Here is an 89590-nt window from a genome sequence, read left to right on the forward strand (position 1 = left end):
CCTGAGCCCAGGTGGGTCCGATCCACAGCGACGACCGGACCCACCTGTTCCACATTTGGTGGGCTGACCCACGCCCGTGTGGGTTAGCCCACCGCATGCGGTAGGCCCACCCGCATCCCCGTGGGCTGACCCATCAAATGGGGTGCGTCGGCGAACAACCCACAACGTCCGAAGGGTTGGAGGGCGTGGTCTCCGGATCTTCGGACGTTATGGGGCTGTGGTGTGGTGGCGCTTATACCGCGACCAGTACTGATCGCAGCAGCTCCGCGGTCTCGGTGGGGGTTTTGCCGACGCGAACACCGGCTGCCTCCAGCGCCTCCTGCTTGGCGGCCGCCGTACCGGATGAGCCGGAGACGATGGCGCCTGCGTGGCCCATCGTTTTGCCTTCTGGGGCGGTGAAGCCGGCGACGTATCCGACCACCGGTTTCGTCACGTGCGCTGCGATGTACGCCGCTGCTCGCTCCTCGGCGTCGCCGCCGATCTCGCCGATCATCACGATCGCGTCGGTATCCGGGTCGTCCTGAAACGCTTGCAGGGCGTCGATGTGGGTGGTTCCGATGATCGGGTCGCCGCCGATTCCGATGGCCGTCGAGAAGCCGAAGTCTCGCAGTTCGTACATCATCTGGTAGGTCAGCGTCCCCGACTTCGACACCAGGCCGATCCGCCCAGGTCCGGCGATATCCGCTGGAATGATCCCCGCGTTCGCCTGGCCGGGACTGATGATCCCTGGGCAGTTCGGCCCGATCACTCGGACTCCAGCTGCGGAAGCGTGCGCGAAGAACGCGGCCGTGTCGTGCACCGGCACGCCCTCGGTGATCACGACCACCAACGGAATCCCTGCGTCGACAGCCTCGATCACCGCGCCCTTGGTGAACCGCGGCGGCACGAACACCACCGACACATCGGCGCCTGTCGCAGCAACTGCATCCGCGCATGACCCGTAGACCGGTATCGAACGGCGAGCGAAGTCGACCGACTGGCCGCCCTTGCCGGGCGTCACGCCGCCGACAATATCGGTGCCGGCGGCAAGCATTCGGCTGGTGTGTTTCTGCCCCTCGGCACCGGTCATCCCCTGGACGACAACCCGGCTCTTCTTCGTCAGAAAGATTGCCATCATCAAACCCCTTCAGCGGCGAGTTCGGCGGCGCGCAGGGCGGCGCCGTCCATCGTGTCGACCACGGTCACCAGCGGATGGTTGGCCTGGGCAAGGATCTTGCGACCTTCGGCCACGTTGTTCCCGTCCAACCGGACGACCAGTGGTTTGTCAGCGGCAGCGCCGAGCAGTTCGAGCGCCTGGACGATCCCGTTCGACACCGCGTCGCAGGCGGTGATGCCGCCGAAGACGTTCACGAAGACACTGCGGACCTGCGGATCGCTCAGGATGATCCCGAGGCCGTTCGCCATCACCTCGGCCGACGCACCGCCGCCGATGTCGAGGAAGTTCGCGGGCTTCACGCCGTACGGCGAACCTGCGTACGCGACGACGTCGAGCGTCGACATGACCAGTCCGGCGCCGTTCCCGATGATGCCGACCGAGCCATCGAGCTTGACGTAGTTCAGCCCCTTGTCGTGCGCCGCGGCCTCGAGCGGATCCGCCGACGCGCGGTCTTCGAAGGCCGCGTGATCGGGATGCCGGTACGACGCACTGTCGTCCAACGTCACCTTCCCGTCCAACGCCTCCAGCGATCCGTCGGCCAGCTTCACCAGCGGGTTCACCTCAACCAGCGTCGCGTCCTCGGCAATGAACACGTCCCACAGCCGCCGTACGACGTCCTCCGCGCCGGCGGGGAATCCAGCCGCGGCCACGATCTCGGCGGCCTTCGCATCGTCGACCCCGAGCGCCGGGTCGATCGGCACCTGAGCGATCGCGTCAGGGTTGGTGTGCGCGACCTCCTCGATCTCCACACCGCCTTCGGTGCTGGCGATACAGAGGTAGGAACGATTCGCTCGATCAACCAGAAACGAGAGATAGAACTCCGAGGCGATAGCGGCGGCCGGTGCGAGCAGCACGCGGTGCACGGTGTGGCCCTTGATATCCATCCCGAGGATGTCGCCGGCCCGCGCGACCGCCTCGTCGGGGGAGGCGGCGAGCTTGACCCCGCCGGCCTTGCCGCGGCCGCCGGTCTTCACTTGCGCCTTCACCACCACACGTCCGCCGAGCTCTGCGGCAGCTGCCGCAGCGTCAGCCGGGTCCTCGATCACGCGGCCGAGCGTCACCGGGACGCCGTGCCGTGCGAACAGCTCTTTGGCTTGGTACTCCATCAGGTCCACGGGGCAGTCCTCCGATCGAGCGGTCGAGTGCCGACTGTATGCGGTATGCAATCTGGTCACAAGAGGCGGTCGCAACGCGCCAGCTCTGGACAACCAGCGGCGGAGAGGGGTACCACAGATCTCATACGGTATGCAGTAGTCAGGAGGCGCGACATGGATCACGTGACTACCCGGGACGTGTACGGCAGGCAGTATCGAGTGGGTGAGGACGCCCAGGACCTGACCGGGCACCCGCGCCGCTGGCAGCTGTGGGCGGCGTGGGCATGCATGCTTGCCATCAGTCCGTTGCAGTACTCGTTCGGCACCGCCGCCCTCGGCCTCGAATCCGACCGCGGCTGGGGTGCGGTCCAAACCCTGTGGCTGCTGGCGATCTTCGTCGCCTGCCAGGCCCTGGTCGCGATCCCAGCCGGCTGGCTCCAGCGGGTACGGCGGGCAACTCCGACCCAGCTCGTGGTTCTCGGCGGGGTTCTGTCCGCGATCGGCCTCGCCACTCTCGCGCACGCGGACAGCTATCTGGTCGTGGTGATCGGCTACGCCCTGATCGGCGGTATCGGCGCCGGTGTCGTCTACGCCGCCTGCATCACGACCGCGGCTCGCTGGTTCCCCGATCGGCGCACCGCCACGATCGGGTTCGTCACCGGCGGCTTCGCGATCGGCGCCGTACCGAGCATCTTGCTGTTGACGCTGGCGGAGACGCCTGGCAGCCGGCGGTTGGTCTTTGACCTGGCTGCGATCGTCGCCGTGCTGGCGACTGCCATCGGTGGCGGGCTCCTGAAGGATCCGCCGCGGCACTGGTGGCCCGCGGCGATTGATGCGCAGGCATGGGCGGTCGACCGCAAACTCAACCGGAGCATTCCGCACAACTCGCCCGCCGTGCGCCACTACCGTCCAGCTGAGGCGATGCGGACGGGCGCGCTCCCGCTGATGTGGCTCATGCTCGCGATCAGCGCCGCGTTGTCGTTGTTCGGGATCGCCTTCGTGGTGAGCTTCGCTGTTGCGACCGGATTGGGGATGGCGGTCGCCGGGTTCGCTGCCGGATTGCTTGCCGCGGTCAACGGTCTTGGTCGCTCACTCGCCGGGACGTTGTCCGATCGATTCGGCCGGCGGCGCGTCTTGGCCGCTGTACTGATGGTGGAGAGCTTCACCCATATCGGTCTGGTCGTGGCGGGGGAGGCGGGTGTCGGCTGGGCGTTCGTCGTCTGCGCGATGTTCGCCGGCCTCGGTGGTGGCGCGTTCTACGCGATCATGGCGAACCTCGTGCTGGAGTTCTTCGGCGAGAACAGCCTCGTGCAGAACCAAGCCATCCTGTACTCCGCCAAAGCTGTCGGCGGCCTAGTGGGTGTCGGAGTGGCCGCTTCGGTGATCGCGGTCGTCGGCTATCGACCACTCTTCCTCGGCGCGGGACTGCTCGGCGTACTGGCTGCTTTGAGTGTGCGATTGCTGAAGCAGCCAGGTCGACCTGCGCTGTCAGTACGGCGGCAATTGGGTACGCCGGTCGCCGGGTCGAACGAGTGAGTGAGTACGGGCGCATCGCGCGGCCGGAGCCTTGCGTGATGGAGCTGGTGTCGAAGCTGGCCCGGGAACCGTGGACGGATCGGCCGACGTGCGTGCATCCGACCCTGAGCGCGGCGGCCCGGGCTGTGCATGACCATTCCAGCTCGGCGGGGCGCCGGGCGTTGCTGCCGTTGGCGCCGAGGTTCCTCGACACTGCCCGGCCCGGCATGGAGGTGTCGGCTCGGGTGGTCGCGCTGTGTGTCTCGACGGCGCTGGCCACTGGTGAGGAGGGCGTCAGGTTGCGAAAGGCGCATGAGACTGCGCTGCGGCTGATGACGGGGGAGGGAGTGATTCCCTGGTGGCTGCGCTTCAGCTGGAGCGAGCCGTTCTACCGCACGTTCGTCGCGACCGAACAGGTCGCGGAAGCCGTCGCGGTCACCGCTCGCCAAGCGAATGACCGTGAACTCCGCAACCTGCTCAAGCAGTGTCTAGCGGCTCATGGCGCTCTGCGTCCCGGAGCGCCCACTCCTTCGTGATCGACATCCCCGGCGCCCCACAACCCGTGGTCGCGGTCGTCGTCGGGGATCACGATCAGCTCGCGATGAGCCGGCGTAATGATTTGGTCCTCAAGTCGGCGGAGGTCCGTCGTGCAGCGTTCCAGATCGTCCAGCAGGCGCAGTACGTCGATGTGAGCGCCCAGATGATTCCTCAATGACATAAGGGATTTCTCCAGCGCGAGCAGTGCCGTCCGGGTCCGTTGAAGTTCCTCGTGGATTGTCATCGCCGTCTCCCTCTGGACAAGCACTGCGGCCTGGGATAAGACTACGACTACCACATACGGTATGCAATCTACAGAAGCCGGATCCCGGCCTTTCCGAGGAGATGACTGCAGATGGCGCAGACAGTGTCGGAGACCCAGCCCGCCGCCCAGTCCGTTGCGCAGGTGAAGGAGCCGGAGATGATCTCGGGCGGTCACCTGGTGGCCAAGGCCCTGAAGGCCGAGGGGGTCGAGGTGATCTTCACCCTCTGCGGCGGCCACATCATCGACATCTACGACGGCTGTGTCGACGAGGGCATTGCGGTGGTCGACGTACGGCACGAGCAGGTTGCAGCGCACGCGGCTGACGGCTATGCCCGCATCACCGGCAAGCCCGGCTGTGCCGTCGTCACCGCCGGCCCCGGTACGACGAACGCCGTGACCGGGGTCGCGAACGCGTTCCGCGCCGAGAGCCCGATGCTGCTGATCGGCGGTCAGGGTGCGTTGAACCAGCACAAGATGGGGTCCCTGCAGGACCTGCCGCACGTCGACATGATGACGCCGATCACCAAGTTCGCCGCGACCGTGCCGCACACCGCGCGCGCCGCCGACATGGTGTCGATGGCGTTCCGTGAGTGCTACAACGGTGCGCTCGGACCGTCGTTCCTGGAGATCCCGCGCGACATCCTGGACAACTCGGTCCCGGTCGAGTCCGCGACAGTTCCTTCGGCGGGGCACTACCGGGCGTCGACGAAGAGCATCGGCGACCCGGTCGCCATCGAGGCGCTGGCGGATCTCATCGCGCACGCGGAGAAGCCCGTCGTACTGCTCGGTGGTCAGGTCTGGACGTCGCGCGGTAGCGACGCGGCGACCGACTTCGTCCGGGCGCTCGACGTACCGGCGTTCATGAACGGTGCCGCGCGCGGCACGCTCGCTCCCGGCGACCCGCACCACTTCCACCTGTCGCGGCGGTACGGGTTCAACAATGCGGACCTGATCATCATCGTCGGTACGCCGTTCGACTTCCGGATGGGCTATGGCCGGCGACTGCCGAAGTCGGCAACCGTCGTACAGATCGATATGGATTACCGCACGGTCGGCAAGAACCGCGACGTCGACCTCGGTCTGGTCGGCGACCCGGGCGCGATCCTGGCCGCGGTCACGCAGGCCTCGACCGGTCGGGTGCGGAAGACGGATCGCCAGGCCTGGTTCAAGGAACTGCGGGCCGAGGAAGATGCGGCGTACCAGAAGCGTCTTCCGCGCCAACTGTCCGATGCGAACCCGATCCACCCGCTGCGGCTCGCGCACGAGATCAACGAGTTCCTCACCGAGGACTCGATCTACATCGGCGACGGCGGCGACATCGTCACCTTCTCCGGCGGCGTCGTCCAGCCGAAGTCGCCCGGCCACTGGATGGACCCGGGCCCGCTCGGCACCCTCGGCGTCGGCGTCCCGTTCGTGCTCGCGGCGAAGTACGCGCGACCGGACAAGGAGGTTGTCGCACTCTTCGGCGACGGCGCCTTCTCGATGACCGGCTGGGACTTCGAGACGCTGGTCCGCTTCAACCTTCCGTTCGTCGGTGTCATCGGCAACAACTCGTCGATGAACCAGATCCGCTACGGCCAGGAAGCGAAGTACGGGCAGGACCGCGGCCGGGTCGGCAACACCCTTGGTGACGTCAAGTACGACGAGTTCGCGCGCAACCTCGGCGGGTACGGCGAGGAGGTCCGCGACCCGAAGGACATCGGGCCGGCGATGCAGCGGGCGCGCGAATCCGGCCTGCCGTCGCTGATCAACGTCTGGGTCGACCCGGACGCGTACGCCCCCGGAACCATGAACCAGACCATGTACAAGTAGGAGGACCCCGTCATGTCTCAGGCCCTCGATGGTGTTCGTGTACTCGATATGACCCACGTGCAGTCGGGTCCGTCCTGCACGCAGATCCTTGCCTGGCTCGGCGCCGATGTGGTCAAGCTCGAAGCGCCGACCGGTGACATCACCCGCCAGCAGCTGCGCGACGTACCGGATGTCGACAGCCTCTATTTCACGATGCTCAACTGCAACAAGCGCAGCATCACGCTGAACATGAAATCCGAGCGGGGCAAGGAGATCTTCATCGATCTGGTGAAGAACTCCGACGTCCTGGTCGAGAACTTCGCGCCCGGCGCGATCGACCGGATGGGCTTCACCTGGGAGCGGCTGCAGGAGATCAACCCGAAGCTCGTCTTCGCGTCGATCAAGGGCTTCGGCCCGGGCCGCTACGAGAACTTCAAGGCCTACGAGGTGGTCGCCCAGGCGATGGGCGGCGCGATGAGTACGACGGGCTTCGAGGAAGGTCCGCCGACCGCGACCGGTGCTCAGATCGGCGACTCCGGGACGGGCATTCACCTGGTCGCCGGCATCCTGGCCGCGCTCTACCAGCGCACGCATACCGGCAAGGGTCAGCGGGTCTCGGTCGCGATGCAGGAGGCCGTGCTGAACCTGACACGGGTCAAACTGCGCGACCAGCAGCGGCTCGCGCACGGTCCGCTGAAGGAATACCCGAACGACAATTTCAGCTCCGAGGTCCCGCGCTCCGGCAACGCGTCCGGCGGCGGCCAACCCGGGTGGGCAGTCCGTACGGCGCCTGGTGGGCCGAACGACTACATCTATGTGATCGTCCAGCCGCCCGGCTGGGCTCCGATCGCGAACCTGATCGGCAAGCCGGAGCTGGCCGAGGACCCGGACTGGGCGACGCCCGCCTCCCGCCTCGACAAGCTGGACAAGATGTTCGCGCTGATCGAGCAGTGGACCGAGCAGCACACCAAGTTCGAGGTGATGGACAAGCTCAACGCACTCAACGTGCCGTGCGGGCCGATCATGTCGACGCGTGAGCTGATCGAGGACAAGACGCTGGCCGACCTCGGCGCGGTCGTCGAGGTCGAGCACCCGCAGCGCGGGACCTTCAAGACCGTCGGCTGCCCGATCAAGCTGTCCGACTCCCCGGTCGTGGTCGAGACCTCACCCGGTCTCGGTGAACACAACACGGCCGTCTACGGATCGCTCGGCATCGACACCGCCGAACTCGAGGAACTGAAGGCCGCCGGCGTCGTCTGACGTCACCCCATTCTTCGCGAAACGGAGTGCATGGCATGAGTTATGACAAGGCAGCAGTCCAGACCATCCTCGACCAGGCTCTGGCGGACGGCCGCACCTCGCTGAGCGCGCCCGAGGCCAAGCTGGTCGCGGATGCGTACGGGATCCCGACGCCGGGTGAGGGGCTGGCCACGACTGCCGAGGGAGCAGCCGGTCTCGCGGCCGAGATCGGCTTCCCGGTGGTGCTGAAGATCAGTTCACCGGACATCCTGCACAAGACCGACGCCGGTGGCGTGGTCGTCGGAGTGGACAGTCCGGCGGCGGCACAGGCGGCGTACGAGAAGATCATTGCGAACGCCAAGGCCTACAAGGCGGATGCGGAGATCAGCGGCGTTCAGGTGCAGAAGATGCTGGTCACGGGCGGTGACGTGCAGGAGGTCATCATCGGGGCGATGACCGATCCGACCTTCGGGAAGATCGTCGCCTTCGGTCTCGGCGGCGTTCTCGTCGAGGTGCTGAAGGACGTCACCTTCCGGCTCGCACCGCTGACCGGCGCCGAGGCGCGCGCCATGATCGACGGGATCAACGCGCGCGAAATGCTCGAGGGGATCCGCGGCGCCAAGCCGGTGGACAAGGACGCGCTGGGCGAGCTGGTCCAGCGGCTGTCCGACCTGGTCACCGACTTCCCGCAGTTCGCCGAGGTGGACCTGAACCCGGTGCTCGCCGGGCCGGATGGCGCCACCGCGGTCGACTTCCGGATCATCGTCGACACCGAGGCCGGCAAGCCGGTCGAGCGGTACAGCCAGGAGGAGATCCTGACGGCGATGATGCGGATCATGAAACCGCGCGCCGTCGCCGTGATCGGGGCGTCCAACGAGGACGGCAAGATCGGCAACTCGGTGATGAAGAACCTGGTCAACGGCGGGTATGCGGGCGACATCTACCCGATCAACCCGAAGGGTGGCGAGGTGCTGGGGCTGAAGGCCTTCCCCAGCATCCTCGACGTACCGGGTGACGTGGATGTGGCGGTGTTCGCCGTACCGGCCAAGTTCGTCGGTGGAGCGCTCGAGCAATGCGGTGAGAAGGGCGTGGCCGGGGCGATCCTGATCCCGTCCGGGTTCGCCGAGACCGGGGAGCAGGAGCTCCAGGACGAGATCGTGGCGATCGCCCGCAAGCACAACGTCCGGATTCTCGGGCCGAACATCTACGGCTACTACTACCTGCCGGAGAAGCTCTGCGCGACCTTCTGCACACCGTACGACGTCCAGGGCAGTGTCGCGCTCTCATCGCAGAGCGGCGGGATCGGGATGGCCATCCTCGGGTTCAGCAGGTCCAGCCGGATGGGCGTCTCCGCGATCGTTGGGGTAGGCAACAAGGCCGACATCGACGAGGATGACCTCCTGACGTTCTTCGAGAACGACGACAACACCAACCTGATCGCCATGCATCTTGAGGATTTGAAGGACGGCCGGGCTTTCGCCGAGACGGCGTCCCGGGTGTCGAAGAAGAAGCCGGTCATCGTGCTGAAGGCCGGTCGCACCGCCATGGGCGCGAAGGCGGCCAGCTCGCACACGGGTGCCCTGGCGGGAAACGACAAGGTGTACGACGACATCCTGCGGCAGAGCGGCGTCGTACGGGCTCCGGGGCTGAACGAGATGCTCCAGTACGCCCGGGGGATTCCGTTGCTGCCGACTCCGAAGGGTGAGAACGTCGTCATCATCACCGGCGCGGGCGGCTCGGGTGTCCTGCTTTCGGACGCCTGTGTCGACAACGGCCTCCAGTTGATGACGATCCCGCCGGACCTCGACGCGGCGTTCAAGAAGTTCATCCCGCCGTTCGGGGCGGCCGGCAATCCGATCGACATTACCGGCGGGGAACCACCGTCGACGTACCGGAACACTGTTGCGCTCGGGCTCGAGGACGAGCGGATCCATGCACTGATCCTCGGCTACTGGCACACCATCGTTACACCGCCGATGGTGTTCGCGAAGCTGGTCGCCGAGGTGGTCGAGGAGTATCGGGCCAAGGGCATCGACAAGCCCGTGGTCGCATCGCTGTCGGGTGACGTCGAGGTCGAAGAGGCTGCGCAGTACCTGTTCGAGCACGGCGTGGTCGCCTATCCGTACACCACCGAGACACCGGTTCAGGTGCTCGGCGCCAAGTACCGCTGGGCCCGCAACGCGGGGCCGCTCGGAACGTAGCAAGGGAGGGGTTGCACAGCGGGGGTTCATTCAGTGTGCCTGGCGTCGATCTAAGGAGTCCGCCTTGGACGTCACAAGCAAGACCTCAGAAGTCCCCGACGAGCCCGCCGCGGCGGCCGTCACCGAGAAGGTCTGGAAAGCCGGCCGGCTCGAACCGATGCCGATCCGGAAACTGCCGGACGCACCACCGTCCATCCACATCCTCGGCCCGACCGTCTTCCTGGTCGCGCTGGGCGTGGGGATGGGGGAGTCGTACATGTGGCCCCGGCTCGTCCTGGTGTTCGGGCCGGACATCCGCTGGCTGTTCATGGTCGGCGTCACCCTGCAGGCGTTCGTGCTGCTGGAGATGGCGCGGTATGCGATGGCGACCGGGGAGAGCATCTTCTTCGGCGCCGCCCGGATCTTCAAACCGCTGATGTGGTTCTTCTACGTCGCGGCGATCCTGATCTACATGTGGCCCGGCCATCTCTCGGCCGGAGCCGCCGCCTTCGAGGAAGTGTCGGGCATACCGTGGCAGGTGACGGCGTGCGTGGCTCTGGTGTTCGTCGGCGTCCTGTTCAGCATGCTCTCGGTGATCTACAACTTCCTCGAGAAACTGCTCGGGTTGCTGATCGGCTTCCTGGTCGTCGGTACGTCGGTCATCGCGGCGATCGTCGGTAACTGGGACGACCTCGGCAAGACGCTGGCCGGGATGTTCGCGGTCGGGTACTTCCCGCACGAGGCGATGACCTCGGCGTGGTTCCCGGTCGTGGTCGGGTCGATCGCTTTCGCCGGACCGTCCGGGATGCAGCAGATGTGGTACACGCTGCAGCTGCGGGACAGTGGCGCTGGGATGGGTGCACACATTCCGAAGGTCCGCGGGCTGCGGTCGGCCGGCGAGGCCGAGGCGATGCCGTCGCGCGGGTTCATGTTCGATACCGAAGACCCGGCGGAGATGGCGAAGTGGAAGGGCTGGCGCAAGTGGGTCACCTTCGACGCGATCCTGCTCTTCTGGGGGATCACGATGCTGGTCACGGTGTCGTTCACCGTGCTGGCCATGTCGGCGGCCCGGACCAACCCGAACGTGAAGTCGCTGATCGAAGGAGGCGACCGGGATGCGGCGCTGCGGGCGATGTCGGATGCGTTCGCCTCGGCGGGTTCGCCGATCCTGGGCACGCTGTTCTTCGCCTTCATCGCACTGATCGGGCTGAACGCGACCCTGGGTCTGTTCGACTCGTTCTCCCGCGGCCAGGCGGACATGACGTACTACTTCGTGCCGGGCGCCAAGCGATTCTCGATGTCCCGCCTGTACGCCGGGTTCCTGTGGGGCGTGATCGTCTTCGGCATCCTGATTCTGCTGTTCGGTCCCGCTGACGGGCCGGCGGGGATTCTGGACACCCTCGCCTTCTTGTCCACGTTCGCGATGGGCGCCTACTGCATCGTGTTGCTCCTGGTGAACAACAAGCTGCTCCCCAAGAAGATCCGGCCCGGCCCGGTGCGGAACCTGATCATCGGATTCGGTGCGGTCTTCTACCTGGGCATGCTCTTCTACTGCCTGATCCGCTTCGGCGTGGCAGTGGGCTGACATGACCTCATCGAAGGAACTTGCGGAGTTCTCGGTCCCGGGGGCAATCGTCGGCGCCGCAGCCGGGCTGGTCGCCGGGGCGCTCGGCGTCCTGGCCGGACAGCCGCTGGGCTGGGCCATCATCACCGGCCTCGGCCTCGGTCTCCCTCTGATCGTGCTCGGCTCCGGGTACGCCGTACTGGTTGCCCTAGGCAAAGTCCCGGCCGGAGTGTTCGCGCCGGCCGCGGTCTACTGGGTGATCGGCTTCCCGCTCGCCCTGCTCGTCCACGCCATCACCACCACCTGGTGGGTGACCGGCAGCCCCGGACTCCCGCCCGAACCCTGGAAGTTCCTGGCCTTCCGTGCGCTCGTCAGCATGGGCTTCGCCATCGGCTTCCTCTGGATGCACGAACAGCTCGGCCGCCACTGGTGGCCGCGGATCCTCCCGCACAACCGGTACGCGCGCCGTACCGTCGAGCAGTACTCGCACTTGGCCTCAGCCTTGGCTGAACGCAAGGCCGCCACCGGCCGCCGTTGAGAACCGCCCGCAGCTCACCCGATGAGCTGCGGGCAGTCTGCGGTTAGCCGACCTCGATCTCCGACAGGCCGATGGCCCAGCCCTCGCCGCCTTCGACCTGGAACTTCACCCAGCTGATCGACTTCGGGGTGAACGTCACTGTCTTGCCGCGCCCGCTGTCGTCGAGCTCAGTGACCTTGACCGAGCTGCCGTCGCTGAAGGTCAACGTGCCGCCGTGGGCCTTGTCGATCAGGTTGTTCCGGTCGTACAGCACAACCTGGGTCACGGTCTGCGGGTATGCCCAGTCGAGCCGGAGCCACGGGTTGAGCTCGCGGTTCGAGCCCCACTCGCCGGTGTGCCACTGGTTGATCACGCCGTCGATGGCAGCACCCGCGCTCGTCTGGGGCGTGTCAGGCGCCTCCGACGACGCCTTCGCCGTCGCGCTGGAAGCCACGTTGCCGATCGGCCGGATCTGCAGCTCGGACAGCCCGATACCCATCCCGGTCGACCCACTCGCCTGGAAGCGCACCCAGCCCACGCTGCGCGCGGGGAACGTCACCACCTTCGCCTTGCCGTCGGCCGGGATCCCGGTCACCGGGACCGAACTGCCGTCGCTGAAGGTGAGTGTCCCGCCGTTCACGTTGCTGGTGGCATCGGCCCGGTCGTACAGGGTGATCTCGTCGATCGTCCGGTTGCTGACCCAATCCACCTGAAGCCACGGCGATGCCGTCGTGGACACCCAGTCGGAGCCGATCACACCGTCAACAGCCCGTACGACGCCAGGGGCCGAGCTGCTGGTCAGTACCCCTGCGGGTGCGACGTTGCCGCCGCGGTGGACCTGCAGCTCGGACAGCCCCACATTGAGCCCGACGCCCGTGGTGACCTGCAGCCGGATCCAGCTCGTCGTACGGGAAGGGAACGAGATGACCTTCGGGCTGCCGTCGTTGGGCAGCGGTGGCACCGGCACCGACGTACCGTCGCTGAAGATCAGCCAGCCTGCCTTGATCTGGTCCGTCGGGTTGGCCCGATCTGCGAGCACGATGCGGCTGACCGTCTGCGCGGTCGGCCAGGCGAGCTGGACCCACGGCGTCATCTCGGCGTTGGAGGCCCACTCGCCGAAGGCGTGTACTGACTCGATCCCATCGATCACCTTGGCCGGCACGAGACCGTCGCTGCTGGAGGAGCCGGTCACCGTCGCGCTCGGCGCGAGATTCTCGGTATCGGCGATTGAGTACGGCGTCAGGCGAACACCCAGCACCGACTTCGCGGGCGCCTGGAACCGGACCCGGCTGTTGCCGCCGGCGACGGTCAGCGGGATCGAGGCCTTGGGGGAGGGGATCGCCTGGTCGCTGCTCGCCTCGAAGATGCTCGCGACCGTGGTGGTCGCACCGCCCAGCCCGGTGAGCGCCAGGTCGACGTCGACCGGAGCCGTGCCGTCGTTGACCACCCACGCCACGTTGTCGCCGGTCGAGGTGGTCGCGGCCGCTGCGTTGGTGACCGGGCCGCCGTAGCTGATCCCGCGGATGATGCTGTCACCGGCGGCGAGGCCGAGGTCCTGTCCCAGCAGCCGGAACGCGCGCGACTTCGGGGTCAGCGTGCCGTTTTTGTACACGCCGAAGTGCACGCCCCAATCCTCCTCGCCTTCGTCGTTGTCGGCGTAGTAGAGCGTGCCGTTGGCGCGCTGCTTGTAGAAGGTACTCAGCCGCTGGCCGACGGAGCTGATCATGTTCGGGTGATCGCTGTTCATCGGGTCGTAGCCCCAGGCGGCGGTCCAGTTCCACTCGGTCACGTAGACCGGGAAGTCGGCGCCCTTGCCGTTCTGTTGCGCGACGGCCTTCCACTGGTCGACGACCTCGGTGGGGTCGGTCGCGTAGTGGTGGTAGCTGAGGAAGTTGATGTTCGGCGCGATGCGGGCGTCGCTCAGCAGCGGCTGGATCCAGTTCGTCGCGGGGGCCGACAAGGCCGGACCGCCGAGCGGGATCTGGCTGTCGACCGACCGGATCGCCTTGGCTGCGTGGAAGTAGATGTCCCGGTACGCCGTCAGGTTGTCGGGGTACGAGCTGCCACCGATCCGCAGGAAGTCGATGTTCGGCTCGTTCCAGAGCTCGACCATTTTCACCTTGCCGGCGAAATGCTGGTAGACCTTCTTGACGATGTCCTCGTAGATGTCCCAGTTCTCCGGCCGTGGCGGTGAGAAGTACTCGCAGTCCGCACAGCCGTGCCCGATCCAGGGGACGCCGTAGCCCATGATCAGCATCAGCTCGATGCCGCGCTGGGCGTACTCGTCCGCCCAGCCGTACAACTCCCAGTTCCAGTTGGCCGGGTCCGCGACCCCACCGACGTTCGCCCGGTAGTCCGCGGGCGTCGTGGTGGGCACGATCTGGAAGAGGTACGCCGTCCGGCGGACGAAGTTCGCGCCGTTCTGATGGAAGGCGTCGAGTTTGGCCGGCTGATCGAGGTGGTTGATATTCGCGCCGAAGACCTCGCGGTGACCCTTGCCGAGGTTCTGGGCGAAGTCCGCGGTGACGGACGCCGTCGCGGCGGCGACCTTCTGCTGCGCAGCGGGCCGCGGCGCCGTCGGCGTACTGGGTGCGGGAGCTGCACCGGTCAGCGGCACCAGCAGAGCAAGCGCGGTCAGCAGGGTCAGGACAGGTCTGAACTGCATGATGCTCCTTCGACGTTCCCCAGGGGCGGATGGGCATCAGCACCTTCGCATGCCCGAAGACAGCGCGACATTCATTCGAGGTCCATCGAAGAGGGCACTAGGGTCAGGCGGGTGGACGATCTTGCCGGACAGGCCAAGCTCTGGGTGCAGAAGTGGCGCTGGTACGAGCGGAACTCGCTGCCGTGGAATCGAGCGCGGATTCACTGGGAGTTGATGCGCCGCGGGGCGTTTGCACGGTGGCCGCTCCAGGGGAATGTGCTGGAGGCGCTGCGAGATGGGCGGCTCGAGGTGGGGGAGCACGCGCTGTTCGAGCCCAACGTGTGGATCACGGTGGGGGATGACGCGCGGGTGCGGATCGGCGCGGGGACGTTTCTGAACCTTGGGGTGATGGTTGCCGCGCTGGAGCTGGTCGAGATCGGCTCGCATTGCATGCTCGCGAACGGGTGTTTCGTGACGGACTCCAACCATCGTTTCGACGATCCCGACAAGCCGGTTCCCTGGCAGGGGTTCGAGTCCAAGGGGCCGACGCGGATCGGCGACAACGTCTGGCTTGGGGCGAATGTCGTGGTGACGAGCGGTGTGACGATCGGCGAGAGGTGCGTGATCGGCGCGAACAGCGTGGTCACGCGCGACATACCGCCGTACTCGGTGGCTGCTGGCGCGCCGGCCAAGGTGCTGCGCGCTGTCACGTACTAACCGCTCGACCGACGCAGTCGGCTTGCGTTAGAGACTGCGGCGCCGGCGGCGGGGTTCTGGCTCAGGGGCAGGCGCAGCGGGGCCTTCGGCGGCGCGGAGGTCGTGGTAGGCCTTGCGGGTGTGCTCGGTGTGCTCGCGCATGGTCTGGGCGGCCTTGTCTTCGTCGCCGTCGCTGATCGCCTTGACCAGGCGACTGTGCTCGCGCCAGGAGGCGGCACCGCGGACCGGGGCGATGGGGGTGTAGTACCAGCGGACGCGACGATCGACCTGCGCGGCAAAGTCGATCAGGAACCGGTTGCCGGACATCTCGGTGATGAACGCATGCAGTTCGCCGTTCGTCCGTACGGCGCCATCGGTGTCGCCGGACTCGTGGAACGCCGTACCGACCTTGCAGAGCTCTTTGAGCTTGGCCAGGTCTTCCTTCGTGGCATGACGAGCGGCGAGGCGGGCGGACTCGGACTCGAGTGCTGCGCGGGCGGCGAGGAGTTGGTCGACCTCATCCTCGGCGGGCACGTGCACCATGGCGCCGAAGCCGGGGCGGAGGTCCACCCAGCCTTCGTTGTTCAGGCGTTGCAATGCCTCGCGCACCGGTTGGCGGGAGACGCCGAGCAGACCAGCGAGCTCAACCTCGACAAGGTGCCGGCCGCGCTCGAGCGTGCCGTCGATGATCATCTCGGTGAGGGCTTCGTAGACGGACTCCCGCAGCGGCTGCGGCCGCTTCACGTGGCGGACGCCGGCCGGTTCCGCTCCTGCGTTGATGGTCGTCATCGAAGGTCCTCCTGTTTGCTGTGAGCAACAGCATGGCACTTGGTAGACAGTCTACCAAGTGCCATGGCCGTACCTAGCTATTTCATCGCAGCCTTGGGTCAAGCGATCAGGCGGCCGACTCGTCGGCGCGCTGCTTCTCGTCGTCTGTGGTCAGTGCGGCGAGCTCGGCATCCAGGTCCACGGGAGTGTTGAGTTCCTGCTGCAGCTCCGGGGCATCCGGAAACTGCGGGCGGGCCGCCAGAGCGCCGAACCTACGGGTGAAGATCATTGCTGTCCTCTCTTTGAATTCTGGCTTCTGTATACATTCAACCAGGTGTACTCATCGGTTATGCCCGCATCTCACGTGATCCGCCTTACATCCGGGTCGAATACGAATGCGCTCCGGTACCCGCCAGTCGCCCACCGTCGACAATCAGGTACTCATCGCGGATCGGCGTCCCCGCCAACCACGACTCGAGGATCTCGCGCGTCCCAGCGGCGTACCGGGCCTGCGCAGACAGGGAGGAGCCGGAGATGTGCGGGGTCATGCCGTGGTTCGGCATCGTGCGCCACGGGTGATCGGCCGGGGCGGGCTGTGGGTACCAGACATCGCCGGCGTACCCGGCGAGCTGTCCGCTCTCGAGAGCGGTGACGATCGCGTCGCGGTCGGCGATCTTCGCCCGAGCGGTGTTGATCAAGTAGGTACCGCGCTTCATTGTTGCGAGCAACTTCTCGCCGAACAGCCCTTCCGTCTCCGGGTGCAGGGGCGCGTTGATCGTCACCACATCGCAGTGCGGGACCATGTCGGCTGCGCTCGCGTGGAAGGTCAGGTTGAGTTCGCGTTCGACCGACTCCGGCAGGCGGTGCCGGTCGGTGTAATGCAGGTTCACTTCGAACGGCGTGAGTCGCCGCAAGACCGCCGTACCGATTCTTCCGGCGGCGACCGTGCCGACGTGCATCCCCTCGAGGTCGTAGGAGCGTTGCACGCAGTCCGCGATGTTCCAGCCGCCGTCAACGACGACCTGGTGCGACGGGATGTAGTTGCGCACCAGCCCGAGAATCATCATCACCACGTGCTCGGCCACACTGATGCTGTTGCTGAAGGTCACCTCGGCGACCGTCACTCCGTGCTGTACGGCGGCATCCAGATCGACGTGGTCGGAGCCGATGCCCGCCGTGATCGCGAGCTTCAGGTTGGGCGCCTTCGCGATTCGCTCGGCGGTCAGATAGGCCGGCCAGAAGGGTTGCGAGATCACCACATCGGCGTCGGGCAACTCGCGATCGAGAACCGAGCCGTCGCCTTCCTTGTCCGACGTCACGACGAGGGTGTGCCCCTGGCTCTCCAGGAAACTGCGCAGGCCGAGCTCCCCGGACACGCTGCCGAGCAACTCGCCCGGCGTGAAGTCGATCGCCTTCGGGGTCGGCGCCGTCTGGCCGCCGGGGTAGGTCGTGATCGTCGGCACGTCGTCGCGCGCGTACGACGTCGGGTAGCCGGTCGTGGGGTCGTCGTACAGGACACAGAGGATCTTCGCCATGATGTGGAATCTCCTTGTTCTTCAGGGGATTCCACCGTCCCGCTGTTAGGTGCCGACGGTCAAAGACTTGCTGGTTATCTCGTGATAGGCGGTACCCATCAAATGCACGTCGAGTAGATCGTCGAGGGCTTTGTGAACACCTGCCTGGCGGGCGACATCGAGCAGCGCTCTTGCCAGCACGGGCTCGGGGCTGCGGGCCGCGATCACCAGGCCGACGCGCGGTCCGTGGGCTGGGCCCTTCAGCGGTACGACGCGCATCCCGTCCGGTACGCCGAACATGTGCAGCCAGGCATGGGAAATCACCGTCGACCAGTGGTCGCCGTGGAGGTGGCTGTAGAGGCCCGAGACGGTGTCACTCTCGATGGCGGGGGTGGCGATGACGCCGTCGTCAGTGAAGTAGCCGTTCATGATCCGGCGGTTGCGCATGTCCGGCGACAACAGGCAGAGCGGCAGCTCGGCAACCTGCGCCCACGTTGCCATCGGCAACTCGGCCAACGGGGAGTGCTGTGGAGTGAGCAGGAGGTAGCGCTCTTCGTACAGCGGGGTCTTGCGAACCTGGCCGAGCGTGTCATCGTCGAGGTACGTCATCGCGACATCGAGGTCGAACTCGGCCAGCTTCTGGGTGATATCCCGCGACGACAGCGACTCGATCGTCACCCGTGCGTGCCCGTGCCGCTCACAGAACGGTGTCGTCAGCAACGAGATCACCGGCATTGCGGTAGGGATCGCGCCGAGTCTCAGGGTGCCGGTCAGGCCGCCCCGCAGCACAGACAACTCGTGCTTCAATGCGTCCTGCTCCGCCAGGATCCGCTGCGCCCACAGCAGCACCCGCTCGCCCTCGGGTGTCAGCCCCTCGAATCGCCGGCCCCTTCGCACGATCGGTACGTCGAGCTCCTGCTCGAGCTTGCGGATCGCGGCCGACAGTGATGGCTGCGATACGTAACAGGCGTTGGCGGCTCGGGCGAAATGCTTCTCCCGAGCGAGGGCCACCAGGTACTCCAACTGCCTCAGCAGCATCGCGCATACCAGCTGTCTGTATACATAATCCAACTGTAGTGATCGGGGTCCAGCTTCGATAGGTCTCACCTGTCTGTGACTCAGATCACAACTGCCCGCTGTCTGCTCTGCCGCCTACCGATCGACGCACTGGCAAGACATTCGTTGTGGAGAAAGGTAGACAGATGCAGAAAGTCACGTCACCAGACGGCACCGAAATCGCGTACGACGTGATCGGCACCGGACCCGGCTTGGTCCTGGTGGCCGGTGCGTTCACCGCCAGGTCGTACTTCACCCCGTACGTCGAGGCGCTGTCGACCGCCTTCGCCGTGGTCAACTACGACCGCCGCGGCCGCGGTGATTCCGGCGACACCTCGCCGTACGCGGTCGAGCGCGAGTGGGAAGACCTGGCCGCCGTACAGGCCGCAACGGGCGCGCGCTTCGCCTGTGCTTTTTCATCAGGGGTGATGGTGCTGCTGCAGTCCGGGGTGCCGTTCGAGCAGCTGGCCGTGGTGGAGCCGCCGTTCCGCACCGAGGGCGCACCGCCAGTGCCGGACCGGTACGTCGAGCGTCTGCAGGAACTCGATGCCGCAGGAGCCGCCGAGCTCTTCATGGTCGAGGCAGTAGGCCAGCCCAAGGAGGCGGTCGACCAAATGCGCTCCACCCCCATGTGGCCCGAGCTGATCGCCATGGCTCCAACCCTCCTGTACGACGCGCTCCAGTTGCGGGACAGCGCCGTACCGACCGCTCTGCTCAAGTCGATCAACACGCCAACACTCGCCCTCTTCAGCAACGCCAGCCCGGCGTGGCTACAAGAGTCAGTCCGCCAAACCGCCGCAGCCCTCCCGGATGCAACCGCCGAAGGCCACGAAGGAACCTTCCATACCGTCTCCCCGGAAACGCTCACTCAGGTACTGACGGGTCGGTTCTTGGGGGTGTGAGCTGCTTTGGCAATGGTTGCTCGCCGCTCCGGACAAGCCGGGCACGTTGTCTGTGGCTGGTCGCCGCGGCGGCCGCGTTACATAAAGAGCTTGGCTGGGGCCGGCGCGGGGTTGAGGTACTGGCGAGGTTGGCGATCGCGTGACCGCTGCTTGAGGTACCCGCTATGGCTGAGGTCGAAAAGCAGCGCCAGTGTGGAAACTTCATGTCGCCATTTGCACAAAACGTTCCACCCAGCTCTCCAGGCGGGCTAGTAGGTGGGGCCGGGGAGCTTTACCCGTCATTCCAGGTCAGTTTCGCTCCCCAGCCCGCCCGGATACCTCACGAATCGGGCACTGGGGAGTCCTACTGGCGTATCCGCCTGCCGTTTCGCGCTACGCGTGACTTTTTCGGGTCCATACGCCGAAAACTCACGCATAGTGAGCGCCGGCGAGTCCAGCCGGGCCAACAACCGGGAGCTTGAACAAGAAAAGGTGGGCCAGGACAGGTAACTACTTGCTCACGCCCACCACCAAGCCCACAGACCCCCGACAACTGGACAGCGCCGCGACGAAAAAGGGGCAACCAGCGAGGCAGCCGGGCACGGCAGCACCCCCGGCCTCCTTGCCAGCGCTTTTCACCACCAACAAAGGGTCACGTTCCAGGCGTCCCCACTACCGGCCGCAACCATAGCGAGCACCTCAATCGGCGCGAGCGCGATCGCCGACCTCGCCAGTACCTCAACCAGCCACCGGCCCCAGCCAAGCTCTTTATGTAACGCGGCCGCCGCGGCGACCAGCCAAAGACAACGTGCCCGGCTTGTCCGGTGCGGCGAGCAACCATGCACCGCCGTACCAGCCAGCCGCAGTCGTTGCGGCGAGCAACCATGCACCGCCGTACCAGCCCAGCCGCAGTCGTTGCGGCGAGCAACCACGCCGCCATACCAGCCCGGCCGCAGGTAGTCCGGCGCGCAACTAGCCAGACGGGAGTCTGGGGTTTGCTAAGCGCCGGCTGGGCGGATGAGGTGGGGGTGAGCGGTAGCGAGTTCGGCGTACGCCGCGAGGACGAGGGCGGGAATGTCGACGTGGTCGATGAAGTTGCGGCCGCGCGGACCGTAGCCGTGCTCGTCGTCATGTAGCCGACGGATCTCGCCCAGAACCAGCGAGCGGAACCGTGGCAATCCCCAGATCTCCGGATGGTCAGGGCCGGCGCTCACGAATTCTGGGCCTATCCAGGGGAGCACCGGCGCGTGGCTGATGAGCTGCGTGCCGGGGAGATCGGCGAACGAGCGCGCGAAGCTCGCGTGCGTTCGCCGTTGCATCGTCGGGTCCTGGATCAGCACGAGAGCTGCCGGCTCGTCGATCAGCCTCCGGGTGAACGCCGCGTTGTCACCACAGTTCGTCGACTGGTCCTCCACCTGCAGAGCCGCGGCCGGTACGTCGAACTGCGTGGTGAGGACGTCGCGGAAGACGTGCGATTCCGGGCGACCCACCGCTACCGTTAGGCCGCGGCGTCTGACCGCGGTGTCGAGGTGATGGGTCGAGTGGCCGATGCCGCCGCTGATCAGGATTCGTGCGGCGGTGGCGTGGTGCAGCTGAGCCGCGACCTCGACCGACTCGAGCACGGCCGAGCCCATCAACACGATGATGTCCACCCGCTCGGGCAACACGTCGCGTCGAGCGAGGTAGCGGCCGATGGTGGTCTCAGCCGGAGTCGACTCGGTCATGCGTCATCCTGACATCAGCCCACCATTCGCAGCGGCACCACGATGTACGCCGAGTCGCCGCTGGGCTCGTCGTCGGCGGAGCGCAGGCCGACGACGTTGACCGGCTTAGTCGGCTCCGTGAACGAGAAGTGCGCGACCGGTGTGCCAAGAGCACTAAGCGCATCGAGCAGATAGCCCGTGTTGAAGCCGATCGTCAACGGATCGCCGGTGAGTTTGGCCTCGATCGGCTCGGTGGCCTCCGCCTCCTCGCCGCTCCCGGCGCTGAGGGTCGCCGTGCCGTCGGTGAACGCGAATCGCAGCGGCGAAGTCCGCTCAGCCACCAGAGACACCCGTTTGACCGCCTCGAGCAGCGTGGCGGTCTCCATGGTGACCGTCCTGGTGATCGCGCCGGGAGACGGGATCAGCTTGCGCACCTTCGGAAACTCGGCGTCGATCAACCGGCTGGTCGCCCGTCGGCCGGCCCCCTCGAACCCGATCAACCCGTCCCCTGTGCGAGTTGAACCGAGTGCGAGGGTGACCTCGTGGCCGGCCATCGTCTTGGCCAGGCCGGCCAGCACCTTTGCCGGGACGAGCGCATCCGCCTCGATCTCCGGATCGGACGGCTCCCAGCTGAAGCTGCGGACCGCCAGCCGGTAGCGATCCGTGGCCAGCAACGTGATCACTGGCCCACGGATCTCCACCCGCACCCCCGTGAGTACCGGCAAGGTGTCGTCGCGCCCCGCGGCGGTCACCACCTGAGTGACCGCCCGCGCCAACACCTCACCGCTCACCACCCCACCGGCTGCCGGAAGCTCCGGCAATGGTGGGTATTCCCCCCATGGCAGCGTCTGGAGCGCAAACCGGGAGCTGCCGCTGGACACCGTGACCCGCGCCCCCTCCGCATGCAGGTCAACGGTGTCCCGCGGCATAGCCCGGCAGATGCCGGCCAGAAGCCGCCCCGACAGCAGGACACGGCCGTCGTCCCCCACGTCCGCCGGCATGGCGACGCGTGCCGAGCTCTCGAAATCGAACCCCGACACCGTCAGCACCCCGTCGGCCGCCTCAACGGCCATCCCCGCAAGAATCGGCACACTTGGTCGGGTCGGTAGCCCCCTAGCCACCCAACCAACAGCCTCAGCCAGCACCTCACGCCCGACTCGAACCTTCACGGTCACCCCTCCAGATCGCGAGGTTCAACCCAATCAGGCGCCGCCGACAGTTTCCGGTGCCCCGTTCAGGTGGGGCACCGGAAACCCCTGTCAGGTCACGGCTATCACCACTTTCCCGCGCACGTGACCGTCGATCAGGTACTGGATCGCCGCCTTCGTCTCGGCGAGCGGAAACACGCGGTCGAGCGCCGGCACTACCTGGCCGGTCTCGATCAGTTCCGTCATCACCTGCAGGTCGGCGTGGTTCTCGGAGTTCATGAGCGGACGGAGTCGCTGGCCGATGAACCGCGACAGCAGCATCGCCCGCAACTGGCGGTCGTTGCCCCCGATCCAGCGGCCGCCCGTTTCACCTCCGACGATGACGAGCGTCCCCGTCGGGGTCATCGCTTTCCGCAGCCGGCGCAGCGACGCGTTCCCGTTGATGTCGATGATCACGTCGAAGGGTCCGTACTGCGTGAAGTCGTCGGTGCGATAGTCGAGCACGTGATGTGCACCCAGCCACCGGACGAGGTTAGCCTTGTTGGCACTGCACGACGCGGTGACCTCGGCGCCGTACGTCTCAGCCACCTGCACCGCGTAGCTGCCCACGCCGCCGGAAGCGCCGAGGATCAGCACCCGGTCACCCACCTTGACCTCGGCCTTGTCGCGGACCGCCTGCAGCGCAGTGAGCGCGGAGATCGGTACGGCGGCAGCCTGCTCGAAGGTCAGATTCTTCGGCTTCGGAGCCAGTTTGCGCTCCGGAACGCGGGCGTACTCGGCGAAGGCACCGATACCGATGCCGTACACCTCGTCGCCCGGTCGGAACCGGCTGACCCCGGCTCCGACCGAGCTGACCACGCCGGCCAGGTCCATCCCGAGCACCGGGTTCTTCGGCGTACGAACGCCGTACCCGGCGAGTCGGACGGGATAGGGGAGTCCGGCCATGAGGTGCCAGACGCCCCGATCCACCCCCGCCGCGCGGACCTCGACGAGGACCTCGTCCTCGGCCGGGACCGGGACCTCGATGTCGCGGAGTGCGAGCACCCCCAGGTCGCCGTACCGGTTCTGTGTCATCGCCAGCATTGTTTCGTTCCCCCCAGGCTGAACTTACGGCGTAAGCTTACGATGTAAGTTATAGGATGTCGACCGATTTCGTCCAGTGATTCGTAAAGGAGTGACCGATGACACCGCGCGGCGATCCACTCAACCGGGAACGCGTGCTGCGGGCGGCGATCGCGCTCGCCGACCGTGACGGTCTCGATGCGCTGAGTATGCGAAAACTCGGGACCGAGCTCGGGATCGAAGCGATGTCGCTCTACAACCACGTGAAGAACAAGAACGATCTGCTCGACGCGATCGTCGACCTGGTGCTGACCGACATCGAGGTCCCGCCGACCGGTACGCCGTGGAAGGAAGCGATGCGGCGCCGTTCGATCTCCGCTCACGACGTGCTGGTCGCGCATCCGTGGGCGGCGGTGCAGATCATGTCCCGGTTCACGATCGGCCCGGGCATGACGAAGTACCTGGACTCGACGCTCGGGCGGCTACTGGAGGGCGGCTTCACGGTCGAGGGCGCGCTGGATGCGTGGCATGCGCTGGATAGTCACCTCTACGGCTTCACCATGCAGGAGGTGAGCCTGCCGTTTGCCGTTGAGGCCGCACCGGATGTCTCGGCTCAGGTGGTGGGCGGCCTGGATCCCGAGCGGTTCCCGCATGTCGTGCGGATCATGGCGCACGTGATGCAGTCCGGCCGGGTCGAGGACTTCACCTTCGGCCTCGACCTCGTCCTGGATGGACTGGAGAGCAAACTCAACGGAAGCTGATCGCCTGCAGTCGGCTGGCCTGCCGCCGGCTCAGTACGATCGCGGACCGCGCGCCCGGGACCACCTGTCCCGGGTCCTCGGCCGCCTTGGCCAGCAACTGCGGCCACCGCCGGCAGTGCGTCTCCATACTTCCCGTGCGTACGACGCGTCCGCGCGACCACTGCCCGTCCCGCGCCACCTCACCCGGTACGTCGATGAGGATCAGGTGCAATGGCAGTCCGGCGCGCTTAGCCCGCCAGCCGAGCAGGCGTCGTACCCATGGACGCGTAGCGCAGTCATGGATCACCAGCGGGCCACTCTTCATCGCACTGAGCACCTGCACGTAGTAAGTGAGGTGCAGCAGCGGACGCCAGTAGGAATACGGGACTACGCCGAGCACTCGCATCCACCGCGCCCGCAGCCGCTCGGAGTCGAACACCTGCACCCCGCCGTTCTCCGCGCCCTCCGGAAAGAGCCGACGCAGCAGTGTGCTTTTTCCGGCCCCCGGAATCCCGGCCAGCACCACCACGGCATCGCGCGAGTACCGGATCTCTTCCTCGGCCCCGACGACCGCCAGGTTCATCGCTATCACGTCAGTGCCCTTCCCTAGCCCGCCAATACCGGTTAGACGGCACGGTTCCCCGTTCCGCCCCGTGGGTGCACTAAGAACTAGCTAGGAGTTCCCTGAGAGCGAGCGACTGTGACGTGAACGAACTTGTTCGTTACGAACATGTTCGTTATGGTCGAGACATGACAACACATCACCCCATCGCGATCATCGGTGCGGGGCTCGGCGGGCTGACGGCCGCGCGGGTTCTGCAGGTCAACGGAATCGAAGCGGCGCTGTTCGAGCTGGAGTCCTCTGCGGAGACTCGGGTCCAGGGCGGCATGCTCGACATCCACGAGGAGAACGGGCAGCAGGCCCTGCGGGCAGCCGGTCTGTACGACGAGTTCCGCGCGATCATCCACGAGGGCGGCGAGGCGATGCGCCTGGTCGGCCCGGACGGGACTGTCGTTGTGTCGGAGGAGGATGACGGCAACGGCGGCCGGCCCGAGGTTGATCGTGGCGATCTGCGCAAGCTGTTGCTGGGCTCGCTCTCCGACGGCTCGATCCACTGGGGCAAGAAGGTCACCGGTGCGCGCCCGCTCGACGGCGGGCGTCATGAGGTGACGTTTGCCGACGGATCTGTCATCACCACCGATCTGCTGATCGGAGCCGACGGCGCCTGGTCGCGCATCCGTCCGCTGCTCTCGGACGCCAAGCCTGCCTACACCGGGATCTCGTTCGTCGAGTCCGATCTGATGGACGCCGACGCCGGCCACCCGCGCAGTTCTGCGGTCATCGGCCACGGGTTCTTCATCTGCCTGGGTGATGAGCGTGGTTTTCTGGCGCACCGCGAGACCGACGGCAGCCTGCATATCTACACCGCGCTGAAGGTGGACGAGGGGTGGCTCGACACCATCGACTTCACCGACCCGGCGGCCGCCAAAGCGGCGGTGCTGGAGTACTTCGACGGCTGGGACGAGGGCCTGCGTGGGCTAGTCGCAGACGCTGACGGTCCGCTGGTGCCGCGACGCATCCATTCGCTACCGGTAGGGCATCGTTGGGAACGGACTCCCGGTGTGACTCTGCTGGGCGACGCGGCCCACTTGATGTCGCCGTTCGCCGGTGAAGGCGCCAACCTGGCGATGTTCGACGGAGCTGAGCTCGGTCAAGCGATCGCTGCACATCCGGGTGACCTCGAGGCCGGCCTGGCCGCCTACGAGGATGCGCTGTTCCCACGCAGCGAGGCCAGCGCCGCGGACTCCGCCGAGAGCCTGCAGACCATGTTTGCTGCGGATGGACTGGACCGGATGACCGAGTTCTTCGCTGCGGTGAACCACGCATGAGGATCGCAGTGATCCTCGCCAGTACTCGCGCTGGCCGGGCCGGCGCTGCTGTCGCCGACTGGGTCGTGGCACAGGCCCAAGGCCGACCGGATGCCGAGTACACGCTGATCGACTTGGCTGTCGTGAACCTGCCCCAGATCGACGAGCCGATTCCACCGGCCGCAGGACGCTACAGCGAGCTCCACACCCAGCAGTGGGCGGAGACCATCGCCGGCTTCGACGGCTACGTCATCGTCACCCCGGAGTACAACCGCTCCTTCCCGGGCGCCCTCAAGAACGCACTCGATCGCGTCTACGCGGAGTGGAATAACAAGGCCGCCGGCATCGTCTCCTACGGCGTGGATGGCGGCGTACGGGCGGCCGAGGCGCTGCGTCCTGTGCTCGGGGCGCTTCAGCTCGCCGATATTCAGACGGAGGTCACGCTGAATCTTCGCTCCGACTTCGAGCAGTTCGGTGCCAGATTCACGCCATCCGACCATCAGGCCACAGTGCTCGGTGGGTTTCTCGACCAGCTCGAGTCCTGGAGCCGTGCGATGGCTTCGGTGCGCAAGGTCCCGGTCGCCGGGCCAGTGCAGTAATTTTGACCCCATGCCTGCGCTGAGCCGGCGGGAGCGTCCCGCCAAACCTGCATTGACCCGTGAGGGCATCGTTGACGCGGCGGTGCGGTTGATGGAGAGCGAAGGTCTGCAGCGCGTCACCATGCGCCGGCTCGCACAGGAGCTCGACACCGGCGCCGCCTCGCTCTACGTGTACGTCGCCAACGCCTACGAACTGCACGCGGCAATCCTGGACCGGCTGCTGGCACGGGTCGATCTGGCGCCGGCCCCCGACTGGCGCGAGGGCTTGCATCGCGTTCTCCGCAGCTATGCAGACCTGCTGTTCGCACATCCCAGCTTGGCGCGCTCCGCGCTCAGCCTGCGCCCCAACGGGCCCAACTACCTGGCACTGGTCGATACCTTGCTCGGGTTGCTGGCGGCTGGTCGAGTACCAGCTGTGCAAGCGGCCTGGGGTGTGGACTACCTGCTCCAGACAGCTACTGCCACAGCCGCCGAACACGCCGTCGACACCAAGCGGGACGCCGAAGCCGAGTGGCAACAACTCAGCGACACCCTCGCCAGCGCATCAGCCGACGACTACCCGCACCTTCACCAACGAGCAGCCGACCTGGTCTCCGGTACGCCGTCGGAGCGCAGCTACTGGGCAGTCGACATGCTCATCAACGGGATCATCGCCACCCCTACGCCCCACTAGCCAGTTCGACGATTGCATCGGCGTACTGGCTCAAGAGCTGCGGTGCCAGGTCGTGTCCCATGCCAGGGATGAGTAGCAGGCGGGCGCCTGGGATGGTCCCGGCGGTGTCGCGCCCGGCGGCTACCGGGATGAGTGGGTCGGCTTCGCCGTGAATGACCAGAGTGGGGACAGCGACGGCTCTGAGGCCGGTACGGCGATCTGTGGCCGCGAAGGTGGCCGTCTGATGGCGGACTGCTCCGGCTGGGTCGTAGGAGCGGTTGAAGTCGCTGGCGAACTGGGCGCGTAGTTCCTGCGCATCGGTGGGGTAGTCGGGGGACTGGGTGAGCTGCGCATTGGCGACTTGGTGGTCGAGGAAGGCGTCCAGATCCTCCTGCGGGTCGGGTGCCGGAGCCATCAGTCGCTGGATCAGCTCGGGGGAGGGGCCGGGCAGCTCCGGGTTGCCGCTGCTCGACATGATCGAGGTCAGCGTGCGGACGTGATCCGGGTGGTTGATCGCGATGAGTTGCGCGACCATGCCACCCATCGAACCGCCGACGATGTGCGCGGCGCCGATCCCCAGCGCATCCAGTAGCCCGGCCGCATCGGCCGCCATGTCGTCAAGCGCGTAGCCCGCATCCCCCTCGACCCGATCGGACAGTCCGACGTCGCGAGCGTCGTACCGGATGACTCGCAAGCCTTTGTCCACGAGCAGTTCGACAAGGCTCAACGGCCAGAGCGTGAGCTGCCCGCCGGTACCCATGATGAGGAGCACCGCCTCGCCGTCCTTGGGCCCGTAGATCTCGTACTCCAGTCGCAAACCGCTCGCAATCGTGATGTCCATGCGAGCTACGCTATTTCTTGACGTTGACGTCAAAGGCAAGGAGAAGTCGCGATGCGTATCGGTGAGCTGGCCCACAAGTCCGGCGTCAGCACGCGTGCCCTCCGCTACTACGAAGAGCAGGGCTTGCTGGAGTCCGACCGCACCTTCAGCGGCCAGCGCGTCTACCCCGAGTCGGCCATAGACCGCGTGCTCCTCATCCAGCAGCTCTACACCGCCGGCCTCAGCAGCCGCCTCATCAAACCCCTGCTCCCCAGCATCGACGCCCAAGACATCGGCCCCGAACTCATGCAGTGCCTGATCTCCGAGCGCGCCAACATCGCCCGCCGAACCGCCGACCTCCAAGAAGCCGGCCGCCGCCTCGACTTCCTGATCGACCTCTCCCAGAACCCCGACGCTCACCGCTGTCCCGCCAGCCTCGCTGAACGGCCCGCCTGACCTCGTTGGTAGCGTTCCGAAATGGCGCAGATCATCACTGAGGTATCGCGGACATTCAACGAGTTCCTGCTGTTGCCGAACCGGACCCGGACCGACACTTCGGCTACGACAGTGGAGCTGAGGACGCCGTTGGTGCGGCACGTCGTGGGCGAGGTGCCGGCGATCGAGCTGCAGTCGCCGTTCACCTCGGCGATCATGCAGGCGGTCAGTACGCCCGAGCTGGCGATCGCGCTTGCGCGCAACGGTGGTCTCAGCTTCCTGCACCACAACCAGTCGATCGCGGACCAGGCTGCAGCGGTCCGTGAGGTCAAGAACTTCAAGGCCGGTTTCGTCACTAGCGACACCAACGTGCGTCCCGACGACAGTCTGGGTGTCCTGGTCGACGTCATGCGTCACACAGGTCACAGCACCGCCGCAGTGACCCACGACGGATCGCCCAACGGCAGTTTGCTCGGCCTGGTGACCTCCAGGGACTTCCACCCCCAGCGCCATGACCTGGACGGACCGGTCAGTGGGCGGATGACCGCTATCGCGGACCTGACCCATGCGGGGCCTGACGTCACGCTCTCCGAGGCCAACGCACAGCTCTGGGACGAACGGCTCGATTGCCTTCCGGTGCTGGACGCCGACGGTCGCCTGCAGCATCTGGTGTTCCGTTCCGACTACACGGACAACAAGCGCTTCCCGAACCAGCTCGTTGACGCGGCCAAGCGGCTGCGCGTGGGTGCGGGCATCAACACCCACGACTATCAAGAGCGCGTCCCGGCTCTGCTGGAAGCAGGTGCGGACGTGCTGTGCTTCGATTCGTCCGACGGCTACAGCGACTGGCAGGCGCAGGCGGTGACCTGGGTGAAGAAGCACTACCCCGAGATCCCGGTCGGCGGCGGCAACGTGGTCGACGGCGAAGCGTTCACCTTTCTTGCCGAGGCCGGTGCAGACTTCGTTAAGGTCGGCGTCGGCGGTGGTTCCATCTGCATCACCCGGGACCAGAAGGGCATCGGCCGCGGCCAGGCCAGCGCCGTACTGGATGTCGCAGCAGCCCGGGATGCCTTCCGTGAACGCACCGGCGAGTACGTGCCGATCTGCTCCGATGGCGGGCTGGTGCACGACTACCACGTCGCCCTGGCGCTGGCGATGGGCGCCGACTTCGTCATGATGGGCCGCTACTTCGCTCGCTTCGACCAGGCCGCCGGCGCGAAATTCCCGACCCGTGACGGCTTCGTCAAGGAGTACTGGGGAGAGGGCTCGAACCGGGCCCGCAACTGGCAGCGCTACGGCCAAGGCGGCCAGGGACTGATCTTCGAGGAAGGCGTGGACGGCTACGTCCCCTACGCCGGAGACCTCAACGAAGGACTCGCGCTGACGATCGCGAAACTCAGGACCACGATGGTCTCCTGTGGCTCCAGGACCCTGCCGGAGTTCCAGTCGACGGCACGGCTGACCCTCGTCTCGGACCAGAGCTTCCAAGAGAGCCACGCGACCGTCACGCTACGAGACACCCCGCCAACGGCCTGACGGCCACTGCGGTTTCTGTCGGTCAGGCTGGTAGTGGCTCGCGGGCGCTCGACCAGAGCCAGAGCGCCAGCCAGCCGATTGCGACGGCGAGTAGTAGGAGGCCTGCTTGTAGGGCGGCCTCCGGTACGGCGGCGCGAAGCGAGACCGGTATGGCGCCGACGGCGTAGAGGATCAGGGCCGGTCGAGGCGGGCCCTCGCGGTGCCACAAAGAGGCCGCGAACATCGCCGTACTGATCAGGAACAGGATCGAGCTCACTGTCAGTGCCACGCCTAATGGGCCTGCGCGCAAGGACGTGACGGTGGCGCCGTCTACGCGGGGGAAGACCAGGTTGAGGACGAACTCGACCCCGACGAGCAACGTAATTGCGGTGAAGTTGAGCCCGAAGGCCACGACGCCGAAGATGCTGCCGCGCCGCCCGGTCCGCGCGAACAGCGCGGCCACGAGTCCGAGCGCCAGCACCTGGGCGAGCGGCGCGACCAGTTGCGTGGCGGCGCTGGTGGGAATCAGCTCTGCTCGCTTGGCCGTGTTGACGAGCAGGACCAGGCCACTCGCCAGTCCTGCCACGGCAGCGGCTCGATACACGTTCGGCAATGTCATCACACGCCTCCAGATCGATAACACTCGTTATTGGATAACGCTTGTTATGGTGAAGGCAGCGGTCGTCGACCACAAGGGCCGTGACCCACCTGTGTCCTCCGGAGTGGAATCAGATGGCGCGTCGTAGTGATCAACCCGACATCCGCGAACGCCTGCTGTCCGGCGCCGCCGAAGTCCTCGCCACGGACGGCGTCGAGGGCCTGACAGTCCGCCGCGTGGTCGAGGCGGCCGGACGATCGACGATGTGCGTCTACACGAAATTCGGCAGCAGAGGCGGCCTGATGAGCGCCGTCTACGAACAAGCCGCCACCAGCCTGTACGGCGTCCTCGACCGCGCGCGCCCAGCCGACGGAAGCGCGGTCCTCGGCCTGGCATCGGCGTACCGGCGCTTCGCCCTGGCCAACCCCGGCGCCTACGCCCTGCTCTTCGACCATTCGCTCTCGGCCCTCGACATCGACGAGACCCTCCGCGCCGACGCCATCACCCGCACCGCGACCTACTTCGACCCAGCCGGCGAAGCCGAGCCTCTCCGGCTTTGGGCAACCATGCATGGCCTGCTGACACTCGAACGGTCCTTACCCAGCCCGCCAACCGGCGCTTGGAAGGACTTCTACCTGCGCGGCCTCACCTGACGGACGCGACGCCATGGTCAATCCCAGGACTCTGTCACTGGCCTTCTGCTCGATCTCACAATCCACCTCCGGTCGCTACGGCTTCGGGCAGTGGGCTGTGCGTCCGGCGCCGTGGCCTACACGATGGCGGGGCGATCGTGCGAATTCCTTGCAGGTTTCTGCACTACGCTGCTCACGACCTGTCATCGTGTCGTTGTCGAGCGTTGCGTCAGGGGGCTGGGTGTGACGGCTGAAATACGTCTGCTGGGTGAAGTGGACGCGCTGGTCGACGGGCGGCCGGTGGACCTCGGACCGCCGATGCAGCGGTGCATGCTGGCGGCCCTGGCAGTCGAGGCTGACCGAGTGGTGCCGGTGGATCGGTTGGTCGCGCGGGTCTGGGGTGCGGACGCGCCGCCACGCGCGCGAGCGACGCTGCACAGCTACATCTCCCGGCTTCGTGGGATCTTGTCCGGCGTGGCCGGAGTGAGCATCGTGCGACGCTCAGGCGGTTATGCACTGGTGACCGCCACCACGGAGCCGGTGCTCGACCTGCATCGATTCCGTGTTCTGTGCGCTCGCGCTCGTGAAGACGAGGGGGACGCAGCGCGCTGGTTGACCGAGGCTTTGGCCTTGTGGCGTGGCGATGCGCTGACCGGCTTGAATGGCAGTTGGGCCGAAGCGGAGCGCGACCAGTTGGGGCAGGAGCGGCTGGCGGCACAGCACGATCTGGTCGAGGCCCGGTTGCGTTCAGGACATGGTGAAGAGCTGGTTGCCGAGTTGTCTGCACGCGTCGGCGAGTATCCGTCGGACGAGCGGGTGGCGAGCCAATACATGCTGGCGCTGTACCAAGCAGGACGAGCCGCCGAAGCGCTGCGGCATTACCAGCAGATCCGTACGTCGCTGGTCGAGGAACTGGGCGCCGATCCTGGCCCCGAGCTCCAGGACCTGCATCGGCAAATACTGGCCGCAGATCTGCCTCGCGCCGTCGCGCCCACCGACTCGGGGGCGACCGCCGTCGTGGCGGGCCGCAACTGTCTTCCCCGTGATCTTCCGGACTTCACCGGGCGGGAGAACGAACTCGCCCGGCTGGCGGCGTCTGCCGATGACCTGGCCACCGTCTACACGGTCGACGGTATGGCGGGGGTCGGCAAGACCGCGTTCGCCGTCCACGCCGGCCACCTGCTGGCCGACAGGTTTCCGGACGGGGCGCTCTTTGTCGACCTGCAAGGCCACAGCGCGGGGAAGACGCCGCTGACCGCAGACGAGGCCCTGGACGTTCTGCTGGGTCAGCTCGCCATAGCGGTGACCGTTGACGCGAAGGCACAGTGGCGGGCAAAGACTGCGGCACTGCGGCTCCTGGTCATCTTCGACAACGCCGTGGACGAGTCCCAGGTGGCCCCGCTGCTGCCCGCCGGTCCCAGCCTCGTGATCGTGACGAGCCGAGCCAGGTTGCCGAACCTCGCCGGGGCACGACCGCTGTCCCTGGTCGTTCTGCCCGAAGAGGAAGCTACGGCGTTCTTCGCGCGTCAGGTAGGCGCCGACAGGGCGGCGGCTGAGCCCGAGGCCGTGGCGCACATCGTCCGCATCTGCGCGGGTCTGCCGCTCGCGCTGCGGCTGTCCGGGGCGCGGCTGGCGCACCGTACGGCGTGGCCGGTCGCGCATCTTTCCGCGCAGCTGGCCAATGCGCGCGGGCGGTTGCCACAACTGTTCGCCGACCGCGAGGTTGCGCTGGCGTTCCGCATGTCCCATGAACACCTGCCCGCCGCGGACCAGCAGATCTTCTATGCGCTGGCCCGGCATCCCGGTGCCGACGCGGACGCCGCAGTCCTCGCGGCGATGACTGACATGCCATTGGAGCGGGCTGACGACGCCCTGCAGCGGCTGGTTGATGTCCATCTGGCCGAGGAACCCGTGCCCGGCCGATACCGCCAGCACGACCTGCTGCGGCAGTACGCCCGCAGTCTGTCTGATGACCCTCAGATGACCGAGAAGATGCTCGACCACTACATAACGGCCATCGCAGATGCGACAGCCCAGCAGGCTGGCAGCGGCCCGGAGGCCGACGCGGCGCACGCTTGGTTGATTGTGGAGCGCGGCAACTTGCTGGCCGCGACGCGCTGTGCCGCGGCTGAGGGATACAGCAACCACGCCTGGCGGCTGACGATCTCCTTCTGGCACTTCCTGGGTCGCGACGTCGCCGACGATCCGATCGAGCTGCTCGAGCAGGGCCTGGCTACGGCGCAGGAGACGGGCGAGGGCGGTGAGGGACTGCTGAGCACTCTGCTGGCGCTCGCCCACTGGTCAGCCGGCCACACCTCACGCGCCTACGATCTGCTGACCGCCTCGGCGAAGCAGCAGGAGAACACCGAGTCGCACGCGCACACTCTCGCCTTGCTTGGTCTGATGCACCTGCAACGCGGAGCCCATGCGCAGGCAGCACAGCATGCGGAAGCAGCCTTCAACGAGCTCGCCGAACTCGGGCGTCTGTCCCCGCTCGGCATCGACGCCAAAGTCATCACCTCCTGGACCCGCGGCGTCGTCCACGGGCTGAACGGCGAGCACGAGACCGCGCTGGCCTACCTGCGAACGGCCTACAACGACTGCGAAGCACTAGGCCAGGTCAGCCCCAACGACCACGTGCTCACCGCGCTGGCCCGATGCCTCATCGCGCTCGGCGCCTCCGAAGAAGCCCTCGGCCACCTCCACCAGGCACGCGACCTGCGGCAGCGGATCGACGACCGTGAAGGCGAAGCCGAAACCTTGATTCTCATCGGAACAGCCCATCGCTCGTCAGGACATGCCCACGACGCCCTGGAGCCACTACGCGCCGCGGTGACCATGCTCGACGACGATGCCCGGCTCCAGGCCCACGCCCGAATCGAACTCGGCCGGACCCTCGCCGTACTGGGAATCACCACCGAGGCCATCGAGCACTACGACCTCGCCCTCACCCTCGCAACTCAGGGGGAGCACCTCCACGAACAAGCCCAGGCGCACCACGAACTCGCCGCACTGCTCAATGAAGACGACCCTGAGCTGTCCCAGAAACACCAACAGACGGCAGCAAAGATCTCCACCCAGCTCGACCTGAACCAGCCGGCCTCGCTACCGCATCTACGCCCCGCCGGCTGGTGAACCCGCGGTCAGCCGCGGCCCCGAAACACATAACCGCAGGTCAGTGAGGGGTTTTGCGCGCCAGGCAGGACTCGAACCTGCGACCAACGGATTAGAAGTCCGACGCTCTATCCAGCTGAGCTACTGGCGCATGCCAGGAAGAGTCTGTCAGATGGGCGGGTGATCGCGCTGCCGGGTTGCTCGGTGTGGCGTGGAAGTACAGGGTTGTCGTTCCATCACGGTAACGCCGCGTGGGCGGTTCTGCCGTCTGGTGGGTGATCCAACTAGGCTGCGGGCATGAGTTACCCCTCACCAGGCCCAGCCGGGCCGCCGCAGCCCGCGGCGCCGGCGTATCCGGGCGGCGGACAGCAACCGCAGCCGAACGTGCTCGGGGACCATCCGGTCCCCGGACAACGGCGGAATCGCCAGGTGCTGATCGGCATCGTGGTCGTGGTGCTGATGGCGATCGCCGGGCTGGCGATCTGTGCGATCGTGGCGGATTCGACGGGTGCGGGCGGCTTCACCTGGGGGATGGCCTTCGCGATGGTGCCGGTGATCCCGGTCATCGGGCTGTACCTGTGGCTGGACCGCTACGAACCGGAGCCGACCAGGTACATTCTGTTCGCGCTGTGCTGGGGTGCCTTCATTGCGACGCTGGTCGCGATCTTCATCAACACCGAGGTCGCCAAGCAGCTGGCCGAGACCGGGGCCGGCGGGGACCGGTCGGCGATCTTCGTGGCGCCGCCGGTGGAGGAGTTCGCCAAGGGGTCCGTCATCCTGCTGCTGGCGCTGGTGCGCCGCAAGGAGTTCGACGGGATCATCGACGGGCTGGTCTACGCCGGGATGGTCGGAGTCGGTTTCGCCTTTACCGAGAACATCCTCTACTACGGCCGCATCTTCAGTGAGCTGTCGAACGAGGGCGGCAGCAACGCCGGTCTGCAGGGCGTGCTGGTCCTCTTCATCCTGCGCGGCGTGATGTCGCCGTTCGCGCATCCACTCTTCACATCGTTCACCGCGATCGGGATCGGCATCGCCGTCCGGCATCGCAGTACGGCGGTGCGCTTCCTGGCGCCGGTGGTCGGCTTCCTGGCTGCGGTGCTCGCGCACGCGGCCTGGAACGCGTCGGCCAGCTGGGCCGAGGGCACGGGTTTCCTGCTCGCCTACTTCCTGCTGATGGTGCCGATCTTCGTCGGCATGGTGATCTTCGCGCTGGTGCTGCGCTCGCGTGAAGGCAAGATGATCGCGTCGCGGCTCTACGACTACGTGCGGTTCGGCTGGCTGGTCGCTCCGGAAGTGCCGCTGATCGCGACCATGCGCGGCCGCAAGGCGCTCCGGCAGAACGCCCGCCGGTACGGCGGCCAGGCCGAAGCTGCTGCGAAGGCGTTCCAGGCGAACGCGACCGACCTGGCGTATCTGCGGGACAAGATCGTCCGGCAAGTGATCGGGCCGGAGGCTCTCACCGATGAGAAGCGGCTGCTCGACGAGCTGCGTGCTCGGCGGGCCAGTGTTCCCTTCCCGCCGATGCCGGCCTTCCCGCAGGCGATGCCGCCGGGCGGGCCAGGTGGACCGGGCGCTTACGGCCCGCCGCAGCCGGGTCCGGGTGACTGGCAGGGCGGTGGGGGAGTACAGGATGTGCCTGCACCGGGTGGACCTGGACAGGGTGGTTACGGAGGGCCTCAGCCGGGGTATCCATCGGGGCAACCCGGTTACCCAGCGAGCCAGCCCGGTTACCCACCGGGACCCCCTGGTCCGCAAGGATCGCCGGGAGGATACGGTCCGTATCCACCATCTCAGTGACTGCCACCCGTCCACGCCGCCAAACGGGGATGACGATGACTTTGCTTCTGTGCCGTCCGACCGGGCACTCTGTGCTCGTGGACGGACGCCGTGGCTGACATGAAGTCAGCAGCTGGTGAAGGTCCGGAGCCACAGGTTCCGGGCCGGGACCAGCCTGCCCAGGAGCTGGCCAGCCTGATCGCGCAGTCCGAGGCCGGTGCCAAGGGCAAAGGCTTCTGGCGCCGTCGCCGGCGCAAGAACGCGACCCCTGAGCCCGCCGCGACGCCGTCGGTGGATGCCGAGGCGGACGCGAAGTCTGCCGAGCCCTCTGAGGACAAGCCCGCGGAAACTGTCAAGGCTGCGGCTGAGGCGCCGACGAGCACCGTCGAGACGGCAAATGACGAGTCGGCGAGCGGTAAGCCGACGGAGGCCGCCGAGTCTGCCGACGAATCCGCGGTGGAGACGGCTGAGCCTGTGGAGTCGGCTGAGCCTGCTGCTGAGGAGACCGAGAAGTCGGTCGACGCGGCAACGGACGCTCCCGCGGACGGTTCTGCCGAAGCTGACGCGCCCGAGGGCGACGCTGCGACTGCTTCTTCTGACGATGACGACGAGTCGAGCTCCGTTGCCGGTGCCGAGGCTGCTGAGGATGATGTGGCCGTGGCGACGAAGTCCGACGCGGACGACGAAGCGCAAGCTCCCGAAGCAGCCGACTCTGAGGACAAGGCTGCCGCTGACGTAGCTGAGGTGCCGGAAGAGGCTGACGAGCGGCCGCGGCCGACTGTCGGTGTGGTGTACGAGCCGGATGAGTCGCCGGACGGGTTCCCGTTGGAGTACGGCAACATCATTGTTGGGCTGCCCAAGCAGGGTGATGCGTCGCCGGACGATATTGATGAAGCCCGTGCCTACGCCGAAGAGCTCCGCGCCGTCGAGTCTGCCGGTGTGGAGCCGGTGCAGGTCGAGCCCGCGGAAGACACCGTCGTCGAGGACTCGGAGACCCCGGTCGCCGAGGAGACAGATGTCGTTGCGGCCGAGTCTGCCGTCGATGACGCTGCCGACGAGCCGGCCGAGGCTGTTGCTGCCGACAAGGCTGTGTCGTCGGACGAGGTCGAGCCGGAGGTGGACGACGCAGCGGAAGCCGTCGCCACTACCGAAGATGTCGAAGGCGAGGCTGCGGAGGACGGAGCCGCCGAGGTGACGGCGCCGGAGGCTGAGCAGACGGCGGCTGACGTCGAGCCGGAGGCGGAACCGGAAGCTGCGGTCGCCGAGGAGCCGACGGAAGCCGAGGAGCCGACGGAAGCCGAGGAGCCGACGGAAGCCGACGAGCAGGCTGAGGCCGAGGAGCCGACGGCCGAGGTTGTCGACGACGAATCCGGCGATGAGGCTGCGGAGGCGGTTGTCGACCAGCCCGACGAGGAGCCTGGCGACGAAGTTGCTGAGGTTGCCGACGAGGATTCTGCCGACGAGTCCACTGAGCAGGCTTCGGAAGATTCAGCTGAGGGTGAGTCGGCGGAGGCTGAGAGCTCTGCGGACGAGGTTGTCGAGGAGCCGGTTGAGGTCGAGCTGACGGCGGAGGAGCTGGCTGAGCAGTTGGCGGCTGAGCAGGCCGCGATGGCTTTGATCACGGCTCTGATGAAGCTGCGGGGCGCGCTGGCTGGGAGCCGGTTGCCTTTGGACGTTGTGGGGGCCGATGAGGCTCGGCAGCAGCAGAAGGCGATGCTCGACCAGTTGGACGACTACATCCTGCCGCGGTTGGTGCAGTTGGAGGCGCCGATTCTGGCGGTCGTCGGTGGGTCCACCGGCGCCGGTAAGTCGACGTTGGTGAACTCGGTGATCGGCAAGGTGGTCAGCGAGCCGGGTGTGCTGCGGCCGACGACGCGGTCGCCGGTGCTGATTCATCACCCGGCCGATGGCGACTGGTTCATCGGTGACCGGGTGCTGCCGGGGATGGCGCGGACGAGCGCGGAGAGCCCGGGCGGCATGGAGGATCCGGGGCAGCTGCGGCTGGTCTCGTCGGACACCGTGCCGCGTGGCCTTGCAGTGCTGGATGCTCCGGACATCGACTCGGTGGTCGAGGCGAACCGGGATCTGGCCACACAGTTGCTGGCGGCCGCCGATCTCTGGCTCTTCGTCACGACGGCAGCGCGCTACTCCGACGCAGTGCCGTGGGAGTTCCTGCAGAGCGCTTCGGATCGCAGTACGGCGGTTGCCGTGGTGCTGGACCGGGCGCCGACCGAGACGATCGACGACATCACCGGGCACCTCGCGCAGATGCTGCTGGAGCGCGGGCTCGGCGACTCGCCGTTGTTCTCGATCAAGGAAACAGTTGTCGACGGCAACGGAATGCTGCCGGACGAAAGCGTTGCCTCGATCCGGGAATGGCTGGCCGACCTGGCCGCCGACGCCGAGGGACGTGCTGCGGTCGTGCGCCGGACGCTTCATGGCGCGGTCACCTCGATGGTGAAGACGACTCCGCCGTTCGCTGCCGCAGTGCGGGCGCAGGGTGACACCGCGGTCGAGCTGCGGTCGAGTGTCGAGGCTGCCTACGACCAGGCGGTCAAGGGCATCGCGACCTCGACCCAGGATGCGACCTTGCTGCGCGGCGAAGTGCTGGCGCGCTGGCAGGAGTTCGTCGGGACCGGCGAGCTGCTGAAGGGTCTGCAGGGCAACTCGAGCAAGCTGCGGGAGAAGGTCAAGAAGTCGATCGGCACCACGCCGGCACCGACCCGCGACCTGAACGACGCGGTCGAGTCCGGGCTGTTGTCGTTGCTGATCGAGCAGGCCGAGGCGGCTGCCGAGCGCGCGGAGAAGATCTGGCAGGCGACGTCCGCCGGACGCCAGCTCCTCGCTGCGGCCAAGACCGCACCGGACACAGTCGCCGGCGAGGCGGTGGCGACCGAGACCGAGACCGACACTGAGCTCGCGCTCGGGGCGATGTCCCCCGATTTCGCGGCCAAGGCGGAGCGGGCCGTCAAGGAGTGGCAGGCCGGTGTCCTCGAACTCGTCCGCAAGGTCGGGACCGAGAAGCGGCTGGCGGCGCGCATCCTGGACGCTGGGGTGAACGGGCTGTCGTTGTCGGTCATGGTGGTCCTTTTCGCCGAGAACGCAGGGATCCCGACCGGTGCCGAGGCGAGTATCGGTGTCGGTAGCGCGGTGGTCGGGCAGAAGCTGCTGACCGCGGTCTTCGGCGACGCGGCGGTGCAGACCCTGATGTCGAAGTCGCGCGCGGATCTTGACGGTAAGGTTCATGCCTTGATGGATGCCGAATTCGCCCGGTATCTGGCGGTCCTCGACCAGCATCCGGTCGATCCCGAGGCTGCCAGGCAACTGACCGAGGCCGCGCGCGCGGTGGAGGACTGCACGTGACGGAAACGACGGAGACGGTCAAAGGCCCGGTGCGGGCTGCGACCGACGTCCTGACCAAGATCGACGCTCTCGAGAAGGCCGCGACGGCTGGTCAGGGCCGGCTCGATCCGGTTGTGCTGACCGAGGCCACCCAGATCGTCGACCGGGCCGGGCAGCGGCTGCGGATGTCCGGCGAGCTGACTGTGGTCGCACTGGCCGGGGCCACCGGCTCCGGGAAGTCGTCGCTGTTCAACGCGATGACCGGCCTGGATCTGGCCGCGATCGGCACCCGCCGGCCGACCAGCTCGATGCCGCTGGCCTGTGTCTGGGGTGAGGAGCCGGCCGGTGAGGTGCTGAACTGGCTGGGCATCCCGCGCCGGCACCAGGTGCAGCACCGCAGCTCGCTGGAGGACGCGCAGTCGGAGGACCTCGACGGTCTGATCCTGCTCGACCTGCCCGACCACGACTCGATCGAGGTCGAGCACCGGCTCATCGTCGACCGCCTCGTCGAGCTGGTCGATCTGCTCGTCTGGGTGGTCGACCCGCAGAAGTACGCCGACGCGGCGCTGCACGACCGCTACATCAAGCCCTACGCCTCGCACTCCGGGGTGATGGTCTTTGCGCTGAACCACGTCGACAAGCTCACGCCGGATCAGCAGAAGAGCTGCCTGAACGACCTCGAGCGGTTGCTGAAGACCGATGGCGTCAAGGCGCCGACAGTCGTGGCGACCTCTGCGGTCAGTGGTGACGGACTCGACGAGGTCCGCGGCCTGCTGGTCAAGCGAGTCAGCAACAAGCGCTCGGCCAAGGAGCGGCTCGCCGCCGACGTGGATCGCGTCGCGGACCGGATGGCGAGCCAGTGTGGCACCGCCAAGACTCCGGAGATCGCCGACGCCGAGGTCAACGAACTGGTCGAGGCGCTCTCCGACGCGAGTGGTCTGCCGGTGGTGGTCGACGCCGTCCGTCGCTCCTACCTGCAGCGTGCTCAGGCGGCGACGGGGTGGCCGCTGACCAAGTGGATCGGTCGGCTGCGGCCGGACCCGCTGCGTGGTCTTCAGCTTGACGAGGTCTCTCGCCAACAGGGCAAGGCATTGCGCAAGTCCACGGCGAGCGATGTCGCCACCGCCCGCACTTTGTTGCCTGCGGCAACACCAGTGCAGCGGGCCCGGATGGACAGTGCGGTGCGCACCATCACCGACCGCGCGGCGGCCGGCCTGTCGCGGCCGTGGGCCGACTCGGTCCGGACTGCGATCCGCCGCCGCGAGGAGTCGCTGGGCGACGAGCTCGACCAGGCTGTCGCACGGACGGACCTCGGCAACTCCACCAACCCTGGTTGGTGGAGTGCGGCCAAGTTCATTCAGTGGCTGCTCTTCCTGGTCGCATTGGGTGGTGCAGCCTGGCTGCTCGCTGCCCTGGTGGCGCGGATCGCCGGTGCCGGTGAGGTGCCGCTGCCGAGTGCGGGTGGCATCGCGTACGCCTGGATCATGCTGGTCGGTGGAGCAGCCCTCGGTCTCGGACTCGCAGTGCTCTGCCGGTTGGTAGCCGTCAGCGGTGCTGCGCGGCGGGCTCGTGCGGCTGAGCAGGCGCTGCGCAGCGAACTCGAGAGGGTTGCCGACAGCCACATCGTGGCACCGGCCCGGGCCGAGCTCGACGCCTACAGCACCTGCCGCGACACGCTCGCCATCGCTCGGGGCTAACCAGTCACGACTCGCGTCTGCTGTTCGTCAGCCTGCACCACCCTGTGCAGGCTGACGAAGAACTTCCGAACGTCTTCAGCGAGTAGTTCCGGCACCTCCATGGCGGCGAAGTGGCCGCCACGGTCGAACTCGGACCAGTGCACGACGTCGTACAGGCGCTCGGCCAGCGGCCGGATCGACTGGGTGATGTCGTGCGCGAAGACTGCGACGCCCAACGGGACCGGGCAGGTCTGCGCGCGCCGCGGCACGTCGTGGTGCAGTCGCGCCGATGAGGCCGCCGTCGCCGTCAGCCAGTACAGGGCGATCCCGGTGAGCATCCGATCGTCGGTGATCTGCGAGCGCGGATCGGTCCACTGCGCGAAGCGCTCAGCGATCCAGGCCAGTTGGCCGACCGGTGAGTCGGTCAGCGCGTAGCCGATGGTCTGCGGAGTGAGGGCCTGCAGCGCCTGGTACGGCGGCCGGTTCGCCATCAGGTGCCGGATCTTGTCCAGGCGGGCTTCCTCTCCAGCGGTCAGCTCGATACCGGCGTCGGGATCTGGCCGGGTCGGAAGATAGTTCACGTGCACCCCGGCAACGTGGTCGGGGGCGACCGCCCCGAGTGCCATCGAGATCCCCGCGCCGAAGTCGCCGCCCTGCGCCCCGTAGCGCTCGTATCCGAGGCGGCGCATGAGCTCGGCCCAGGCCCGTGCGATCCGGTCGAGGTCCCACCCGCGCTCGTGGGTCGGACCGGAGAATCCGAACCCGGGGATCGACGGGATCACCAGATGGAAGTCCCGCGACAGCGGCTCGATCACGTCGAGGAACTCCAGGAACGAACCTGGCCAGCCGTGGGTCAGGATCAGCGCGAGTGCATCCGGCCGCGCGCACCTGACATGGACGAAGTGGATGGTCTGATCATCGATCTCGGTGGTGAAGTGCGGAAGTTCGTTGAGGGTGGCCTCGTGGGCGCGCCAGTCGTAGCTGGTGCGCCAGTGGTCGGTCAGCTCCTTGAGTCGGGCCAGCGGGAAGCCGTAGTCGGACCCGGCGTCGGTCACTTCGTTCGGCCAGCGGGTGCGGGCCAGCCGGTCGGCCAGGTCGTCGAGATCGGCTTGGGGAACGGCGATACGGAACGGCTTGATCATGTCCCTGCTCCTGCGGAATCGGCGGATGCCCATAACGTTAGTCCATCTAACGTTAGGAGTCCGAACGGTATCACGATCGTTCGCCCGCCGAACGATTCGATAGCATGCCCGGATGGACGAGCCTGAGAATGAGGTGGCCAGGTGGGCGGCCATGCCGACCTGGGTGCTGAGCCAAGCCGCTCAGCACGGTTCGCGGCTGGTGGTCGACGGCTTCGCGTCCGTCGGTGCCCGCGGATATCACTATCGGCTGCTGGCGACGCTGGAGGACTTCGGGCCGGCCAGCCAGGCGGCGCTGGGTCGTCGGAGCGGCATTCACCTGAGTGACATGGTTGCGACGGTCAATGAGCTGGCGGAGCTGGGGCTCGTCGAGCGCGCGGCGGATCCCTCGGACCGTCGGCGCAACGTCATCACGCTGACGACGGCGGGCAAACGTCACCTTCGGCGCCTTGAAAGTCGCCTGGCGGCGGCTCAGGAGGAACTGCTTGCTCCGCTGTCGGCCGATGAGCGGCGCCGCCTGGTGGCACTTCTGGCGACACTGCTGGAGCACCACGACCGGCGAGCCGGGGTCCAGGAAGAGCGCTGGCGCTGACCGGGAGCCTGGATGGAACCGGCGAAGATCTACAGCTCGACGCCGGGAGCGAACTGGTCCATCGAGACCTTGGCGGCCTCCAATGAGTCTTCCTCGGTTGTCGTGCCGGAACGGCGAACGACCTCCAGCCAGGCCCGCACGGACTGCTCGTTGAACTGCAGCATCTCGGGTGAGTCGGCGAACGTGACCGGGTCGTGGTCGTCCGGCAGACCGGCGACGTAGAGCGCTAGCCCCAGAAGACCGCCGTCCCAGCCAGGTCCGACGTACAGTGCGCCGCCTGCGCCAGGGGCCGGGATGTCCGTCACGACATGCTCCAGCTCGAGCTCCGTCGAGTTGTCCGGTGCCGGCTGCAGGCGGATCTCCAGCAGGCTGTTCGGGCCGCCGTAGCTGACCTTGAAGCGCTGGGGTGGCTCGCACTCGAGGACCTCGCCACCGGCCATGTCCTGCAGCTGGAAGCTTCCGCCGACCTGGAAGTCGCCGGTGGTCGGCCAGAACCAGCGGGCCAGCCGGGCCGGATCGGTCAGGGCGTCCCAGAGCTCCGCCGGAGTGGCGCGGTACGTCCGGCGCATCTTCAGGCTGACGGTCTCGCCGGTCCGGCCGACTTCGCGCTGGACGGCGTTGAGGTGCTCGAGAATGTCGATCATGAAGGCCAGAATGCCGGGCTGGGCTTATATAAGTCAAGCCTGAGATAGTCATGCGGCCTCGGCCTCCCGGGTAGTCGGGGTGAGGGGGAGTGAGGTCGCGGCGAACTCGTCGGGCGGGAAGGGCGCGACGAGGTCAGGGTCGGGAAGCGAATGGCTGGACGAGTCAGCGGGCGCAGGTGCGGCTGTGGGGGTGTCCGGCCACGCGGCTTCGGCTCGGGGCGCGGACTTGGTGAAGATCGTGGTGCCTCTGGACAGGTCGTGGCCGACGGAGAGGGCTTCGAGGACCACTTTTGAGCGGCGTTCGCCGTCGTCGGTGGTCCACTCGTAGGTGCGGAGCCGGCCGGTGATGATGACCGGCTGACCCACGTGGACCGATTCGAAGGTGTTCTGCGCCAGGCCGCGCCAGCACTCGACGTTGAACCAGGTGGTTGGCCGGTCGACCCAGCCCTGGTCGGCCTGGAAATACCGTGGGGTGGAGCCGATCCGGAAGGTCACCTGCGGCGTCCGCCCGCCGACTTCCCTGAACTGGGGCTTGCTGCCGACCCAGCCCTGCACTGTCACGTAGGTCTCACTCATCCTGGCCGCCGTCCTTTCGATCGCGTTGTCACCGGAGAAGATGCACGCGATCGGGGCCGGAATCGGCGCCGACCTCAGGGCCTGTGGACAACCGGTTGGGCTCAGGCGGTGCCGAGCGCATAGGCTCTGGGTATGGCGGAATTCATCTATACCCTTCGCAACGTCCGGAAGGCGTTCGGCGACAAGGTCGTTCTCGACGACGTCACGCTGAACTTCCTGACCGGGGCGAAGATCGGCGTGGTCGGGCCGAACGGCACCGGCAAGTCCTCGCTGTTCAAGATCATGGCGGGCATCGACCACGCGTCCAACGGTGAAGCCCGGCTGGCGGAGGACGCCACGGTCGGGATCCTGTTGCAGGAACCGCCGCTGAGCGAAGGCAAGACCGTGCTGCAGAACGTCGAGGAAGGGGTCGGCGACACCAAGCAGAAGCTCGACCGCTTCAACGAGATCTCTGCCGAGCTGGCCGACCCGGACGCGGACTACGACACGCTGCTCGGCGAGATGGGCGACCTGCAGACCGAGCTCGACCACCGCAACGCGTGGGACGTCGATGCTCAGCTCGAGCAGGCGATGGACGCGCTGCGGTGCCCGCCGGGCGACGTGCTGGTCGACAACCTGTCCGGTGGTGAGCGCCGCCGGGTCGCGCTGTGCAAGCTGCTGCTGCAGCAGCCCGACCTGCTGCTCCTCGATGAGCCCACCAACCACCTGGACGCTGAGTCCGTGCTGTGGCTGGAGCAGCACCTGCAGAAGTATCCGGGCGCCGTCCTGGCGATCACCCACGACCGGTACTTCCTGGACAACGTCGCCGAGTGGATCCTGGAAATGGACCGCGGCAAGACCTACGGGTACGAGGGCAACTACTCGAAGTACCTGGAGACCAAGCAGCAGCGGCTCGTCGTCGAGGGCGCGAAGGACGCGAAGCGGGCGAAGATCCTGGAGCGCGAGCTCGAGTGGGTCCGGTCGAACGCGAAGGCCCGGCAGACCAAGAGCAAGTCCCGGCTGGCCCGCTACGAGGAGCTCGCGGCCGAGGCCGAGCGCTCCAAGAAGCTGGACATCGACGAGATCAACATCCCGGCCGGACCGCGGCTGGGCAGCACGGTGCTCGAGGTCTCCAAGCTGGAGAAGGGCTTCGGCGACCGCACGCTGATCGACGGCCTCAGCTTCAGCCTCCCGCGGGCCGGCATCGTCGGTATCGTCGGCCCGAACGGCGTCGGCAAGTCGACGCTGTTCCGGATGATCATCGGCGAGGAGCAGCCGGATGCCGGCAGCCTGAAGCTCGGCGAGACGGTCAAGATCTCGTACGTCGACCAGTCCCGCGGCGGCCTGGACCCGAAGAAGACGGTCTGGCAGCAGGTCTCGGACGAGCTCGACTACATCAAGGTCGCGAACTTCGAGATGCCGAGCCGGGCGTATGTCGCCTCGTTCGGGTTCAAGGGCCCGGACCAGCAGAAGCCGACCGGCGTTCTGTCCGGTGGTGAGCGCAACCGGCTGAACCTGGCGCTGACGCTGAAGATGGGCGGCAACCTGCTGCTCCTCGACGAGCCGACCAACGACCTGGACGTCGAGACCTTGCAGTCCCTCGAGGACGCACTGCTCGAGTTCCCGGGCTGCGCTGTGGTCGTCTCCCACGACCGGTGGTTCCTGGACCGCGTGGCGACCCACATCATGGCCTGGGAAGGCACCGACGAGGACCCGGCCAAGTGGTTCTGGTTCGAGGGTAACTTCGCGTCGTACGAGGCGAACAAGGTCGAGCGGCTCGGCCCGGAGGCGGCCCGCCCGCACCGCGTCACGCACCGCAAGCTCACGCGCGACTGATCCTGAAGCACTGAAGAACCCCGGACGACCGAGAGGCCGCCCGGGGTTCTTCACGTTGCCGACTTACGTACCGGGCTTCGGGTAGAGCAGGTTGAGGACCTGGCGGTCGTCGCTGGACGGGTGCGTGCTCCAGCCCGGCCCGACGGTTCCGCTCATCAAGCAGCTGTTGGTGGATGAGTTGTGGTCAAGGCCGAGGGCGTGCCCCAGCTCGTGGCAGGTGGTCTTGGCGCGCTGTGTGGTGTTGGTGAGCAGACGCGTGTTGAGCTCGACCGAGGCTGGGCCCGATGGAGCGTTCGCCGCCCACCTGGTCAGGCCGTACCAGGATTCCGCGCTGTTGACCGCGTAGACGTGTACGCAGTGCCGGCCGCCACCGGGGCAACCCTCGGTGTACCAGCGGTAGTAGGAATCGATCCCCAGTGCCTGGTTCCAGTCGTTCACCGCAGCCGTGACCGGGTAGCCGGCTGGGGTGTGGTCCAGGAAGTAGACCTGCGGGTCGTTGAACTGGTTGTAGGCCCACGCGTGGCTGCACCACGCGCCTGCCGTACCGACGATGGGCGAGCAGGCGAGCACCCCCGATGGGCCCATCGTCTGGCCGGCGGGTACGACGCCCTGCACGCCCTTGGCGCGCAGCTCGGCGCGGAGCTTCTCGGCTGATCCGGCGGGCTCGTACCGGGTCATGCTCGTGACTGCGCCGAGCGCGTTCCGCTCGATCACGACGACCTCGTCGTCGGCAACCGTCGGTGCGGCGGCAGGTGCCTTGTCGGCCACGGGGGCGGCGCCGGCCGCGACTCCCCACGGCGAAATCGCGACGGCGACGGCGAACAGCGAAGCCGCTGCCGTCACCACAATCCTTCGTCTGACATGCCTCACGGGTGTTCCTCTCTCGGGGCGGACACCGGTCCGGGGACCGGCGAGGAATTCCCATCAGAACGCACAAAATCCGGAACCGGCCAGGCTTCGGAACCGGCAGCTCCCGAAACTGCCGGTGTTCGATTGTTCACCGTCAGTCGCTTGATACTTAGCCCTTGCGCTAAGTGTTGAGGATGGTTAATACTTAGCCGCATGGCACAGTATCTAGGCGAGGTGGACGGCGTGTTCGTCGCGCTCGCAGACCCGACCCGGCGCGACGTGATCCGCCGGCTCGGGCGCGGTCCGACGAGCGTGGGGGAGTTGGCGGCGGAGTTTCCAATGACGCTGCCCTCTTTCATGAAGCACGTCCGCACGCTCGAGACGAACGGTCTGATCCGGACGGTGAAGACCGGCCGGGTGCGGACCTGTGTGCTCAATCGTGAGCGGCTGGCGCTGGTCGACAACTGGCTCGACGAGCAGCGGCGGATCTGGGAAGACCGCACCGACCGGCTGGACCGCTTTGTCACCGAATCGATGGAGGAGCAGTAGATGAACCCCGATCTCGACCTCACCCTGGAGCGGATCATCCGCGCGCCGCGAGCTGTGGTGTGGCGTGCGTGGACCGAGCCTGACCGCTTTGAGAAGTGGTGGGTCCCGGCGCCTACCGTATGCCGGGTCGAACGGCTGGAGGCTCGGCCCGGCGGCGCACTGGTCACCCGGATGAGCGACGACGGCGTGGACTTCGTGCCGCATCTCGACGCAACCTTCCTGGCCGCCGATGAGCTCGAGCGAATCGTGTTCACCAACGCGATCGACAGTGCGTGGCGGCCGGGTAGCCCGGAGCAGGTCACGATGGTGGCCGAGATCACGCTGGCCGATCATCCCGACGGGACCGACTACCGGATCGTCGTACGGCATGCCGATCGGGACTCCAGGAATCGCCATGCGGCGTTGGGGTTTGCCGATGGCTGGGGGACTGTCACCAAGCAGCTTGCCGAGTTGGCGGAGGAGACGCGATGAGGATCGTACTGACGGAGTTCGTCACGCTGGACGGTGTCAGCCAAGGTCCCGGTTCGCCGACCGAGGACACGACCGACGGATTCAGCCGCGGTGGCTGGCTGGTCCCGTTCATCGATGAGGTGTTTGTACGGCGCACTGCCGAGTGGCTGACCCTGGCCGACGGGTTGCTGCTCGGTCGGCGCACGTACGACGCCTTCGCGCGCGACTGGCCGCAGATCACGGACCCCGACGACCCGTTCACCGAGCGGATGAACGCACTGCCGAAGTACGTCGTGAGCAGCACGTTGGCCGAAGGCAGCTGGAATCCGACGACGGTTGTCAGCGGTCTCGAGGGCGTTGCGGAGTTGAAGAAACTGCCGGGGAACGAACTGCAGATCCACGGCAGTGCGAGGCTCGGCAATGCCCTGCTGAAGGCGGGTCTGGTCGACCTCGTGCGGTTGGCGGTCGCGCCGACGGTGATCGGGGCCGGGCGTCGGCTGTTCGAGCACCCGGGCGATACGGCCGGGTTGAGGCTGGCCAAGCACGAGGCGACCCCGAGCGGTCTGTTGCTGCTGGAGTACGAGGCGGTCGGCGCCGCGCGGATGGCGGAGTACGAAGGCGTTACCGCGTTTGTCTGAAGTCTTCCAGGACGCGTTCGATGACTGTGAAGTCCGCGTTGACAGCGGCCTTCCAGAGTGCCCAGCCGCGGGCGCGTGCCCAGGTGCCCGCGTCCTGCCGCACGGCGGTTCGGAAGGTTTCGCGGGCTGCGCCGGTGAAGAAGGTGTACGCGATCGCCAGGTCGCAGGCCGGATCGCCGACGCCTGAGGTGCCGAAATCGATGACGGCCGACAGGCCTCCGTCCCGCACCAACAGGTTGCCGTAGGCAATATCGCCGTGGAACCACACCGGCGGTCGGTCGTAGGGATTGCTCAGAGCTGCGTTCCAGACCTCCGTGGCCAGGTCGGCATCGATCCTGTCCTTCAAGGAAACAAGGGCTTCGACGGTATCGGAGTGATAGTGCGCGGGCGGCGCGCCGCGGTAGAAGGTGTGCTCGCCTGCCGGCGGTCCGCCGGTCGCGTCGCACCGCTGGAGTGCGAGCACGAAATCAGCGATTGCCCGGGCGAACTCGTCCAGGTCCGGAACGGTTTCGACGGAGACCGTCTCGCCCGGGATCCAGCGCCGTACGGCCCAAGGGTGTGGGTAGCCCTGGCCTGGCTCGCCTTTGGCAACGGCTTCGGGGATCGCGACCGGGAGGGCGGGCGCCAGGATCGGCAGCCAGTGGTGTTCCTTGTCGACGGCAGCCACGTACCTCGCCGCTGTCGGAAGGCGAACGGTCAGTTCGGAGCCGAGCCGGTACGTGCGGTTGTCCCAGCCGTCGACCTTCACCGGAGTGATCGGCAGTCCGGCCCACTGCGGGAACTGGTCGGCGATGAGCCGGCCGACGAGCGCGGCGTCGACTCCGGCGCGGCCGTCCTGGTGGTTCGTCATGGCCCGAGTTTCCCGGATGGACAGTTCCGGGGACCAACGGTTTAGTCGGCGGCTACAGAGTCGGTGAGGAACGCGAGGATCGTGCGCAGTTCCTCGTCGGTGCGTGTCGCCAGCACGGCCTGCATGCGCGCGCCCTGTTCGACGTACATCGGCATGAAGGTTTTCTGGATGGCCTCTGTCGAGGCTGTCACCACGACCTTGCGGCGGTCGGCGCGATCGGGGCTGCGGGTGACGAAGCCGTGTGCCTCGAGCCGGTCGAGCACCCCGGTGACCGTGCCGGAGGTGAGGCCGCTGTACTCCGCGAGTTGCCGTGGGGTGAGCGGGCCGTGCGTTTGCAGCAGTGTCATGAACTGCGAGTCGCTGGCGCCGAGCCCGAGCTTGGCGGAGACGGAGTGGTTGAACAGGATCACGTCCGCGATGAACCGGATCATTTGCTGCTGGATCCTCGCGGCGAGCTCTTTGCTGGCATTGGTCATGGTCCGCCTCAGCATAGAGGGCTTGCTTTTCTCTCGGATCTCCAAGATACTCATTGTATCAAGATACTTGAAGGTGCGAGATAATTGAGGAGAATTCATGAAGGTGCTGGTGATCGGGGGTGGGACCGGCGGGCTCGCGTTGGCCCACGGGCTGGTGCGGGCTGGGATCGAGGTGGCGGTGTTCGAGCGCGACGCGCTGCGCACCGACGGGCTGCACGGCTACCGCGTCGGCATCGACCCGGACGGGAGTCGGGCGCTGCATGCACTGCTGCCGGCCGAGCTGTATGACACCTTCGTGGCGACCAGGGCTCGCGACCCGAAGTACTTCAACATGCTCACCGAGGACCTCAAGGAGGTCCTGTCGATGGAGCTGCCGCCGGACCCCGACCCGATCGAGAGCGAGAAGTCGATCAGCCGGATGACGATGCGGCAGGTTCTGCTGACCGGGCTCGACGACGTGGTGCAGTACGGCAAGGAGTTCACCCGCTTCGAGCAGCGCGGCGACCAGGTGACTGCCTACTTTGCCGACGGTACGACGGCCACCGGCGACCTGCTGGTTGCCGCCGACGGCTCAGGCTCCCGGGTACGGCGGCAATATCTTCCGCACGCGCAGATGGAGGAGACCGGGATCATCTCGATCGCCGGCAAGCTGCCGATCACCGCGGAGAGCCGGAAGCTGGTGTCGCCGAAGGTGTTCGAGGGCATCAGCATGGTGAGCGCGCCGCACGGGTTCGGCTGCATCCTGCACGTGATGGAGTTCCAGTGGGACCGCGACGGCAACATGAAGAGCGGTATCGGTGGAAACACCGAGGAGCTCATCCGGCGCTGGCCCGGTCTGCAGTTCGACAACACCCGCGACTACATGAACTGGGGTCTGTGGGCGTCGAAGGAGAAGTTCCCGGCCGATGTCATGGAGCTGGGCGGTCGCGAGCTGGTCGACCTGGCGTTGAAGATCACGCCCGGCTGGAGTCCGCAGCTGCGCAAGCTGCTCGAGTTGACCGATGTCAGTACGTGCTTCCCGGTCAACATCCGGACCTCGGTGCCCATTGGGCCGTGGCAGACCACTAATGTGACGCTGATCGGCGACGCAATCCACACCATGACGCCGGGCCGCGGGGTGGGTGCGAATACGGCGCTCCGGGACGCGGTGAACCTGTGTCGTCAGCTGGTGGAGGTCCGGGATGGCCGCAGTGAGCTGATTTCGGCGGTTTATGAGTACGAAGCGAAGATGATCGAGTACGGCTTCGACGCCGTAGTGAAGTCACGCGCGCAGATGACGTCGGACGATCCGATGCACAAGCCGGTGATCGGCCGGCTGGCGCTTGCCGGGATGCGCACGGCCATGCGGACCGTCAATCACCTGCCGCCGGTCAAGCGCCGTATGCGCGAGTCGATGCTCGCCTTCCGCGGCGCCGACCGGGAGGAGTTGGAACTCAAGCTCTAGTGCTGACCCACGTGCTCGGAGACGGCGTCGAAGACGCGGCCGATCGCGGCGAAGTCCTCAGGGCTCGCCAGGTCGACCAGGTTTGCCCGGACGCTCTCCACGTGGGTCGGCGCCGCCTCCACCAGGAGGTCGTGGCCCGCATCGGTCAGCTCGGCCCAGACGCCCCGCTTGTCGCTCGTGCAGGAGGTCCGCCGCACCAGCTCGGCGCCTTCGAGGCGGCCGATGGTGTGCGTCAGTCGGGAGCGGCTCTGGTGCAGCCGGTCGGCGAGGTCCGCCATCCGCAGTCGCCGATCGGGCGACTCGGAAAGCCGGACCAGGATCTCGTAGTCGTTGATCCCGATGCCGAAGCGGCGGAGCTCATCGTCCAGCTTCGCCATCAGGCGCGCCGTGCCCAGCAGGTACGCGCGCCACGCCACCTGCTGCTCTGGATTCAGCCAGCGAGTCTCAGTCGTCATCGTCACGTGGACCAGTGTACCGGGAATGTAATTGACTTTTAAACCGTTGATCCGTACTGTCGTGTTCATCAGGTTGACACGACAACCTGACCCTGACAAGTCGCCCCCCGGCACCGCTTGCACCTTCTGAGAGGACCTCATGACCGAGACCGTCACCACCCCCACCACCACGATCCCCGGCCTCGTCGCGGGGACCTACTCCCTCGACGCGGCGCACACGGAGATCGGCTTCACCGTCCGCCACCTGATGACCAAGGTGCGCGGCACCTTCCAGGAGTTCACCGGCGACATCGTCGTCAAGGATTCGCTGGAGGAGTCGACCGCGAACGTCGTCATCGAGCTCGCGTCGGTCCACACCCGCAACGACCAGCGCGACGGTCACCTGCGCTCCGGCGACTTCTTCGACGCCGAGAACACCCCGAAGATGACGTTTGCGAGCACCACCCTGAAGGCCGAGGGCGACGACTACGTCCTGGCCGGCGAGCTGACCATCAAGGACGTCACCAAGCCGATCGAGCTTGCGTTCGAGTTCCTGGGTGTCGAGCAGAACGCCTACGGCCAGACCATCCTCGGCTTCGAGGCCTCCACCTCGATCAGCCGCAAGGAGTGGGGCATCGACTTCAACGTGCCGCTCGAGGGCGGCAAGCTCCTCATCGGCGACAAGGTGGACATCCACCTCGACGTGCAGGCTGCACTGCAGGCCTGACCTGTCTGACAAAAGCCCCGCATCCAGGTGGATGCGGGGCTTCTTTATGTGGTCCGTGTTATGTCTGGACCATCCGGTGGGCGAGGTCCGCGTACAGCTTGCCCAATGCGTCCGGGTCGCCGCGATGCGGCGTGTACCAGCGAGCGACGTCAATCGACAGTGACAGTACGGCGAGCGTCGTACCAGGCAGGTCCGGTACGGCGAACGAACCATCCTGTACGCCGTCAGCCAGCACCTGCTCGATTTCCGTCGAAATGGCCCGCCGGATCGTCGCCACCTCGGCCAGGTGTTCGGGGGAGAGTGCATTCAGCTCGTACTGCACCACGTGCGCGATGGTGTGGTGCCGGGCGTGCCATGCGGTGAACGCTGCGACCAGTCCGCGGAGCCGGTCCGCCGGAGTGCCGCCTTGGTCGGCAGAGCGCAGTACCTCAAGCGCTGCGTTGTGGCCGTAGAGGCTGATCTCGAAGAGCAGTCGTTCCTTCGAGGGGTAGTGCACGTAGAGCGCAGCTGGACTCATCCCGGCGCGAGACGCGATGTCCCGTGTGGTGGTCGCCTGGAAGCCGCGCTCGGCGAATGCGTCGATGGCGCCGCGGATCAGCCGGCGGGCGGCGGCGGGCTCGACGTGATCCCAATCGAGGGAATCGGTGACTGCGGACACGTTGACACCCTGCACCAAACGGGTGAAGCTAAGCAAGCGCTTAGCCACGCGTAGTTAGATCAAACACAGGTCGAAATATCGGAGGGCACGATGGACCGCGTCATCTTCAACGAGGATCACCACGCCTTCCGGGCCAGTGCCAAGGAGTACTGCGACCGCTCGCTGGTGCCGCGGATGGAGCAGTTCCTCGAGGAGAAGACGATCGAGCGGGCCGCCTGGCTCGAGGCCGGTAAGCAGGGCTTCCTCGGTCTCGACGTGCCCGAGGAGTACGGCGGCTCCAGCGTCGGCGACTACCGGTTCAACCAGGTGTTCGCCGAGGAGGTCTCGAAGGTCTCCGCCGCGCTGTCGAGCTGTTTCGGCATCCACTACGACTGCGCTGCGCCGTACTTCGTCGACCTCGGCACCGAGGAGCAGAAGCAGCGCTGGCTGCCGAAGTTCTGCTCCGGTGAGTACATCGCCGCGATCGGGATGACCGAGCCGTCCGGCGGCTCCGACCTGGCCGCGCTGAAGACCACCGCGAAGAAGGCCGACGGCGGCTGGGTGCTGAACGGCTCCAAGACCTTCATCACCAACGGCGACATGGCCGACCTCGTCATCGTGGCCGCCCGCACCACCCCGGAGAAGGGCGCGAAGGGCATCACGCTGTTCGTGGTCGAGGAAGGCATGGAGGGCTTCGCCCGCGGGCGCAAGCTGGACAAGGTCGGCCAGACCGAGTCCGGTACCTCGGAGCTCTTCTTCGAGGACCTCTTCGTTGCCGACGACAACGTTCTCGGTGAGCTCGACCGCGGCTTCATCCACATGATGGAGCGCCTCGCCCAGGAGCGGATCGGCGCCGCGGTGTCGAATATCGCGCACGCCGCGCAGATCCTCGACGAGACCATCGACTACGTGAAGCAGCGCAAGGCCTTCGGCCAGGCGATCGGCTCGTTCCAGTACAACAAGTTCCTGATCGCCGAGCTGGTCACCAAGGTCGAGGTCACCCAGGCCTATGTCGACAACGGCGTGGTCGCGCACGACGAGAACCGGCTGACCGCCGTCGACGCCGCCAAGACCAAGTGGTGGAGCGCGCACGTGCAGAACGAGGTGCTCGACGCCTGCGTCCAGCTGCACGGCGGCTACGGCTACATGAACGAGTACCGCGTCGCCCGCGCCTGGCGCGATGCGCGCGTCACCAAGATCTGGGCAGGATCGAACGAGATCATGAAGGAACTCATCGGCCGCGATTTGGGCCTGTAAGAAAGGTATCCCGGACATGCCTGAAGCAGTCATCGTCTCGACGGCCCGCTCGCCGATCGGCCGTGCGAACAAGGGTTCGCTGACCACGATCCGCCCCGACGATCTCGCCGTACAGATGATCAAGGCGGCGACCGACAAGATCGGTCTGACCGGCGAGCAGATCGAGGACCTGATGCTCGGTTGTGCGGAGCCGCACGACGAGCACGGTGGCAACATGGCCCGCCGGGTCGCGGTGCAGCTCGGCTGGGACACTGCGCCGGCGACCACGGTCAACCGGTTCTGTGCGTCGTCGACCCAGACCGCGCGGATGGCGTTCCATGCCATCAAGGCCGGCGAGGGCGACATCTATGTCAGCGCCGGCGTCGAGTGCGTCTCGCGGTACAAGAACTTCGGTTCCGCTGGAGTCGGTGACCCGAGCTCGTTCAACGAGCAGTTCACCGATGCGGTCGCGCGGACGGCGAAGTACGCGGAGACCAACGAGACCTGGCACGACCCGCGCGTCGACGGCTACCTGCCGGACATCTACATCTCGATGGGCCAGACCGCAGAGAACGTCGCGACCCTCCAGGGGATCACCCGCGCCGACCAGGACGCGTTCGGCGTCCGCTCGCAGAACCTGGCCGAGAAGGCGATCGGCAACGGCTTCTTTGAGCGCGAGATCGTTCCGGTGACGCTGCCGGACGGCACTGTGGTCAGCAAGGACGACGGCCCGCGCGCGGGCACGACGCTGGAAGGCATCAGCGGCCTCAAGCCGGTCTTCCGCCCTGATGGCACCGTCACGGCCGGCAACTGCTGCCCGCTGAACGACGGCGCGGCCGCGGTCGTGATCATGAGTGACACCAAGGCGCGTGAGCTCGGCCTGACTCCGCTGGCGCGGATCGTGTCGACCGGTGTCAGCGGTCTGTCGCCGGAGATCATGGGCCTCGGTCCGGTCGAGGCGTCGAAGCAGGCGCTGGCTCGGGCCGGCATGAGCATCAACGACATCGACCTCGTCGAGATCAACGAGGCCTTCGCGGTCCAGGTGATCGGATCGGCGCGTGAGCTCGGCATCTCCGAGGACCGGCTGAACGTGCACGGCGGCGCGATCGCGCTCGGCCACCCGTTCGGTTCGACCGGTGCGCGGATCATGACCACGCTGATCAACGGCCTGCAGTTCGAGGACAAGCAGTTCGGCCTCGAGACAATGTGCGTCGGCGGCGGTCAGGGCATGGCAATCGTCCTGGAGCGCCTCAGCTGATGAGCCTGGAAAACCGTACGGCGATCGTCACCGGAGCCTCCCGGGGTATCGGGCTGGCGATCGCCCAGCGTCTCGTCGCGGACGGCGCTCGCGTCGTCATCACCGGACGCAATCAGGATGCCCTCGACGAAGCGGTCAAGACCCTTGGCGGTCGCAAGCACGCCTTGGCGATCGCGGGGAACGCCGCGGACGGCGCGCATCGCGGATCCACGGTCGCGGCGGCCGTGGCGACGTACGGATCGCTTGATCTGCTGGTGAACAACACCGGGATCAACCCGATCTACGGCGACCTGCTCGATATCGAAGCCGGTGTCGCGGCCAAGATGGTCGACACGAACGTGCTCGCCACGATCTCCTGGGTGAAGGCCTGCCGGGACGCGTGGATGGGCAACCACGGCGGCGCTGTGGTCAACGTGTCCTCGCTGGCCGGGCTCGCCCCGTCGCCGGGCATCGGCTGGTACGGCGCCACCAAGGCGATGCTGTCCCGCGTCACGGCCGAGCTTGCGTTGGAGCTCTCACCGGAGATCCGGATCAACGCCGTGGCTCCGGCGGTGGTGAAGACAAAGTTCGCCGGAGCCCTCTACGAAGGACGTGAGGAAGAGGTCGCGGGGACGTACCCACTGGCCCGCCTCGGCCTCCCCGAGGATGTCGCCTCGCTGGTGTGGTTCCTGCTGTCCGACGAGGCATCCTGGATCACCGGTCAGACCATCACCATCGACGGCGGCCTCACCCTCAAAGGCGGCATGGTCGGCTAGTTCGACGACAGGCTAGGGCTGACGGCCCTGCCAAGCGGCGAGGCGGTCGTACGGCGATGCATCGTCGGCGACCGCTACGACCGGGCCGAACGGAACCGCACCGCCCCGCGGTTCGGCCGGCAGGTTGTGGCGGAGCATCGGCAGCACGGTGTTCGCCAAGTCGTCGTCGAGTTGATCAAGTCGCCCGGTCGCCTTCGCCAGGTCCCACGAGTGCGTGGTGAGCTCACCGGTGTAGGCGCCGATGGCGGCTGCTCCCGGCATGGTGCCGAACGGCAGCTTGCAGATCCGGCCGAGGATCGAGTCGTCGGTCAGTGTCACATCGAGCGCCACCCGGTGCTCTTTCCAGGCCGCGGCCACATCGGGACTGTCGGTCACCATCGGGATGCTCAGCGGATCGCCGCCGGTCAGCGCGAGGTCGATGCGGGCAATGACCGACAGTAGGTGTGCCTGCAACGTGCGGACGTCGTACTCCGGGCAAGGTGTCGGCTTCGCGAGGTCGTCGAGGCTGGTGGTGTTGATCAGGTGCTGCGTCTGGTCGAGGGCCCGGACGAACATCGGGCGTGGGTCTGCGTTTGTCATGTCCCCACTCTCGGGCCCTATAGGTGACATCTACTGTCGTCTATTCTCGAGAGATGCGAGCCGACCGGTTGTTGCAGATCATCTTGTTGCTGCAAAGGCATCCGCGATTGAGTGCGCGGGATCTGGCCGAGCGGCTCGAGGTGTCGAAGCGAACGGTGCTGCGCGACATGGAGGCGCTGTCAGCGGCCGGAGTGCCCGTGTACGCCGAACGCGGGCGCAACGGTGGTTGCGTCCTGTTGCCCGGGTATCGCGCTGACGTCAGTGCGCTGACGCCGCGAGAGGCGCAGGCGTTGTTCGCGTGGTCGGGGCGGGCTGAGCTGTCCGACGAGCTGGGGCTGCAGGGGAGTCTCAAGTCGGCCATGGGCAAGCTGTCGGCCACCCTGCCGCTGGAGCTCCAGAGTGATGCCACAGCGCTGTCCGGTGCGATCGTGGTGGACCGCCGCCGCTGGTTCGCCGAAGCAGAGGACCACGGCGCACTCCCCGCACTGCGACAAGCCGTGGTGGCCGAGCGTCGAGTCCGGCTGCGATACGCATCCGCCAGTAGCGGACTGCAGCGTCGTACGGTCGATCCGTGGGGACTGGTCGAGCAGGCCGGGCGCTGGTACCTGGTGGCCGCGCATCGGGGCGCAGCGCGGATGTATCGGATGTCGCGGATCGAGCAGGTCGACGTACTAGACGAGGTGGCCGACAGGCCGGCCGGTCTGGATGTGCGGGCCGAGTGGGATCGGTTGCGATCCAATCTGGAGCAGGGGCGCGGCCCGACCGGCGTACAGACTGAGGTGCGGGTGCATCCCGATCGGGTCGACATGGTGCGCCGATTGGTCTCACCGTTCCTGGCCAAAGGCGCGATCGCCCAGGTGATCCCCAGCGACGACGACTGGCCGCACCTGCGTCTGGACTTCCGGGTCCGCGAGGCTGCGTGCGGCATGCTGCTCGGTCTTGGAGCCGGAGTAGAGGTCCTCGGTCCAGACGACCTGCGGGACCAGATGCTGGAGCTGGCGAGAGGTGCCGTCGCGCTCTACAGCTAGTCGCTGTGGACTCCCCGCCGCCGGTGACCCCGTCGTGTCCCAGCACGATGGCACTTCCGGCGGTCGGGGCGTTCAGTCCGACAGCACCGCATAACTCTAATGCTTCGGGGCTACACGACCGAATCACAGCCAGCCCGCACCTGGTTGCGATCACGTTGCTATCTAATTCCGTGGCGTGGTACCGGGGCGGCTGGCTATGGTCCGGACATGACGACGGGGATGCAGATCCGGCCGGTAACCGGCGATGACGCGGCAGCAGTGTCGGCCCTGCGTCGCGCTGTCTACACGTACAAGGTCATGTCGCCGCAGGCGGCACATCACATGATCACTGTCTTCTCCCCTGCTGAGCGCTTCCTGGCGCTGGTGGCCGAGGTGGACGGTCAGTTGGTCGCGTGGGGTTCGGCGGCGCTGAACAACTGGACCAGCGAAGTAGGTCAGAGCTACCTCTCGCTCTACGTTCACCCGGACTTCCGCAAGCAAGGCATCGGCAGCGCGCTCACGGACCGACTGCACCAGCACCTGACCGAGGTCGGTGCGGTCAAGGTGCGCACGTTCGCCCAGGCTGAGGGTCTGGAGTTCGCTCGCAACCGTGGCTACGACGGCACGAGGCAGATGCACTACGCCGGTGTCGAAACGGCCGTACTGCCGCCGCAGCCGCCGACTCCGGAAGACATCTCGCTGGTGTCGCTGGACAAGCTCGATCCGCGCCAGGTATTCGCCGCCGATGCGGCAGCCTCGCTCGACGAGCCGGGTGATGTTCCGATGGACACACCTGACTACGACGTCTGGCTCAACGAGGTCTGGAACGGCCCTGGTCTCGACAAATCACTCAGTACGGCGGCGATGGTCGGTGACGAGGTGGCGGCCTTCACCGCCGTGGAGGTCGACGGCGATCGCGCCTGGTCGGGCATGACCGGCACCGTTCCGGCGTACCGGGGTCGTGGGCTCGCGAAGCTGGTCAAATCGGTTGCTCTGCGCCACTGTTCTGCCGCGGGCATCACGTCGGCCTACACCTCGAACGACGACGAGAACGGCCCGATGCTTGCCATCAACAACTGGCTGGGTTACCGCCGCGTGCAGACCGAGCTGGGCCTGCTGCGCACGCTCTGAAGCGAATGCGCCTTGCTGCGCATGGCAACGGCTACCTGGTGTGCTGATACGGACCTGTAACGTGACAATCACTGCATGCCGGCCAGGGTTGCGGGATATCTTCCGGAGAACTTCGGTGAAGGAGTTCTCATGGAGATCAGGGCTGCTGAAGTGGGCGACCTCGACAGCGCGATGGCGTTCCACGACGCACTCGTGCCGTATCTCGTGGTGACGCGGACCAATCTGACCGCACGGCTGACTGCGCCGCCGCAACCGGGACAGGCCACGTTCGCGGCGGTGGATGGTGATGTCGTGGTGGGCTGGGGGACCACGGCGCTGACCTCCGGCTCCGATCCGCTCGCCGGTGAGCTGCGGGTCACGGTGCGGCCCGATGTGCGTGGGCGTGGGCTCGGGACGGCGTTGCTCAACGCCGCGCACGACGAGCTTCGCAAAGCCGGCGCGACCAGCGTGCGGGTGTTCGCCGAGCCGTCGTCGGCGGTCTGGGCCGCGCGCTGGGGCTACGCCCAGACCAGGCAGGTGCACTATGCGGGGATCGATCCACGCAAGGCCCCTGACCTTCCGGGGCCGCCGACCGGCATCGAGCTGGTCGCGCTGAACCAGGTCGACCCGCGCAAGCTGCATGCAGCCAATGAGGTTGCCCAGCGCACCAAACCGGGTGACGCGAAGATCGCTTCGCAGCCTTACGAAGAGTGGGAGCAGGAGGTCTGGACGTCACCGGCGGTGATGCTGGATCTGAGTGTGGCCGCGGTGCTGGACGACGAGATCATCGGCTTCACGCTCGGGATCGGTGACCGGACCAAGATCTGGTCGAAGATGACCGCGACGATGCCGGAGTATCGCGGGCGGGGGCTGGCCAAGTTGGTCAAGGCGGCCGCTCTGCAGCGTGCCGCCGCAGCCGGGGTGCAGAACTGCTACACCGCCAACTACGACGGCAACGCTCCGATGCTTGCCGTCAACGAGTGGCTCGGTTACTACCGCGTCGCCACTCACTCGGTCCTGGTCTGTCCCCTCTAAGGCCTTAAGGAACGAGCAGTACGACGGTCTCCGCGACGCAGGCCGGCTTCGCGGAACCCTCCAGCTCGATCACCCAGTTCAGCGACACCTGGACGCCGGCCGGGGTCTCGGCGGTGTTCGCGATCGAGGCACCGGCCCGGATCCGCGAACCAACCGGGACCGGCGTGGGAAAGCGGACCTTGTTCACGCCGTAGTTCAGCTTGGCGGTGACTCCGGAGACCGAGAACAGCTCCTCGCCGAAGCGCGCGATCAGGCTCAGGGTCAAGTAACCGTGGGCGATCGTGCCGCCGTACGGGCCCTTGCTTGCCCGCTCGACGTCGACATGGATCCACTGGTGGTCACCGGTCGCCTCGGCGAACTGGTTGACCTGCTCCTGGGTGATCTCGAGCCACTCGGTCTCGCCCAGTGCGGTGCCGACCGCGTTGACGACCTCTTCGACCCCGGTGAAGGATTTAGTCATCGTCAGTCCTTCAGTTCCGGGGTCCGCCGGCGACGTACAGGACCTGACCGGAGACGAAGCCGTTCTCCTCGCTGCAGAAGAACGAGGCAGCAGCGGCGATGTCCTCGGGCGTTCCGGTGCGCTGCACCGGGATCGAGGCTGCGGTCGCCTTCTTGAACTCCTCGAAGTCGATGCCGACCCGCGCCGCGGTGGCCGCGGTCATGTCGGTCTCGATGAACCCGGGAGCGATCGCGTTCGAGGTGACACCGAACTTGCCGAGCTCGAAGGCCAGGGTCTTCGCGAGGCCCTGCAGACCGGCCTTGGCCGAGGCGTAGTTGGCCTGGCCGCGGTTGCCGAGCGCCGAGGTGGATGACAGGAAGACCAGCCGGCCGTACTTGGCCTCGACCATGTGGGACTGGACGGCCTTCGACATCAGGAAGCTGCCCTTGAGGTGCACGGACATCACCGTGTCCCAGTCGTCCTCGGACATCTTGAAGAGCAGGTTGTCACGCAGGACGCCCGCGTTGTTCACCAGGATCGTCGGGGCGCCGAGCTCGGCCACGACGCGCTCGACGGCGGCGGCGACCTGGTCGGACTTGCTCACGTCGGCACCGATGGCGACGGCCTTGCCGCCGGCCTCGGTGATCGTCTTGACGGTCGCCTCGCAGGCGCCTTCGTCGAGGTCGAGGACCGCGACGGCGTTCCCGTCCTTGGCCAGGCGCAGCGCGACGGCCGCGCCGATTCCCCGGGCTGCCCCGGTCACAATCGCCACTCGCTGCGTCATTGCCGCTCCCTACCGGTAGGTATTACTGCCGAGGATGACATTACCCACGGTGCGTCACAGCGGCAGGACCCAAGGTGCGATGATCGCCGTGTGGATCATCACAGACCGGGGTGGTGGGGTGGGAAAGTATGAGCAACAGACATGTGTATGAGTGTCCGCTGCGTTGGGGCGACATGGACGCGCTTGGGCACGTGAACAACGGCAAGTACGTCGACTATCTCCAGGACGCGCGCGTCGACTTCCTGTTCCGGACCGCCGTCGAGCTCGGCGTGGACACCCTGGAGACCGGTCTGCTGGTGGCCCGGCACGAAGTCCAGTACCGCGCGCCGCTGCACTTCCGCCCGGAGCCGGTGCGGATCGAGTTGTGGATCAGCGAGATCAGAGGTGCGCAGTTCACCGTTGACTACGAGATTCTCGATCTCGAGCCGACCCGGACGACGTACGTCGAGGCCCGGACCAAGCTGGTCCCGTTCGACTTCACGGCCAATCGACTACGCCGGATCACTCCGGAAGAACGCGCCGTACTGGAAGGGCTGGTGGGCGCATGACGTTCACGCACCCGGTTCTGGTCCGTTGGTCGGACATCGACTCGTACGACCACGTCAACAACGTCCGGTACTTCGACTACCTGCAGGAAGCGCGGATCGCCTTCCTTGGCCACCTGGTCGACTCCCGGAACTACTTCGCCGAGTACCCGTGTGTCCTGGTCAGCCAGACCGTCGACTACCTGCGACCGATCCTGCTGCGACACCCGCCGTACGACGTGGATGTCTGGATCGAAGCAGTCGGTACGACGTCCTACACGATCGGCTCGCGAATCGTCGACCGCAGCGGTGGCGGCGAGGATGTCTACGCGAAGGCGGTGTCGGTGATCGTCGCGGTGGACGGCGAGACGCACGCCAAGCGAGTGCTCGGCGACGCCGAACGGGCAGCCCTCGCAGCGCAGCTTAGGACGACTTGAGACACTGGTCCCGACATGAGTGACGCAGAGAGCTTCTACGACGCCGTCGGTGGGGCGGACACCTTCCACCGGCTGGTGGCGGCGTTCTACCGCGGTGTCGCCACCGATCCCGAGCTACGGCCGATGTACCCGGAGGAGGACCTCGGTCCGGCCGAGGTGCGGTTCCGGATGTTCCTGGAGCAGTACTGGGGCGGGCCACGCACCTACTCCGAGGAGCGCGGGCATCCGCGGCTGCGGATGCGCCACATGCCGTTCGCGGTCACTCCGCGCCAGCGGGACAACTGGCTCCGGCACATGCGGGCCGCCCTTGACGAGATCGCCCTCAGCCCCGAACGGGACGAGGAGATCTGGCGGTACATGGTGATGGCCGCGCAGAGCATGGTGAACACCGACGAACCGCAGTACCCCGGCGCGATCGACGTGTCCGGCAAATAAGCTTCGCAAGGAGAACAGACGAGCATGGCAACGATTCGTACGGCCAAGACGCACTGGGAAGGCTCGCTGATCGAGGGCGCCGGGCAGGTCGCCCTGGAGTCCTCCGGTGTCGGCACCTTCGACGTCTCGTGGGCGTCGCGCGCCAACGACGCGAACGGCAAGACCAGCCCGGAAGAGCTGATCGCGGCCGCGCACTCGGCGTGCTTCTCGATGGCGCTGTCGCACGCGCTGACCGAGGGTGGCAACGCGCCGGAGTCCCTGGACACCTCCGCCGACGTCACCTTCCAGCCGGGTGAGGGCATCACCGGCATCAAGCTGTCGGTCAACGGCAAGGTGCCGGGCCTGACCGCCGACGAGTTCGCGGAGTTCGCCGAGGGCGCGAAGAAGAACTGCCCGGTCTCGCAGGCGCTCGCCGGCACGACGATCACGCTGGACGTCACCTTCACTGCCTGAGCATTGAAGAGCGCCCCGGTCCGTGTGGACCGGGGCGCTCTTGCGTTCAGCCGTGGAACTGAGCGGCGATCTTCGTGAAGGCGTAGGCGCTCTGCGAGATTCCGCTGCAGTCGGAGCCGGCGTCACCGCCGCTGCCGCATTGGCGGTCCCGGTTGATGGCCCAGTAGGTGAATCGCGCCAGGTGGTGCTGCTGGGCGTAGCTGAGCATCGTCTGGTAGTTCGCGACCGTCACGGTCTCACCGTCGTCGGTCTTGCCGTTCATCGACGAGATCCCCATGTGCCGGTACGCCGTGTCGTCGTTCCAGCCGTAGGCGGTTTTGAGCTTGCCTTTCAGGCCCTCCATGGCCTGCTGGGTCAGCGTGGCCATGTTGGCCGTACCGCCGCCGAAGTCGAACGGCATCAGCACCCAGCCGTCGGGGGTGAAACCGGAGTTCTTCGCCTTGGTGATCAGACCGCTGCCCCAGGAGTCCGGGCCGGTCTTCTCCGTGCCCATGGTGACGTAGATCTTCACGCCGGAGTTGTTGGCGCGGATGATCTTCAGCGCGTCCACAACCCGCTGCTGGACGGTGTTGTTCTGGAACTCGGTGTTCTCGATGTCGATGTCGATCGCCTTCAGGCCGAAGGCGTTGATCACCTTCTGGTACGCGCCGGCCAGCGCGGAGGCCGACGTACAGCGGACGCCTAGCTTGTCGCCGTCCCAGCCGCCGAACGACGGGATGATGTCGCCGCCGGCGCCGCGGATGCTGTTGATGACCGACTGGTCGTTGCCGCCGGTGAGATTGCGGCTGCCGTCCCACTTCGGGTTGCAGCTGCCGTCGGCGAGCACGAAGGCCATCGTGAACCACTGGTTGCCGGCGGCCTTCATGATGTCGGTCGCCTTCTGCGGGCTACCCCACCCGAGATACAGGTACGGCGCCGCGCCGATGCTGGCGGGGTCGGCCTGAACTGCAGTGGGTGCGGCCTGGGCGGCGGCTGCCGCGCCGAGGGCCAGCGAGCCGGCGGCTACGGCGGAAGCGGCGATTTTGAGCATGCGGGAGCGCATCTCGAACTCCAATCCTGGGGGCGGGGCAAGAGTGGTGCCGAACTAAGTTAGGAAACTTTCCTAATCATTGCGGACGATCATGACGCGCAGGTTTCGCCCGGTCAATATCGGCGACCGATGTTTTTAGCTGCTCGTTCATGATCAGGAACGCCCCGAGCCCGTGGAAGTCGTTCGTCGCTCGCTCCCGGTCGATGTAGTACTTGTAGTCGCCGACGTTGGTCCCGATGCTGATGTCCTTCAGATTGGTCCGCCCGTCGCTGCCGAGCGAGATCTTCGCCAGCACCCCTTGATAGCCCTTGTCAGCGACTGCCTTGTACGACGGCCCGACGTACCCACGCTGCACCGCCCGCGAGATGACGAACGTGTACATCGACGAGCACGACGTCTCGGTCCAGTTGTCGGTCCGGCTGCCCTTGTCGACCACCTGGAACCATCGCCCGGTCTTGGGGTCCTGGTGCTGCGCGTACCCCGCCACCAGCTTCCGCAGTACGGCGATCAGCTCGGCCCGCCTGGGCTGGTTGGCCGGAACCGCTTCGAGGACGTCGATCACCGCCATCCCGTACCAGCCCTCGGCGCGGCACCAGACCTCCGGCGCGAGCCCGGTGTTCGGATCCGCCCAGGTCTGGGCGCGAGCCTCGTCGTACGCGTGCCGTAGGAGACCGCTGGGCTGCTGCAGGTGCTTCGCGTACGTCAGGAGCTGGTCGACAGTCTCCTTGCCCGTGTACGTCGAGTCGCCGAACTCCCGGCCGTACTCGGCGAGGAAGGGGTCGACCATGAAGACCCCATCACCCCAGAGCTGGTGCTGGCGGCTAGTGGCGTGCCAGAAGCCGCCGTCTGCAGTCCGGGGATAGCTGTCGAGTCGGGTGCGGATCTTGCCCGCGGCAACCTTGTAGCGGTTGTCACCGGTCTCATGGTGCAGCAGGACGAGCAGTCTGCCCGAGAGCATGCTGTCGAGGTTGTTGAAGCTGTTGTTGATGTTGCCGGACGAGTCCACGAACCTGTCGACCCAGGTCTTGAGGTACGCCAGGTACTTGGGGTCATGCGTGCGTTGGTAGACGAGGTACTGGCCGTAGAGGTAGAGGCCGATCGGGTACGACCAGCCGCCGATGGCTGTCGGCTTGTAGCGCGCCATGGTCGAGTCCACCATCGCCACTGACCAGTCTGGTGCCTGGGCGAGTGCACTTGCTGAGGTGGTGACGTCCAGGTAGTCCAGGTTCGGAGCGCCGTCAGCAGTTGCTGCTGTCACGCGGATGGTGTTCGCACCGGCGTTGAGGTTCGCACTGGTCACCAGGGTGCGCCAGAGCGTCCAGGCGCCGGTGGACGGGACTGCAACGTTCTTCGCGACCACCGTCCCGTTGACGGCGATGTCCACTGCCCGGTTGGCCGTCGTACCGTTGGCGTGGTCGAACGTGAGGGTGGCCGGACCGGCCTGCGAGCGGTTGATGGTCCACTGCACGTAGCTGCCGACCGCGTTGGGCGTGTTGACGAATCCAGCGCCTGAGAAGCCTGAGTGGTTGGTGTCGACTGAGCTGCCGCTGGATGAGGTCGCCGACTCTGCCTCGAGCCGGTCAGTCACGCCGGCCCGGGAGACGCGGTACAGAACGGTGCCGTGGGCTGGGACCGACGCACTGATCGCACCCGTGGTGGTCCGGGATGCATTACTCCACAGGTCTTTCAGCGTGAACGACGACGATCCGCCGAGGCCGAGTGCTGCCGCAGTGGTGGAGATGGTCGCGGCGGCCGTCGTCTCGTTGGACAGGGCGACTGCGCGGTCGCCGTTGGCCAGAGTCTTGCCGTAGATAACCAGTCCGCCGGACGAGCTGACCACTGTGGCCTGGCGGCCGAGCTTGTCCTGATCGATCGCGATCACATCGTGGTTGGTGAGGATGCCGAACGTCTCGGCCGAGGCCTTCCGCAGGTCGGTGCCGATGAGCAGGGGAGCGGACATCATCGCCCACAGGCTCAGGTGCGTGCGGTACTCCGTCGCAGTCATGCCCCCGTTGCCGACCTCAAGCATGTCCGGGTCGTTCCAGTGCCCGGGGCCGGCGTACTCGGCCAGGACCCGGTTGGCTTGGGCCTTGCCGATCATGCTGTTCCAGTTGTCGCTGATGTCACCGGTGGTGCGCCACAGGTTGCCGACGTCCTTGCCCCACTGCCATACCCGCGGCGGACCGGTGCGGCCCCACTCGCAGATCGAGTAGGTGATCGGGCGGCCGGTGTTGAGCAGTGCGTCCCGCATGGCCTTGTAGCGCTGCTGAGCGTCTACGCCCTGGTTGTTGCAGTTGTCGTACTTGAGGTAGTCGACACCCCAGGAGGCGAACAGGTTGGCGTCCTGCTGCTCGTGCCCGAGTCCACCGGGGAAGCCTGCGGTGTTGCAGGTCTTCGTCCCGGCACTGGTGTAGATGCCGAACTTGAGGCCCTTGCTGTGCACGTAGTCCGCGAGGCTCTTGATGCCGTTCGGGAAGCGGGCCGGGTCCGGCACCAGGTTGCCCTGCGCGTTGCGCTGGGGGAGTGCCCAGCAGTCGTCGATGTTGACGTACTGGTACCCGGCGTCCTTGAGGCCGCGGCTGACGAACAGGTCCGCGATGCTCTTGATCATCGACTCGTTGAACGTGCTGGAGCACTTGGTCGAGTTCCAGTTGTTGAAGCCCATTGGAGGTGTCTTCGCGAGCCCGTTGTCCAGCATCAGAGTCTTTGGGCAGTTCGACGTCGAGTCGGTCGCCTTGATCCGCAGGTCACCGGTTGCGCAGTACCCGGCCACAGTCTGGAAGCCCACGTCGAACGGACTCGCCGTACCGCGCTGTGCGCTGAAGGCGGTCAGTCCGACATCAGCCGAGCTGTTGGCGATCGCTGCGGGCCGGCCGTCGTTCTTGCTGAACTTCAGCGAGCTGTTGGTGAAGTGAACGTCCTCCACCTGCCGTGCGTACCACCCGTACGACGGCCTGGTCCCGATGCTGTTCGGGTTGTAGTTCTTGGGGTCGTTACTCGGTACGGCGGTACTCATGGTGCCGTTGCCACCCGGAACGGTCAGGTGGACGTTGTCGAACGTGATGTCGTGGATGCGGTTGCCGGACTCTCCCCACAGGGTCGGGCTGTACGCCGTACCGCGGGAGCCGTCGTACGTGCCGGTGACGTTCTGGTAGGTGATGTTGCTGATCGAACCGACGCCCGGATTGTCGCCACAGCGTTTGCGGGTGCCGACCTTCTGCATGATGTGCCCGCGGGTCCCGGACATCGTGATGTCGCGGTAGTGCACGTCGGAGATGTTGCTGCCGTCCATCGAGACCAGGCCGAGTCCGGACTTGCTCGCACCGGTGATCTTGATCCGCTCGAAGGTGTAGTCGGTGAAGTCGCCGCAGGTTTCCGAGCCGAACATCAGGGCGTTGCAGCAGCCGGCCGACAGTTCGGAGTCCGACACCCGGACGTGGCCGTTGTCGATCGTGCGGCCCAGCGCCCAGTCGCTCTTGAAGGCGAGCGCGTCGTCGTTCGCGGCGATCTTGGCGTGCGTGATCGTCACGTTCTTCGCGTTGATCACGTTCCAGCCGTCGCGGTTGTCGGCGGTCTCGATCCGCAGGTTGTCCGAGCTGATGTTGTCGCAGCCGTTGGTGAGCATCGCGAAGTGACCACCGCGCTTCAGCCGGATGCCGTCCACCCGCAGCCCGTTGCAGCGGGTCAGCGAGATGATCTTGTCCGCCTCACCGGCCTTCGGGTTGCCGGTGATCAGGTGGCCGCCGCCGTCGATGGTGCCGGTACCGGTGAAGGCGATGTCGGTCAGCTGGTCACCCCACAGCATCGCGTTGTGGAAGTGGCTGTGGCCGTAGTCCTGGTAGTCGTCGTGCGGGTTCGGCTCAGCCGCGTCGTACGTGTCGTTGCTCGCACCGAGGATGGTGGCGCCGGAGTCGAGCTGGTAGGTGATCTTGCTCTTCAGGTGGATCGAGTTGGCGCTCTTGTAGGTGCCGGACGGGAACCGGACTGTCCCCCCACCGGCGTTGGCGGCCGCAGTGATGGCCTTGTTGATCGCAGCGGTGTCGTTGGCGTTGCCGTCACCCTTGGCGCCGTAGGTCTTTACGTTGAACTCAGCAGCGGGCGCCAGCTGACTGGATTTGGGGTACGCCGTACCGACCCAGGTCTCGTCGATGCGCAAGCGCTTGTAGCGGGTGCTGTCGCTGGATGCGGCGTGTGTGTTGACCACCTCTAGCCGCAGGTACCGGGCGGTGGTTGCTGGAAGGTCGATGAAGGCCACACCGCGCCGGCTGGGCAAAGTGCCTGTCTTGATCGGTGAGCCCCAGCTGCTCCCGTCCGCACTGGCATAGACCTTGTAGTCCTTGATGCGGGCGGACTGCTCGGTCGCAGAGCGCGCGTAGGCGACGGAGTCCTCGCGCTGGTTGATGCCGAGGTACCGCACTGGCTTGGCTGAGCCGAGGTCGTAGCGCAGCGACACCGGTGTGGTCTTGTTGGTGTCCCAGAAGGTCAGATAGCTGCCGTCTGCGGCGGCCGGCGCGCTGGTCGTCGCCCGGAGGATGCCCTCGCGGCCGGCAGTCTCCACCTTGAAGACGGTGTCGTACGGGTCCCACGCGCTGATGCCGCTCAGAGTGAGGCTGCCGCTGGCCTGTGAGTGTGAGATCACCGCACCGGTGCGCAGGTCGGTCACTCTGGCGACTCGGTAGCCGTTGTCCCGGATCTTGAGGGTGTTCGTGGACGGCCGGGTCAGCACGTGGATGTAGTGCTCGTCGGGGTTGCTGCGGCTCACGGTGGTGACTCCGTGCGCTCCGTCGTTCCAGAAGCCGGGCTTCAGGCCGCCGTACGCGTAGCCGCCGCCTTCGGTGCCGTTGACCGACGGCCAGATCTTCGCCATAAATTTGTCAAGAAGGTTGTTAAAATTCTCCTGCTGGGCCGGGAAGCGGCCGTTGACCATTGCTGTCTCGGCCATCAAGGCCTTGATCGACGACCCTGCGTTCGTGACGAGCCGCCCGATGGTGAGCTTGGGGTCCACGGCCGGGTCCGAGCCGCTGTACCACCAGGCGCCGGTCGACGGCAGCTTGAAATCGGCCTCGATCAGCCGCGGCGCCGCGGTGTAGACGGCCTGCGGGTAGTCGTAGTCCGGGGACATGCCGGTCTTCTGCTCGTTGCTGATCATGTCCATGATCGGCGTGTCCTCGTTGTTGTTGCTCAGCGTGTACGACGGCCGCTCGCGCCGGATCCGCTCGTACAGGCCGTTCTGTTCCCAGTAGGCGTTGTCGTTGTCGATCCAGAAGCCGCCGAGGTCGGGGTAGCGCTGCATCACCTCGACGAAGTTGTCGTAGCTGAACTCGCCGAACCCGTCACGGGTGGTCAGGTCGACCGAGTGGCCCTTGTGGGTCGAATAAGCCTTGGAATCAAGCCAATCCTTGCCTGCAGGCAGCCCTTCGGCGTGCCACTGCGGGTCGTCGGTCATGTAGAGGACGACCTTCAGGCCCTTCGCCGTCGCGGCGTCGATGGTCTCCCGGACGAGGTCGCGCTGGGTGTGGCAGCTGCCGGGGATTGCTGATGGCCAGGGCCGGGCGTAGCCGAGCCGGCTGTGGAAGGTCGCCAGTACGAGGTACTGCGTGTGCAGCTTCTGGGCCTCGCGGACCCAGTACGCCGGATCCCAGCCGCCGGCTTTGACGGCGTTCTCCCAGGCGCTGCAACTGGTGTAGCCGGGGGAGGTTCGCATCCCCCAGTGCAGGAACAGTCCGCTGACGGAGTCGCGGAGGAACTGTTGTCGAGGGTGCTGCACCTCGGCGCTGGCGGGTGCTGAGGGCGCGGCCAGCAGGGTGCTGAGGAGGGTGAGGGACAGGAGCGCCACCAGGGCGCGACGCAGGACGAATCGGCGCATCTCGAACTCCAAACCGGGGCGGTTGAGTTGGATCCGAATTTGGTTAGGAAGGTTTCCTAATTACTGCCGATGATGACTCGCCGTGGTGGTTCGGTCAAGATCTGTGATGATGAATTCTGTGCTATTCCGTCGGAAGGTGAGTGGGGTCTTCGGCCTTCTCGGTGCCGCTGCCGACGCCTGAGGGCGCGGCCGACTGTGGGTCGCGGGTGGTCAGGTTGCCGATCCGCAGGACCTCGCCGTTCCGGACGTACCAGGTGGTGCCGTCCTCACCGCGCAGCGTGGTGATCCGCAGGCCGACCGCGATCACCGTGCCGGTCGCCTTCTCCATGTCGATCAGGTCACCGACGCCGTACTGGTCCTCGAAGATCATGAAGACACCGGCCAGGAAGTCCTTGACCAGCGTCTGGGCGCCGAAGCCGAGCGCGACGCCGAGGATGCTTCCGGTGGCCAGCACCGGCATGATGTCGAAGCCGAGCTCGGCCAGCAGCATCACCACCAGGACCGCGGTGAGCATGATCGTCACGACACTGCTGAGCAAGGAAGCGATGGTTTCGGCGCGCTGGGTCCGGCGCTCGGTCGCCAGGTTGTTCTCGACGAAGTCCTGGCCGAGCCTCGATTTCGACAGCACGCCGGCGACCGTCCCGTTGCCGGTACGACGGGCGAACCGGCGGATCGCCTTGTGCAGGATCCAGCGCAGCACGAAGAAACCGATGACCAGCGCGATGATTCGCGCGGGCACGGTGATGATCTCGTCGGTCAGTTCGAGTTTGCCGTCGTTACCCCACCGGAAGAAGGTTGGGAGCTCCATCGGCAGGGCAAGCAGGGGGTGACTGAACGCGGACGTAAGGTAACTGGTCAGAATAGGTGTCATCGCCGCCCGATCTTAGTGACCTTTCACAAGGGAGAGACGATCGCATGCCCAGCCGCTTGGATGACGAGCTGCTCAGGCTCGTGAGCGCGGGCGTGCTGCGCCAGTATCAGGCGGAATCGCTCCGGGATGCGGCTGATGCCGAGGTGGACGCTGCGCGGACTGCTGCCGCGCGCCAGCAGTCCGAGCTTCCGGCGGCCCCGCCGCCAAAACCGCGGACGCCACCGGCCGCGCCGCACTCGAACGCACTGGTCGAGGTCCTCGGGTACGTCGGTGGTGTGCTCCTGCTCGGCGCCGTGGCGTTGCTCACGCTCGCCAACTGGGGCGAGATGGGCCGCGCGGCCCGGATCAGCACCGGGAGCGTCGCTGCGGTCGTCCTGCTCGGCGCAGCGGTGCTTTTGAAGCTCGTCCGCCGCCGCGACCAGCTCGCCTCGGCGCTGGCCTCCCTCGGCTGCTGTGTGACCGGTTTCGCGACGTACGTCGCCATCGAGGGGGAGACTGGCCGTGTCGTCGGGGTCGCCGTTGCGCTCACGCTCGCCTGCCTCGGACTGTGGTGGCTGGCCGGATCATCGTTGCTGGTGGCAACGTTCAGCATCCTGGCGGTCGGTGTCCTGGTGATCACCGCCGACGTGCTGACCCCGGAGGACGGGTCGGCCTCGAACTCCGCGGGGATCGCCGGGACCGGGTTCATTCTGGTCGCGTTCGTGCTGGCCATGCTCGGGCTGGTCCGGGACCAGGCGACCGCGTGGTCACTGGCCGGCGCTGCGATGTTCAGCTCCTCGATCTGCTGGCTGATCCAGGACCGCGGCGAGATCATGGCGCTGGCCGTCGGAACGGCCGGTCCGGCTGCGCTGCTGGTTGCCTATGGGCGGCGGCGAACATCGGTGTACGCGGTGGTCGGATGCTCGATCCTGCTGGTCATCTGGCCGACTGCGCTCTACCAGCTCACCGACAACGTCGCAGGGGTCGCAATAGGCCTCGTAGTGGCCAGCGTGGCGCTCCTGTTCGCCGTACTGCTCCTAAGCCGCAGACGCGCAGCGGACTGACACGGCGCTGCGGTTACACACGAGCGGCCCTGATGCGGCAGACTCGCTGAGGTGACTGCTCCCACCCCAGCCCTTGTTGAGCTAGCGGTTGCCCATGGTGTGGCGACGGAGTACTGGAACTGGCAAGGCGAGCACGTGATCGTCGCCAGCGAGGTTGTCTCCACTGTGCTCGCAGCACTCGGTGTGGATGCGTCCACGCCGGAGAAGGCTGCCGCAGCTCTCGATGACCATCAGCAGGCGCGCTGGCGGCGGACGCTGCCGGCCACTGTGGTGATGCGTGCCGGCTGGACGCCATGGTTCGCCGTGCACCTGCCGCATGGTTCGACCGCCGAGGTGTGGGTCGACCTGGAGGATGGCGGCCAACGCCGGGACATCCCGCAACAGGAGCACTGGGTCGAGCCCGAGTGGATCGACGGCGTGCAGATCGGCGAGGCGACGTACCAGCTGCCTGGGGATCTGCCGCTCGGCTACCACCGGCTGTGTGCGCGGATCGGTAGCAGTCCGGAGATCTCGTGCGGCACGCTGATCGTCACGCCGAGCAAGCTGGAGCCGGAGAAGCTGAACCGCACCTGGGGCTGGGTGCTGCAGCTGTACTCCGTTCGCTCGCGCCGCTCGTGGGGGATCGGAGACCTGCACGACCTCGCCGATCTGGCCGCCTGGTCGGCCAACGACCTGGGTGCCGGGTTCGTGCTGATCAACCCGCTGCATGCCGCCGAGCTGGCTGGGCGGATGGAGCCTTCGCCGTACCTGCCGGCGTCGCGGCGCTTCGGTAACCCGATCTACCTGCGCATCGAAGACATCGACGAGTACGGCGATCTCGCACCGGCTGAACGTGATCGGGTCCGGACGCTCAGCCTGCAGGCGCGCGCTCTGAGTGAGGATGCGAACGCTCTGGACCGTGACACGGTGTGGGCGGCCAAGCGCGAGGCACTGCAGTTGCTGTTCGGTGTGCGGCCTTCGATAGGGCGCATCGCCGAGTACGGCGCGTACTGCGACCGTGAGGGCCAGGGGCTCGTCGACTTCGCCACCTGGGCAGCGATCTCCGACGTCCACGGGCCGGAGTGGAGCAAGTGGCCTGAGGAACTGCGGACCCCGACCAGCCCGGCGGTCACTGCGTTCCGCAACGAGAACCCGGACGCGGTGGAGTTCCACTGCTGGCTGCAGTGGCAGGTGGACGACCAGCTCGCCCGGACGCAGGCCAGAGCCAAAACGGCCGGTATGTCACTGGGCATCGTCCATGACCTGGCAGTCGGCGTACACCCCGATGGTGCGGACGCCTGGGCGCTGCAGCATGTGCTGGCGCAGGGCATCCATGTCGGAGCGCCGCCGGACGCTTTCAACCAGCAGGGACAGGACTGGTCGCAGCCGCCCTGGCGGCCGGACGCACTGGCTGAGACCGGGTACGCCGCTTGGCGCGATCTGGTCCGCGCAGTCATGCGCCACGGTGGTGGGCTGCGGATCGACCACATCCTCGGCATGTTCCGGCTGTGGTGGGTCACGTCGCCGGAGCGCCCGACCGAGGGCACCTATGTCCGCTATGACCACGAGGCGCTGATCGGCATCCTCGTGCTGGAGGCCACCCGCGCCGGAGTGACGGTGGTGGGGGAGGACCTCGGCACTGTCGAGCCGTGGGTGCGCGACTACCTCAGCGAGCGCGGCGTGCTCGGTACGTCGGTCCTGTGGTTCGAGCGGGGAGTAGACGGCAAGCCGCTCGCGCCAGAGCTCTGGCGCGAGCTGTGCCTGGCCACTGTCACCACGCACGACCTGCCGCCGACTGCGGGCTACCTGGCCGGCGACCACGTCGAGCTGCGCAACCGGCTCGGTCTGCTGACCCGTCCGGTCGCCGAAGAGCTTGCTGTCGACGAGGCGGACCGGGACGCGTGGCTGACCGCGCTGCGCGAGCGCCACCTGCTCCGCTACACCGACGGCGACGTAGAGCGCATCGTCGAGGCGCTCCACCAGTACGTCGCTCACACTCCATCGAAACTGGTCGGAGTCGCCCTCGCGGATGCGGTGGGTGAGCGTCGTACCCAGAATCAGCCCGGGACGACGGACGAGTACCCCAACTGGCGGGTCCCGCTCGGCGGCCCCGACGGCGAACCAGTTCTCGTTGAGGATTTACCCAACAATCTCCGCCTGCGCCGCCTGATCGGGGCACTGACAATCTAGCTTTTCTGTCTTTCCGTGTTTCTGTGGTCACGAGTTGTTGACAATAGATTTGAAGAGTTGTTTTCTATTGGTCACCACGAAGGCGCCTTCCTTCACTGTCACCGCCCCCACAGTTGAAGGAGTTATCTCATGCTGCGATCACGCAAAGTCAGCATGGCCGGTGTTGCTGTTGGTGCCCTGGCACTGACGTTCAGCACATCGGTCCCCACGGCCAGCGCACACGGCTGGACCAACGCACCGATCAGCCGAGCCAAGTACTGCCAGGCCGGCACTGCGCAGAACTGCGGCAACATCCAGTGGGAGCCGCAGAGCGTCGAGGGGCCGAAGGGCTTCCCGAACGGTGGTCCCGCGGACGGCAAGCTCTGCTCGGCCGGCATCGGGGCATTCGCCCCGCTCGACGACCAGCGTGGCGGTGGCTGGCCGACCAACAACCTGCGGTCAGGACAGAGCTACACCTTCAAGTGGCACTTCACTGCGATGCACTCGACGACCGACTTCAGGTACTACATCACCAAGAACGGCTGGAACTCGAACGCTCCACTGACCCGCGGAGCGCTCGAATTGAACCCGTTCCTGACCGTTCCCTTCAGCGGCCGCCCGCCGGCCGACATCTCGCACTCCGGCACCCTGCCGGGCGGTAAGAGCGGTCGGCACATGATCCTGTCGGTCTGGACCATCGCCGACACGGGGAACGCCTTTTACCAGTGTTCGGATGTTAACTTCTGATCCACTGGCAGGTTTGGTAAATAACTTTCCTGGGCATTGCACTCCTTGAAATAACCGCCCCTATTTCAAGGAGTGTCCCCATGAATTTTCGTCGCGCCCTGGTTCCGGTGGTCGCCGTACTGGCCGGATTGCTGCCGGCTGTGGTGGTGGTCGAACAGGCCTCCGCAGTCACCAAGATGACGCATTCCCAAGCGACCGCCATCTTCAGTGCGGCCGGCATTACCTGGTCGTCCAGCGGTAACTGCTCGGACTGGAACAACTCGACCTGTACGTCGTTCACCAACATCAACGACACGACCGTGTACGGCGTCCGCACGCTCAAGCAGTCCAGTGGGTGTGCTGTGAACATCACCGGTGGCACCGAGACCGGTCACGCGAGCGGAACCTACAGTCACCGCAACGGCTACAAGGTCGACATCTCCAAGTACACCTGCGTCGGCAACTACATCCGCAACACCTTCACCTACATCGGCGTCCGGGGTGACGGCGCTCCGCAGTGGGAGTCCGGTGCCGGCAATGTCTATGCCGACGAGGGCAATCACTGGGACATCACGTACCACAACTGCGGCGGCTGCTGACGGCTTGCCGGTGTTCGTGCTCGCCCCAGGTGAGGCCCTGGGGCGAGCGCGGCCGGTGGAGTACTAGGCTGCGGGTGTGATTCCTGAGCTGACCGGCCACACGCTGTTGGTGTTCGTCGGCATACCTGCACTGGTCATCGCGGCGATCGCGCTGCTGGTGTTCGCGTCCTCGATCGCGAGCGGGCCGCGGTACCGGCCTGGTCTGTCCTGGTGGGCACCGCCGGTCTGGATCAACGGACCGGCCGCCACCAAGCCCGACCCTGCCAGCCTGCCCGAGCTGCCCGCCGCACCGGGAACCCTCGCGACCGCCGGATCCGGCGTCGCCCGCACGACCGGAGGCGCAAGTGCCAGTTGGTGACGCGTTCACGCCCGACCAGCTCTACGACATCGAGAGGGCGGTCCGGCACGCCGAGGAGGCGTCCGGCCTGCGCTTCTCCGTGTACGTCGGTGGTGCGGACTCCGAGACCCGTCCGTTCGCCCAAGAGCTCCTGAACGAGCTTGAGGACCCGGACCACACCGTGCTGGTGTACGTCGACCCGGCCGGCCGTCGGCTGGAGATCGTCACCGGCGCCGAGGCGAAGCGGCAGCTGTCCGACACCGCAGCCGGTCTGGCCGCGCTGACGATGCAGACGTCGTTCGCCACTGGTGACCTCACCGGCGGGCTGGTGACCGGTGTGCAGCAGTTGGGTACCAACGCACACCAGGCGCCTCTGCTGCACGCCAACGAGCCCCACAAGCAGTAGTGGTCAAGGGGCTGCAGCCGCATCGCATCGAGCTGGACGACGCCGTACTGCGTCCGTTCGTAGCCTCGGATGAGGAGGCGGTGGCTGAAGCGCTGCAGGATCCAGCTGTACTGCGCTGGACCGCGGGGACTGCGGTGATCCGCACCCCCGCGAGTCAGCGGGCCTGGCGTTGGCTGGAGCCGCGTCTGGACTCCTGGTCGCGCGGCAATGCCGTGTTCGCTGTTGCGGACCGCTCAAGCGACCGTGTGCTCGGCAGTGTCACGCTGCGGGATGTGCATCGCGTCCCTGACCAGGCGGTCGCCGCCTACTGGATCAGCCCGGCCGCTCGCGGCCGTGGACTCGCTGCCAGGGCTCTCGATGCTGCTGTGAGCTGGGCCTTCGCTCCGGCCGGTCTGGGGCTGCACCGCATCTCCCTCGACCATGCTCTGGTCAACGAAGGCTCCTGCCGAGTCGCCGTCCGGGCTGGGTTTCAGCTGGAGGGGATCATGCGGGACTACTACGTCGAGGTGAGCGGCGAGCGGCATAACTCACACCTGCATGCGCGCTTGGCGACCGATCAGCCTGCTGGTTCGTAGGTAGGGCAGGCCAGGTTGCTGTAGGCGCGCTGGGTCTTGGGTGCCGAACACAGATCGAGCATCTGAGCCGACGACGGCCCGGGACCGAGGTAGACGACCCAGGTGTCCAGAACTGGCTCGCCGCTGCTGTTGGCGAAGCCGGGGTACTGGCCGTTGACCAGCATGGCCTTGGCCGGGACACCTGCTGCGGCGATCTTTGCGGCGGCCTTCTGCGCGGTCTGACTGGCGTCCAGACCGGTGTCGGACGTGTACTTGTCGAGCACTGCGATCCACTGTCCCCGCTTGAAGACCGGGGAGGTCGGGCCGGTGTCGATGGGCGCCGATGTGGTCGGCTTGGCGACAGTGTGGTTGGCCGGCGGCTTCCGGTCGGCCTTGGAGGCAACTGTCGGATGAGCACTCGGCGTCGGCGTAGTCGCAGCCTTCTCCGGTACGGCGGCCGCCCGGACGCTGTCGGCGGTGGACGGCTTGGAACCGCCCTGAGTCAGGATGAAGGCGGACACCCCTGCGATCGCAGCGGTGGCCACGATGGCGGCCCCGACTGCGGTGCGCGAACGCTCCGGCTTCTTCTTGCGGCGATGTGATGTCACGGTAAAAGGACCCCTCCCCAGGTCTCTAGTCCGTGAGCCTAAACCGATTCCGGGGGGAAATGAGTGTTCTTCAGGTGGTGAGAATCTCCTTCTGGACAAGGGAATTGCGGTCCGTGCACATCCGTTCACCCTGTGCTGACGAGCAATCGTTTGATGGCTACAGGTCGCGTTCGTCAGGTGCCGCTGGGTCAGATGCCGCTGGGTATGGCCTGTGCGTCTGGTTGGGGCCGAGTGTCGAGCGCATCGTCCAGCCAGGCGTCCACATCGACACCACCGCTCAGGATGTGAGTCACGTACGCCGATCGCTCGTGGCTGAGCACTTCGAGCTCCCACACGCAGGGTGCGACCCCGCTCGGCATCGGGCGCAGGTCGTCCACGTCGATCCCGCTGAACATGCTCAACCGGGACTGGAAGTCCTTCGTCCAGCTGTGCACCACCAGATGGATGCTGTCCTCACCCAGGTGCAGTACGACGACTGCCAGGCCGACAGAGCCCATCGCATCGTCGAAGTCCAGCTGCCGACCGGCCGCCGTACGGGCGAGGGCGACCATCTGGTCGTCCCACCGGCGGCCGCGGGCCGTGACGATGTACGGCTTCACCAGTCGGTGGGTGTCGTGCCAGGGGAGCAGGGGAATGACAGGGCGCGGGCGGTACGCCTCAGCGAGTCCAGTCAGCGCTACAGCTGCTGCACCGGCCAGGGCGGGGTCAGAAACAGGCATCTGCTCTGTTCTACCCCGCCCGGGCACCGGCTGTCATTCAATAGGCGGTCAGCTCGCGTCAGCGACCTGTGCTGCGATAGCGCGGCTCAGGTCGGCCTGAGCCTCTGAGACGTAGCGCTTGGTCGGAGCGTCGATGGATGCGGACTCAGCGGCCAGCCAGTCGGTCAAGGCATCCAGAGTCGGCTGCTCCGCCAGGATGCGCGGCGACAGGTTGACCAGCACGTTCTCGCCCATCGACGAACCCAGGCGGGTGTAGACGTCCTTGGCCGCGGCCAGGTACTTGCCGACGTACGGACGCAGGAGCTCCTCCTGGCCGGGCTGCTGGAAGCCGAGGATGGTCCGGAACTGTGTCTCGTTCGGGGTGTCCCCGGACTCGACCGCGATCTGCCAGGCCTCTTCCTTGGCCTCGGCCGTCGGTCGCGCAGCGCGGGCCTGCGCAGCCCGCTCGCCACCGGTGATGGTGGTGTCGCGGGTCAGCTCGTCCTCGATCTCGTCGGCACCGATCCGGCCCAGCCGGGACAGTGCGACGATCAGCGTCCAGCGCAGGTCGGTGTCGACGGCCAGATCGGCGGGCAGCTCGCGCCCGTCGAGCCAGGCAGCCAGCCGATCCGCACCGGCGGTGGAGTAGACCGAGCCGGCGTAAGCGCGCGCGAAGGCGAGCTGGTGGTCGCTTCCGGCCTCGGCGTTGTCGACCAGCTCTGCCAGGGTCGCCTCGAACTGGACGCGCAGGGCCTCCCGGTTCGCGGGAGCCGAGTACAGGTTGATGGCGCTGGTGGCCTGCGTCAGCAGCGAGCGGACACCGGTCAGGTCGCTCTCGGCGCGGATCCCGCGCAGCACCATGCCGACGTACTGGCTGGCCGGCATCTCGGCGTCCCGGGTCATGTCCCAGGCCGCACCCCAGGCCAGCGCCCGCGGCAGCGACTCGGCCAGCTGGTCGATCGACTCGACCAGCGTCGCGCGGGAGCGCTCGTCCAGCCGGATCTTGGCGTAGGTGAGGTCGTCGTCGTTCAGCAGCACGAAGTCCGGCTGTGTGGCGCCGACGAGCTCGGCCAGCTCGGTGCGGGCACCGTCGATGTCCACCTCGAACCGCTCGGTGCGCACCAGGCCCGCATCGGTCAGCTGGTACAGACCGACGGCCAGCCGGTGCGGACGCAGTACCGGGAACTGCTCGGCCGCGGTCTGCTCGATCGCGAACGAGGTGAACTTGCCATCGGCGTCAACAGCGAAGTCAGCGCGCAGCGTGTTTACGCCGGCGGTCCGCAGCCAGCGCTCGGTCCAGTCGTCGAGGTCGCGGCCAGAGGCCTTCTCGAGCGGCTTGAGCAGGTCGGCCAGCTCGGTGTTGCCGAACGCGTGATCGGCGAAGTACTCCTTCAGTGCACTGATGAAGGTGTCTTCACCGACGAACGCCACCAGTTGCCGCAGCGTGGATGCGCCCTTGGCGTAGGTGATGCCGTCGAAGTTCACCTCGACCGCGTGGAAGTCGACCATGTCGGCCGCGATCGGGTGCGTCGAGGGCAGCTGGTCCTGCCGGTAGGCCCAGTTCTTGCGGGCGTTGCAGAACGTCGTCCAGGCACCGGCGTACTTGGTCGTTGCGGTGGCCTGCGCCCAGTGCGAAGCCCACTCGGCGAAGGACTCGTTCAGCCACAGGTCGTCCCACCAGGTCATCGTGACCAGGTCGCCGAACCACATGTGCGCCAGCTCGTGCAGCACGGTGTTCGCGCGGCCCTCGAGCTCTGCGTGCGTGGTGCGGCTGCGGTAGATGTACTCGTCCCGGATCGTCACACAGCCGGCGTTCTCCATCGCGCCCATGTTGTACTCCGGCACGAAGGCCTGGTCGTACTTGTGGAACGGGTACGGAACCCCGAAGGCCTTCTCGAACAGCTCGAAACCTTGCTTGGTCACCTCGAACAGGTCGTCGGCGTCCAGTGCGTCCTTGAGCGACGGACGGCACAGCAGCGACAGCGGGTAGGTCCCGTTCGGGCCCTCGTAGGAGTCGGTGACCACGTGGTACGGACCGGCGACGACAGCGGTGATGTACGTCGACATCCGCTCGGTCGGCGGGAACTCCCAGCGGGCCAGCTCTTCGCCGCTAGGACCGGCGTACGTGGTCGGCTCGGGGGTGGGGGAGTTCGAGATGACGACCCAGCGGGCCGGGGCGGAGACGGTGAAAGTGAAAGGGGCCTTGAGGTTGGGCTGCTCGAAGGTGGCGAAGACCCGGCGGGCGTCCGGCACCTCGAACTGCGTGTAGAGGTAGGTCTCCTTGTCGGCCGGGTCGACCGAGCGGTGCAGCCCTTCGCCGGTTCGCGAGTACAGACAGTCCGCGACCACGCGCAGCTCGTTGTCGGCGGCAAGACCGTCGAGCTGGATGCGGGCGCCGTCGTACACCGTGTCCGGGTCGAGCGACCGGCCGTTCAGCGTGATCTCGTGGACGGTGTCCGCGATCAGATCGGCGAACGTGCTCGCGCCGTCGGTGGCCGCGAAGGTGATCGTGGTCACGGACGGAAACGTCGGCGCTCCACTCGGGGCGGTGGTCAGGTCGAGCTCGATCGCGTAGCTGACGTTGTCGACCACGCCCGCACGGGTCCGCGCCTCGTCGCGCGTCAGGTTGGTTCCAGGCATATCGGCATCCTATGCAGCTGACGGTTGCGTTGGCTGAGGGTTTCCCCGCGACATCGATCGATGGATACCAAGCCGGTATCTGGCCCCGGGGTGATTCTTTGAAGTTTGTATGATCGAGAACATGACTGCCTCCGCCGATTTTTGGTTCGACCCGGCCTGCCCCTGGGCCTGGATGACGTCCCGCTGGATGCTCGAGGTCGAGCAGGTCCGCGACGTGAAGACGACCTGGCACGTGATGAGCCTGGCTGTCCTGAACGAAGAACGTGACGAACACGACGCCAATTGGCTGCGCAAACTCGGCCGGGTCCGGGTGCTGATCGCCGCTGAGCAGGCGCACGGCAACGAGGTCCTGCTGCCGCTCTACACCGCGCTCGGCCGCCGGATCCACAACGAGGGCCGTGGCGGCGCCGACGAATCGGTCCTGCCCGAGGCGCTGGCCGAGGTCGGCCTGCCGGCGGCGCTGCTCGAAGCCGCCACCGACGACCGGTACGACGAGGCGTTGCGCAAGTCGCATTTCGCCGGCATGGACCTGGTCGGGATGGAGGTCGGTACGCCGGTCATCTCGGTCGAGGGAACCGCGTTCTTCGGTCCGGTGGTCACGCCTGCGCCGAAGGGCGAGGCCGCCGGCAAACTGTGGGACGGAGTCCGGCTCGTCGCCGGTACCGACGGCTTTTTCGAGATCAAGCGAAGCCGCGACCGCGACCCCGTGTTCGACTGATCCATTGGGGCCGAAAATGCTTCGGTCCAGAGTTCAAGGCTTGAACTGAGCCCCCGTGCCGGTGAAGGTTGCTCACCAACGGGAATTCTTCAAGTGGTGAGTAGGTATCACATGACGTTACGTGACGAGCGCACTGAGCTCGATGTCGTCCCCGCCGGTGTGACCGCCGGCATCGCCGTGTTCGACCGCCAGACCGGGCGGTTCGTCCAGGAGTCCAACGCCGATCACCGGTTCCGCTCCGCCTCGGTGGTGAAACTGCTGATCGTCCTCGACCTGCTCTGGGACCGCGGCCCGACGTACATCGTCGGGCCGGAGGACCGGGCCAGGCTCGAGGTGATGCTGCGCAGCAGCGACGACGACGCCGCGAGTTACTACTGGGACCACAACGGTGGCGCGGCGATCGTCGAGCGGATGGTGCGACGGCTCGGACTCACCCACACCGAAGGTCCGCCGGCCACCCATCCGGGGTTCTGGGGCTACGTTTCGATCACCGCCGCCGACACGGTCCGGATCTATCGATACATCCTCGACCACGCCCCGTCACCGGTCCGGCACTACATCATGAACCAGCTGCACGAGCCGACCCGGTACGGCACCGACGGCTTCGACCAGTACTTCGGCATCGCGTCGGTATTCGATCCTGATTTCAGCATCAAACAGGGCTGGTCCGGATTCTTCGGGTCGAGCGGCTACGGAAGCGACCGTTCGAAGCCGGTCGAAACCCTCGATCTGACCAGCGACGCACTGCACACCACGGGCACCGTCGGGAAGGACGACCGGTGCATCGTGTCCGTCTACACGCTGCATCCGCGCGGGACGCAGTACGGGAAGGCGTACACGGACGTGACCCGGCTGACCCGGGCTCTGATCGTTCCGGGCGGCGTGCGGACCAGTGGGAGCTGGCTGGCCACCACTGGCGTGGGAGTACGCGTCCGGACGGCGCCGAACACCTCCTGCGGGATCCTGGGCATGCTGCCGCCCGGAGTCGAGGTTCTGGTCAGTGGGCAGACCCTGGGCGAGCACATCGACGTGCCGCCGCGCTCTAGCGACTGGTGGGCGTATCTGCCGAAGTACGGCGGCTATGTGACCACCGTGTACGTCGGGTCGGGTGCACCCAAGCTGCCTGGCGTTCCGGTGTATCAGTAGATTGCAGCCCATGCGAGTGCACATCGGCTCTGACCATGCCGGCTTCGAGCTTAAGAATCACGTGGTGCAGCACCTCACTGCTGCCGGCCACGACGTCGTCGACCACGGCCCGGCCGTGTATGACGCAGTGGACGACTACCCGCCGTACTGCCTGCGGGCTGGTGTCGGGGTCGTGGAGGACCCGGGCAGCCTGGGCGTCGTGATCGGTGGCTCCGGCAACGGAGAGCAGATCGCGGCGAACAAGGTGAAGGGTGTTCGGGCCGTGCTGGCCTGGAGCACCGACACCGCCAAGCTCGGCCGCGAGCACAACAACGCCAACGTTGTGAGCGTCGGGGCGCGGATGCACTCGACCGAGGAGGCGACCAGCTTCGTGGAGACGTTCCTGGCCACCGACTACTCCGACGAGGCGCGGCACACCCGTCGCATCGACATGCTCAGCGACTACGAGTCGACCGGCGAGCTACCGCCGCTCTCCTGAGCCTCTTCCTCCGGCGGGACGACTCCGCGGCGTTTGAACGGCTCACGCGGCCGGGAGACGTCGCGGGCCCGCATCGACCGGCCGGTGCCCACCACGGCCGGTGTGGCCGGTCCGGACCGGCCCTTCGGCGTACCACCTGTAATCCCCATAAGAGGAATCATGCCTGAAGGTCACACGCTGCACCGGCTGGCCAACGACGTCTGGGATGCGTTCGGCGGCAGGCCGGTCCGCACGACCAGTCCCCAGGGCCGGTTCGCCGACGGCGCCGCACTGCTCGACGGCCATGTGCTGCGGGCAACAGAGGCCCACGGCAAGCACTTTCTCGCCGACTTCGAGGGAGCGGGCTGGCTGCACATCCACCTCGGACTGATCGGCAAGGTCAACTTCGGTACGGCGCCTGTGCCACTACCAGTCGGCCAAGTCCGCCTCCGGCTTCAGAACGCCACGTCGTACGCCGACCTGCGCGGTGCGACCGTGTGCGAGGTGCTGACCGACGGCGAACGCGAGGTGCTGATCGGACGGCTCGGACCGGACCCGCTGCGCGACGACGCGGACCCGGAGCTCGCCTGGAAGCGGATTCATCGCAGCAAGCTGCCGATCGGACGGCTGCTGATGGAACAGGACGTGTTGAGCGGCGTCGGCAACGTCTATCGCGCCGAGGTGCTCTTCCGGGCCAAGCTGCACCCGATGACACCGGGCCACCTGGTCAAGAAGCGTGAGTGGCAAGGCATGTGGGACGACCTCGTCGAGCTGATGAAGACCGGCGTCGAGACCGGCCGCATCGACACTGTTGCCGACGATCACACACCCGAAGCCATGGGCCGCGACCCACGCCAGGACGACCACGGCGGCGAGGTCTATGTCTACCGTCGCCAGGGCCAGCGGTGCTACGTCTGCCAGTCGGTCGTCCGGACCGAGATCCTGGCCGGGCGCAACCTTTTCTGGTGCCCCAAGTGTCAGCGCACGGGGCTCACCAGAAAGTAAGTCTGAACAGTTATCAAGTTTTTTGATGCGCGGACCATGGGGTGCCGTTATCTTCTTCACACCATGATCAAGAGCAGCGGTCGAGCTGTCATACGACGCGTCGGCCGCCTGGTCGTCGCGGTGCTGCGCCGTGCCCGCCGGTTACACCCCCTGGCCTTCTTCGCGCTGCTCTCCTTGGCCTTGCTGTTCGCCGCGTTCAGTGCGGCCTGGCCGACCTATGTGCCTGCTGCTTCGCTCGTCATCCCGATCCTGCTCGGCGGGCTGGTCCTGGGCTTCCGGCAACTGGTCGTCCTCACCCTGCTGACGTTGATGATCGCGTCGTTCGTGCTCGTGTCGCGCGAGCAGCCGACGCCGACGACCGGATTCGTGCTGGTGCTCGGAGTGATCGGCTGGGTCGTCATCGCCGGCGCGAAGGTGCGCAATCAGCTCGGGGTGCCGGGGACCCGTGGTGAGTCGATGCTGATGGAGTTGCGGGACACGCTGACCGCGCAGGGCGAGCTGCCGCCGTTGCCAAGTGGGTGGCGGGCAGAGGTGGCGATCCAGTCGGCCGGCAAGTCGAAGTTCTCCGGTGATTTCGTGGTGTCGACCGAACGCGACAACCTGCTCGAGGTCGCGCTGGTCGATGTCTCGGGCAAGGGTGTCGATGCGGGCACCCGGGCGCTGTTGCTGTCTGGTGCCTTCGGCGGCTTGCTGGGCGTCGTACCGGTTGAGGATTTCTTGCCTGCGGCCAACCGGTATCTGCGCAGGCAGGACTGGGCCGACGACTTCGCAACCGTCGTCCATGTCGCAGTGAACCTGTGTTCCGGGGAGTTCTGCGTCCGGACGGCGGGTCACCCACCGGCGATCCAGTTCGACGCGTGGTCGGGGCGGTGGCAGACGCGGGATGCGGACGGGCCGCTGCTCGGGTTGGTGGAGGCGCCTGAGTTCGCGCCGAATCACGGCGTACTGAAGCCTGGCGACGCGCTGTTCCTCTACAGCGACGGGATGGTCGAGACGCCGCGGCGTGACATCGGGCGCGGTACCGACCGGCTCACCGGACATGCGGAACGCCTGGTGGCACAGGGCTTCCGGGGCGCCGCGGCCGACCTGGTCGCGACGGCCGGGGGACCGGGCGACGACTCGGCGATCGTGATCGTGCACCGGTTGGAGCATTCTTAGCCGGATTCTCGGCCCCTGATGGCGTAGCCTGCGTCGTCGTGATGGATGCTGCTGATCGGAGTGCCCCGGACGTCTCGTTCGAGGACCTGGTCGCGATGATGCCGGCCGAGCTGCGTGAGGTCTTTCCGCCGACCACGTGGCAGCTCGAGAAGCTGTGGGCGCTCGCTCTGAAGGTCGAGCCGATCGAGGTCGCGGACCTGGTCTGGATGTTCGAGCTGCCGTTGTGGCGGCTCGACGGCGAACGCTTCAAGGTCACGCCGAACCAGGTCGCCGAGACGCCGATGAACTTCCGCCCGCACTACCAGCGGGTGATGGACGCCGACCTGGACTTCCCGATCAACCTGGTCGCCTACCGCGGCCGTCTGGTCGTACTCGACGGCGTGCACCGGTTGCTGAAGGCGCACTTCCTGCGGCGGCGCTGGATCGAGGGCACGATCGCCACCGCGACCCAGTTACAGTCCTGTGCGCCTTGATGGCGCGCTGTGATTGTGGATGTTGATGCGTCACCATTAACATGGATGCCATGACCACCAATGACGAATATGTACCGAGCGCGTCCGAATGGGTTCGCGACCAGGTTGAGAAGGTCACCGAGGCCGGGAGCACCGACGCCGTCGACATCATGGGCCTGAAGGTCGTCCTGCTGACGATGCGTGGCGCCAAGTCCGGCAAGATCCGCAAGGTCCCGCTGATGCGGGTCGAGCGGGACGGTGTGTACGTCGCGGTCGCGTCCCAGGGTGGCGCCCCGAAGAACCCCGTCTGGTACTACAACCTGAAGGCCGACCCGAACATCACCCTGCAGGACGGCGAGGTGACCAAGGACTACGTCGCCCGCGAGATCGACGGCGCGGAGTACGACGAGTGGTGGCCGCTCGCGGTCGCCGCCTACCCGCCGTACGAGGAGTACAAGGCCAAGACCACGCGGAAGATGCCGTTCTTCGTGCTGGAGCCGGTCGCGTAGTTTCGCTGGGTTGCGCACACCGGCTTCGGCGTGTGCGCACAGCCGGTGACAAGGTCAGGACCTGCACTGTGAGACGCTGGCGGCGGCCGGGTCGTGTCGACCCGGTCCGGCGCCCTGCGCCGACCAAGTTCTGGGAGTAGTCCTGACCACACACGACGCGGTGCGGGAGCCGTTCGTCGGGTCGACGCGGTTGCGTCTGGCCGGATTCGCGCTGCACGCCTATACCGCGAGCGGAACCGTTTTCGCGCTGCTGATCGTCATCGCGGCCATCGACGGCGACGCCGTCCGGGCCCTCTGGCTGGGGCTGGCCGCCCTCGTCATCGACGGCACCGACGGCATGCTCGCGCGCCGGCTACGGGTCAAGGAGACGATCCCGTGGTTCGACGGCGCGATGCTCGACAACATCGTCGACTACCTGACGTACGCGTTCGCCCCGATCGTGCTGCTCTGGACCGGCCACTACCTCCCCGGCGGCGGCTGGGGCGCCGTACTGGCTGCACTGCCGCTGCTCGCATCGAGCTACCAGTTCTGCCGCACTGACGCGAAGACCGACGACCACTTCTTCCTCGGCTTCCCGTCGTACTGGAACGTGGTCGCCTTCTACGTGGTGGTCCTCGGCCTCAGCCCGACCACCACCGGCATCATCCTGGTGATCTGCTCGATCCTGGTCTTCGTCCCGGTCAAGTACGTGTATCCGTCGCGGACCAAGAAGTTCCGCTCGATGAACCTGCTGACCACCGCGATCTGGCTGGCCTCGTACGCCGTCCTGCTGTCGCAGATGCCGAACCCGAGCCCGATCGTGGTCGCGATCTCGCTGGCCTACCTGGTGTATTACGCGGTCCTCAGTCTGTACATGACGTTCTGGCTACCGCGCCGCAAGGCCGCCTGACTTGAACCTCGGCCTCGGTCTCGGCGCCGCCCTCGGTGCCGCCGTTCTGTTCGGCATCGCCTCGATCCTGCAGGCCGTCGGCTCGCGGAAGGTGCCGACCCAGTCCGAGCTCGACCCGCGGCGCTTGGGCGCCTTCGTCGTCGCACTGCTTCGCCAGCCCGCGTTCCTCGGTGCGCTGGCGTTGCAGCTCGCCGGCTTCGGTCTGCACTTCGTCGCCCTCCGGCTGCTGCCGCTCTACCTGGCCCAGGCCGGTATCGCCGTCAGCCTCGTCGTCACCGCGCTGCTCGCCACCCGGCTGATGTCGGATCACCTGAGTCTCGTTGAATGGTCCGCGGTGATCGGCGTCGTCGTCGGTCTCGGCCTGCTAGCCGTGTCCTCGGGCGAGGCCGGGCCGAACGTTCAGCACCACGGTTTGACGATCGGCGTCGTTGTCGGGCTGGTCTTCATTGCTGTGCTCGGGGCGCTGGCCAGTCGCTCACAGCACGGCATCTCCACCGCCCTGCTCGGCATGCTCTCGGGTCTCGGGTATGCGGGCGTCGCGATCTCGGCGCGCCTGCTCCAGGACGGTTCTGTCGGCGAGTTGCTGCGCAGTCCGACGGCATACACGCTCCCGGTGAGCGGTGCTCTCGCCTTCATCCTCTACTCGCTAGCCCTGCAACGAGGCTCGGTCACCCTCGCCACCACCCCGATGATCGCCCTGCAGACCATCACCCCAGCCGTCGTCGGCGTCGCCGTACTGTCTGACGCCGTCCGGGCTGGTTGGTGGCCCTTAGCCCTGCTCGGCTTCCTGCTGTCAGCCGCCGGCTCTGTGGTTCTGGTCCGCTTCGAATCCGTGAAGTAGCTACTTCGGGAACGCCATCCATTCTTTGGTCTGCGAGCAGGTGGTGAACCCGACCGTGGATGCGGCCTCGGCCGTGGTTTTGGCCACGCTGTCCGGGATGGTGACCTGCATCGCGATGGCCATGTCCGACCCGAACTTCGCGGTCTTGATGGCTTCGGCGAGCTTGCGCTCCTCCTCGGCCCACGACGCCAAGGAGTCCAGCCACTTGTTCAGCGCGGCCTGATCGGTCTCCCCGGCAGGCAACTTCCGGACCTCGGCCGCAAGCTCCTCGGCCAGCCGCGCTCGCTCCGACATCTTGGCGAGATCGTTCATCCCGACGCCCTCGCCGAACGCCAAATCACCGGCGAATCGCGCGTTGAGCGCCGTACAAGACTTGTCTCCGGCCTCGAGCAGCTTGTCTCGCTCGGACGCGCATCCAGCCAGCGCCACGCAGCCCACGATCACCAGCAACCCCATCGCCGCTCTCATCGCACCAGCCTCGCAACTGTCCGTGCATCAACAGCCCACCTGTCCCCAAACTGCCAGCGGTCCGGCTGATGTGACGGGGGTCACGGTAGGGGTTGCGGGAGTGGTGTCGTCTTCGGGAGAGGCTGGTCGACGCAGTGATGTCAGCACCACTTCTTGAAGGAGTAGCAAGATGCGCACCCTGATTACCACCGCTTTTGTTTCCCTGGACGGCGTCGTCGAGGCCCCGGGTGGGGAGCCGGGCTACCGGAACTCCGGTTGGACTTTCAAGGACGTTGCGATGGACGAGGCGGCGTACGAGCTGAAGGGGCAGGAGCAGGACGAGGCGGCCGCGATGATGATGGGCCGGGTCAGCTACCAGGCGTTCGCGCCGGTGTGGCCGGGGATCGCGGACTTCCCTCGCTACAACGCGATGCCGAAGTACGTCGTCTCCGGATCTTTGCAGGAGGCCGACCTGGTCGACAACTGGGGTGAGATCACCATCCTGCGCACCCTGGACGACGTCGCGGCGCTCAAGGAGACCGACGGCGGGCCGATCGCCCTGCACGGCAGCGCAACCCTGAACCGCAACCTCGCCGACGCGGGTCTGATCGACCGCTACAGCCTGCTCGTCTTCCCGGTCCTGCTCGGCGCCGGCAAGCGCCTGTTCAGCTCGAGCGACAAGGACAAGCAGAACCTCAAGCTCGTCGACCAGGCGTCCTACTCGAACGGCATCCAAAAGCTCGTGTACGACGTCATTCGCTGAACCCCTGGTGTGTGGCCGTCACCTTGTCGGCCACTTCCACGGCGGCTCGTCGAGCGGCCCCTGCCCGGCGATCGTCGTGGCACCCTGCTCCTTGATCAGCTCGATGGTGTGCACGTCCTCGGCCAGCGCTTCCATCGACGCCACGAATGGCCGCGAGTGCGTCACGACAATCACCTGCGTCTCCTTCGCTGCCGTGACGACCAGATTCGCCAGCGCAGGCAAGAGATCCGGGTGCAGACTCGTCTCAGGCTCGTTCAGCACCAGAAGCTCCGGCGGACGCGGCGTCAGCAAGGCAGCCACCCACAGCAGATATCTGAGTGTCCCGTCCGACAGTTCCGCGCCGGTCAGCGGCCGCAGCAACCCGTGCTGCCGGAAGGCAAGCTCGAAGCGCCCTTCGTTGTTGCGGATCTCCACGCTGCTGCCGGGAAACGCCTGATCCACTGCCTCCTTGACCGCGCCCGCAGGCCCCATCTCCAGGATCGTCTGCAATGCCGCTGCCAGGTCGGCCCCCTCCGGCCCCAGCACCGGCGTCCGCGTGCCGACCTGCGCCTGCCGGGCGGGCGCGTCGGTGTCTGTACGCAGGTGGTCGTAGAACCGCCACGACCGCATCCGCTCCCGCACCTGCAACAGCTCCGGCGCCCGCTGCGGATCCGCGAACTGACTCAACATGCTGTCGAACGTCTGCAGCTCCGGCCCACCCTGCTCCCAC

Annotated in this window: 88 protein-coding genes and 1 tRNA gene; 54 read left to right on the forward strand and 35 right to left on the reverse strand. The window is 66.7% G+C overall.

All coding sequences use genetic code 11. From position 1 onward, the window contains the following. Nucleotides 1-232 precede the first annotated feature (232 nt). Both sucD and sucC read right to left on the reverse strand, forming a co-directional pair. A complete protein-coding gene (gene sucD / locus E1263_RS08945; protein WP_132166729.1) occupies nt 233-1114 on the reverse strand; it encodes a succinate--CoA ligase subunit alpha in 882 nt (293 codons plus the stop codon). A 2-nt stretch (nt 1115-1116) separates the two neighbouring features. After that, nucleotides 1117-2271 carry an ADP-forming succinate--CoA ligase subunit beta gene (gene sucC / locus E1263_RS08950; RefSeq protein ID WP_132166730.1) on the reverse strand — a complete coding sequence of 385 codons (1155 nt, stop codon included), beginning with the start codon at nt 2269-2271 and terminating at the stop codon, nt 1117-1119. A 153-nt stretch (nt 2272-2424) separates the two neighbouring features. On the opposite strand from sucC, the gene E1263_RS08955 reads away from it, so the two are divergent. After that, the gene (locus E1263_RS08955; RefSeq protein WP_132166731.1) at nt 2425-3786 is read left to right on the forward strand and encodes an OFA family MFS transporter; all 1362 of its coding nucleotides are present in this window, start codon (nt 2425-2427) and stop codon (nt 3784-3786) included. Between the two features lie 38 nt (nt 3787-3824). Beyond that, nucleotides 3825-4301 carry a hypothetical protein gene (locus E1263_RS08960; protein WP_132166732.1) on the forward strand — a complete coding sequence of 159 codons (477 nt, stop codon included), beginning with the start codon at nt 3825-3827 and terminating at the stop codon, nt 4299-4301. Here the strand turns inward: E1263_RS08960 and E1263_RS08965 are convergent. Next, the gene (locus E1263_RS08965) at nt 4262-4546 is read right to left on the reverse strand and encodes a hypothetical protein (RefSeq protein WP_132166733.1); all 285 of its coding nucleotides are present in this window, start codon (nt 4544-4546) and stop codon (nt 4262-4264) included. The two genes, E1263_RS08960 and E1263_RS08965, sit on opposite strands and share 40 nt — an antisense overlap. Before the next feature lie 111 nt (nt 4547-4657). Here E1263_RS08965 and E1263_RS08970 point away from each other — a divergent pair, with 111 nt between their 5' ends. The 5 genes from E1263_RS08970 to E1263_RS08990 all read left to right on the forward strand — a co-directional run bounded on the left by E1263_RS08970 (nt 4658) and on the right by E1263_RS08990 (nt 11879). Next, the gene (locus tag E1263_RS08970) at nt 4658-6379 is read left to right on the forward strand and encodes a thiamine pyrophosphate-binding protein (RefSeq protein ID WP_202868796.1); all 1722 of its coding nucleotides are present in this window, start codon (nt 4658-4660) and stop codon (nt 6377-6379) included. A gap of 12 nt (nt 6380-6391) precedes the next feature. Then, nucleotides 6392-7618, forward strand: a complete 1227-nt coding sequence (gene frc, locus E1263_RS08975) for a formyl-CoA transferase (RefSeq protein ID WP_132166734.1) — start codon at nt 6392-6394, stop codon at nt 7616-7618. A gap of 35 nt (nt 7619-7653) precedes the next feature. Further along, complete coding sequence (locus E1263_RS08980) at nt 7654-9798, forward strand: acetate--CoA ligase family protein (protein ID WP_132166735.1); 2145 nt, start codon at nt 7654-7656, stop codon at nt 9796-9798. A 64-nt stretch (nt 9799-9862) separates the two neighbouring features. Continuing rightward, a complete protein-coding gene (locus E1263_RS08985; protein ID WP_132166736.1) occupies nt 9863-11362 on the forward strand; it encodes an Nramp family divalent metal transporter in 1500 nt (499 codons plus the stop codon). A 1-nt stretch (nt 11363) separates the two neighbouring features. Then, nucleotides 11364-11879, forward strand: coding sequence for a hypothetical protein (locus tag E1263_RS08990; protein WP_132166737.1), 516 nt, complete (start codon nt 11364-11366; stop codon nt 11877-11879). 43 nt (nt 11880-11922) lie between these two features. Here the strand turns inward: E1263_RS08990 and E1263_RS08995 are convergent, their stop codons facing one another. Next, nucleotides 11923-14523 carry a DUF7402 domain-containing protein gene (locus tag E1263_RS08995; protein ID WP_132166738.1) on the reverse strand — a complete coding sequence of 867 codons (2601 nt, stop codon included), beginning with the start codon at nt 14521-14523 and terminating at the stop codon, nt 11923-11925. Between the two features lie 111 nt (nt 14524-14634). Here E1263_RS08995 and E1263_RS09000 point away from each other — a divergent pair, with 111 nt between their 5' ends. After that, a complete protein-coding gene (locus E1263_RS09000; RefSeq protein ID WP_132166739.1) occupies nt 14635-15219 on the forward strand; it encodes an acyltransferase in 585 nt (194 codons plus the stop codon). A gap of 27 nt (nt 15220-15246) precedes the next feature. On the opposite strand, the gene E1263_RS09005 is transcribed toward E1263_RS09000, so the two are convergent. The 4 genes from E1263_RS09005 to E1263_RS09015 all read right to left on the reverse strand — a co-directional run bounded on the left by E1263_RS09005 (nt 15247) and on the right by E1263_RS09015 (nt 18518). Next, nucleotides 15247-15987 carry a GntR family transcriptional regulator gene (locus E1263_RS09005; RefSeq protein ID WP_132166740.1) on the reverse strand — a complete coding sequence of 247 codons (741 nt, stop codon included), beginning with the start codon at nt 15985-15987 and terminating at the stop codon, nt 15247-15249. 106 nt (nt 15988-16093) lie between these two features. Next, nucleotides 16094-16255, reverse strand: a complete 162-nt coding sequence (locus tag E1263_RS42645) for a hypothetical protein (RefSeq protein WP_165956552.1) — start codon at nt 16253-16255, stop codon at nt 16094-16096. Between the two features lie 85 nt (nt 16256-16340). After that, on the reverse strand, nt 16341-17501 hold the full coding sequence (locus E1263_RS09010) for an NAD-dependent formate dehydrogenase (RefSeq protein WP_132166741.1): 1161 nt from the start codon (nt 17499-17501) through the stop codon (nt 16341-16343). 45 nt (nt 17502-17546) lie between these two features. After that, complete coding sequence (locus tag E1263_RS09015) at nt 17547-18518, reverse strand: LysR family transcriptional regulator (RefSeq protein ID WP_132166742.1); 972 nt, start codon at nt 18516-18518, stop codon at nt 17547-17549. Nucleotides 18519-18682: 164 nt separating this feature from the next. On the opposite strand from E1263_RS09015, the gene E1263_RS09020 reads away from it, so the two are divergent. Further along, nucleotides 18683-19438, forward strand: a complete 756-nt coding sequence (locus tag E1263_RS09020) for an alpha/beta fold hydrolase (protein WP_132166743.1) — start codon at nt 18683-18685, stop codon at nt 19436-19438. Between the two features lie 977 nt (nt 19439-20415). On the opposite strand, the gene E1263_RS09025 is transcribed toward E1263_RS09020, so the two are convergent. From E1263_RS09025 to E1263_RS09035, 3 genes are all read right to left on the reverse strand, one after another. After that, on the reverse strand, nt 20416-21141 hold the full coding sequence (locus E1263_RS09025) for a YdcF family protein (RefSeq protein WP_132166744.1): 726 nt from the start codon (nt 21139-21141) through the stop codon (nt 20416-20418). 14 nt (nt 21142-21155) lie between these two features. Continuing rightward, entirely contained in the window at nt 21156-22289 is a 1134-nt protein-coding gene (gene dnaN, locus E1263_RS09030) for a DNA polymerase III subunit beta (RefSeq protein WP_132166745.1), read from the reverse strand. 90 nt (nt 22290-22379) lie between these two features. Then, a complete protein-coding gene (locus E1263_RS09035) occupies nt 22380-23342 on the reverse strand; it encodes an NAD(P)-dependent alcohol dehydrogenase (protein WP_238161135.1) in 963 nt (320 codons plus the stop codon). A 107-nt stretch (nt 23343-23449) separates the two neighbouring features. On the opposite strand from E1263_RS09035, the gene E1263_RS09040 reads away from it, so the two are divergent. Continuing rightward, entirely contained in the window at nt 23450-24091 is a 642-nt protein-coding gene (locus tag E1263_RS09040; protein ID WP_132166747.1) for a TetR/AcrR family transcriptional regulator C-terminal domain-containing protein, read from the forward strand. Here E1263_RS09040 and E1263_RS09045 read toward each other — a convergent pair. Continuing rightward, the gene (locus E1263_RS09045) at nt 24078-24653 is read right to left on the reverse strand and encodes an AAA family ATPase (protein ID WP_132166748.1); all 576 of its coding nucleotides are present in this window, start codon (nt 24651-24653) and stop codon (nt 24078-24080) included. The genes E1263_RS09040 and E1263_RS09045 overlap by 14 nt on opposite strands. Before the next feature lie 167 nt (nt 24654-24820). Here E1263_RS09045 and E1263_RS09050 point away from each other — a divergent pair, with 167 nt between their 5' ends. From E1263_RS09050 to E1263_RS09060, 3 genes are read left to right on the forward strand one after another with little or no spacing between them, the layout of a single operon-like run. Next, nucleotides 24821-25960 carry an FAD-dependent oxidoreductase gene (locus tag E1263_RS09050; RefSeq protein ID WP_132166749.1) on the forward strand — a complete coding sequence of 380 codons (1140 nt, stop codon included), beginning with the start codon at nt 24821-24823 and terminating at the stop codon, nt 25958-25960. Further along, a complete protein-coding gene (locus tag E1263_RS09055; protein WP_132166750.1) occupies nt 25957-26538 on the forward strand; it encodes an NADPH-dependent FMN reductase in 582 nt (193 codons plus the stop codon). Before E1263_RS09050 ends, E1263_RS09055 begins: the two co-directional genes overlap by 4 nt. 10 nt (nt 26539-26548) lie before the next feature. Next, nucleotides 26549-27211, forward strand: a complete 663-nt coding sequence (locus tag E1263_RS09060) for a TetR/AcrR family transcriptional regulator (RefSeq protein WP_132166751.1) — start codon at nt 26549-26551, stop codon at nt 27209-27211. Here the strand turns inward: E1263_RS09060 and E1263_RS09065 are convergent. Beyond that, nucleotides 27198-28031, reverse strand: coding sequence for an alpha/beta fold hydrolase (locus tag E1263_RS09065; protein ID WP_132166752.1), 834 nt, complete (start codon nt 28029-28031; stop codon nt 27198-27200). The two genes, E1263_RS09060 and E1263_RS09065, sit on opposite strands and share 14 nt — an antisense overlap. Before the next feature lie 51 nt (nt 28032-28082). On the opposite strand from E1263_RS09065, the gene E1263_RS09070 reads away from it, so the two are divergent. Further along, nucleotides 28083-28466, forward strand: coding sequence for a MerR family transcriptional regulator (locus tag E1263_RS09070; protein ID WP_132166753.1), 384 nt, complete (start codon nt 28083-28085; stop codon nt 28464-28466). 21 nt (nt 28467-28487) lie between these two features. Then, nucleotides 28488-29981 carry an IMP dehydrogenase gene (locus tag E1263_RS09075; protein WP_132166754.1) on the forward strand — a complete coding sequence of 498 codons (1494 nt, stop codon included), beginning with the start codon at nt 28488-28490 and terminating at the stop codon, nt 29979-29981. 22 nt (nt 29982-30003) lie between these two features. On the opposite strand, the gene E1263_RS09080 is transcribed toward E1263_RS09075, so the two are convergent. Beyond that, a complete protein-coding gene (locus E1263_RS09080) occupies nt 30004-30579 on the reverse strand; it encodes a hypothetical protein (protein WP_132166755.1) in 576 nt (191 codons plus the stop codon). 113 nt (nt 30580-30692) lie between these two features. Here E1263_RS09080 and E1263_RS09085 point away from each other — a divergent pair, with 113 nt between their 5' ends. Together E1263_RS09085 and E1263_RS09090 are read left to right on the forward strand one after the other, a co-directional pair. Then, a complete protein-coding gene (locus tag E1263_RS09085) occupies nt 30693-31211 on the forward strand; it encodes a TetR/AcrR family transcriptional regulator (protein ID WP_132166756.1) in 519 nt (172 codons plus the stop codon). Nucleotides 31212-31433: 222 nt separating this feature from the next. Then, nucleotides 31434-34325 (forward strand): AfsR/SARP family transcriptional regulator, encoded by a 2892-nt coding sequence (locus E1263_RS09090; RefSeq protein ID WP_165956553.1) that lies wholly within the window; start codon nt 31434-31436, stop codon nt 34323-34325. A gap of 56 nt (nt 34326-34381) precedes the next feature. On the opposite strand, the gene E1263_RS09095 is transcribed toward E1263_RS09090, so the two are convergent. Then, nucleotides 34382-34455: transfer RNA gene (locus tag E1263_RS09095), tRNA-Arg, on the reverse strand. A gap of 146 nt (nt 34456-34601) precedes the next feature. Between E1263_RS09095 and E1263_RS09100 the strand changes: the two genes are divergently transcribed. The 3 genes from E1263_RS09100 to E1263_RS09110 all read left to right on the forward strand — a co-directional run bounded on the left by E1263_RS09100 (nt 34602) and on the right by E1263_RS09110 (nt 41119). Next, nucleotides 34602-36101: a PrsW family intramembrane metalloprotease gene (locus E1263_RS09100; RefSeq protein WP_132166758.1), complete on the forward strand. Its 1500-nt coding sequence runs from the start codon at nt 34602-34604 to the stop codon at nt 36099-36101. Between the two features lie 99 nt (nt 36102-36200). Then, nucleotides 36201-39443: an AAA family ATPase gene (locus E1263_RS09105; protein ID WP_238161138.1), complete on the forward strand. Its 3243-nt coding sequence runs from the start codon at nt 36201-36203 to the stop codon at nt 39441-39443. After that, nucleotides 39440-41119 carry a GTPase gene (locus E1263_RS09110; protein WP_132166760.1) on the forward strand — a complete coding sequence of 560 codons (1680 nt, stop codon included), beginning with the start codon at nt 39440-39442 and terminating at the stop codon, nt 41117-41119. Before E1263_RS09105 ends, E1263_RS09110 begins: the two co-directional genes overlap by 4 nt. Here the strand turns inward: E1263_RS09110 and E1263_RS09115 are convergent. After that, entirely contained in the window at nt 41116-42240 is a 1125-nt protein-coding gene (locus tag E1263_RS09115) for an epoxide hydrolase family protein (protein WP_132166761.1), read from the reverse strand. The genes E1263_RS09110 and E1263_RS09115 overlap by 4 nt on opposite strands. Nucleotides 42241-42352: 112 nt before the next feature. Here E1263_RS09115 and E1263_RS09120 point away from each other — a divergent pair, with 112 nt between their 5' ends. Next, a complete protein-coding gene (locus E1263_RS09120; RefSeq protein WP_132166762.1) occupies nt 42353-42829 on the forward strand; it encodes a MarR family winged helix-turn-helix transcriptional regulator in 477 nt (158 codons plus the stop codon). 29 nt (nt 42830-42858) lie between these two features. Here E1263_RS09120 and E1263_RS09125 read toward each other — a convergent pair whose 3' ends face one another. Further along, on the reverse strand, nt 42859-43473 hold the full coding sequence (locus E1263_RS09125) for an SRPBCC family protein (RefSeq protein ID WP_132166763.1): 615 nt from the start codon (nt 43471-43473) through the stop codon (nt 42859-42861). Between the two features lie 48 nt (nt 43474-43521). Continuing rightward, nucleotides 43522-44049 (reverse strand): single-stranded DNA-binding protein, encoded by a 528-nt coding sequence (locus tag E1263_RS09130; RefSeq protein ID WP_132166764.1) that lies wholly within the window; start codon nt 44047-44049, stop codon nt 43522-43524. A gap of 132 nt (nt 44050-44181) precedes the next feature. Between E1263_RS09130 and ettA the strand changes: the two genes are divergently transcribed. Beyond that, nucleotides 44182-45864, forward strand: a complete 1683-nt coding sequence (gene ettA, locus E1263_RS09135; protein ID WP_132166765.1) for an energy-dependent translational throttle protein EttA — start codon at nt 44182-44184, stop codon at nt 45862-45864. 63 nt (nt 45865-45927) lie between these two features. Here the strand turns inward: ettA and E1263_RS09140 are convergent, their stop codons facing one another. After that, nucleotides 45928-46707: a matrixin family metalloprotease gene (locus E1263_RS09140; RefSeq protein WP_132166766.1), complete on the reverse strand. Its 780-nt coding sequence runs from the start codon at nt 46705-46707 to the stop codon at nt 45928-45930. 219 nt (nt 46708-46926) lie between these two features. Between E1263_RS09140 and E1263_RS09145 the strand changes: the two genes are divergently transcribed. From E1263_RS09145 to E1263_RS09155, 3 genes are read left to right on the forward strand one after another with little or no spacing between them, the layout of a single operon-like run. Beyond that, on the forward strand, nt 46927-47262 hold the full coding sequence (locus E1263_RS09145; protein WP_132166767.1) for an ArsR/SmtB family transcription factor: 336 nt from the start codon (nt 46927-46929) through the stop codon (nt 47260-47262). Beyond that, complete coding sequence (locus E1263_RS09150) at nt 47263-47733, forward strand: SRPBCC domain-containing protein (protein WP_132166768.1); 471 nt, start codon at nt 47263-47265, stop codon at nt 47731-47733. It abuts the gene before it with no gap. Next, nucleotides 47730-48350, forward strand: coding sequence for a dihydrofolate reductase family protein (locus tag E1263_RS09155; RefSeq protein WP_132166769.1), 621 nt, complete (start codon nt 47730-47732; stop codon nt 48348-48350). The genes E1263_RS09150 and E1263_RS09155 overlap by 4 nt, the downstream gene beginning before the upstream one ends. Here E1263_RS09155 and E1263_RS09160 read toward each other — a convergent pair. Next, nucleotides 48334-49200, reverse strand: a complete 867-nt coding sequence (locus E1263_RS09160; protein WP_132166770.1) for an aminoglycoside phosphotransferase family protein — start codon at nt 49198-49200, stop codon at nt 48334-48336. The genes E1263_RS09155 and E1263_RS09160 overlap by 17 nt on opposite strands. Before the next feature lie 41 nt (nt 49201-49241). Further along, nucleotides 49242-49730: a MarR family winged helix-turn-helix transcriptional regulator gene (locus tag E1263_RS09165; RefSeq protein ID WP_202868797.1), complete on the reverse strand. Its 489-nt coding sequence runs from the start codon at nt 49728-49730 to the stop codon at nt 49242-49244. Between the two features lie 43 nt (nt 49731-49773). On the opposite strand from E1263_RS09165, the gene E1263_RS09170 reads away from it, so the two are divergent. Then, nucleotides 49774-51120 (forward strand): FAD-dependent oxidoreductase, encoded by a 1347-nt coding sequence (locus E1263_RS09170; RefSeq protein ID WP_132166771.1) that lies wholly within the window; start codon nt 49774-49776, stop codon nt 51118-51120. Here E1263_RS09170 and E1263_RS09175 read toward each other — a convergent pair. Further along, a complete protein-coding gene (locus E1263_RS09175) occupies nt 51117-51575 on the reverse strand; it encodes a MarR family winged helix-turn-helix transcriptional regulator (RefSeq protein ID WP_132166809.1) in 459 nt (152 codons plus the stop codon). The genes E1263_RS09170 and E1263_RS09175 overlap by 4 nt on opposite strands. A gap of 139 nt (nt 51576-51714) precedes the next feature. Between E1263_RS09175 and E1263_RS09180 the strand changes: the two genes are divergently transcribed. Continuing rightward, entirely contained in the window at nt 51715-52281 is a 567-nt protein-coding gene (locus tag E1263_RS09180) for a YceI family protein (RefSeq protein ID WP_132166772.1), read from the forward strand. Between the two features lie 58 nt (nt 52282-52339). Here the strand turns inward: E1263_RS09180 and E1263_RS09185 are convergent, their stop codons facing one another. Beyond that, nucleotides 52340-52939: a TetR/AcrR family transcriptional regulator gene (locus tag E1263_RS09185; protein ID WP_132166773.1), complete on the reverse strand. Its 600-nt coding sequence runs from the start codon at nt 52937-52939 to the stop codon at nt 52340-52342. Between the two features lie 90 nt (nt 52940-53029). On the opposite strand from E1263_RS09185, the gene E1263_RS09190 reads away from it, so the two are divergent. Genes E1263_RS09190 through E1263_RS09200 form a run of 3 tightly spaced genes read left to right on the forward strand, consistent with a single transcriptional unit; the run spans nt 53030 to nt 56167 of the window. Then, entirely contained in the window at nt 53030-54175 is a 1146-nt protein-coding gene (locus tag E1263_RS09190) for an acyl-CoA dehydrogenase family protein (RefSeq protein WP_132166774.1), read from the forward strand. Nucleotides 54176-54191: 16 nt separating this feature from the next. After that, nucleotides 54192-55412 (forward strand): acetyl-CoA C-acetyltransferase, encoded by a 1221-nt coding sequence (locus E1263_RS09195; RefSeq protein WP_132166775.1) that lies wholly within the window; start codon nt 54192-54194, stop codon nt 55410-55412. Beyond that, a complete protein-coding gene (locus tag E1263_RS09200; protein WP_132166776.1) occupies nt 55412-56167 on the forward strand; it encodes an SDR family oxidoreductase in 756 nt (251 codons plus the stop codon). Before E1263_RS09195 ends, E1263_RS09200 begins: the two co-directional genes overlap by 1 nt. A gap of 12 nt (nt 56168-56179) precedes the next feature. Here the strand turns inward: E1263_RS09200 and E1263_RS09205 are convergent, their stop codons facing one another. After that, nucleotides 56180-56746: a TIGR03086 family metal-binding protein gene (locus E1263_RS09205; protein WP_238161136.1), complete on the reverse strand. Its 567-nt coding sequence runs from the start codon at nt 56744-56746 to the stop codon at nt 56180-56182. Nucleotides 56747-56799: 53 nt separating this feature from the next. Here E1263_RS09205 and E1263_RS09210 point away from each other — a divergent pair, with 53 nt between their 5' ends. From E1263_RS09210 to E1263_RS09220, 3 genes are all read left to right on the forward strand, one after another. Next, on the forward strand, nt 56800-57774 hold the full coding sequence (locus E1263_RS09210; RefSeq protein ID WP_132166777.1) for a helix-turn-helix transcriptional regulator: 975 nt from the start codon (nt 56800-56802) through the stop codon (nt 57772-57774). A 207-nt stretch (nt 57775-57981) separates the two neighbouring features. Beyond that, nucleotides 57982-58884 carry a GNAT family N-acetyltransferase gene (locus tag E1263_RS09215; protein ID WP_238161137.1) on the forward strand — a complete coding sequence of 301 codons (903 nt, stop codon included), beginning with the start codon at nt 57982-57984 and terminating at the stop codon, nt 58882-58884. Nucleotides 58885-59013: 129 nt separating this feature from the next. Next, nucleotides 59014-59898 (forward strand): GNAT family N-acetyltransferase, encoded by an 885-nt coding sequence (locus E1263_RS09220; RefSeq protein ID WP_132166778.1) that lies wholly within the window; start codon nt 59014-59016, stop codon nt 59896-59898. Between the two features lie 4 nt (nt 59899-59902). Here E1263_RS09220 and E1263_RS09225 read toward each other — a convergent pair whose 3' ends face one another. Both E1263_RS09225 and E1263_RS09230 read right to left on the reverse strand, forming a co-directional pair. Beyond that, a complete protein-coding gene (locus E1263_RS09225; RefSeq protein ID WP_132166779.1) occupies nt 59903-60358 on the reverse strand; it encodes a MaoC family dehydratase in 456 nt (151 codons plus the stop codon). Between the two features lie 10 nt (nt 60359-60368). Continuing rightward, nucleotides 60369-61121 carry an SDR family oxidoreductase gene (locus E1263_RS09230; protein WP_132166780.1) on the reverse strand — a complete coding sequence of 251 codons (753 nt, stop codon included), beginning with the start codon at nt 61119-61121 and terminating at the stop codon, nt 60369-60371. A 128-nt stretch (nt 61122-61249) separates the two neighbouring features. Here E1263_RS09230 and E1263_RS09235 point away from each other — a divergent pair, with 128 nt between their 5' ends. From E1263_RS09235 to E1263_RS09250, 4 genes are read left to right on the forward strand one after another with little or no spacing between them, the layout of a single operon-like run. Next, nucleotides 61250-61669: an acyl-CoA thioesterase gene (locus tag E1263_RS09235; protein WP_132166781.1), complete on the forward strand. Its 420-nt coding sequence runs from the start codon at nt 61250-61252 to the stop codon at nt 61667-61669. Then, entirely contained in the window at nt 61666-62082 is a 417-nt protein-coding gene (locus E1263_RS09240) for an acyl-CoA thioesterase (RefSeq protein WP_132166782.1), read from the forward strand. The genes E1263_RS09235 and E1263_RS09240 overlap by 4 nt, the downstream gene beginning before the upstream one ends. Before the next feature lie 15 nt (nt 62083-62097). Then, nucleotides 62098-62517 (forward strand): globin, encoded by a 420-nt coding sequence (locus E1263_RS09245; protein ID WP_132166783.1) that lies wholly within the window; start codon nt 62098-62100, stop codon nt 62515-62517. Between the two features lie 24 nt (nt 62518-62541). Then, on the forward strand, nt 62542-62970 hold the full coding sequence (locus tag E1263_RS09250; protein ID WP_132166784.1) for an OsmC family protein: 429 nt from the start codon (nt 62542-62544) through the stop codon (nt 62968-62970). 46 nt (nt 62971-63016) lie between these two features. Here the strand turns inward: E1263_RS09250 and E1263_RS09255 are convergent, their stop codons facing one another. The 3 genes from E1263_RS09255 to E1263_RS09275 all read right to left on the reverse strand — a co-directional run bounded on the left by E1263_RS09255 (nt 63017) and on the right by E1263_RS09275 (nt 70737). Further along, nucleotides 63017-64012, reverse strand: coding sequence for a chitinase (locus E1263_RS09255; protein ID WP_132166785.1), 996 nt, complete (start codon nt 64010-64012; stop codon nt 63017-63019). Nucleotides 64013-64076: 64 nt separating this feature from the next. Next, the gene (locus E1263_RS43190; RefSeq protein WP_202868798.1) at nt 64077-69866 is read right to left on the reverse strand and encodes a glycoside hydrolase family 88 protein; all 5790 of its coding nucleotides are present in this window, start codon (nt 69864-69866) and stop codon (nt 64077-64079) included. 121 nt (nt 69867-69987) lie between these two features. Next, nucleotides 69988-70737 (reverse strand): mechanosensitive ion channel family protein, encoded by a 750-nt coding sequence (locus tag E1263_RS09275; RefSeq protein ID WP_132166786.1) that lies wholly within the window; start codon nt 70735-70737, stop codon nt 69988-69990. 44 nt (nt 70738-70781) lie between these two features. On the opposite strand from E1263_RS09275, the gene E1263_RS09280 reads away from it, so the two are divergent. The 7 genes from E1263_RS09280 (at nt 70782) to E1263_RS09310 (ending at nt 76571) form a co-directional block, all read left to right on the forward strand. Next, nucleotides 70782-71780 carry a DUF2157 domain-containing protein gene (locus E1263_RS09280; RefSeq protein ID WP_132166787.1) on the forward strand — a complete coding sequence of 333 codons (999 nt, stop codon included), beginning with the start codon at nt 70782-70784 and terminating at the stop codon, nt 71778-71780. 51 nt (nt 71781-71831) lie between these two features. Continuing rightward, the gene (gene malQ, locus E1263_RS09285; protein WP_132166788.1) at nt 71832-73949 is read left to right on the forward strand and encodes a 4-alpha-glucanotransferase; all 2118 of its coding nucleotides are present in this window, start codon (nt 71832-71834) and stop codon (nt 73947-73949) included. A 129-nt stretch (nt 73950-74078) separates the two neighbouring features. Continuing rightward, nucleotides 74079-74675, forward strand: coding sequence for a lytic polysaccharide monooxygenase auxiliary activity family 9 protein (locus E1263_RS09290; RefSeq protein ID WP_202868799.1), 597 nt, complete (start codon nt 74079-74081; stop codon nt 74673-74675). An 80-nt stretch (nt 74676-74755) separates the two neighbouring features. Then, nucleotides 74756-75253 carry a hypothetical protein gene (locus E1263_RS09295; protein ID WP_132166789.1) on the forward strand — a complete coding sequence of 166 codons (498 nt, stop codon included), beginning with the start codon at nt 74756-74758 and terminating at the stop codon, nt 75251-75253. A 76-nt stretch (nt 75254-75329) separates the two neighbouring features. Continuing rightward, entirely contained in the window at nt 75330-75611 is a 282-nt protein-coding gene (gene ctaJ, locus E1263_RS09300) for an aa3-type cytochrome oxidase subunit CtaJ (RefSeq protein ID WP_132166790.1), read from the forward strand. Further along, complete coding sequence (locus E1263_RS09305; protein WP_132166791.1) at nt 75598-75996, forward strand: DUF5130 family protein; 399 nt, start codon at nt 75598-75600, stop codon at nt 75994-75996. Before ctaJ ends, E1263_RS09305 begins: the two co-directional genes overlap by 14 nt. Next, a complete protein-coding gene (locus E1263_RS09310) occupies nt 75996-76571 on the forward strand; it encodes a GNAT family N-acetyltransferase (protein ID WP_132166792.1) in 576 nt (191 codons plus the stop codon). The genes E1263_RS09305 and E1263_RS09310 overlap by 1 nt, the downstream gene beginning before the upstream one ends. Here the strand turns inward: E1263_RS09310 and E1263_RS09315 are convergent. The 3 genes from E1263_RS09315 to pepN all read right to left on the reverse strand — a co-directional run bounded on the left by E1263_RS09315 (nt 76553) and on the right by pepN (nt 80496). Further along, nucleotides 76553-77158 (reverse strand): hypothetical protein, encoded by a 606-nt coding sequence (locus tag E1263_RS09315; RefSeq protein WP_132166793.1) that lies wholly within the window; start codon nt 77156-77158, stop codon nt 76553-76555. The two genes, E1263_RS09310 and E1263_RS09315, sit on opposite strands and share 19 nt — an antisense overlap. 188 nt (nt 77159-77346) lie before the next feature. Beyond that, nucleotides 77347-77877, reverse strand: coding sequence for a hypothetical protein (locus E1263_RS09320; protein WP_132166794.1), 531 nt, complete (start codon nt 77875-77877; stop codon nt 77347-77349). Between the two features lie 48 nt (nt 77878-77925). After that, nucleotides 77926-80496 (reverse strand): aminopeptidase N, encoded by a 2571-nt coding sequence (gene pepN, locus E1263_RS09325; protein ID WP_132166795.1) that lies wholly within the window; start codon nt 80494-80496, stop codon nt 77926-77928. Nucleotides 80497-80617: 121 nt separating this feature from the next. Between pepN and E1263_RS09330 the strand changes: the two genes are divergently transcribed. The 3 genes from E1263_RS09330 (at nt 80618) to E1263_RS09340 (ending at nt 82838) form a co-directional block, all read left to right on the forward strand. Beyond that, entirely contained in the window at nt 80618-81214 is a 597-nt protein-coding gene (locus E1263_RS09330; protein WP_272949654.1) for a mycothiol-dependent nitroreductase Rv2466c family protein, read from the forward strand. A 111-nt stretch (nt 81215-81325) separates the two neighbouring features. Beyond that, entirely contained in the window at nt 81326-82360 is a 1035-nt protein-coding gene (locus E1263_RS09335) for a D-alanyl-D-alanine carboxypeptidase family protein (protein WP_132166797.1), read from the forward strand. A 10-nt stretch (nt 82361-82370) separates the two neighbouring features. Further along, a complete protein-coding gene (locus E1263_RS09340) occupies nt 82371-82838 on the forward strand; it encodes a ribose-5-phosphate isomerase (RefSeq protein WP_132166798.1) in 468 nt (155 codons plus the stop codon). Here E1263_RS09340 and E1263_RS09345 read toward each other — a convergent pair. Beyond that, nucleotides 82802-82987 (reverse strand): hypothetical protein, encoded by a 186-nt coding sequence (locus tag E1263_RS09345; protein WP_132166799.1) that lies wholly within the window; start codon nt 82985-82987, stop codon nt 82802-82804. The two genes, E1263_RS09340 and E1263_RS09345, sit on opposite strands and share 37 nt — an antisense overlap. A 10-nt stretch (nt 82988-82997) precedes the next feature. On the opposite strand from E1263_RS09345, the gene E1263_RS09350 reads away from it, so the two are divergent. From E1263_RS09350 to E1263_RS09375, 6 genes are all read left to right on the forward strand, one after another. Next, nucleotides 82998-83822: an Fpg/Nei family DNA glycosylase gene (locus E1263_RS09350; RefSeq protein ID WP_132166800.1), complete on the forward strand. Its 825-nt coding sequence runs from the start codon at nt 82998-83000 to the stop codon at nt 83820-83822. A gap of 63 nt (nt 83823-83885) precedes the next feature. Beyond that, nucleotides 83886-84980 carry a PP2C family protein-serine/threonine phosphatase gene (locus tag E1263_RS09355; protein WP_132166801.1) on the forward strand — a complete coding sequence of 365 codons (1095 nt, stop codon included), beginning with the start codon at nt 83886-83888 and terminating at the stop codon, nt 84978-84980. Between the two features lie 41 nt (nt 84981-85021). Then, entirely contained in the window at nt 85022-85453 is a 432-nt protein-coding gene (locus E1263_RS09360; RefSeq protein ID WP_132166814.1) for a hypothetical protein, read from the forward strand. Between the two features lie 50 nt (nt 85454-85503). Then, complete coding sequence (locus tag E1263_RS09365; protein WP_132166802.1) at nt 85504-85941, forward strand: nitroreductase family deazaflavin-dependent oxidoreductase; 438 nt, start codon at nt 85504-85506, stop codon at nt 85939-85941. Nucleotides 85942-86101: 160 nt separating this feature from the next. Beyond that, nucleotides 86102-86830, forward strand: a complete 729-nt coding sequence (locus E1263_RS09370; RefSeq protein WP_132166803.1) for a CDP-alcohol phosphatidyltransferase family protein — start codon at nt 86102-86104, stop codon at nt 86828-86830. 1 nt (nt 86831) lies between these two features. After that, on the forward strand, nt 86832-87671 hold the full coding sequence (locus E1263_RS09375) for a hypothetical protein (protein WP_132166804.1): 840 nt from the start codon (nt 86832-86834) through the stop codon (nt 87669-87671). Here E1263_RS09375 and E1263_RS09380 read toward each other — a convergent pair whose 3' ends face one another. Continuing rightward, entirely contained in the window at nt 87672-88139 is a 468-nt protein-coding gene (locus E1263_RS09380; RefSeq protein WP_132166805.1) for a hypothetical protein, read from the reverse strand. A gap of 169 nt (nt 88140-88308) precedes the next feature. Here E1263_RS09380 and E1263_RS09385 point away from each other — a divergent pair, with 169 nt between their 5' ends. Next, complete coding sequence (locus E1263_RS09385) at nt 88309-88881, forward strand: dihydrofolate reductase family protein (protein ID WP_132166806.1); 573 nt, start codon at nt 88309-88311, stop codon at nt 88879-88881. 18 nt (nt 88882-88899) lie between these two features. Here E1263_RS09385 and E1263_RS09390 read toward each other — a convergent pair. Continuing rightward, nucleotides 88900-89590, reverse strand: a 691-nt coding sequence (locus E1263_RS09390) for an AAA family ATPase (protein ID WP_165956554.1), incomplete at its 5' end; no start/stop codon positions are given.

This window comes from Kribbella antibiotica (assembly GCF_004349055.1).
Lineage (GTDB): Bacteria > Actinomycetota > Actinomycetes > Propionibacteriales > Kribbellaceae > Kribbella > Kribbella antibiotica.

Bases quoted from the DNA above. Each gene is read 5' to 3' on its own strand.
- E1263_RS09070 (WP_132166753.1), top strand. From the start codon at position 28,083: ATGCGTATCGGTGAGCTGGCCCACAAGTCCGGCGTCAGCACGCGTGCC.
- E1263_RS09215 (WP_238161137.1), top strand. From the start codon at position 57,982: ATGACGACGGGGATGCAGATCCGGCCGGTAACCGGCGATGACGCGGCA.
- E1263_RS09360 (WP_132166814.1), top strand. From the start codon at position 85,022: ATGGATGCTGCTGATCGGAGTGCCCCGGACGTCTCGTTCGAGGACCTG.
- E1263_RS09130 (WP_132166764.1), bottom strand. From the start codon at position 44,049: ATGAGTGAGACCTACGTGACAGTGCAGGGCTGGGTCGGCAGCAAGCCC.
- E1263_RS09385 (WP_132166806.1), top strand. From the start codon at position 88,309: ATGCGCACCCTGATTACCACCGCTTTTGTTTCCCTGGACGGCGTCGTC.
- E1263_RS09020 (WP_132166743.1), top strand. From the start codon at position 18,683: ATGCAGAAAGTCACGTCACCAGACGGCACCGAAATCGCGTACGACGTG.
- E1263_RS09165 (WP_202868797.1), bottom strand. From the start codon at position 49,730: ATGAGTATCTTGGAGATCCGAGAGAAAAGCAAGCCCTCTATGCTGAGG.
- E1263_RS09365 (WP_132166802.1), top strand. From the start codon at position 85,504: ATGACCACCAATGACGAATATGTACCGAGCGCGTCCGAATGGGTTCGC.
- E1263_RS09035 (WP_238161135.1), bottom strand. From the start codon at position 23,342: ATGACACAGAACCGGTACGGCGACCTGGGGGTGCTCGCACTCCGCGAC.
- E1263_RS09330 (WP_272949654.1), top strand. From the start codon at position 80,618: ATGACTGCCTCCGCCGATTTTTGGTTCGACCCGGCCTGCCCCTGGGCC.
- E1263_RS09290 (WP_202868799.1), top strand. From the start codon at position 74,079: ATGCTGCGATCACGCAAAGTCAGCATGGCCGGTGTTGCTGTTGGTGCC.
- E1263_RS09240 (WP_132166782.1), top strand. From the start codon at position 61,666: ATGACGTTCACGCACCCGGTTCTGGTCCGTTGGTCGGACATCGACTCG.
- E1263_RS09200 (WP_132166776.1), top strand. From the start codon at position 55,412: ATGAGCCTGGAAAACCGTACGGCGATCGTCACCGGAGCCTCCCGGGGT.
- E1263_RS09225 (WP_132166779.1), bottom strand. From the start codon at position 60,358: ATGACTAAATCCTTCACCGGGGTCGAAGAGGTCGTCAACGCGGTCGGC.
- E1263_RS09155 (WP_132166769.1), top strand. From the start codon at position 47,730: ATGAGGATCGTACTGACGGAGTTCGTCACGCTGGACGGTGTCAGCCAA.
- E1263_RS09015 (WP_132166742.1), bottom strand. From the start codon at position 18,518: ATGCTGCTGAGGCAGTTGGAGTACCTGGTGGCCCTCGCTCGGGAGAAG.
- E1263_RS09125 (WP_132166763.1), bottom strand. From the start codon at position 43,473: ATGATCGACATTCTCGAGCACCTCAACGCCGTCCAGCGCGAAGTCGGC.
- E1263_RS09100 (WP_132166758.1), top strand. From the start codon at position 34,602: ATGAGTTACCCCTCACCAGGCCCAGCCGGGCCGCCGCAGCCCGCGGCG.
- E1263_RS08965 (WP_132166733.1), bottom strand. From the start codon at position 4,546: ATGACAATCCACGAGGAACTTCAACGGACCCGGACGGCACTGCTCGCG.
- E1263_RS09120 (WP_132166762.1), top strand. From the start codon at position 42,353: ATGGACGAGCCTGAGAATGAGGTGGCCAGGTGGGCGGCCATGCCGACC.
- E1263_RS09230 (WP_132166780.1), bottom strand. From the start codon at position 61,121: ATGACGCAGCGAGTGGCGATTGTGACCGGGGCAGCCCGGGGAATCGGC.
- E1263_RS09085 (WP_132166756.1), top strand. From the start codon at position 30,693: ATGGCGCGTCGTAGTGATCAACCCGACATCCGCGAACGCCTGCTGTCC.
- E1263_RS08980 (WP_132166735.1), top strand. From the start codon at position 7,654: ATGAGTTATGACAAGGCAGCAGTCCAGACCATCCTCGACCAGGCTCTG.
- E1263_RS08995 (WP_132166738.1), bottom strand. From the start codon at position 14,523: ATGCAGTTCAGACCTGTCCTGACCCTGCTGACCGCGCTTGCTCTGCTG.
- E1263_RS09210 (WP_132166777.1), top strand. From the start codon at position 56,800: ATGCGAGCCGACCGGTTGTTGCAGATCATCTTGTTGCTGCAAAGGCAT.
- E1263_RS09295 (WP_132166789.1), top strand. From the start codon at position 74,756: ATGAATTTTCGTCGCGCCCTGGTTCCGGTGGTCGCCGTACTGGCCGGA.
- E1263_RS09105 (WP_238161138.1), top strand. From the start codon at position 36,201: ATGAAGTCAGCAGCTGGTGAAGGTCCGGAGCCACAGGTTCCGGGCCGG.
- E1263_RS09345 (WP_132166799.1), bottom strand. From the start codon at position 82,987: ATGGGGATTACAGGTGGTACGCCGAAGGGCCGGTCCGGACCGGCCACA.
- E1263_RS09040 (WP_132166747.1), top strand. From the start codon at position 23,450: ATGACACCGCGCGGCGATCCACTCAACCGGGAACGCGTGCTGCGGGCG.
- E1263_RS09180 (WP_132166772.1), top strand. From the start codon at position 51,715: ATGACCGAGACCGTCACCACCCCCACCACCACGATCCCCGGCCTCGTC.
- E1263_RS09350 (WP_132166800.1), top strand. From the start codon at position 82,998: ATGCCTGAAGGTCACACGCTGCACCGGCTGGCCAACGACGTCTGGGAT.
- ettA (WP_132166765.1), top strand. From the start codon at position 44,182: ATGGCGGAATTCATCTATACCCTTCGCAACGTCCGGAAGGCGTTCGGC.
- E1263_RS09320 (WP_132166794.1), bottom strand. From the start codon at position 77,877: ATGCCTGTTTCTGACCCCGCCCTGGCCGGTGCAGCAGCTGTAGCGCTG.
- E1263_RS08955 (WP_132166731.1), top strand. From the start codon at position 2,425: ATGGATCACGTGACTACCCGGGACGTGTACGGCAGGCAGTATCGAGTG.
- pepN (WP_132166795.1), bottom strand. From the start codon at position 80,496: ATGCCTGGAACCAACCTGACGCGCGACGAGGCGCGGACCCGTGCGGGC.
- E1263_RS09010 (WP_132166741.1), bottom strand. From the start codon at position 17,501: ATGGCGAAGATCCTCTGTGTCCTGTACGACGACCCCACGACCGGCTAC.
- E1263_RS09220 (WP_132166778.1), top strand. From the start codon at position 59,014: ATGGAGATCAGGGCTGCTGAAGTGGGCGACCTCGACAGCGCGATGGCG.
- E1263_RS09280 (WP_132166787.1), top strand. From the start codon at position 70,782: ATGCCCAGCCGCTTGGATGACGAGCTGCTCAGGCTCGTGAGCGCGGGC.
- E1263_RS09145 (WP_132166767.1), top strand. From the start codon at position 46,927: ATGGCACAGTATCTAGGCGAGGTGGACGGCGTGTTCGTCGCGCTCGCA.
- E1263_RS09025 (WP_132166744.1), bottom strand. From the start codon at position 21,141: ATGACCGAGTCGACTCCGGCTGAGACCACCATCGGCCGCTACCTCGCT.
- E1263_RS08960 (WP_132166732.1), top strand. From the start codon at position 3,825: ATGGAGCTGGTGTCGAAGCTGGCCCGGGAACCGTGGACGGATCGGCCG.
- E1263_RS09380 (WP_132166805.1), bottom strand. From the start codon at position 88,139: ATGAGAGCGGCGATGGGGTTGCTGGTGATCGTGGGCTGCGTGGCGCTG.
- E1263_RS09340 (WP_132166798.1), top strand. From the start codon at position 82,371: ATGCGAGTGCACATCGGCTCTGACCATGCCGGCTTCGAGCTTAAGAAT.
- E1263_RS09005 (WP_132166740.1), bottom strand. From the start codon at position 15,987: ATGACGACCATCAACGCAGGAGCGGAACCGGCCGGCGTCCGCCACGTG.
- E1263_RS09045 (WP_132166748.1), bottom strand. From the start codon at position 24,653: ATGAACCTGGCGGTCGTCGGGGCCGAGGAAGAGATCCGGTACTCGCGC.
- E1263_RS09190 (WP_132166774.1), top strand. From the start codon at position 53,030: ATGGACCGCGTCATCTTCAACGAGGATCACCACGCCTTCCGGGCCAGT.
- E1263_RS09335 (WP_132166797.1), top strand. From the start codon at position 81,326: ATGACGTTACGTGACGAGCGCACTGAGCTCGATGTCGTCCCCGCCGGT.
- E1263_RS09175 (WP_132166809.1), bottom strand. From the start codon at position 51,575: ATGACGACTGAGACTCGCTGGCTGAATCCAGAGCAGCAGGTGGCGTGG.
- E1263_RS09195 (WP_132166775.1), top strand. From the start codon at position 54,192: ATGCCTGAAGCAGTCATCGTCTCGACGGCCCGCTCGCCGATCGGCCGT.
- E1263_RS09050 (WP_132166749.1), top strand. From the start codon at position 24,821: ATGACAACACATCACCCCATCGCGATCATCGGTGCGGGGCTCGGCGGG.
- E1263_RS09060 (WP_132166751.1), top strand. From the start codon at position 26,549: ATGCCTGCGCTGAGCCGGCGGGAGCGTCCCGCCAAACCTGCATTGACC.
- E1263_RS09245 (WP_132166783.1), top strand. From the start codon at position 62,098: ATGAGTGACGCAGAGAGCTTCTACGACGCCGTCGGTGGGGCGGACACC.
- E1263_RS09170 (WP_132166771.1), top strand. From the start codon at position 49,774: ATGAAGGTGCTGGTGATCGGGGGTGGGACCGGCGGGCTCGCGTTGGCC.
- E1263_RS09250 (WP_132166784.1), top strand. From the start codon at position 62,542: ATGGCAACGATTCGTACGGCCAAGACGCACTGGGAAGGCTCGCTGATC.
- E1263_RS09080 (WP_132166755.1), bottom strand. From the start codon at position 30,579: ATGACATTGCCGAACGTGTATCGAGCCGCTGCCGTGGCAGGACTGGCG.
- E1263_RS09355 (WP_132166801.1), top strand. From the start codon at position 83,886: ATGATCAAGAGCAGCGGTCGAGCTGTCATACGACGCGTCGGCCGCCTG.
- E1263_RS09160 (WP_132166770.1), bottom strand. From the start codon at position 49,200: ATGACGAACCACCAGGACGGCCGCGCCGGAGTCGACGCCGCGCTCGTC.
- E1263_RS09055 (WP_132166750.1), top strand. From the start codon at position 25,957: ATGAGGATCGCAGTGATCCTCGCCAGTACTCGCGCTGGCCGGGCCGGC.
- E1263_RS09205 (WP_238161136.1), bottom strand. From the start codon at position 56,746: ATGACAAACGCAGACCCACGCCCGATGTTCGTCCGGGCCCTCGACCAG.
- E1263_RS42645 (WP_165956552.1), bottom strand. From the start codon at position 16,255: ATGATCTTCACCCGTAGGTTCGGCGCTCTGGCGGCCCGCCCGCAGTTT.
- E1263_RS09065 (WP_132166752.1), bottom strand. From the start codon at position 28,031: ATGGACATCACGATTGCGAGCGGTTTGCGACTGGAGTACGAGATCTAC.
- E1263_RS09235 (WP_132166781.1), top strand. From the start codon at position 61,250: ATGAGCAACAGACATGTGTATGAGTGTCCGCTGCGTTGGGGCGACATG.
- E1263_RS09150 (WP_132166768.1), top strand. From the start codon at position 47,263: ATGAACCCCGATCTCGACCTCACCCTGGAGCGGATCATCCGCGCGCCG.
- E1263_RS43190 (WP_202868798.1), bottom strand. From the start codon at position 69,866: ATGCGCCGATTCGTCCTGCGTCGCGCCCTGGTGGCGCTCCTGTCCCTC.
- sucD (WP_132166729.1), bottom strand. From the start codon at position 1,114: ATGGCAATCTTTCTGACGAAGAAGAGCCGGGTTGTCGTCCAGGGGATG.
- E1263_RS09255 (WP_132166785.1), bottom strand. From the start codon at position 64,012: ATGCGCTCCCGCATGCTCAAAATCGCCGCTTCCGCCGTAGCCGCCGGC.
- E1263_RS08990 (WP_132166737.1), top strand. From the start codon at position 11,364: ATGACCTCATCGAAGGAACTTGCGGAGTTCTCGGTCCCGGGGGCAATC.
- E1263_RS08970 (WP_202868796.1), top strand. From the start codon at position 4,658: ATGGCGCAGACAGTGTCGGAGACCCAGCCCGCCGCCCAGTCCGTTGCG.
- E1263_RS09115 (WP_132166761.1), bottom strand. From the start codon at position 42,240: ATGATCAAGCCGTTCCGTATCGCCGTTCCCCAAGCCGATCTCGACGAC.
- E1263_RS09075 (WP_132166754.1), top strand. From the start codon at position 28,488: ATGGCGCAGATCATCACTGAGGTATCGCGGACATTCAACGAGTTCCTG.
- E1263_RS09275 (WP_132166786.1), bottom strand. From the start codon at position 70,737: ATGACACCTATTCTGACCAGTTACCTTACGTCCGCGTTCAGTCACCCC.
- frc (WP_132166734.1), top strand. From the start codon at position 6,392: ATGTCTCAGGCCCTCGATGGTGTTCGTGTACTCGATATGACCCACGTG.